This window comes from Providencia sp. wls1922 (genome assembly GCF_009706505.1).
Taxonomy (GTDB): domain Bacteria; phylum Pseudomonadota; class Gammaproteobacteria; order Enterobacterales; family Enterobacteriaceae; genus Providencia; species Providencia lanzhouensis.
In genome coordinates this window covers 115344-211661 of record NZ_WLUG01000092.1, presented here as the reverse complement: position 1 = coordinate 211661, position 96318 = coordinate 115344, and the positions used below count along the sequence as shown (strand labels likewise).

General features: G+C 42.3%; 90 protein-coding genes, 1 tRNA gene and 2 pseudogenes (1 of these 93 cut by a window edge). 42 read left to right on the top strand and 51 right to left on the bottom strand.

All coding sequences use genetic code 11. The annotated features are described in order from the left end of the window. The 3 genes from GKR71_RS12005 to GKR71_RS11995 all read left to right on the top strand — a co-directional run. The coding region (locus tag GKR71_RS12005) for a hypothetical protein (protein WP_154634330.1) at window positions 1-697 on the top strand (697 nt) is incomplete at its 5' end. 72 nt (window positions 698-769) lie between these two features. Then, window positions 770-1012 (top strand): excisionase, encoded by a 243-nt coding sequence (locus tag GKR71_RS12000; protein WP_006661513.1) that lies wholly within the window; start codon window positions 770-772, stop codon window positions 1010-1012. Further along, complete coding sequence (locus GKR71_RS11995) at window positions 996-2120, top strand: phage integrase Arm DNA-binding domain-containing protein (protein WP_154634328.1); 1125 nt, start codon at window positions 996-998, stop codon at window positions 2118-2120. The genes GKR71_RS12000 and GKR71_RS11995 overlap by 17 nt, the downstream gene beginning before the upstream one ends. Window positions 2121-2163: 43 nt before the next feature. Here the strand turns inward: GKR71_RS11995 and GKR71_RS11990 are convergent, their stop codons facing one another. The 4 genes from GKR71_RS11990 to icd form a co-directional block, all read right to left on the bottom strand. Next, window positions 2164-2313 carry a hypothetical protein gene (locus GKR71_RS11990; protein ID WP_154634327.1) on the bottom strand — a complete coding sequence of 50 codons (150 nt, stop codon included), beginning with the start codon at window positions 2311-2313 and terminating at the stop codon, window positions 2164-2166. Window positions 2314-2487: 174 nt separating this feature from the next. Beyond that, window positions 2488-2976, bottom strand: a complete 489-nt coding sequence (locus GKR71_RS11985; RefSeq protein WP_154634326.1) for an ImmA/IrrE family metallo-endopeptidase — start codon at window positions 2974-2976, stop codon at window positions 2488-2490. A gap of 6 nt (window positions 2977-2982) precedes the next feature. Beyond that, window positions 2983-3342: a helix-turn-helix domain-containing protein gene (locus tag GKR71_RS11980; protein WP_154634325.1), complete on the bottom strand. Its 360-nt coding sequence runs from the start codon at window positions 3340-3342 to the stop codon at window positions 2983-2985. A 275-nt stretch (window positions 3343-3617) separates the two neighbouring features. Then, a complete protein-coding gene (gene icd / locus GKR71_RS11975; protein WP_108477970.1) occupies window positions 3618-4871 on the bottom strand; it encodes an NADP-dependent isocitrate dehydrogenase in 1254 nt (417 codons plus the stop codon). A gap of 545 nt (window positions 4872-5416) precedes the next feature. On the opposite strand from icd, the gene GKR71_RS11970 reads away from it, so the two are divergent. The 9 genes from GKR71_RS11970 to GKR71_RS11930 all read left to right on the top strand — a co-directional run bounded on the left by GKR71_RS11970 (window position 5417) and on the right by GKR71_RS11930 (window position 14157). After that, window positions 5417-6070, top strand: coding sequence for a hypothetical protein (locus GKR71_RS11970; protein WP_154634324.1), 654 nt, complete (start codon window positions 5417-5419; stop codon window positions 6068-6070). A 150-nt stretch (window positions 6071-6220) separates the two neighbouring features. Further along, entirely contained in the window at window positions 6221-6871 is a 651-nt protein-coding gene (gene rluE / locus GKR71_RS11965; protein WP_108477969.1) for a 23S rRNA pseudouridine(2457) synthase RluE, read from the top strand. After that, window positions 6864-7313, top strand: a complete 450-nt coding sequence (locus GKR71_RS11960) for an NUDIX domain-containing protein (protein WP_036953134.1) — start codon at window positions 6864-6866, stop codon at window positions 7311-7313. Before rluE ends, GKR71_RS11960 begins: the two co-directional genes overlap by 8 nt. 83 nt (window positions 7314-7396) lie before the next feature. Further along, window positions 7397-8518, top strand: coding sequence for a tRNA 2-thiouridine(34) synthase MnmA (gene mnmA / locus GKR71_RS11955; RefSeq protein ID WP_154634323.1), 1122 nt, complete (start codon window positions 7397-7399; stop codon window positions 8516-8518). A 2-nt stretch (window positions 8519-8520) separates the two neighbouring features. Further along, on the top strand, window positions 8521-9147 hold the full coding sequence (gene hflD / locus GKR71_RS11950) for a high frequency lysogenization protein HflD (RefSeq protein WP_108477968.1): 627 nt from the start codon (window positions 8521-8523) through the stop codon (window positions 9145-9147). Window positions 9148-9164: 17 nt separating this feature from the next. After that, entirely contained in the window at window positions 9165-10535 is a 1371-nt protein-coding gene (gene purB / locus GKR71_RS11945) for an adenylosuccinate lyase (protein ID WP_036953131.1), read from the top strand. Window positions 10536-10742: 207 nt separating this feature from the next. Continuing rightward, window positions 10743-11417, top strand: coding sequence for a two-component system response regulator PhoP (phoP, locus tag GKR71_RS11940; RefSeq protein ID WP_036953130.1), 675 nt, complete (start codon window positions 10743-10745; stop codon window positions 11415-11417). Window position 11418: 1 nt separating this feature from the next. Beyond that, window positions 11419-12876 carry a two-component system sensor histidine kinase PhoQ gene (gene phoQ / locus GKR71_RS11935; RefSeq protein ID WP_108477967.1) on the top strand — a complete coding sequence of 486 codons (1458 nt, stop codon included), beginning with the start codon at window positions 11419-11421 and terminating at the stop codon, window positions 12874-12876. A gap of 156 nt (window positions 12877-13032) precedes the next feature. Further along, window positions 13033-14157: a ribosomal protein uL16 3-hydroxylase gene (locus GKR71_RS11930; RefSeq protein ID WP_036953128.1), complete on the top strand. Its 1125-nt coding sequence runs from the start codon at window positions 13033-13035 to the stop codon at window positions 14155-14157. 94 nt (window positions 14158-14251) lie between these two features. Here GKR71_RS11930 and pepT read toward each other — a convergent pair whose 3' ends face one another. Continuing rightward, on the bottom strand, window positions 14252-15496 hold the full coding sequence (gene pepT, locus GKR71_RS11925; RefSeq protein WP_036953126.1) for a peptidase T: 1245 nt from the start codon (window positions 15494-15496) through the stop codon (window positions 14252-14254). A gap of 230 nt (window positions 15497-15726) precedes the next feature. Here pepT and GKR71_RS11920 point away from each other — a divergent pair, with 230 nt between their 5' ends. After that, on the top strand, window positions 15727-16437 hold the full coding sequence (locus tag GKR71_RS11920; RefSeq protein ID WP_036953124.1) for an SDR family oxidoreductase: 711 nt from the start codon (window positions 15727-15729) through the stop codon (window positions 16435-16437). Between the two features lie 53 nt (window positions 16438-16490). Here the strand turns inward: GKR71_RS11920 and cobB are convergent, their stop codons facing one another. Then, a complete protein-coding gene (gene cobB, locus GKR71_RS11915; RefSeq protein WP_036953415.1) occupies window positions 16491-17315 on the bottom strand; it encodes a Sir2 family NAD+-dependent deacetylase in 825 nt (274 codons plus the stop codon). 289 nt (window positions 17316-17604) lie between these two features. On the opposite strand from cobB, the gene GKR71_RS11910 reads away from it, so the two are divergent. Further along, window positions 17605-18102, top strand: coding sequence for a TIGR00645 family protein (locus tag GKR71_RS11910; RefSeq protein ID WP_036953122.1), 498 nt, complete (start codon window positions 17605-17607; stop codon window positions 18100-18102). 72 nt (window positions 18103-18174) lie between these two features. Here GKR71_RS11910 and GKR71_RS11905 read toward each other — a convergent pair whose 3' ends face one another. Further along, window positions 18175-19152, bottom strand: coding sequence for an alpha/beta fold hydrolase (locus tag GKR71_RS11905; protein ID WP_154609994.1), 978 nt, complete (start codon window positions 19150-19152; stop codon window positions 18175-18177). 208 nt (window positions 19153-19360) lie between these two features. Here GKR71_RS11905 and GKR71_RS11900 point away from each other — a divergent pair, with 208 nt between their 5' ends. The 3 genes from GKR71_RS11900 to GKR71_RS11890 all read left to right on the top strand — a co-directional run bounded on the left by GKR71_RS11900 (window position 19361) and on the right by GKR71_RS11890 (window position 21897). Continuing rightward, on the top strand, window positions 19361-19969 hold the full coding sequence (locus tag GKR71_RS11900; RefSeq protein ID WP_154634322.1) for a TetR/AcrR family transcriptional regulator: 609 nt from the start codon (window positions 19361-19363) through the stop codon (window positions 19967-19969). Window positions 19970-20000: 31 nt separating this feature from the next. After that, a complete protein-coding gene (locus GKR71_RS11895; RefSeq protein WP_154634321.1) occupies window positions 20001-21182 on the top strand; it encodes an SGNH/GDSL hydrolase family protein in 1182 nt (393 codons plus the stop codon). A 163-nt stretch (window positions 21183-21345) separates the two neighbouring features. Beyond that, the gene (locus tag GKR71_RS11890) at window positions 21346-21897 is read left to right on the top strand and encodes a class IV adenylate cyclase (protein WP_154634320.1); all 552 of its coding nucleotides are present in this window, start codon (window positions 21346-21348) and stop codon (window positions 21895-21897) included. 54 nt (window positions 21898-21951) lie between these two features. Here GKR71_RS11890 and lolE read toward each other — a convergent pair whose 3' ends face one another. Genes lolE through lolC form a run of 3 tightly spaced genes read right to left on the bottom strand, consistent with a single transcriptional unit; the run spans window position 21952 to window position 25095 of the window. Continuing rightward, window positions 21952-23199 carry a lipoprotein-releasing ABC transporter permease subunit LolE gene (gene lolE / locus GKR71_RS11885; protein WP_036953114.1) on the bottom strand — a complete coding sequence of 416 codons (1248 nt, stop codon included), beginning with the start codon at window positions 23197-23199 and terminating at the stop codon, window positions 21952-21954. Continuing rightward, the gene (lolD, locus tag GKR71_RS11880; RefSeq protein WP_036953112.1) at window positions 23199-23900 is read right to left on the bottom strand and encodes a lipoprotein-releasing ABC transporter ATP-binding protein LolD; all 702 of its coding nucleotides are present in this window, start codon (window positions 23898-23900) and stop codon (window positions 23199-23201) included. Before lolD ends, lolE begins: the two co-directional genes overlap by 1 nt. Continuing rightward, window positions 23893-25095 carry a lipoprotein-releasing ABC transporter permease subunit LolC gene (gene lolC / locus GKR71_RS11875; RefSeq protein ID WP_036953110.1) on the bottom strand — a complete coding sequence of 401 codons (1203 nt, stop codon included), beginning with the start codon at window positions 25093-25095 and terminating at the stop codon, window positions 23893-23895. Before lolC ends, lolD begins: the two co-directional genes overlap by 8 nt. Window positions 25096-25322: 227 nt before the next feature. Between lolC and mfd the strand changes: the two genes are divergently transcribed. Beyond that, window positions 25323-28769 (top strand): transcription-repair coupling factor, encoded by a 3447-nt coding sequence (gene mfd, locus GKR71_RS11870; protein ID WP_154634319.1) that lies wholly within the window; start codon window positions 25323-25325, stop codon window positions 28767-28769. Window positions 28770-28850: 81 nt separating this feature from the next. Here the strand turns inward: mfd and GKR71_RS11865 are convergent, their stop codons facing one another. The 23 genes from GKR71_RS11865 to yceD all read right to left on the bottom strand — a co-directional run bounded on the left by GKR71_RS11865 (window position 28851) and on the right by yceD (window position 49863). After that, a complete protein-coding gene (locus GKR71_RS11865) occupies window positions 28851-29213 on the bottom strand; it encodes a tetratricopeptide repeat protein (protein ID WP_154634318.1) in 363 nt (120 codons plus the stop codon). A gap of 11 nt (window positions 29214-29224) precedes the next feature. Further along, window positions 29225-29827, bottom strand: coding sequence for a UmoD family flagellar biogenesis regulator (gene umoD / locus GKR71_RS11860; RefSeq protein ID WP_154634317.1), 603 nt, complete (start codon window positions 29825-29827; stop codon window positions 29225-29227). A gap of 510 nt (window positions 29828-30337) precedes the next feature. Then, the gene (locus GKR71_RS11855; RefSeq protein WP_154599458.1) at window positions 30338-31642 is read right to left on the bottom strand and encodes an NAD(P)/FAD-dependent oxidoreductase; all 1305 of its coding nucleotides are present in this window, start codon (window positions 31640-31642) and stop codon (window positions 30338-30340) included. Between the two features lie 297 nt (window positions 31643-31939). After that, window positions 31940-33559, bottom strand: a complete 1620-nt coding sequence (locus GKR71_RS11850) for a bifunctional metallophosphatase/5'-nucleotidase (RefSeq protein ID WP_154609999.1) — start codon at window positions 33557-33559, stop codon at window positions 31940-31942. Window positions 33560-33576: 17 nt separating this feature from the next. Beyond that, window positions 33577-34926: an OprD family outer membrane porin gene (locus tag GKR71_RS11845; protein WP_036953100.1), complete on the bottom strand. Its 1350-nt coding sequence runs from the start codon at window positions 34924-34926 to the stop codon at window positions 33577-33579. Between the two features lie 932 nt (window positions 34927-35858). Next, window positions 35859-36896 carry a beta-N-acetylhexosaminidase gene (nagZ, locus tag GKR71_RS11840; RefSeq protein WP_410431081.1) on the bottom strand — a complete coding sequence of 346 codons (1038 nt, stop codon included), beginning with the start codon at window positions 36894-36896 and terminating at the stop codon, window positions 35859-35861. A gap of 53 nt (window positions 36897-36949) precedes the next feature. Continuing rightward, window positions 36950-37834 (bottom strand): phosphotransferase, encoded by an 885-nt coding sequence (locus tag GKR71_RS11835; RefSeq protein ID WP_036953096.1) that lies wholly within the window; start codon window positions 37832-37834, stop codon window positions 36950-36952. Further along, on the bottom strand, window positions 37827-38420 hold the full coding sequence (lpoB, locus tag GKR71_RS11830; protein ID WP_036953094.1) for a penicillin-binding protein activator LpoB: 594 nt from the start codon (window positions 38418-38420) through the stop codon (window positions 37827-37829). The genes GKR71_RS11835 and lpoB overlap by 8 nt, the downstream gene beginning before the upstream one ends. Continuing rightward, a complete protein-coding gene (locus tag GKR71_RS11825) occupies window positions 38417-38836 on the bottom strand; it encodes a YcfL family protein (RefSeq protein WP_036953092.1) in 420 nt (139 codons plus the stop codon). Before GKR71_RS11825 ends, lpoB begins: the two co-directional genes overlap by 4 nt. Before the next feature lie 6 nt (window positions 38837-38842). Next, a complete protein-coding gene (gene hinT / locus GKR71_RS11820; RefSeq protein ID WP_036953089.1) occupies window positions 38843-39193 on the bottom strand; it encodes a purine nucleoside phosphoramidase in 351 nt (116 codons plus the stop codon). 33 nt (window positions 39194-39226) lie between these two features. Further along, window positions 39227-40009, bottom strand: a complete 783-nt coding sequence (locus tag GKR71_RS11815; RefSeq protein ID WP_036953086.1) for a metal-dependent hydrolase — start codon at window positions 40007-40009, stop codon at window positions 39227-39229. A 12-nt stretch (window positions 40010-40021) separates the two neighbouring features. Beyond that, on the bottom strand, window positions 40022-41014 hold the full coding sequence (gene holB / locus GKR71_RS11810; protein WP_154610003.1) for a DNA polymerase III subunit delta': 993 nt from the start codon (window positions 41012-41014) through the stop codon (window positions 40022-40024). 10 nt (window positions 41015-41024) lie between these two features. Then, a complete protein-coding gene (tmk, locus tag GKR71_RS11805; protein ID WP_036953082.1) occupies window positions 41025-41651 on the bottom strand; it encodes a dTMP kinase in 627 nt (208 codons plus the stop codon). An 8-nt stretch (window positions 41652-41659) separates the two neighbouring features. Continuing rightward, window positions 41660-42682 carry an endolytic transglycosylase MltG gene (gene mltG, locus GKR71_RS11800; RefSeq protein WP_154599456.1) on the bottom strand — a complete coding sequence of 341 codons (1023 nt, stop codon included), beginning with the start codon at window positions 42680-42682 and terminating at the stop codon, window positions 41660-41662. 78 nt (window positions 42683-42760) lie between these two features. Beyond that, window positions 42761-43588: an aminodeoxychorismate lyase gene (pabC, locus tag GKR71_RS11795; RefSeq protein ID WP_036953079.1), complete on the bottom strand. Its 828-nt coding sequence runs from the start codon at window positions 43586-43588 to the stop codon at window positions 42761-42763. A 148-nt stretch (window positions 43589-43736) separates the two neighbouring features. After that, window positions 43737-44987 carry a beta-ketoacyl-ACP synthase II gene (gene fabF, locus GKR71_RS11790; protein ID WP_036953077.1) on the bottom strand — a complete coding sequence of 417 codons (1251 nt, stop codon included), beginning with the start codon at window positions 44985-44987 and terminating at the stop codon, window positions 43737-43739. A 78-nt stretch (window positions 44988-45065) separates the two neighbouring features. Continuing rightward, complete coding sequence (gene acpP, locus GKR71_RS11785; RefSeq protein WP_006660807.1) at window positions 45066-45299, bottom strand: acyl carrier protein; 234 nt, start codon at window positions 45297-45299, stop codon at window positions 45066-45068. A gap of 156 nt (window positions 45300-45455) precedes the next feature. Further along, window positions 45456-46190 (bottom strand): 3-oxoacyl-ACP reductase FabG, encoded by a 735-nt coding sequence (fabG, locus tag GKR71_RS11780; protein ID WP_036953075.1) that lies wholly within the window; start codon window positions 46188-46190, stop codon window positions 45456-45458. Between the two features lie 8 nt (window positions 46191-46198). Further along, entirely contained in the window at window positions 46199-47131 is a 933-nt protein-coding gene (fabD, locus tag GKR71_RS11775) for an ACP S-malonyltransferase (RefSeq protein ID WP_036953073.1), read from the bottom strand. 18 nt (window positions 47132-47149) lie between these two features. Next, a complete protein-coding gene (locus GKR71_RS11770) occupies window positions 47150-48100 on the bottom strand; it encodes a beta-ketoacyl-ACP synthase III (RefSeq protein ID WP_154634316.1) in 951 nt (316 codons plus the stop codon). 3 nt (window positions 48101-48103) lie between these two features. Further along, complete coding sequence (gene plsX, locus GKR71_RS11765) at window positions 48104-49144, bottom strand: phosphate acyltransferase PlsX (RefSeq protein WP_071992158.1); 1041 nt, start codon at window positions 49142-49144, stop codon at window positions 48104-48106. 11 nt (window positions 49145-49155) lie between these two features. Further along, a complete protein-coding gene (gene rpmF / locus GKR71_RS11760) occupies window positions 49156-49326 on the bottom strand; it encodes a 50S ribosomal protein L32 (RefSeq protein WP_006660802.1) in 171 nt (56 codons plus the stop codon). Window positions 49327-49338: 12 nt separating this feature from the next. Beyond that, entirely contained in the window at window positions 49339-49863 is a 525-nt protein-coding gene (gene yceD, locus GKR71_RS11755) for a 23S rRNA accumulation protein YceD (RefSeq protein WP_036953067.1), read from the bottom strand. 142 nt (window positions 49864-50005) lie between these two features. Between yceD and GKR71_RS11750 the strand changes: the two genes are divergently transcribed. After that, window positions 50006-50590, top strand: coding sequence for a Maf family protein (locus GKR71_RS11750; protein ID WP_108477952.1), 585 nt, complete (start codon window positions 50006-50008; stop codon window positions 50588-50590). A gap of 49 nt (window positions 50591-50639) precedes the next feature. Here GKR71_RS11750 and rluC read toward each other — a convergent pair whose 3' ends face one another. Continuing rightward, entirely contained in the window at window positions 50640-51596 is a 957-nt protein-coding gene (gene rluC / locus GKR71_RS11745) for a 23S rRNA pseudouridine(955/2504/2580) synthase RluC (RefSeq protein WP_154634315.1), read from the bottom strand. 618 nt (window positions 51597-52214) lie between these two features. Here rluC and rne point away from each other — a divergent pair. Further along, window positions 52215-55394 (top strand): ribonuclease E, encoded by a 3180-nt coding sequence (gene rne / locus GKR71_RS11740; RefSeq protein WP_154634314.1) that lies wholly within the window; start codon window positions 52215-52217, stop codon window positions 55392-55394. 206 nt (window positions 55395-55600) lie between these two features. Then, window positions 55601-56476, top strand: a pseudogene (locus tag GKR71_RS11735) (colicin-like pore-forming protein). A 27-nt stretch (window positions 56477-56503) separates the two neighbouring features. On the opposite strand, the gene GKR71_RS11730 reads toward GKR71_RS11735, so the two are convergent. The 4 genes from GKR71_RS11730 to GKR71_RS11715 all read right to left on the bottom strand — a co-directional run bounded on the left by GKR71_RS11730 (window position 56504) and on the right by GKR71_RS11715 (window position 57988). Beyond that, the gene (locus GKR71_RS11730) at window positions 56504-56788 is read right to left on the bottom strand and encodes a colicin E1 family microcin immunity protein (RefSeq protein ID WP_230085073.1); all 285 of its coding nucleotides are present in this window, start codon (window positions 56786-56788) and stop codon (window positions 56504-56506) included. 240 nt (window positions 56789-57028) lie between these two features. Next, complete coding sequence (tmaR, locus tag GKR71_RS11725) at window positions 57029-57361, bottom strand: PTS system regulator TmaR (RefSeq protein WP_036953053.1); 333 nt, start codon at window positions 57359-57361, stop codon at window positions 57029-57031. Between the two features lie 188 nt (window positions 57362-57549). Next, entirely contained in the window at window positions 57550-57741 is a 192-nt protein-coding gene (locus GKR71_RS20395; protein ID WP_336431410.1) for a type II toxin-antitoxin system RelE/ParE family toxin, read from the bottom strand. After that, the gene (locus GKR71_RS11715; protein WP_036953050.1) at window positions 57707-57988 is read right to left on the bottom strand and encodes a type II toxin-antitoxin system ParD family antitoxin; all 282 of its coding nucleotides are present in this window, start codon (window positions 57986-57988) and stop codon (window positions 57707-57709) included. The genes GKR71_RS20395 and GKR71_RS11715 overlap by 35 nt, the downstream gene beginning before the upstream one ends. A gap of 353 nt (window positions 57989-58341) precedes the next feature. Here GKR71_RS11715 and sbcB point away from each other — a divergent pair, with 353 nt between their 5' ends. Next, window positions 58342-59781, top strand: coding sequence for an exodeoxyribonuclease I (gene sbcB, locus GKR71_RS11710; RefSeq protein ID WP_036953047.1), 1440 nt, complete (start codon window positions 58342-58344; stop codon window positions 59779-59781). A gap of 178 nt (window positions 59782-59959) precedes the next feature. Here sbcB and dld read toward each other — a convergent pair whose 3' ends face one another. The 5 genes from dld to GKR71_RS11680 all read right to left on the bottom strand — a co-directional run bounded on the left by dld (window position 59960) and on the right by GKR71_RS11680 (window position 67819). Further along, window positions 59960-61687 carry a D-lactate dehydrogenase gene (dld, locus tag GKR71_RS11705; protein ID WP_154634313.1) on the bottom strand — a complete coding sequence of 576 codons (1728 nt, stop codon included), beginning with the start codon at window positions 61685-61687 and terminating at the stop codon, window positions 59960-59962. A gap of 332 nt (window positions 61688-62019) precedes the next feature. Further along, entirely contained in the window at window positions 62020-63402 is a 1383-nt protein-coding gene (locus tag GKR71_RS11700; protein ID WP_036953041.1) for an APC family permease, read from the bottom strand. Window positions 63403-63926: 524 nt separating this feature from the next. Then, window positions 63927-64484, bottom strand: coding sequence for a hypothetical protein (locus tag GKR71_RS11690; RefSeq protein WP_036953038.1), 558 nt, complete (start codon window positions 64482-64484; stop codon window positions 63927-63929). Between the two features lie 186 nt (window positions 64485-64670). Continuing rightward, complete coding sequence (locus tag GKR71_RS11685; protein WP_154599453.1) at window positions 64671-66650, bottom strand: ligand-gated channel protein; 1980 nt, start codon at window positions 66648-66650, stop codon at window positions 64671-64673. 383 nt (window positions 66651-67033) lie between these two features. Beyond that, entirely contained in the window at window positions 67034-67819 is a 786-nt protein-coding gene (locus GKR71_RS11680) for a DJ-1/PfpI family protein (RefSeq protein ID WP_036953032.1), read from the bottom strand. A gap of 101 nt (window positions 67820-67920) precedes the next feature. On the opposite strand from GKR71_RS11680, the gene GKR71_RS11675 reads away from it, so the two are divergent. Next, window positions 67921-68556, top strand: a complete 636-nt coding sequence (locus tag GKR71_RS11675) for a TetR/AcrR family transcriptional regulator (protein WP_051422698.1) — start codon at window positions 67921-67923, stop codon at window positions 68554-68556. A 76-nt stretch (window positions 68557-68632) separates the two neighbouring features. On the opposite strand, the gene GKR71_RS11670 is transcribed toward GKR71_RS11675, so the two are convergent. Both GKR71_RS11670 and yieE read right to left on the bottom strand, forming a co-directional pair. Then, window positions 68633-70120 carry an amino acid permease gene (locus GKR71_RS11670; RefSeq protein WP_036953029.1) on the bottom strand — a complete coding sequence of 496 codons (1488 nt, stop codon included), beginning with the start codon at window positions 70118-70120 and terminating at the stop codon, window positions 68633-68635. A gap of 145 nt (window positions 70121-70265) precedes the next feature. Next, on the bottom strand, window positions 70266-71129 hold the full coding sequence (yieE, locus tag GKR71_RS11665) for a DNA-binding transcriptional regulator YeiE (protein ID WP_154634312.1): 864 nt from the start codon (window positions 71127-71129) through the stop codon (window positions 70266-70268). Window positions 71130-71319: 190 nt separating this feature from the next. Here yieE and GKR71_RS11660 point away from each other — a divergent pair. Together GKR71_RS11660 and nfo are read left to right on the top strand one after the other, a co-directional pair. Beyond that, window positions 71320-72400: pseudogene (locus tag GKR71_RS11660) on the top strand (YeiH family protein). A gap of 133 nt (window positions 72401-72533) precedes the next feature. Continuing rightward, on the top strand, window positions 72534-73379 hold the full coding sequence (nfo, locus tag GKR71_RS11655) for a deoxyribonuclease IV (protein WP_036953020.1): 846 nt from the start codon (window positions 72534-72536) through the stop codon (window positions 73377-73379). Between the two features lie 81 nt (window positions 73380-73460). On the opposite strand, the gene fruK is transcribed toward nfo, so the two are convergent. Further along, a complete protein-coding gene (gene fruK, locus GKR71_RS11650; protein ID WP_036953017.1) occupies window positions 73461-74396 on the bottom strand; it encodes a 1-phosphofructokinase in 936 nt (311 codons plus the stop codon). A 182-nt stretch (window positions 74397-74578) separates the two neighbouring features. On the opposite strand from fruK, the gene GKR71_RS11645 reads away from it, so the two are divergent. The 3 genes from GKR71_RS11645 (at window position 74579) to yeiP (ending at window position 77126) form a co-directional block, all read left to right on the top strand. Continuing rightward, complete coding sequence (locus tag GKR71_RS11645) at window positions 74579-75019, top strand: nucleotide triphosphate diphosphatase NUDT15 (protein WP_108477944.1); 441 nt, start codon at window positions 74579-74581, stop codon at window positions 75017-75019. Between the two features lie 147 nt (window positions 75020-75166). After that, window positions 75167-76411 (top strand): tryptophan permease, encoded by a 1245-nt coding sequence (mtr, locus tag GKR71_RS11640; protein WP_108477943.1) that lies wholly within the window; start codon window positions 75167-75169, stop codon window positions 76409-76411. A 142-nt stretch (window positions 76412-76553) separates the two neighbouring features. Further along, complete coding sequence (yeiP, locus tag GKR71_RS11635) at window positions 76554-77126, top strand: elongation factor P-like protein YeiP (protein WP_036953010.1); 573 nt, start codon at window positions 76554-76556, stop codon at window positions 77124-77126. A 150-nt stretch (window positions 77127-77276) separates the two neighbouring features. On the opposite strand, the gene GKR71_RS11630 is transcribed toward yeiP, so the two are convergent. Next, entirely contained in the window at window positions 77277-77621 is a 345-nt protein-coding gene (locus tag GKR71_RS11630; protein ID WP_108477942.1) for a hypothetical protein, read from the bottom strand. A 1052-nt stretch (window positions 77622-78673) separates the two neighbouring features. Here GKR71_RS11630 and mepS point away from each other — a divergent pair. Next, window positions 78674-79261 (top strand): bifunctional murein DD-endopeptidase/murein LD-carboxypeptidase, encoded by a 588-nt coding sequence (gene mepS, locus GKR71_RS11625; protein ID WP_036953007.1) that lies wholly within the window; start codon window positions 78674-78676, stop codon window positions 79259-79261. Window positions 79262-79419: 158 nt separating this feature from the next. Here mepS and GKR71_RS11620 read toward each other — a convergent pair whose 3' ends face one another. The 3 genes from GKR71_RS11620 to rsuA form a co-directional block, all read right to left on the bottom strand. Continuing rightward, window positions 79420-79761 carry a hypothetical protein gene (locus tag GKR71_RS11620; protein WP_036953005.1) on the bottom strand — a complete coding sequence of 114 codons (342 nt, stop codon included), beginning with the start codon at window positions 79759-79761 and terminating at the stop codon, window positions 79420-79422. A gap of 723 nt (window positions 79762-80484) precedes the next feature. Next, complete coding sequence (locus GKR71_RS11615) at window positions 80485-81669, bottom strand: Bcr/CflA family multidrug efflux MFS transporter (protein ID WP_036953002.1); 1185 nt, start codon at window positions 81667-81669, stop codon at window positions 80485-80487. A 24-nt stretch (window positions 81670-81693) separates the two neighbouring features. Further along, entirely contained in the window at window positions 81694-82398 is a 705-nt protein-coding gene (gene rsuA, locus GKR71_RS11610) for a 16S rRNA pseudouridine(516) synthase RsuA (protein ID WP_036953000.1), read from the bottom strand. Window positions 82399-82620: 222 nt separating this feature from the next. Between rsuA and GKR71_RS11605 the strand changes: the two genes are divergently transcribed. Both GKR71_RS11605 and rplY read left to right on the top strand, forming a co-directional pair. Further along, a complete protein-coding gene (locus GKR71_RS11605; protein WP_154634332.1) occupies window positions 82621-84393 on the top strand; it encodes a DEAD/DEAH box helicase in 1773 nt (590 codons plus the stop codon). A gap of 209 nt (window positions 84394-84602) precedes the next feature. Next, entirely contained in the window at window positions 84603-84884 is a 282-nt protein-coding gene (rplY, locus tag GKR71_RS11600) for a 50S ribosomal protein L25 (protein WP_006660420.1), read from the top strand. A 126-nt stretch (window positions 84885-85010) separates the two neighbouring features. On the opposite strand, the gene yejK is transcribed toward rplY, so the two are convergent. Further along, on the bottom strand, window positions 85011-86012 hold the full coding sequence (gene yejK / locus GKR71_RS11595; RefSeq protein ID WP_154609654.1) for a nucleoid-associated protein YejK: 1002 nt from the start codon (window positions 86010-86012) through the stop codon (window positions 85011-85013). A gap of 238 nt (window positions 86013-86250) precedes the next feature. Here yejK and GKR71_RS11590 point away from each other — a divergent pair, with 238 nt between their 5' ends. From GKR71_RS11590 to tssH, 11 genes are all read left to right on the top strand, one after another. Next, window positions 86251-86478, top strand: a complete 228-nt coding sequence (locus GKR71_RS11590; protein ID WP_108477939.1) for a YejL family protein — start codon at window positions 86251-86253, stop codon at window positions 86476-86478. A 21-nt stretch (window positions 86479-86499) separates the two neighbouring features. Beyond that, window positions 86500-88215, top strand: coding sequence for an LPS biosynthesis-modulating metalloenzyme YejM (gene yejM, locus GKR71_RS11585; protein WP_154599449.1), 1716 nt, complete (start codon window positions 86500-86502; stop codon window positions 88213-88215). A 106-nt stretch (window positions 88216-88321) separates the two neighbouring features. Further along, window positions 88322-88398: transfer RNA gene (locus GKR71_RS11580), tRNA-Pro, on the top strand. Between the two features lie 141 nt (window positions 88399-88539). After that, entirely contained in the window at window positions 88540-89082 is a 543-nt protein-coding gene (locus tag GKR71_RS11575) for a YcxB family protein (RefSeq protein WP_051422694.1), read from the top strand. 522 nt (window positions 89083-89604) lie between these two features. Further along, a complete protein-coding gene (gene tssB, locus GKR71_RS11570; RefSeq protein ID WP_036952987.1) occupies window positions 89605-90102 on the top strand; it encodes a type VI secretion system contractile sheath small subunit in 498 nt (165 codons plus the stop codon). 19 nt (window positions 90103-90121) lie between these two features. Further along, a complete protein-coding gene (gene tssC / locus GKR71_RS11565; RefSeq protein ID WP_071992157.1) occupies window positions 90122-91666 on the top strand; it encodes a type VI secretion system contractile sheath large subunit in 1545 nt (514 codons plus the stop codon). Window positions 91667-91688: 22 nt separating this feature from the next. After that, complete coding sequence (gene tssK, locus GKR71_RS11560; RefSeq protein ID WP_154609594.1) at window positions 91689-93026, top strand: type VI secretion system baseplate subunit TssK; 1338 nt, start codon at window positions 91689-91691, stop codon at window positions 93024-93026. Then, a complete protein-coding gene (tssL, locus tag GKR71_RS11555) occupies window positions 93023-93679 on the top strand; it encodes a type VI secretion system protein TssL, short form (RefSeq protein ID WP_154599447.1) in 657 nt (218 codons plus the stop codon). The genes tssK and tssL overlap by 4 nt, the downstream gene beginning before the upstream one ends. Before the next feature lie 2 nt (window positions 93680-93681). Beyond that, window positions 93682-95421, top strand: a complete 1740-nt coding sequence (locus GKR71_RS11550) for an OmpA family protein (RefSeq protein ID WP_154609593.1) — start codon at window positions 93682-93684, stop codon at window positions 95419-95421. 2 nt (window positions 95422-95423) lie between these two features. Then, on the top strand, window positions 95424-95915 hold the full coding sequence (locus GKR71_RS11545) for an Hcp family type VI secretion system effector (protein WP_006660409.1): 492 nt from the start codon (window positions 95424-95426) through the stop codon (window positions 95913-95915). Window positions 95916-96127: 212 nt separating this feature from the next. After that, window positions 96128-96318, top strand: partial view of a type VI secretion system ATPase TssH gene (gene tssH, locus GKR71_RS11540; RefSeq protein ID WP_154634311.1) — the start only. The gene runs 2473 nt beyond the window's last position; the window shows 191 of its 2664 coding nt (coding positions 1-191); its start codon is at window positions 96128-96130; its stop codon lies beyond the right edge, outside the window.

Genomic DNA, 96318 nt, shown 5'->3' with positions numbered 1-96318 from the left:
TACTGGCAAGCATTTCGACTTCATTAATATCTGTGCGGAAGATATTTCTATCGAAGATATTGCACAGGGTTTATCTAACGAATGTCGCTTTGCTGGCCAAATTGACTCTTTCTATTCTGTGGCTCAACACTCTGTTTATGTTAGCCGGCTTGTACCGCCAGAGTATGCTCTGGAAGCATTACTGCATAATGCTGCTGAAGCTTATTGCCGTGACCTGCCAACGCCATTAAAAGCATTGCTACCGGAATACAAAGCTATCGAAAAGGCTATTCAGTCTGTTATTTGCGATAAATGGAACTTACCAACAGTGATTAGTGATGTCGTTCACTATGCTGACCTGACAATGCTTGCAACAGAACGCCGTGATTTAGATGTGGATGGTGATAACCAATGGCCTATTCTTGAAGGGATCCCATCAAGCGACATGATCACTGTAAACCCAATGCTGCCAGTCCAAGCAAGAGCTATGTTTATTCATCGCTATAACCAGCTTACGGGGATTACTCCTGAGTATGATGCCGATCTAAAGCTTGAAGAAATCTACGGTTATGGCGCTTACGGGAAAATCTTCAACGATAAGAAAAATCGATTCTACGGTGGAGCTTCTATTCAAACATCACGAGTAATCAATATCGATACTTATCTTGCTGATGGATATATCCAAACCGTTAATTCAGTTTACAGAATTGTAGTGTGAGGTTAAATCGTACCGAGTATTTGTGGTTGAATTTTTAGTCTGCATGCGGGCAGATATGTGGAGGTAATTATTGTGACACGTACGAAAACATTGAAAACATGGGCGCAGGAAGAATTTGAAGCACCAGTGCCGAGTTATCAAACACTAATACGTTACGCAAAAAACGGCATGATATCACCTCAGCCATTTAAGGCTGGTCGCTGTTGGCGGGTTGACACAAATGCGAGATTTATTGGAATGAATAGCAAACCAACAATTAAGCATAATGATGATCCGCGATTACTGAGGATATTAGAGGATGGCTCGTCCACGTAAATACAATATCAACATACCGGGATTATCATGTTATATCGACGCCAGAACAAAGAAAGTGTACTGGCGTTATAAACATCCTATAACTGGTAAATTCCACGGATTAGGCACAGATGAAAGCGCAGCAAAAGAAATTGCGATAGAGGCTAATTCTCGCTTAGCTGAAGCAAAAATGAATCAGTTAATCAAAGCCAAGGATGAAATAAGCCGCAAGCTGAAAAAAGGCATCACCGTCCATACATGGCTTGATCAGTTTTTAAAAATACAAAAAGAACGTCTGGAATATGGCGAAATAAAACAAAACACCTACAAACAAAAAATAGCGCCAGTTGAAGCGTTCCGCAAAGCATGTGGCAATCAAATTATTTCTGAAATAGATGTTAGGGATATTGCATCTATCGTTGATGAATATAAAGAGCGCGGGCAAACAAGAATGGCCCAAGTAGTTAGAATGGTTTTAGTTGATGTATTTAAAGAAGCTCAACATGCTGGTGAAGTTCCACCAGGATATAACCCGGCACAGGCAACTAAATTACCTATGAACAGAATTAAGCGTCAGCGCCTAGATTTTGATGAGTGGTTAGTGATCTTTAATGAGGCAGAAAAAACGCAGCGTTACTTACAAAATGCAATGTTACTGGCTATTGTTACAGGGCAACGTTTGGGTGATATCGCTAAACTTAGATTTGATGATATTTGGGATGACCATTTACACATCATCCAAGAGAAAACAGGATCTAAAATTGCAATCCCTCTTTCATTGCATTGTGAAAAGTTGGGATATTCATTAAGAGAAGTTATTGCTCGATGTCGGGACCTAATAGTCAGTCCTTATATACTCCATTATCACCACACAACATCACAAGCTAAACGGGGTGCCCAAGTTACTGGTAATGCTATCACTACGCTTTTTCAGAGAATAAGGGATCAGACTGATTTGAAATGGGAAGATGGGACACCACCAAGTTTTCACGAACAGCGTTCTTTATCGGAGAGATTATATAGAGAACAAGGTATCGATACTAAAACATTATTGGGTCATAAGAGCCAAGCAATGACAGATAAATACCATGATGACCGAGGAAAAAACTGGACAAAAGTTGTCATATAAACAGAAAGCCACCTATAAATTTTGGTGGCTTATTTACTTTTATTTATGCTGCTTTCTTTTCAGAGCATGCACATTGTGGGATAGGAAAAGCTTTACCTTTTTTAGGAAAGCGTACTTTTCCATCAATCACAACTGAGCGTCTAAAAATAATCGTGCATGGCTCACCACATTTAGGGCAAATCCCAGTAGCCATAGTCGATCCTCAATTAACATTACTACCTGTAAATCCATACAGATTGCAATTTGTTGGGAGAACCGCTATACTCGTTCGCGTTGAAAATTGAGTAGCGGTTGGATTATCTCCATACTCAGTGGAATGTGTTAGCGCACAAACCACCACCAAGAAGCCCTGTTAGCGCAGGGTTTTTTACATATAGAAATCGAATGTAAGTTGTTTTGTTTCGTAGCCTAACAAGCCTAATATATACTCAGCAAAAGTATCAGCTTGCCATTCAGCATCTTCACTTTCTATAGCTGGCTTATTAGATTTATGCAGCAAAGGTCTATGACCTAAAAAAAGATGCCCAAGCTCATGCATTATAATAAATAATGCATCTCTCTCGCCCTTGCATGCATTAACATAAATTCTATTTGGGATACTTATTGTCCACGTATTAGGGTCAAAATGACCTATAGTAAGATCATAAGTGTATTCCTCCCATTCACGATCTTCTATAGGGTCAATTGTAATCCCAAATTCAGTGAATGACTCAAAAACTTTATCAAAGTGTTTAGTTCGTTTAAGAGATTTATTTTTTAGGTTGAATGCCAAACAAAATCCCATAGCTCGGCGTTCAATATCTATCTCATTCATTGGGTTAACACGGTTTCCGCGTAATCTATATTGCTGCTCCATTCAACCTTACTCTCCAGAGTCATTAACTCTTTTTAAAAGATCTGCCATTTTCTTTAGTTGCTCTGGTGTAAGCGGAGATTTAGCAAATCCAGCAACAAGCATTTTTTGTTGCATAGATAGCCCGTCTAGCTCAACAAACTCATTTGAAATATCAGCTAATTCTTGTAATTCTTGTATTTGATAGCCTTTATTTTCAAAAAAATTTCTTATTTGCTTAACCCATTTTTTGGATACTTTCTTCCTTCCGTTTTCTAAACCACTTAGAAATGCAGGAGAAACTTCCAGTTCCTCGGCCATAGAAAGCAAAGTTTGATCGGTTTGTAATCTCGCTATTCTTACGGCCTTACCAAATTCAGTGAGAGCCATGATTTTTACTCCAGTCCATGATCTAATGATCGTTAGCAATGCCTAACGAATTTAAATTTAACCCATCATAAAAAATAATTCAACCTTTTTGGTTAATTTATTTTTCAATACGTAAAGTGTTTTCATTGAAGCTACTAGTTCTATTCTATATTTTTCGAACTAAATTTTGGTAGGTTTTGCAGAAGAGTTTTGCAGGGGTTTTGCAGAAGAATTTTTCTAGACAAAATAAAACGGGAGTTTTTAGGCTCCCGTTATTATTCACACTACGTAATAAATTACATGTGTTTAATGATTGCGTCGCCGAATTCGCTACATTTCAGTAACTTAGCGCCTTCTAATTGACGTTCGAAATCGTAAGTTACAGTCTTAGCCGCGATTGCGCCTTCCATACCTTTAACGATTAAGTCTGCCGCTTCAACCCAACCCATGTGGCGCAGCATCATCTCTGCGGACAGAATGATAGAACCTGGGTTTACTTTATCTTGGCCTGCATATTTCGGTGCCGTACCGTGAGTCGCTTCGAACAGCGCGCATTCAGAACCAATATTTGCGCCCGGTGCAATACCGATACCACCAACTTGTGCCGCTAATGCGTCAGAAATATAGTCACCGTTCAGGTTCATACACGCGATAACATCATATTCTGCTGGACGCAGCAGGATTTGTTGTAAGAATGCATCCGCGATAACGTCTTTAACGATGATATCTTTGCCAGTTTTTGGATTCTTGATTTTAACCCATGGACCGCCATCGATTAATTCACCACCGAATTCTTCTTGTGCTAATTGGTAACCCCAATCTTTAAATGCACCTTCAGTGAATTTCATAATGTTGCCTTTATGAACTAAAGTCACTGAATCACGGTTATTATCGATAGCATATTCAATCGCTGCACGAACTAAACGTTTTGTACCTTCTTCAGAACATGGCTTGATACCAATACCGCAATCTTGTGGGAAACGAATTTTCGTTACGCCCATTTCGTTTTGCAGGAATTTGATCACTTTATCTGCTTCTGCACTGCCCGCTTTCCACTCAATACCTGCATAGATATCTTCTGAGTTTTCACGGAAGATCACCATATCAGTGAGTTCAGGTTGTTTAACTGGGCTTGGTGTGCCTTTGTAGTAACGAACTGGACGTAGGCAGATGTATAAATCAAGCTGTTGACGAAGTGCAACGTTGAGGGAACGAATGCCGCCGCCAACTGGTGTGGTTAATGGGCCTTTAATAGAAACGCGGTAATCGCGGATTAAATCGAGAGTTTCTTGAGGTAACCAAACATCTTTACCATATAACTGAGTGGATTTTTCGCCAGTATAAATTTCCATCCAAGAAATTTTACGCTCACCGTTATAGGCTTTTTTAACTGCTGCATCGACAACTTTTAACATTGCTGGAGTGACATCAACCCCAATACCGTCACCTTCAATGAAAGGGATAATTGGGTTGTTCGGAACGTGTAATTTGCCTTTTGCATCAATGGTAATTTTAGCGCCTTCTGCCGGAACTACTACTTTGCTATCCATTAACCTCTCCTTCACTTGCGTATTTTGCTTGTTAATTTTTTGTAAGAGACCTGTCAATACTACTGCAATCTGCGTCGAACGCCAATGATTACTAAGCTAAGCTTGTATACAGATCGCATTTAACGCATTATCTCCGTGTCCAAACACTCAATAAAATCAAAACAAATTCAATATAATCATGATATTAAAAAAAATGTTAACACTCTAAAAAGTTAAATACTAAGCTAAATCACAACCTAAATACTGAACGACCTTATTCCATAGCTTATCTAAAATACCTTATCCAAACATTCGTACTGCTCACAGAAATTAATATATTCTCATATTATCTTTATGATTTAATAGATTTAATTAAATTATTCGCACTTAATGGTTTTAATGCACGTAAACCGAAACCGCATTGATTTTAAACAATTTTAGATTATTGCTAATTTGATTAAATTCTATCTAGATAAATAATGAAACACCATAATAGATTAAGAAAGATAAACTTTTATTTATTAAAAATATAATTATTAATTCAAGATAATATGAAAGGTGAATATATGGAAAAGTTATCAGACTTAATCAATCTCAAACAAAAAGCATTTTCACAGCATCCTTTTTTTCACAATCCTATTAACCCATCGTTACCCATCAAGGAGTCACTGGCGTTCTTACCCAAAATAGCTTTCTTTATTTTGACGTTTGGAGACATTAATAAATACATTCTTCCCTTTGAAAATCCTCAAGATGATTTAGAAATTGCGGTGAATAATCATGCGTTAGAAGATTCGGATCATTGGTATTGGTATATCGATGATCTCCGCACATTGCGTATGAATGAGCCACAACTTTTTACGGATACCTTAGTATGGTTATGGTCGCCACAAATGGAAGCTAACCGTAAGCTCACCTATGAATTAATCAGTGCCATCGTCAATCAACCTGCCAAAATTCGCTTAGCTGTCATTGAAAGCATGGAAGCAACGGGTCGCGTATTCTTTACGTACATTAATCAACTCGCTAAATTATCTCCTGCGCCACTTAAATATTGCGGTGATCTTCATTTGGCTCACGAATCTGGTCATGCGATGGGCAGTGATGCAGAATTAATTGATACCATTAATTATACGGATGAAGAACACATTCTTTGTGTGCATTTGATAGAGAAAATTTTTATCGCTTTCTCTCGTTTTATCGATGAAATAAATCAGTAAGCCATAAGTCAATATCCGATAAATTAGGGAGAGCTACCTGCTGATTGCTCGTATCCCTCCCTTAAATAACCCACCCAAACAGCCTTACTTTATCGCCAAAATATCGCTATTCTATTGCCCATTACATGAATGACTCTCAATAAAAGTATTATGAACGCACCTAATCGCAAGCATACTAAGAAAACTGCACCACATTCAAAGCAACGTCGTTCATTGGCAACGAATTCATCTTCTCGCGTGGCACGCCCAACCCAGCCGCGCAAAGTGATTATTTTCAATAAACCATTTGATGTACTCCCGCAATTTACGGATGAGCAAGGGCGGGAAACGTTAAAAAACTATATTCCCATCTCTGATGTTTATGCTGCTGGGCGTTTGGATAGAGACAGTGAAGGTCTGTTAGTCCTCACTAATGATGGAAAATTACAAGCTCAGCTTACCCAACCGCAGAAAAAAACAGGAAAAATCTACTATGCTCAAGTAGAAGGTATCCCCGATGAAAGCGCCCTCGCAAAATTTCGTCAGGGATTAACCCTAAATGATGGACCTACCCTACCCGCAGGCATCGAGTTAGTCAGTGAGCCAGAATGGTTATGGGTACGAGTTCCACCGATCCGTGAGCGTAAGAACATTCCCACATCTTGGTTAAAGATCACGCTTTATGAAGGAAGAAATCGACAAGTTCGTCGAATGACTGCCAATATTGGTTTTCCCACATTGCGATTAATACGCTACGCCATGGGAAATTTTACGCTCGATAACTTATCTTCCGGCGAATGGAAGGAGGTCACTGTTGTTTAAACCCAATGTTACTGTTGCCACCATTGTCCACGCCAAAGGGCGTTTTTTAGTGGTTGAAGAGTGGATAAATAATAACCCCACATGGAATCAACCCGCAGGACACCTTGAAGCCGATGAAACGTTAGTACAAGCTGCGGCTCGCGAGCTCTATGAAGAGACGGGCATTATTGGTGAGCCTCAGACATTAATTAAAATTCACCAATGGATAGCCCCCGATAAAACCCAATTTATTCGCGTCTTATTCGCCCTTGAACTGGATGCCCCTTGCGAAACCCATCCCCACGATGATGATATCAGCGCTTGTCATTGGGTTAGCGCGGAAGACATCCTGACTAGCCAATGCCTTCGATCCCCTTTAGTGGCCCAAAGTATCCGCTGCTACCAAGAAGGTACTCGCTATCCTTTGAGCGTTTTGGCCGCCTTCGGAGAGCATTACGAATAACATTATTCTCCTAACGCTGGTGCAATAAGGGGGCAACGTGCTAAAGTATGGGGCTTGATTTTTCCGCATTGAGACTATTTCCCATGTCAAATAACAGTACCAAATCAGATAACAGCCAAATTAAGGTCATCGTCGGTATGTCCGGTGGTGTTGATTCATCCGTTTCCGCTTACCTGCTCAAGCAGCAAGGGTATCAGGTGGTCGGTCTGTTTATGAAGAACTGGGAAGAAGACGATAACGAAGAATACTGCACCGCGGCGACTGACCTTGCAGATGCACAAGCGGTATGCGACAAACTCGGTATCGAACTGCGCACCATCAACTTTGCCGCTGAATATTGGGACAATGTATTCGAACACTTTTTAGAAGAATACAAAGCCGGTCGTACCCCAAACCCAGATATTCTGTGTAACAAAGAGATCAAATTTAAAGCGTTCTTAGAGTTTGCTGCCGAAGATCTGGGCGCAGATTATATTGCAACGGGTCACTATGTGCGTCGCCGTGATGTTGACGGCAAAAGCCAGCTATTACGGGGCTTAGACAATAATAAAGACCAAAGCTACTTCCTGTATACCCTCAGCCATGAACAAGTGGCAAAAAGCTTATTCCCAGTGGGTGAATTAGAAAAACCTGAAGTACGTCGCATCGCTGAAGAAATTGGCTTAGTGACTGCGAAGAAAAAAGATTCTACTGGAATCTGCTTTATTGGTGAGCGTAAATTCCGCGATTTCCTCGGACGTTATCTCCCTGCTCAACCAGGTCCAATCGTCACCGTTGACGGTGAAACCATTGGTCAGCACGAAGGGTTGATGTACCACACATTAGGTCAACGTAAAGGGTTAGGCATTGGCGGCACCAAAGACGGTTCTGAAGAGCCATGGTATGTAGTCGATAAAGACGTTGAAAAAAATCAATTGATTGTAGCGCAAGGTCATGAGCATCCACGTTTAATGTCTACAGGCTTAATTGCTCAGCAATTAGATTGGGTTGATAGACAAACATTAACTGAGCCATTGCGCTGCGTGGTGAAAACCCGTTACCGTCAAGCGGATATCCCTTGTACAATCACCCCATTGAGCGCCAAGAAAATCCAAGTCACTTTCGATTATCCGGTTGCAGCTGTTACTCCGGGACAATCTGCGGTATTTTATATCGACGAAGTCTGCCTCGGTGGCGGCGTTATTGAAGCCCGTATTCAGGAGTAAATGTGGCTAAAAACTATTACGATATCACGCTAGCCTTAGCGGGTATCTGCCAAGCAAGTTTGATGGTACAAAAGCTCGCTCATGAAGGCACCTTTAGTGAGCAAGATGGTAAAACCATGGTCAATAGCCTGACCAACATGAATCCATCCACCACACTGGATGTATTCGGTAATGACGAAGCGAATTTAAAAACCGGTTTAACTGCCCTGCTTGGCATGTTAACCGGGGGTAATAGTGGGATCTCTGCAGAGATGACCCGCTATATGCTTAGCATCATGGCGCTAGAACGCCGCTTAAGCAAAGATGACAATGCCATGAACCAACTCGGTCAACGAATTGAGCAATTTGAGCGTCAAGCTAGCTATTTCGAACCGATGTCTGAAGGTGTTTTTAACGCACTCGCCGGAATTTATGTGGATGTAGTCAGCCCAGCAGGTCCTCGAATTCAAGTGACCGGCTCCCCTGATATTCTGAAAAATACCGTTGTTCAAGCCAAAGTTAGAGCCACATTGCTCGCAGGTATTCGCTGTGCAGTTCTCTGGCAGCAAGTTGGTGGAAGTCGCCTCCAACTGATGTTTTCTCGAAGCCGTCTGTCTAATCAGGCGAAACAAATTTTGTCTCACCTATAAATCTGGAGTTGCTACCAATGGAATTATCCTCACTGACCGCTGTATCCCCGATTGACGGCCGTTACGGTGATAAAGTCAGCGCTTTACGCACTATTTTTAGTGAGTTTGGCTTACTGAAATTTCGTGTGCAAGTTGAAGTTCGCTGGCTGCAAAAACTGGCTGCAACCGCTCAAATCAAAGAAGTTCCTTCATTTGATGCTGACGCAATCGCTTACTTAGATGAAATCGTCGCGAACTTCTGCGAAAAAGATGCAATGCGTATCAAAGAAATTGAACGCACAACTAACCACGATGTTAAAGCAGTAGAATATTTCCTGAAAGAAAAAGTGGCGCACATCCCTGCTCTGCATGCGGTCTCTGAATTTATTCACTTTGCTTGTACGTCGGAAGACATCAATAACCTGTCCCATGCCTTAATGCTGAAAACCGCTCGTGAAGAGGTTTTACTACCACAATGGCGTCAAATCATTGATAAAGTTAAAGCGATGGCGCACGAATACCGTACTTTACCTTTACTGTCACGTACTCACGGGCAACCAGCAACACCATCCACTATTGGTAAAGAATTTGCTAACGTTGCGTACCGTTTAGAGCGTCAATACCGCCAGTTAGAGCAAGTGGAAATTTTAGGTAAAATCAATGGTGCCGTTGGTAACTATAACGCCCACATTGCCGCTTATCCTGAGGTTAACTGGCACGAATTCAGTGAAACATTCGTAACCTCACTGGGCATTCAATGGAACCCGTTCACAACCCAAATCGAACCACACGATTATATCGCAGAACTGTTTGACTGTGTGGCGCGTTTCAACACTATCGTGTTGGACTTTGACCGTGATATCTGGGGCTATGTTGCTTTAAACCACTTTAAGCAAAAAACCATTGCCGGTGAAATTGGCTCATCCACCATGCCACACAAAGTTAACCCTATCGACTTCGAAAATTCAGAAGGTAACTTAGGTTTAGCAAACGCGGTATTAGGTCATTTAGCAAGCAAATTGCCAGTTTCTCGCTGGCAGCGTGACCTAACTGACTCAACCGTTCTGCGTAACTTAGGTGTCGGTTTAGGCTATGCCCTGATTGCTTACCAATCCACAATGAAGGGCTTGAACAAATTAGAAGTTAATGAACAGCACTTACTGGATGAATTAGATCAAAACTGGGAAGTGTTAGCGGAGCCAATCCAGACAGTAATGCGTCGTTATGGCATCGAAAAACCGTATGAAAAACTGAAAGAATTAACTCGTGGTAAACGCGTTACCGCTGAAGGCATGAAACAGTTTATCGATGGTTTAGAACTTCCAGAAAGCGAAAAAGAGCGTCTGAAAGCGATGACGCCAGCCAACTACATTGGCTATGCGATTAATTTTATTGATGAAATCAAGTAATCAATAGTTATTCAAGCAGGCGGCATTCGTGTCGCCTGTTTTTTCTATTTATTTGTTTAACCCGTTTTCCAAAAAATCTCAGATTCGACTATTTTTCCGATCTGTTTGACTTATATTTAGTTAAGATCTTGTTCCCTATCCCATCTCTTTCTACCATACTCATTATAATATTCTCATTTGCATGCTTTCTTTATGTGAGGTTCTCAGATGCGCATTCTTATCGTCGAAGATAACGCCCTACTTCGTCACCATTTAACCGTTCAACTCAAAGAATTAGGTCATCAGGTAGATTCTGCTGAAGATGCAAAAGAAGCGGATTATTTTCTGAATGAAAGCCATCCCGATATTGCAGTCGTGGACTTAGGTCTTCCAGATGAAGATGGGCTTTCTATGATCAAACGCTGGCGCAGTAACCATGTCAGCATTCCGCTCCTCGTCCTAACTGCACGAGAAAGCTGGCAAGAAAAGGTTCAAGCTCTCAATAGCGGCGCTGATGACTATGTCACCAAACCTTTTCAACTAGAAGAGCTGGTCGCACGGATGCAAGCATTGATGCGCCGTAACAGTGGATTAGCCTCCCAAGTGCTTGAACTTGAAAACTTTGTTATTGACCTTTCCCGTAAAGAATTCACCGTTAATGGTGAGTCGGTCAAACTCACTGCATTTGAATACACCATTATTGAAACCTTGCTGCGCAATAATGGAAAAGTGGTCAGTAAAGACTCCCTCATGCGCCAGCTCTATCCAGATGCAGAGTTACGGGAAAGCCACACTATCGATGTGCTTATGGGACGTTTACGTAAAAAAATCCAACAGTTCCATGCCCAAGAAGTGATTGTGACTGTTCGAGGTCAAGGCTACCGTTTCGATGTGAACAGCTAATATGAAACTGCGTAAATTTAGGTTCAAACCCATCTCTTTACAGGCGCGTTTTATTTGTGCGACGTCAGCCGTCATTCTGGCGCTAACTCTCGCTTATGGGATTGTCGCTGTTGTGGGTTATTTGGTCAGTTTTGACCGAACGACCTACACGTTACTACGTAGCCAAAGTAACCTAATTTACAGCCTTGCTCAGTGGCAAGATAATAAAATTGATATTCGCGTTCCCCCAAACTTTACGTTGAACAACCCCTCGTTGATCATTATTTATGATAAAAATGGGCAAACTGTCTGGCGCCAACGAGAAGTCCCCAGCGTCGAGCGTCTTATTCAACTCGATTGGTTAAAAAAGAATGGGTTATACGAAATTGATACCGATTTCGATGAGACGCGCCAATTGATGAACAATAACCCGGACTACAGCCATCGACTCAATGATATAGATAATATCGATGAGCCATTAACTCACTCCGTTTCAGTTAACCAGTATTTAGAAACTGAAACCATGCCAGCACTGACGATTGTCGTCGTCGATACGTTACCTCAAGACTTACAAAGCACGGGCGTTGTCTGGGACTGGTTTGGTTACGTGTTACTCGCCAACTTTATACTGGTGATCCCGCTGTTATGGCTTGCAGCCTATTGGAGTGTGCGCCCCATTAAGTCACTGATTTCGCAAATTAGTAGCCTTGAAAAAGGGGAGCGAGAAACGCTGGATGAAAACCCGCCAGCAGAACTGCGAGGCTTGGTACGGAATTTGAATATTTTGCTGAGTAACGAACGCAAGCGCTATAGCAAATATCGCACTACATTGTCCGATTTAACCCACAGCCTAAAAACCCCGTTGGCCGTATTACAATCCACATTGCGGCTTCTACGTTCTGGTAAGCAAATGACCATCGAACAAGCAGAACCTATCATGTTGGAACAAATAGGACGCATTTCTCAGCAAGTTGGCTACTATTTGCATCGCGCCTCGAATCAGGGGGATGAAAACCTGATGCTGCGGGAAATCGCTTCAGTACCTTCTATCTTAGATAGCCTCTCTAGCGCACTGCATAAAGTGTACCTCAACAAAGGTGTCTCCATCACCGTCGATATCTCCCCTGAAATCACATGGCTGGGTCAGCCTAATGATTTTATGGAAGTGATGGGCAATATTATGGAAAACGCCTGTAAATATTGCCTTGAATTTGTGGAAGTCACTGCCCTTGTCAATCACGATAGCCTAACCATTTTTGTGGATGATGATGGTCCTGGCGTCCCAGAGAGTAAGCGCAGCATGATATTTATGCGAGGACAACGCGCTGACACCCTAAGACCAGGGCAAGGTTTGGGGCTATCAATAGCGGTGGATATCATCGACCAATATGATGGCGAAATTACCATTTCAGATAGCCCACTTGGCGGTGCTCGTGTCGCCGTCACCTTTAGGCAGCAAGCGGTGATTGAAGATGCTTAGGTCTTGAATTGAGATAGCTAGGGCATAAACGAAGATAATTCACTCATCTGTAGATGAAGATGGCTAATCTGTGAACTGACGCCCTCTAAGCCCTGTTTTACAATCCATTTCCGGTATACTATTTAGGAAGTTTTGTCATAACTAGGGAACAATAAGATGGATTATAAACTGAATCTTGACTGGCAGAGTTTTCTGGACAGTCATTGGCAGAAACGACCTCTGCTTATCAAACAGGGTTTTACGCGTTTTATTGATCCTATCTCGCCTGATGAACTCGCGGGATTAGCGATGGAAGATGAGGTTGATAGCCGTTTAGTCAGCCATCAAAATGGGCTCTGGCAAGTCGCCCACGGTCCATTCGAAAGCTACGACCATTTAGGTGAAGAAAACTGGTCAATCTTGGTTCAAGCCGTTGACCACTGGCACTACCCAAGTGCGCAACTGATGAAACCTTTCCGTGTCCTTTCTGACTGGCGTATGGACGATTTAATGATCTCCTACTCCGTTCCGGGTGGTGGTGTAGGTCCTCATCTCGACCAATACGATGTATTCATTATTCAAGGCGAAGGTCGTCGTCACTGGCGTGTTGGGGAAAAAATCCCAATGAAGCAACACTCCCCACATCCTGATTTACTGCAAGTGCAGCCTTTTGACGCCATTATTGACGAAGAGATGGAACCCGGTGATATCCTGTATATCCCACCTGGATTCCCCCACGAAGGTTATGCCATTGAGCCATCACTGAATTTCTCTGTCGGTTTCCGCGCGCCTAATGCTCGTGAATTAATGAGCAGCTTTGCTGACCATTTAATTTCCAATGATTTAGGCAGCTATCGCTACAGCGACCCTGACCTTTCTTTCCGTGATAATCCGGCTGAAATTTTGCAAGGCGAACAGATTAAGCTGCGCGAAATGATGGAATCACTGATTCATGATCCAGAGCTATTCCGTAAGTGGTTAGGTGAATTTATTTCTCAATCACGTCACGAGCTGGATTTGGCACCGCCAGAGCCGCCTTATGAACAAGATGAGATTTATAATTTATTGAAAGACCAGCAAGAAACCTTATATAAACTCAATGGGTTGCGCGCTCTTCGTGTGGGTGATCAATTCTTTGTTAATGGTGAGTCTTTAGAGACTAAATGCTATGAAGCCGCTGATAGCCTGTGCCGTTTCGATTCCGTCAACCATGCAAATCTTGGTGACGCGTTAGATGATGTCAATTTTATTGCCTTAATGACAGCATTGATTAATAGCGGATATTGGTATTTTGACGACTAATTAGTCCTATAATTAACCACCAACAAACAGCAAATACCCCGAATATCATCACATCGGGGCATTTGCTGTTTTTTATATTAAGCACACATCAAAACTATTTATCAGTATTGCGTTTTGCATGAATAGCCGTTAATTCCGCAATTCTCATAATCACGCTCACCGCCTGCTCCATTCCTTCTTGAGTAATAAACTCATGTTTACTATGGAAGTTATAGCCACCAGTAAAAATATTCGGACATGGTAAGCCCCGGTATGATAGCTGCGCTCCGTCCGTTCCCCCACGGATAGGCTTGATAACAGGCTCAATATCACAGTCCAGCATCGCTTGTTTCGCTAATTCAACAACATGCGGATATTTCATCACTTCTTTATGCATATTGTAGTAGCTATCATCCAATGTCAGCTCGATATAGCAGCTTGGGTGCAGCCCTTCACCCACTTTTTCCGCGATACGAATAATATTTTTCTTTCTCGCTTCAAAATTGGCTAAATCAAAATCACGGATAATGTAGTTCATTTCCGCTTTTTCCACGTTACCTTTAATGGACGTTAAGTGATAAAAGCCTTCGTAACCTTCCGTATTTTCAGGTGTTTCATCCGCCGGTAACATAGAATGGATTCGCGTTGCTAAACCCAACGCATTGACCATCACACCTTTGGCGCTACCAGGATGGGTATTGTTACCCACAATTTTAATAGAGACGTTAGCAGCGTTAAAGTTTTCGAATTCGAGTTCACCGACACCACCACCATCAACGGTATAAGCCCAGCGAGCATCAAATTCTTTAAAATCGATATGTTGTGCACCACGACCAATTTCTTCATCTGGCGTAAAGGCAACACAGATTTTTCCGTGTGGAACATTTTGCCCTTCTAAACGCACAATCGCGGTAATAATTTCTGCGATACCCGCTTTATCATCCGCCCCTAATAAGGTTTTGCCATCGGTCATAATCAGCGTTTTGCCAATCATTTCGTGCAATACAGGGAACATAACGGGGGATAAAACTTCATCACCAATGCCCAGAGCAATATCGCCACCACGATAATTCTCAAGCACTTGCGGGCACACATTTTTGCCCGAATAATCTGGGGCGGTATCCAAATGCGAAATGAAGCCTATCGCAGGCACATCCCAATCAACATTGGATGGCATGATAGCCGTTAAACAGCCATGTTCCGACAGCGTCACTTTTTCAAAGCCAAGGATATTTAATTCTTTGGCTAACGCGCGGGCAAATTTTAGCTGGCCAGTGCTACTAGGTACTGTTTTTGCATTCAGTTTTGATTGTGTATCAAACGCAGTGTATTCAAAAAACCGCTCCAAGAGTTTGTCCATACTTCCTCCCCCTAAATATCAATGGGGATATTATGGGAAAGATCACAGAAACAATTATTGTTTCAAATCAGATTTGCAGCTAAAGAGTGAGGAAGATAACTAATTAATTTAATTTATTGTTCATTTTGAGCTGCACTTTTGGATAACGCAACGCGTTAAGTACCATGTTATATAATGGCTATCTTATATAACGAAATGCGCTATAGAATGATTTTTAAGGTGGGAATACGATGGCAAAAACATTTTTAATTTACGGTGTCAGTAAAGGGTTAGGTAAAGCATTAGTTGAAGGAGTGCCTGACCAAACTGATACTGTGTACGGTGTTTCTCGCACTGAACCGCCTTTTGGTGGTGCGCAATTTCACTGGATATCCGCTGATCTTAGTGATATTCAATCGGCTTCAATTATCAAAAAGCAGCTAGGCGAAAAACCCATTGATACCCTAATTTATAATGTCGGCATTTGGGAAAAACTCGCCTTTACTGAAGAATATGATTTCGAGTCCACCAGCGATATTGAATTACTCACCATGATCCAGACCAATATCGGTGCCTGCCTGTTGAACTTGAAAGCACTTCTTAGCAACTTGCGTTTAGGCACCAATAGTAAAATTATTTTAATTGGCTCTACGTGGGGGTTGGATAATCATAATGGTAAAGAAGTCACCTTTAGCGCAACCAAATATGCCTTACGTGGGATTGTACAATCACTGAGAGAAACCTTGCGCCAAGATAATATTGGCATTTCTATTTTGAATTTAGGTTATCTCGCCACGGAATATCCGTTATCTATGCCAGTGAATGAGGTGATTCAAAAAAGTGAAGGTGCGTTAATTCCGCTGCAAGATGTGGTCAATGCCGTGCGCTTTATTCTTAGCACCAGCAGCGCCACCTGCGTAAAAGAAATTACCATGCCCGCCATGTTAGATGAAAACGTGTGATATCAATCTAATTTGCTCGGTACATAAAAGGGAGCAAAAGCTCCCTTTTATGTTTATTCTTCGCTGTTTAACTTTGCCAGTAAGTCATCCACATATTCACTAACCACTTTACTCGCCAATCCATAATGGCGCTCTTCAAACTCGCTTTCCACTTGGCTTGGTTCTAAATTCAGTTGTACCGTATGAGCACCTTGTAAACGCGCTTCATGTACAAACCCTGCCGCTGGATAAACATGCCCCGATGTTCCGATGGAAATAAACAGTGTGGCATCTCCAAGTGCTTGGTAGATCCTGTCCATTTCAAACGGCATCTCACCAAACCACACAATATGCGGGCGTAATGGCTGTGGGAACTGGCAGCAATGGCAACGCTCTTCTACGGATAAATCCCCTTTCCATTCGAGGACTTGGTTTGACCAATTACAACGTACTTTTAATAATTCACCGTGCATATGCACCACGCGCTTGCTACCCGCACGCTCATGTAAATTATCAATATTCTGTGTCACTAGCAGGAATCTATCCCCCAGCGCTTGTTCTAATTTTGCTAATGCGTAGTGCGCTGCATTCGGTTGAATATTATCTTGTTGCAACTGGCGACGACGTTCATTGTAAAAGCGCTGAACTAATTGGGGATCACGAGCAAATCCTTCAGGTGTTGCCACATCTTCCACGCGATGCTCTTCCCATAAACCATCTGCCGAACGGAAGGTTTGAATCCCTGACTCTGCAGAAATACCCGCACCGGTTAATACAACCACGTTAATGTTTTGCATACTGAGCAGTCTATTATCAATGTAGTAAGAACGATTGCGAAGTCGCTGACGGCGTTTACATTTATTTTTACTTATTTTTTTCAATCTACGGCGAAATCGCAACATCGGAAATTTCCTTTCATCCTTGCAGTGAATTTGTCGGTATAAAAAGTGGAAATATAAACATGGTAAATTATGTTATTTATACATAATTTAGATAGTAACATACTAAACCCCTTCATCTCCTGCAAAGTAAAACAAATATCTCAATAACCTCGATTTAATAACTTTTTTATCATCAAAAAGACATTTTTTTCACTTTCAGATGACAAAAAACTTTATCCCCATCACACCTAACGGCTAAAATAGCCGCCATCTCACTATTTTGGTTTCTCTTATTTGAAGGATTTCCATGGAAAAGTTTTTTGAAAGAATGATGTACGCTTCACGTTGGATCCTTGCGCCCATTTATTTGGGACTATCACTGACATTGCTGGCGTTAACCATCAAATTTTTCCAAGAAGTATTTCATATTCTGCCAAGCATTTTTAGCATTCCAGAATCTGACTTGATCCTCACGCTGCTATCTCTCATTGATATGGCGCTGGTGGGTGGATTACTGGTGATGGTGATGTTCTCAGGTTACGAAAACTTCGTCTCTCAATTAAATTTGTCTGATCATCATGAAAAGCTGAATTGGATTGGGACTATGGATGCGACGTCACTGAAAAATAAAGTGGCTGCCTCCATTGTCGCCATCTCATCCATCCACTTATTGAAGATTTTCATGAACCTCAAAAACGTCGAAAACGATAAGTTGATGTGGTATGTGATCCTTCATTTAACCTTCGTGCTGTCGGCGTTTGTGATGGGTTATTTGGATAAAATGACCAAGAAAGCTAAGTATTAGTTCTCTCTCAATACACACGATCCGGCATAAAATAAGGGAAGCTCACTGTAGCTTCCCTTTTTGTTTCAAATATTATTGTTTCAAGAACGGTAAAATGTGGCTCATTAACTGTTCAGGACACTCCTCCGTCACGAAATGACCACACTCCCCAAGCATCGCCCCTTGTAATTGGGTTGCTCGCCCCTGTAACGTCAATTGCGGCGCATCTCGGGTTGCCTGATCCGCCCCAATCGCCAATACTGGCATGGTGAGCTTTTTCTGCGCTCGCTGTTTATTTTGCTCAATCGTCTGTGGAATAGCACGATAATAGGCAAAACCAGCTCGCAGTCCCCCCGGAGAAGCATACGCATCAATATACGTCTGTGCGGCAACGCGATCACGACGATAAGCCCAATTATCAAAAATAAAGTTAAGATACTCACGCTCTTTACCTGCCGTCAGCATTTCTGGTAAATCTCGTACTTGGTTGAACATAAAATGCCAGAGGAAAATATTCTCCGCAGGATCAACAAAAATCGTTGGCGCAGGTGCTAATCCCGGAATAACCGCTTCGGTTAAGGCAATCTTTTTCACGTCGGCGGGATAATCACTGGCCAGCGCATACCCTACCCACATACCAATATCATGCCCTATCACCGAATAGTGAGTATGACCCAGTTGCTTCATCATTTCGTGCAATGTGGTTGCGGCAGCGCCCGTATCATAACCACTTTCTGGCTTATCAGAATACCCTGTTCCCAATGGATCAACAGCAATAGCGGCATAACCATTAGCAGCGAGATCCGTCATCACATAGCGCCACGTGTACCATGTTTGTGGCCAACCGGGGATCAATAAAACTGGCTCACCTTCCCCAGCGGTAACATAGTGAAGGCGCTGCCCGTTCACTTTCACATAGTGATGTTTAAAGCTGGCCTCATTCGCTTCAATGGTTGGAGGCGTAGCACTTTTGGCTGTTTGAGTTAGGTTTCCTGCTGCTAACGTAGCTGTTGCTTGCAAAGAGAGCGTCATCAGAGAAACGAGTAACACCTTTTTAAATACCGAATTCATATTTGTTCCATACACTTTTATGTGGGTAAAAAGCCACTCATTCACGAGTTGCATTAATTGTTTGTCGATCAACAATGAATAGGTTAAAGGTTTTTTTAATTATTTGTCAATCGATAAAGAATAATTATTTGTCATTCGACAAAGAAGTGATAGTATGAACGCATTCTCATTCAGCGCATCATTATCATGTATTAAGAGGAGCATCGTTATGGCGGGAAGACCGAGAGAGTTCGACAGAGACGCGGCATTGAATAAAGCTAAATTTGTCTTTTGGCAAAGAGGTTATGAAGGTACGTCGATGTCAGATTTAGTCTCTGCTCTAGGCATCGCTTCTGCTCGCATTTATGCGGCATTTGGCTCGAAAGAAAACCTATTTCGCGAAGCTATCGCCCTGTATCTAAGCCAAGAAGGCGCTTTTGCTGATACTGCGTTACAAGAGCCTAATACGCGTCTAGCAATAACACAGTTATTAACCCAAGCTGTCGAAACTTACACCCAACAAACGCATCCACAGGGGTGCATGGTAGTTTTATCACTGACCAACTATGCCAGTGAAAATGAAAACATTATGTCTTGGCTAGCGAATTACCGGAAAGACCGTACCACCGCCATCATACAACGTTTAAATGAGGGTGTAACTCAAGGGGATTTACCCAAGGAAACAAACACCCAAGCACTTGGCGATTATATCTCAACACTATTTCACGGCATTTCGATTCAAGCTCGCGACGGGGTGAGTAAAGCGCATTTACTCGCGATGGTTGACGTTGCTATGACTGGGTTTGATTCCTTTATCTCAGCATCAACTGCCCACTGATTATCCACTTCAATTTTAGGAAAAAATTGCTATGTCCTCATTCGGTTCATCTCCCAGTCGTGCATGGGTTTGCACATGGCTTTCAACATCTCAACCCACCACGGGTGAGGCATTTCCGTTTCCATTGGAGATCCCAACCTTATTGAATAACCAAACCTTACAGCAAACGCTGCGCATCACATTAGGCGGGCAACAATTACGCCTTGTGTTTTCGAATCGTTATGGCTCTCAGCCCCTAGTATTGGGTGAAAATGTCATTCTTGTAAAATCACCATCTGGCCAGTCATGGAGCGCCCCTGTTCTGTTTAATGGGCAATCCGGTGTTTCTATCCCCGCAGGGCAAGTGGTGTACAGTGATGAAATCATCCATCCTATTAACGATTTGTCTGAAGTCACCCTACGAACCTATCTACCGAATCCTACGCTTATAGAGACCTTTCATTGGGATGCACGACATTATTCTCAATTAACATCGGGTAACGGTGTTCATTCCAAAATGATGAAAGAAAGCCTACCAATCAGTTCGCGTTTATTATTAGAGGCTGTTGAAATTCAGAATCAGGCGCCAAGCCAAGCGATTGTCGTTATTGGCGATTCCATGGTGGATGGCAATGGTGTCGAAATGGGAACTTATCGCCGTTGGGTAGATTTTTTTGCTGAGCGTACCGTTTCTCAGCACACAGCGGTGATCAATGCGGGCCAATCGGGTTCTCGCTTACTCAAAGATGGTATTGGCATCAGTACATTATCTCGCTTTACTCGGGATGTTATTGAGCAAGCTGGCGTAACCATTTGCATTGTACAAGTGGGTCTCAATGATATTGGGCTTGCACAAACCGCTCTAGCGCCTGCGGATATGACGCCTTCCGCTAGCCAGTTGATTGAAGGTTATCGTCAATTACTTGATATGGCGCATCAGCATCATATTCGCGTTGTCGGCGTCACGCTTGTTCCGCTACGCGGTGCAGACGAATATGGATTAGATAACTTCTATACCTCCGAAAAAGAAGCTATTCGCCAAGAAGTGAACGAATGGATACGCACTAGCGATGAATTTGATGCATTAATTGACACTGAACAACTTGTGCGCGACTCGCAAAATCCTCAACAATTAGCGCTAATCTATGATTCTGGGGATCATCTCCACCTTAACCACGCAGGGCATCTGTTGGTTGCGAATTCAATTTCCTTTGATACTGTTATTGGAGTTTAAAACAGTCATTAGCATTGAAACCATAGGTATGAGAATAACTTTTCGTACCTAATTATTCCGCTATTCTTTGATACAGCTTAACATTACCTTCAGCCACGCCATCATTCCCTATGTTACTATCCACCGACCTAATCCATCATTTAAAACAACCTTGGATAATAGAATGAGTGACCATTTTGTCGGGAAATTTGAAGTCGAAATTAAGTTCAAACTACCCAATTCTGACACTTTTCTTAAGCAGCTTATCAATGATAATGCTGAAGCATTTACCGTAAATAATCATGAGATTGATGACTTTTTTGACTATCAAGATGGGCAGTTAGCCGCGCAAAATATCAGTATGTCCGTGCGGGAGATGACACCCTCAGGGATTAAACTCTGGATAGTCAAAGGACCAAGCAGTGCCGAGTGTAAAGCGATTGATATTGCAGACTGCCAACATGTCAAAAACATGCTGAACACCTTGGGATATCAATGTTACCTAACGATTGCTAAACAGCGCAGCATCTATTTTCTGGATGATATTCATATCACCATTGATTACTTGGAAGGTATTGGTTGGTTTGCTGAATTTGCGATTATGACAGACGATGAGAGCGAGTTAGACAACTTGTACACCAAATTACTGTCTACCGCGCAACACTATGGTTTTACAGAAGCATTAATTGAAACTCGCAGCTATAAGCAGATGTACCTTGAGAATTTGATGAAATAGCCTTAGATAACATGATGAAATAAGGCGCGACTGTTTCCACTCGCGCCTTATTGATTACTGACCGCTTAGAATGCGGGCTGGGTCTAACTTACTTGCGCGTCTTGCTGGATACCAGCTAGCTAATAAGCTCAGAACAACCGCGGTGGACAGCACATAAATCACATCCATCACATGCAGTTCGGAAGGCAGGAAGTCAATAAAATAGATATCCCCTGATAAGATAGGATGACCGATAATCACTTCAAGTCCCTTAATTATTGTGGTTAAATTCAAGGAGATTAGTACCCCCAGCACCACACCGATAAGTGAACCAACCAGCCCCCCGATTAAGCCATACCACAGGAAGATTGCGCGAATTTGCCTATCTTTTGCCCCCAATGTCCGCAGAACTGCAATATCACTGCTTTTATCTTTGACTGCCATCACTAGCGTAGAGACAATATTAAAACAAGCGACCCCGATGACTAAAATCATCGCCAAGTACATGACACTACGAACCACTTGAATGTCGTTGTACATATAGCCGTAATCGCCTATCCAGCTTTTCACGACCACATGATGCATCGTTTTAAGCCCAGCGTCATACACCACTTTATCGGCTTCGAAAGGATCTTTAGCTTTAATTTCAAAACCGCTAATGCCGTTTCCATAACCGAGATATTCCTGTGCATCCGCTAGCGGAACTAAAGCAAGCTGATGGTCGAGTAATCCACTTAAACGAAAAATTCCCGTCACTTGGACACGAATACGCTTAGGTTGCTGAATTTTCATGCTGTCATCGGTATTCGGAATCATAATTGTTATCCAATCCCCGACTTTTACATTCAGCGAATTCGCCACCCCTTGCCCTAAAATGATTGACTGTTTACCCGCCTCAAAATGTTGCCACGCATCATTTAGGATAAACTCAGGCAATGCACTGACTTGGGATTCCGTCTCGTGAGAAACGCCCATAATCTGGATGGCTTTCAGGTTCGCGCCGCGCTCAAGTAGCCCCGTAAAATTCACATAGGGGCTGACCCCTTGCACTCCCGGCGTTTTACGGATCACATTTTGGGCAAATTCCCAATCTTGATAAGGGGCTTCAACCGCGTAGATTTGCCCGTGAGGCACCACCGAGAGCACGCGGTTATTCAGTTCTCGCTCAAAGCCATTCATGGCACTTAAGCCGATAATTAACACCGCCACACCTAAGACAATGCCAAGGGTCGAAACAATCGACACCAAAGACACCATTTCTGTCCGGCGACGTCCTCGGCTAAATCGCAATGCCGCTAATAGCGTCAGAGGCATTTTAATCATTACATTGCCCCCAGCGTAATTTCCTGTTGCAAATGACCATCACGCATTTCTAAACGTCGGGATAGACGACTCGCCAGTTTCATATCATGGGTGACCACTAAAAATGCCGTTTTTTGCTTGCGGTTTAGTTCACCCAATAATTCAAAAATCGCATCCGCATTACGCAAATCGAGGTTACCTGTTGGTTCATCCGCCAGCACTAACGCGGGGTCATTCACCAATGCACGAGCAATAGCAACACGTTGGCGCTCACCACCAGATAATTCAGATGGGCGATGATTGGCTCGGTGCTCTAACCCTACCGCTTTTAACATTTCGGTGGCTTTCGCAAACGCCGTTGCTTTCGCAACACCGCCAATTAACAGTGGCATCGCCACATTTTCTAATGCTGTAAAATCAGGTAATAAATGGTGGAATTGATAAATAAAACCGAGGTCTTTATTACGAATTGCCGCACGGGCGTCGGAAGAAAGCTGATTAATCTGCTGCCCACGGAAAATGACATTACCTTGAGATGGCGTATCTAATCCGCCAAGCAGGTGTAATAAGGTACTTTTACCGGAACCTGAGCTACCCACGATAGCCATAGTTTCGCCTTCATTCATCGTGAAGCTGACATTCTTTAACACTTCTGTGGAGAGTGCGCCTTCTTGATAAATCTTACTTAAATGTTCACAGACCAGAAGTGGTTGGTTATTCATATCGTAAAGCCTCAGCAGGTTGTACCGCTGCCGCACGCCAAGAAGGATAAAGCGTCGCCAGCAAAGAAATCAGCATCGCGCACAGCGCAATAATTAAAATACCCGGATAATCGAGTACAATCGGGAGTGCCACTCCCCGTGGTAATAAGCCAATTAACGGCATAATTACGTTCAATTGGCTCGATAGCAGCGTACCCAACACGGTACCAATCAATGTACCGATAATGCCCGCGCCCGCACCTTGGATCATAAAGATAGTCAGGATTTTGCTACGTTTGAGCCCTAAGGTTTTCAAAATCGCCACTTCGCCTTGTTTTTCCATAACTAATAAGGATAACGACGTAATGATATTAAAGGCCGCTACCGCAATAATCAGACTCAGCAGCAGACCCATCATGTTTTTTTCCATTCTTACTGCTTGGAAAAATTCGCCTTTACGCTCACGCCAATCTGTCCAAACTAACCCTTCCGGCAGTGTCTGTTTGCTCGCCACATCCACTTGCAGAGGTTCGTCCAGATATAAACGCCAGCCAGTAATATTTCCGGTTGGATAACGTAGCATTCGCGCTGCATCAGGCTGAGCAACAATCAATTCGCTCGTATCCGCTTCACCATTCGTTTGAAAAATACCCGCAACCGTAAATAAACGCTGACTAGGTATACGCCCCATTGGGGTTAATTGGCTCACGCCGGGAATAATCAAGCGTACTTGGTCGCCGCGTTTTACGCCGAGGGTTTCCGCCAGTCGATTACCGAGAAAAACGTTGTATTCCCCATCGATTAAATCACGGCGATCTCCGCTTATCAGCTTATCGAGTAACAAGGAGGACTCATCGGAACGAATTCCTCCCATCACTCCCACTCCTACGTTAGTTCGACTTTGTAAAACCACTTCCGACTGAACAATCGGCTCAATTTTCTTAACGCCTTTGAGGTTTTTTAAGTCCGTGATGGGATGTTGATTGGGATCGATATTTCCCGTATTTGAGGTCAATATGGCCTGTGGCATATAAGCAAGTATGCTATCTTGTAACGAACGTTCAAAACCATTCATCACAGACGTCACGGCAATCAATGCCGCAACACCAAGGGTTATGCCTATTGCCGACAAGCTGGACACAAAACGTCCAAATTTATCGACTGCGCGCCCACGCATATAGCGCAGACCTATAAAGAGTGAGACAGATTGATGCATGAAAACGTAATGTCCCTGTTGCCAAAGCGAAGTGTTCAGGGATAATAAAGGGTACGATTGATGAATGGAACCACCCAACCGCGCTTTTGTGGTTTTTTTTATTATAAATACTATTTGTTTAGATCACTTTCAGACTACTCAATGAGTTCTGTGGGTCGTTTAATTAATTTTTAATTGCCTAACTAATCATTAATTAACTAGTTAGCTATGAGAAGCTGAATATTTCTATGTCGTCAAATTATCGTTATGAACTGCCCAGTCGTGCTGGAGATGTCCGCCATTTAGGCTGCTTAATTGGTGCTGCGGGTCCCTTAGAATGCGCAGAAATGATTGAACGCCATCAAGGTCCTGTCGTGATTGTTACGCGTGATATGCAAAACGCATTACGCGTTCGTGATGAACTTCAACAGTTTACCCAACATCCTATAGAGACACTGTCGGATTGGGAAACGCTACCCTACGATAATTTTTCGCCGCATCAAGAAATCATTTCTCACCGTTTATCCACTCTATACCGCTTGCCAACACTGCAAAAAGGGGCGCTGATCCTCCCCGTTAATACCTTAATGCAGAAGGTATGCCCTGCTGATTTTCTAACGGGACATGCTTTAGTGATGGCTAAAGGCGATAAGCTCTCACGCGATAGCCTGCGAGACGAACTAGATAAAGCCGGATATCGCCATGTTGAGCAAGTACTTGAGCATGGTGAATATGCGATTCGCGGAGCATTACTCGACTTATTCCCAATGGGTAGCGACCTGCCATTTCGTATCGACTTTTTTGATGATGAAATTGATAGCCTACGCACCTTTGACGTCGATACCCAACGCACTTTAGAAGAAGTCAGCGCAATCAACTTGTTGCCAGCTCACGAGTTTCCGACCGATAAAGACGCTATCGAGCGTTTTCGTAGCCAATGGCGCGAACGTTTTGAAGTTCGTCGTGATCCGGAACATATCTATCAGCAAGTGAGTAAAAACACCCTGCCAAGTGGGATTGAGTATTGGCAGCCACTGTTTTTCGCTGAACCGTTGCCCTCTTTATTTGAATATTTACCCGCTAACACCCTATTTGTTTCGCAAAATCTGCAAGAACCCGCAGAGCGGTTCCAGCAAGATGCTCAGCAACGCTATGAAAGCCGTGGTGTTGACCCAATGCGCCCATTGCTTCCCCCTGCCGAGTTATGGTTAACCGTCGAACAGCTGAATCAAAACTTAAAAAATTGGCCTCGGGTACAGCTGTCTACGGAAAAATTACCGAAGAAAGCCGCCAATACCAATTTAGACTATCAGCCACTTCCGGATATTAGCACTCAAGGGCAAAGTAAAAACCCATTAGAAAAACTGCGTCAGTTCACCGAACAGTTTGATGGCACGATTGTGTTCTCCGTGGAGAGTGAAGGACGCCGAGAAACGGTGAGTGAATTACTCGCTCGCCTGAAAATCCGCCCTGAAATTATCAGCAATTATTTTGATCAAACCCAAGACCGTTTTGCCATTACGATTGGCGCAGCAGAGCACGGCTTTATTCAGCCAGAAAGCCACCGCGCATTAATTTGCGAAAGCGATTTACTGGGTGAACGAGTTGTTCGCCGCCGCAGTGACCAACGCCGCACCATCAATACCGATACGCTCATTCGTAACCTTGCTGAGCTACGCCCGGGTCAACCCGTGGTTCATATTGAGCATGGTGTCGGACGCTATCAAGGCTTAATCACCTTAGAAGCGGGGGGTGTTCCCGCCGAGTATTTGATCCTCACCTACGCAGGCGAAGATAAACTGTATGTCCCTGTTTCTTCATTACATTTAATTAGCCGCTATGCAGGTGGAGCCGATGAAAATGCACCGCTGCATAAGTTGGGTAGTGACAGTTGGGGACGCGCTCGCCAAAAAGCGGCGGAAAAAGTGCGAGATGTGGCAGCCGAACTTCTGGATATTTATGCTCAGCGAGCCGCAAAAGCCGGATTCGCCTTCAAACATGATAAAGAGCAGTACCAAGAATTTTGCCAAGGTTTCCCATTCGAAACTACCACCGACCAAGAGATGGCGATTAATGCAGTATTGAGTGATATGTGCCAGCCTCTGGCAATGGATCGCTTAGTCTGTGGCGATGTGGGCTTTGGTAAAACAGAAGTCGCCATGCGAGCTGCATTTTTAGCGGTCAACAATAATAAGCAAGTGGCTGTACTGGTTCCTACCACTCTACTAGCCCAGCAACATTATGATAATTTCCGCGACCGCTTTGCAAATTGGCCAGTACGTATCGAAATGCTATCGCGCTTTAAAACGGCCAAAGAGCAGCAACAAATTATTGCGGAGGCCGCAGAAGGCAAAGTGGATATTTTGATTGGTACCCATAAATTGCTACAAAGCGATATTCAATGGAAAGATCTGGGTTTACTGGTAGTGGATGAAGAGCACCGTTTCGGAGTTCGTCATAAAGAGCGCATTAAAGCGATGCGTGCTGACGTGGATATTCTGACCTTAACGGCGACACCTATTCCACGTACCCTGAATATGGCGATGAGTGGTATGCGGGATTTATCAATTATCGCAACCCCACCCGCTCGCCGCTTAGCCGTAAAAACCTTTGTTCGCCAATATGATGATTTAGTGGTGCGCGAAGCGATTCTGCGGGAAACCTTACGCGGCGGTCAGGTTTATTATCTTTATAATGATGTGGAAAATATCGAAAAAGCCAAAGCGCGTCTTGAAGCCTTAGTGCCTGAAGCGCGATTTGTTGTGGGTCATGGACAGATGCGAGAGCGCGAACTTGAGCGAGTTATGACGGATTTCCACCATCAACGGTTTAATGTCTTGATCTGCACCACGATTATTGAAACGGGTATCGACATCCCAACCGCAAATACCATTATTATTGAACGTGCTGACCACTTTGGTTTAGCGCAGTTGCATCAGCTACGCGGTCGTGTGGGTCGTTCCCATCACCAAGCTTATGCTTACCTGCTGACACCGCATCCAAAAGCCATGACCACCGATGCACAGAAACGCCTTGAAGCAATATCGTCTCTTGAAGATTTAGGGGCTGGGTTTGCGCTAGCGACTCATGACCTTGAAATTCGTGGAGCTGGCGAGCTATTGGGGGAAGACCAAAGTGGGCAGATGACTACCATCGGTTTCACCTTATATATGGAGTTACTCGAAAGTGCGGTCGATGCACTGAAAGAAGGACGCGAGCCATCCCTGGAGGATCTCACCAGTCAGCAAACTGAAGTGGAACTGCGTATGCCAGTACTGCTGCCTGATGAGTATATCCATGATGTGAATATCCGCCTGTCTTTCTATAAACGTATTGCCAGCGCTAAAGATCAGACCGAACTGGATGAGCTGCGTATCGAGCTAATCGACCGCTTTGGTACCTTACCTGATGCAGGTAAATTCTTGCTGTTGACAGCAGGCATTCGTTTACAAGCGCAGAAACTGGGCATGAAGCGGATTGAAGCTCATGAGAAAGGCGGATTTATTGAGTTTAATGAACGCAACAAAGTCGATCCGATGTTCTTAATCAGCTTACTGCAAAATCAGCCGAAAACGTTCCGCATGGAAGGGCCTGTCCGTTTGAAATTCTTCCACGATTTAGCCGACAGAGCGACGCGTTTAGACTTTATCAAGCAGCTAGTCGCTGATTTTGATGAGCATCAGCTGGCATCGTAGGGGCAATCATCCTCAACAAAAAAGCCATCGATTCACTACGATTCGATGGCTTTCTTTTATGTAGTTTTAACCAATAAATGACTACTTTTTATTATCTATCGAGTGACCTATCGCTTCTAAGTGTCCCAGAGCATCGCTATTGCCCTGCGCCGCAGATTTCTGAAACCATTCTAAGGATTGGTGAGAGTCATCAGATAAACGCTCACTGGTTTCATACATCATGCCCATCATATATTGCGCTTGAGCATGCCCTTGGCTAGCGGCTTTCAGATACCACTCAATGGCTTTTTCCTCATTCTCTTCAACGCCTTCCCCTACATCATACAGAGTACCAATCTTGTACTGTGCATCGAGGTCACCACTTTTGGCTTTCAACATGAGTTCATTAAATGAGGGGATATTGCGTGACCTGAAACCTAAAAATTCCAGTAATTTTTTCAGCATGGTTTCTCTTTCTACTCAAACATTCCAAAGGTATTTTTACCCGTTTTAACTTCCAGTACGGTAGACGGTTGGTAAGCTTTTGGTAGATCATCTGGCTTCATACAGTAGAATGGCAAAATGCCTTTTGCCCCTTCACGCAGGGTTTCACATGCCGCTTTACTGGACATGGTTAAATCTAACTGCCCATTTTCATTTAGAGGAATAAACACCGTTGGCTCATACGGCATTCTCACTTTACCAATCGTATCGCCAATACGGTAAATCACATCATAACCCACAATAATCTGCTCTAAACTTTTGGTGATCACACACGTTCCTGGTTCATTGCTGGAGAATGGAGGTAGCGACCTGCCTTGTAAGGATTGGATCATCAAAATGGTTCTGCATTCGCGTTGAGCGGGATGCCAACGAGATAACGACTCTTGCGTGAATGTGCCTAAAATACCCGTGACCGAACAGTTTTCATGTTCCACCATACGCGTTGCCCTAATGGGTTCGGTAGATAAAACAGTGGCAATTTTTACTTCGTCACTGCGCACAAAAGAGAAATAAACGACAGCAATTAGGCAAACAACAACGAATGCGGCTAACAACAACTTAATTTTTAGCTTCATCGCTTGCCCTTTTTTTAAATAGTGAATGTGTTAGCTATTGTAGCTTATCTAGTATCAACTACATTAATTACATACAATAAATATGGTTTTTTAGATTAGTCTGAGTATGAGACATACATCTTATTTACTTACGCGTAATAAGTTTACCGTGAATAGTCGTAAATAATTAACTAAATCCATTTCAATATATTACACCAAATAAAAAGCCCACCTACTACTTTGTTTTATAACAAAAAAAATAAAAACCCCAATGAATGGATATCATGAGCGATTTAAATTAACAATATGCTGCCTTTTTGTATTAAATCACACTTAACCCAAACTCATTAGGGTAATTAGCTGACTTTATGGCGTTTATTTAATGAATAAATATTTAAAATATATGTACCATTTTAACTGGGTCTATTATTTTAAATACATCTTTATTCTGATTGGAGGATACACACGATTATTCACTGATAAGCGTGTATATCCTTGCGATTGCAGAACTGAAAAAACGATAACTACAGATTAATGTAATTTCAGTTTAGGTCGAATAATACGGTTAATGCTGCCAACCAGCATCATTAAGCCCGTTTTTATATAGCCATGTAATGCAATTTGGTGCATGCGATATAGGGAAATGTAGACAAAACGAGCTATACGCCCTTCTACCATCATATCTCCACGCATTAAGTTCCCCATCAAGCTACCTACCGTACTAAAACGAGATAACGAAACTAATGAACCATGATCTTTGTAAATGTAGTTTTTCAGTGGCTTATCTTTCATTAATGCCACGATATTGTCATAGCATAAGCTCGCCATTTGATGAGCGGATTGTGCTCTTGGTGGGACAAAACCACCTTCTGGTTTTGCACAAGACGCACAGTCACCAATAGCGAAAATTCCATCATCCAACGTGGTTTGTAATGTCGGCTTAACCACCAACTGATTGATACGGTTTGTTTCTAAACCTGCAATATCTTTCATAAAGTCAGGTGCTTTGATCCCAGCCGCCCACACCATTAAGTCAGCATAAATTTTGCCGTCTTCTTTGGTATTTAAGCCATCGGCATCCGCGCTGGTCACCATGGTCTTGGTTAAAACTTTCACGCCCAATTTATTCAGTTCTTGATGTGCAGCGCTTGAAATACGCGGTGGTAATGCAGGTAAAATACGCTCCCCCGCTTCCACTAAGGTCACATTTAGCGCATCAGTATCTAACCCTTTAAAGCCATAGCTCGTTAACTGCTCCACTGCATTATACAGTTCTGCAGAAAGCTCAACCCCCGTTGCTCCACCGCCGACAATGGCGATATTCACTTTTTCTTCCGCATTATCACGTACTGAATAACGCAAGAATAAATTCAGCATTTCATCGTGAAAGCGGTGAGCTTGTGCAGGACTATCAAGGAAAATGCAGTTTTCTTTTACGCCTGGGGTACCAAAATCATTCGAGGCACTTCCCAACGCCATGACTAAAATATCGTAATCAATTTCACGCAATGGCACTAACAGCTCGCCATCTTTATCACGCAATTCACCGAGAACCACTTTTTTGTTTTCTCGGTCGATATTCGTGAGGGAGCCTAATTGGAAGTGAAATGCATTGTGACGAGCATGGGCTAAATAGCTAATAGCATCAACACCATCATCCAGTGAACCTGTCGCCACTTCATGAAGTAATGGCTTCCATAAATGGCTTGGGTTACGGTCAATCAGTGTGATATCCGCACGTTTTTTACGCCCTAATTTACGTCCTAAACGTGTTGCCAGTTCTAAACCACCAGCACCACCGCCTACAACAACGATTTTAGGTTGAGTTAAGGTCATACGCCCCTCATATAAAATATATTAATGTTATTTAAGATTTCTAATAACAAAAAACTTAAATAACACTAATTCACCGTCTTTTATTTTGTTTGGGTTTGAAGAATATCATGCTTGGTTATTTGGTCATACCAAATGTTGATGCAAATCAATTTAGTTGATTATTATGACAACGATCACGCTCGTCAAATCATTTTTTGAAAAAAAAGAAACGAGTCAGCTTTATTTAACTTAGAGACAAAAAAGCCCGAGAATGGCGTTATTCTCGGGCTTGGAAACCTAGCATTTTGTGGGGGTATTTTACTTCACTTTCTTAATACGTTCGTCAGTCGGCAACTGAATTGGCGAGTTATCTTTGAAGTATTTCATCAGCGCTTCGTTATCCGGCAGGCTATAGATACGGTCTTTACCTTGTTTAAAGGCAGAGAAACGGCTACCACCGGTTGCCAGAAATTCATTGGCAGCGACACGATAGTTTTTCTTCATATCGATTGGCTTACCATTTAATTTCATTGAGCTTGCAATCACTTTATCGCCTACCGCACGACTGTCATCCCATTCGTAATAAAAACCGTGGGAAACTGGCATGACTTGCGGGCGTTCACGATCCCACTGTTGCTCTAACGCTTGTTTGATTTGCGCGCCAGTTAATGATTGCGTAACGACCACATTCGAGAATGGCTGCACCGTAAAGATATCACCGTAAGTCAGCTCCCCTGCTTTGAGATCAGCACGAATACCGCCGCTGTTCATAAAGGCAATTTGAGCGCCGCCCGCATCTGGAGTCGCAGCAACATATAACTGAGCATCGGCGATAATTTTACCTAATGTTGAATCCCCACCCGCCGCTAGTTTTTTATCCGCCGGCGCACTCAACGTACCCATCACTTGTTCAGCAATCGGTTTGGAGATGCGTTCATAGTTTTGGATAAAACGGCTTAATTGTGGATCTTTCTCATAACGGCTGGTTTCTACCGGAATATTTTTCGCATTAATGCTAACGATATCCTTGGTTTTTCTATCGATTTCAATATTCAATTGAGACAATAATGTCCCGTTAGATTGTGCTGAAATGACTTTTTTTCCATTAATATCACAGTTATACGCTTGATGCGTATGGCCGCTCACCACAAAGTCCACATCCGCATCGAGCTGCTTAACGATCTCGACAATAGGTCCTTTGATGTTATCGCAACGGTTAATATCTTTAACCTTGGTATCCACTTGCTGAGTTGCCCCTTCGTGGATCAACACACCAATGCTACGAATACCCTGCGCCTTAAGCAATTTCGCTTGCTGGTTAATGGTTTCGGCTTCATTTTTAAACTCTAAGCCCGCAGTACCACTTGGTGTAACGATGGCAGGCGTTCCTTCCAGCGTTAAGCCAATAAATGCCATTGGTACGCCATCAAATTTCTTAACGTAATAAGATGGGAATAGCGTTTCACCGGTCTCTTTGACAATCACGTTCGCGGCTAAATAGTTAAAGTCTGCACCAGCAAAAGACTCTTTACCCACACAGCCTGCGGTAGGATGGCATCCCCCATTTTGCTTTCTCAGTAACTCGATTTTACCTTTGTCGAACTCATGGTTACCGACTGCACTAGTCTCAAGACCAATTGCGCTAAGCGCTTCAATGGTCGGTTCATCGTAGAACATCGATGACAGTAATGGACTCGCACCCACTAAATCCCCTGCGCCGACAATAATGGTGTTGTCGTTTTCCGCTTTTAATTGCTTAACCAGTGTTGCAATGGATTCGATTCCACCGAGTTTACCATCCCCCGGCGCTTGTAATGCACCGTGGAAATCGTTAATACCAATGACTTGAACTTTTACGGTATCGCTCTGTTTTGTGGCACAGCCTGCTAATAAAGCACCTGATACCAGCAATGTCACTAAACTGATTTTATGATTCATCTATTCATTGCCCTCAATTACATTTTAAAGCGATAAGTGGTTGTCATCGAACCGGATAAAGAATGTGCACGACGCGACTCACCATCATACAGTTTTGGCGTGGAGTTATCAGACTCTTGCTGATGGTGCCAGCCCATACCGCCACTTAATGAAACGGAAAGGTTTTCAGTTGGTTTCCAGTAAGTAAATAAGCCAACCTGACCTTGTTTTAAACGCTCACCGGAGTAAGAGAATTCACTGTAGTTACTGTTAGCCCCGACAGACCAAGTTGGGTTAACTTGATATTCGGCTTTTAACGCCAACATGGTTTCGCCATCACGAACATAGTCGATATCGGCATAGGCTGGTGAATTAAAACGTCCACGAGTGTTACCAATTGGGTTACGTGCAAATTGCCCTACGCCATTGGTTTTATGTGCGGTGGTATGCGTGATGCCCGTCATTAAAGTCCATGGTGTTTCTGGAACGCGCCACTCAATTTCACCCGCATAGTGCCAAGCACGCTTATCAAAGTTTTGTTTGCCACGTTTGGTATCTGTCGATGTACGCTTACCATCGCTACCATATTCATGACCATAAATTTGAGAAGATAAGGTGATATCTGAGTTAAGTTTATATTTGATCTCTAAACCTTGTTGACGGAAAACATCATCAGCCTGACCAATAAAATAAGAAGCTTTCAATGGTTTGGTGTTGTAGTTAATGCCACCTGTAACCACATGGTTGATATCGTGATTAACACCATTTCCGTCACGGAAATACATTCTGTCAATATTTGGGCTATCACGACGCATCACTTTGCCATCAAGATAGAGCAAATCTAAGTTCCAATCGCTAATTGCGGTGTTGGTATAATAACCATTATAGGTGTTTAAAGATAAACGCTGAGAGTTGGTAAAAATCCCCGTATTTTTCAACGTGAACCAACCCGCTTTACCTTTGAAATTAACAGGTTCAAAATCTAATTTAAATTTAGCGTAACGCTGACCAATTTTGTTATAGCCTTTCGCTTCGCCATCATCGTTATATAAAATTGCTCGAGAGGCGAAGTCTTTACTTGCTGCCAGTTTGATTGCGCCGTAATAAGAAGCATCAAACCCGATAAAATCAGCAAAATACCCTGATTGGTAGTCTAACTGAATATTCTGACCCCAAGCTTGTGCAACTTGTTTTCTGTAACGTTGCTCGTTGGCATCGTAACGGTTTTCTGACTTCAGGTATTTCCACATATTTCGTGTAGAAAGTTCTAATTCAGAATCTGCAACAAATGAGTTTTCCTTGATGGCATTTTCCCAATCGCCAGCATTAGCCCCAAACGCAACGAAACAAGATGGAAACAATATTAACGCTATTTTTTTGACTTTCATTTAAATTAAACCTAGTCGTGATTATTAGAATATAACTACCCGCACCCAATTTTCATTGGGTGTTATGGCACCTTGCTATCTTTCAATAAGTAACAATTTTATTTAGCTTTAATTACTGCAATAGTCTTTAATGATTATTTAATTTAAGTTGCATCCTCTATTCTTTAAGCACAATTTATTTTCTTGGCGTTAAGAATAAAATTTAATTATTTTATAAGTCGAAATAATTAATCCAAACGTGCGAATTTAATTTAAGTTCACACCATGATTTCAAACTTATTTGGGCAATATTCAACCGCACTCTGATAAGGAGCACTTTGCGTTGATATTCATAATGAAAAGTATGCTAACGTAATTTTATGTCAATTAACACGATCAGCGTCACAACAAACCAGATACATTGCAAATCACACATCATTCGATGTGATATCAATCACTTTATTGGCTATTGCAGCTATTAATTGAATTCCATATTTAAACAATAATTTTGCTATTTTAGTCATCTATATTTTAATGAAATGTTATTTACTAAAGTGAAATAACATTTTTATTTAAATCAATAACATTAACCCATAATTCAGACCTTCTATTTAAATAAATGGCTAAGTCAATCATTCTGTTTTTAAGCGATATACTGGTTTGATTAGTTGAAATGAAGAATATTTATCATCTATAGAGAGATTATTTAACGCCAATTAATCATTCTAACTAGGAATTATTCCTAGTTAATTCCATGTAGCAACTAATATTAACGTGTGATTTTTACACACATATTGAATATAGATACAGTATTACTAATCAATTTGGATAATCTCTATCTTTGCTTCTATTCAATTTATATCAATGAGGTTACCCGTAACTTATTCAGTGAATTTAGGATAAAAAAAACCGATGGGTCATTATCCCATCGGTTCAATTTCAACACAGTTTAATTAGCGGTTACGGTGTTCTTGCCATTTTTCATGTAATTCGACTAATTGACGGTGACTTTGCTTCCAACGATCCACCGATTGTAGCTCATTCAGTGAATACTGGCGGCCACTGTGGTACAGCTTAGAAGCGCGGCTGTCACTTTGTTTCGGTAAATTATCCAGTACGCTCACCGCACCTTCTCGATTATTACAAACAAGGATCATGTCACAGCCCGCATTCAATGAGGCTTTCGCTCTCTCTGGGTAACTTCCCATAATGGCAGCACCTTCCATCGATAAGTCATCAGAGAAGATAACGCCATCGAAACCAAGCTGCTCACGTAATACCGATTTTAGCCAGAATGGTGAACCACTCGCAGGACGGTCGTCCGCTTGAGTATAAACCACGTGAGCAGGCATAATCGCATCAAGCAATTCACGCTGAATAAAGTCTTTAAAAATAGACATATCTTTGCCACGAATTTGCTCGAGTGGGCGATCATCTCGTGGCGTTTCTTTATGGGAATCTGCTTTGACGGCGCCATGCCCAGGGAAGTGTTTACCTGTGGTTTTCATTCCTGCGCTGTGCATACCGCGAATAAAACGCTCTGCCATCATCATCGCAATTTCAGGATCTGCATGGAATGAACGCTCACCAATGGCGATGCTTTCATGCCCTAAATCCAGCACAGGTGCAAAGCTAATGTCGATATCCATAGCAATCATTTCTGCGGCCATTAACCAGCCTGCTTCTTGTGCTAATTTAGCACCATCCATCTGATTGTTCAGTTCAGCAAAAGCTTGTGCAGAAGGTAATGCGGTAAACCCATCACGAAAACGCTGTACACGGCCACCTTCTTGATCCACAGCAATCAATAAACGGTGTCTTGATGCATCACGGATTTGTCGCACTAACTCACGCAACTGTGCCGCATCATGGAAGTTACGAGTAAATAAAATCAACCCGCCTACCAGTGGATGAGCTAAAATTTCACGCTCTTCGTTGTCCAGTTCATAACCCTGAACATCCAGCATTATCGGACCCATAACATGCCTCACTTGATTAATTTTCACAAATTCTCGTGTATTCACGGAGATTTTATATTACCCAATCAAAGACCAAAATAGTCTCGTAATGGGGAGGAATCGTTTAAAAACTGCGCTTCTTGACGCTGGCTCCACTGGACTTCATACCACATTAACGTCATGTATTTGACCCACGGCTCCCATTGCAGGCAGTGCTCTGCCAAACGGAATTTATCTTTATAGGCGCCATAGGTGTAGCAATATTGCGTCAAGAAATAATCTCGCTGTTCTACCGTCAAGCTATTGAATTGAAAATAGGTTTCTAAGGACAAACCAATATCGGTATTTGCCGCATATTCCCAATCCACCAGCATTTTTGGTACCCCTTGCTCACACAGCACATTGCCCGGATGAATATCCATATGAGCGGGTGCGAGCTTTAATACCTTTGGCATTGGCGTGCGTAGAAAGCGACGATGTACCCGCTTCCAGCGTGCAGAGACTCTTTTATTATCAATTAAATAGCCATAATGAGCAATCTCATTACGTAACGGTAATCGGTAATTTAATACGTCATGATTATGGAGCTTAGCAACGATCTCTGCCAAGTTTTTTTGAAATTCAGAGGAAAGAAATTGTTCGCAGCTAGGATGGTCTCCATCAACCCATTCCAATAATAACCAATGGGTATTACGCCCGATGACTTGAGGTGAATAAGGAAAATCTTTCAGTTGCTTAAGAATATGCGCTTCTTTACGGCGATTAACATACAACGCATTTTGCGCTTGCCCATCTGAGCGGGCGATTAATTTGATGGAAGGAACCGTATCTTGAGTTTGAGTAGCGTATCGCTTTTCAACTAAATAGCTGCCACCTGATAACCCTGCTAATGGCGAGACTTCCCAGCATGATGCTAAAACAGCTGGGAAGCATTCAGCAAGTAATGCAAACAGTGATGATTGATTACTCAATACTCTGTTTTCCAGACCACACAATCTCACCGGTTTGCACGTCCATTAACTGCATTTCAATGCTGCGTTCTTTAGAAGAGCCTGACATGACACTGTAAATCACATATTGCGCTTGGACGTAACGTCCTAAACCAATCGCTTTACTGCGAGTTACCAGACTATCATCCTGCGACAGTCCCAATGTTTTACGGGCAGCACTGACGACGCCTTGAGGAACCACTTTAAACTTATTGGTTTTCATGACTTCACTGGTTAATGCAGCCGTGACTGCCTGTGAAGGTAAACTTCCGCTGGTATTATTTTTGACAGAATCGACCAGCAAAACTTTGCCACTTTCAACACCATCGTCCGCCACCATTTTCTTGACTAACGGCTGTAATGCCCCAGCCCAATCAATGGTTTGCTGCTTTGGTGGCATCGGTACTGTGTCTGTTGGTGGTGGAGGTGTTAATTCCGGCTGCTTTTCAGGCTGTTTCGGTGTTACACTCGGTTCAACTGGAACAATCGGGGGTTTAGGCCCTTGAGGGACTGACGGACAACCTGCCAAAATAAATGCTGCTGCTGCGACCAATAAGATCCGTTTCATTGTGACTCTCCAGCTATTGAAGGTAAGAAAACATAGATACGCGCATTACGTGCAAGCGGGGATGTTGTGACCTCTTTTAGCATCACTGACGAATTAGCAGGGATGACTTGAGATTGACTCTTTGTTGAATCCACTCTCAGTCCTTGCTCGTCATACCAAAAGATACGATACATCACAGTGACCGGTTTCTTTTCAATATTGCTCATATTGATAGTTGCGGTCGCCGTTACACTACCGACCTTGATCACTGGTTTTTCTACAATCACGCCCGCTGCTAGCACGGAAGGCTCCATCACGATGCGCTGCTGATCATTAAATGATAACCCTGTTTTTTTATTCCAAGCACAACCACTGAGAAACAACATGAGTAAGCTCAGTGTGGCGATGTATTTTAAGGTTGATGCAGCACGTTTCATGATGAATTACTTAGCCAACAATGGGCCTAATGGACGTCCACCCACTAAGTGCATATGAATGTGGAAGACTTCTTGCCCTGAATGCTTGTTACAGTTCATAATCAGGCGATAGCCATCTTCAGCAATCCCTTCTTCTTTCGCAATTTTCGCCGCCACGGTAAATAAGCGACCTAATGCCAGCTCATCATCAATCGTCACATCATTCACGGTTGGAATTAATTTGTTCGGAATAATCAAAATATGCGTCGGTGCTTGTGCCGCGATATCACGAAATGCAGTGACCAGTTCGTCTTGATAGACGATCTCAGACGGGATTTCACGTCGAATAATTTTACTGAAAATAGTCTCTTCTGCCATGACAAATTCCTTAATAATTTAATCGTTATCTATTTATTGCCCAACGTGTAAATGGAATAAACGGTTGAAGTTTTCTGTGGTAATTTGTGCCATTTCTTCAACACTCACCCCTTTCAATACAGCCATATACTCCACCACATCACGCACATACGCAGGTTGGTTCTCTTTACCACGATGCGGTACTGGGGCTAAATAAGGTGAATCTGTTTCCACTAAAATTCTATCTAATGGCACAACTCGCGCTGCTTCTCGGATCTGTTCAGCATTACGGAACGTGACAATACCAGAAAAAGAGATATACATCCCTAAATCCAGTAAATCGATGGCCGTTTGTTGGTCTTCCGTAAAGCAATGCAACACACCGCCACACTCGTCAACTTTCTCTTCACGTAAAATAGTCAGTGTATCTTCTCGAGCGGAACGAGTATGCACAATCACGGGCTTATTCACTTGACGACCAATGCGAATATGCTGACGAAATGACTCTTGCTGTAGTGCCGCATTCTCTTGCTGATAATAGTAATCTAAGCCCGTTTCACCGAGCGCGACCACTTCACTGCCCGCCGCTAATTGCGCCAATTTTTCAAAATCATAACCTTCATCCAAGTTCAATGGATGAATACCGCAAGAAAACGCGACATTGTCGCGCTTTCCAATTAACTGTTTCATGCTTTCAAAACCTGGCAAAGTGGTTGCCACGGCTAACATAAAGCCGACATCTCGTGCAGATGCCTTTGCAATAACATCATCGACGTTAGTGTGTAGTTTTTCGTAATCTAAACAATCGAGATGGCAGTGTGAATCAACAACAAACATAGTCTACTCTTTTTATCTTGAAGGCGAAGCGAATAACGCTTCCCAGTGTAATAATTGGTTGGTCAGGATCAATTCCTGATTCAGTGCAGGCACGGTTAATAGCTGGTAACGACACCCTTGCCACTGGCTATACACATCCAATAGCTGCGAGCTGCTCATGGATGTAGCCAACAAAGTGACGCACGCCATTTTATCTTGGTTAACAACATATTGCCCTGCTTTTTGCTGCAATTTTATGCCATCGGCAATTAACCCGAGTAGCCAATTAATGCATTCAGGTCCATTGTCAGTATTTAACGCTGGCAAAAGCTTTAAAAAATCTTTCTGACGTAAGCTCTGCTCTAACTCATTGCACAATAGCTGACGTCGTTGCCACTGCTCCGGCTTAAGCAACTGTAATGCGGCAACAGGAGCACCTTGACACAATGTTAACGCAGTCACAGCATCTTCTGCGGATAAGCCCGCCTGCTGTTTTTGCAGCCAATACAACGCAACTTGCTGATCCGGTGCAGGTAAAAAATGAGTTAAACAGCGACTTCTTAATGTCGCCAGCAAACTATCAATTTTTTCACAACCTAATAAAAAGTAGGTTTGCCCTGCGGGCTCTTCTAAGGTTTTGAGCAGCGCATTAGCCGCGGCATCCGTCAGTGCTTGTGCATCGGGAATGGAAATGACTTTTGCACCACTTTGCTGTGCATGACCACTTAACGATTCTGTCAGTTTACGAACCGCATCAACACTGATGGTTGTTTTCCCTTTTTCAGGCTCTAGAACATGATAATCAGGATGTGTACCTGCCAACATTAAGCGACAGCTATGGCACTCTCCACAGCTTTTTAAACCGTCTTTATCTTGGCAAATCAACCAACGGCTCACGCCATAGCTTAATGCCTCAGCCCCATTGCCCGCTATTGAGTGAATCAACAACGCGTGGTGTCCACGTCCTGCTTGATAGGCGCTAATTAATTGACGATAAGTCTCATTAAGCCACGGATACCAATTCATCATTAGTGCCTTATTTTGCCAGCCACGTCAGTAAAGTACTGCGAATATCGGCTTGCACCTGTTCAATATTTTGGCTCGCATCGATGGTTAAAATCGTGTCGTCTGCCGCTGCCAATTCTAAATAACGCGCTCGGGTACGTTCAAAGAAAGCCAGTGATTCTTTCTCAATACGGTCTAATTCACCGCGAGAGCGGGCGCGTTGTAAACCCAATTCTGGCGGTAAATCTAAATAGAGCGTCAGTGCAGGTTTAAATTCACCAAGGACGAGGTCTCTTAATGAAGCCATTAAATGGCGATCGATTTCACGGCCACCACCTTGATAAGCTTGGGAGGATAAATCGTGTCTGTCACCGATAACCCATTTTCCTGCAGAAAGCGCAGGCTTGATGACGGTATCAACTAACTGAACACGCGCCGCGTACAACATTAATAGCTCAGCTTTGTCGGTGACTCTATCACCTTCAATGCCTTGCTTTATCAATTCACGTAGTTTTTCCGCAAGCGGCGTACCACCCGGTTCACGGGTAAACACCATATCATGGATGCCAGCTTGTTTTAATGTGTCAACAACGGTATTGATTGCCGTCGTTTTACCCGCACCTTCTAATCCTTCAATAACAATAAATTGGTTTTTCATTTCGTTTATCAATTCTTTTGCTCAATTTGTCGGTAAACCTTAACAGCGCGGTTATGGTCGTTAAGATTGCGACTAAAAGTATGTCCGCCTGTACCGTCGGCGACAAAGTATAAATAATCTGTTTTTGCTGGATGAGCTGCCGCTTTTATCGAAGCCAGACCCGGCATGGCAATTGGCGTTGGCGGTAAACCATCGATTTTATATGTGTTATACGCGGTATAGTTATCTAAATCACTACGGTAAATTTTACCACGATAGTTTTCCCCTAACCCGTAGATAACCGTAGGATCTGTTTGTAAGCGCATGTTTTTCTTCAAGCGATTCACAAACACCGAAGCAACCTGCGCACGTTCGTTGTCCACGCCAGTCTCTTTTTCAACAATCGATGCCATGATCAACATTTCATAGGCATTCTTATAGGGTAGATCTTTATCGCGACCTTTCCACTCTTCGTCCACCGCAGCTTGCATGCGTTTATAAGCGCGCTTGAGTATCTCAACGTCGCTGGTTCCCGCAGTGTATAAATAGGTATCGGGGTATAACCAACCTTCGAGGTTATCTCCCTCTTTAAAATCCAGCATGGCATAAAGCTCAGTTGGCGTAGCATCTTGAGTTTTATGTTGCATATAGGGAGCATCACGCAAAATATTGCTCCAATCAGCCAATTTGTTACCTTCAATAAAACGAATACTAAATTGTGCTTCTTTTCCACTGGCGATCAACGCTAATAATTGCTCCACAGTCATATTTGGCTGTAAGCGATAGGTGCCCGCTTTGAATTGAGCTAATTCAGGACGCGCTTTAAGAAGAAGTTGGAAATTATGCCCTTCTTCAATGAATTTTTCTTTGATAAGCAACGCTTCTAAGGCCACTCGCCCTGTTCCAGAAGGCACAGTAAAAATTGTTTCTTGGACAATGTTTATGGGCTTTTTCGCATAATCAAGAATTTGGCGATATTGCAGATACACCACAATCGCGCCAATAACCGCAAGGACAAAGACAATCAGTGTTATTTTTTTCGCTAATTTCATTATGGGTCACTTAAGTGCATTGTTTGTCGATGAATAATTGTTTGTCGATGAATGATATAAGTTAAATAGTTATCAGCTTTAAATTTGTCGCTGTAATAGTAAATACTCAAACAGTTCTCTTGATTGATAACGGATTGTTTTATCTTCTGAAAACCGAATACTTTTCACCGGTAAAACAGGCATTAAAGCATTGCAAATAATCACTTCATCACATTGAGTCAAAATGGCGGGAAAGCGCTCGACTTCTGCCAGATGGTACTGACTATTATTGAGCTGTGCTATGATCTTTTGTCTCATTAATCCATTGACGCCGGAGTGACTAAGAATCGGAGTGTAAACATCACGCCCTATACGCCAAAAAATATTGGCGCTACAGCATTCAACGATGGCGCCATTCGTATCTAACACCACGGCCTCGTCTAATTTTGCATCATCAATTTCTTGGCGGATCAACACTTGCTCTAATCGATTTAAGTGCTTCATGCCAGCTAAGAGTGGATTGCGGCTTAATGGAATTTGACTGAGCAACAACGACGCCCCTTGGCACTGTAATGCTGCGTAGTGTTTTGGGAAAGGAGAAACCATCACGATAATTGTCGGATGTTCAAATCCTTGAGAGCTATAACCTCGACCGCCCTGACCACGACTTAACATGACTTTCACCACAAACTCTTCATCCGTTTGCTGCTCACAAACCTCTTCAATATGTCGCGTCAGTTGTGGCCAATCTATCACCGGTAATTTGAGACGAGCAGAATCCTGCTGTAGGCGTAAAATGTGCTTATCTAACATCTTTGCTTGTTGATTCACACCATGGATAGTCGTAAAGCAGCCATCACCAAAGGCGATAGCGCGATCGGTAATATCAATTTGTTGACAAGAAACCCTGTTAACCCAATAAGTCATGACCATTTCTTATAATAAAAGCTGATAAATCAGGCAGTAACATAGTGTGTAATATCATAAACTAAAGCAAAGAGTACTGCAAAAAGAAGGTAAAAATAAAGCCCCAGTATCAAAGACACTGGAGCTTAGAAATGCACGGTATTATTGATTATTCCGCGTGATAACGACGGAAAATTAAGGAACCGTTAGTACCACCAAAGCCGAATGAGTTACACAGAGCATACTCCATGTTTTCAACTTTACGGGCTTCACCCGGAACAAAATCAAGCTTACAACCCTCATCAGGATTATCTAAGTTGATTGTTGGTGGAATGATTTGGTCACACAGAGACAGAATAGTAAAGATAGATTCAATCGCACCCGCAGCACCTAATAAGTGACCTGTCATGGATTTTGTTGAACTGACTAATACATTCGTGTCTTCACCAAATACAGAGATAACCGCTTGCGCTTCCGCTAAGTCACCTGCTGGTGTTGATGTACCGTGAGCATTGATATAGCCAATATCACTTGGCTTAATGCCTGCATCATTTAGCGCATTCACCATCGCTAATGCAGCGCCTTCACCATTTTCTGGTGGTGACGTCATGTGGTAAGCATCACTGCTCATACCAAAGCCTGCGACTTCTGCGTAAATTTTCGCACCACGCGCTTTAGCATGTTCATATTCTTCAAGTACGATAACCCCTGCACCATCACCCAGAACAAAACCGTCACGGTCTTTGTCCCATGGGCGACTAGCCGCTTGTGGGTCATCATTACGGGTTGATAATGCACGTGCTGCACCAAAGCCAGCGACACCTAATGGTGTTGTTGCTTTTTCGGCACCACCTGCCAACATCACATCAGCATCACCATACGCAATCATACGTGCTGCGTGCCCAATATTATGAACACCAGAGGTACATGCAGTAGCGATTGAGATGCTAGGACCACGAAAGCCATACATAATGCTTAAGTGACCAGCAACCATATTGATGATTGTTGAAGGTACGAAGAATGGGCTCACTTTACGAGGACCGCCGTGTAACATAGATTCACAGTTGTCTTGAATGAGACCTAACCCGCCAATACCAGAACCAATCGCCAAACCGATACGAGTAGCATTGGCTTCTGTTACTTCCAATTCAGCATCTTTGATAGCTTGATAGCCCGCAGCAATACCGTATTGAATAAATGGGTCCATCTTCTTCGCATCTTTGCGAGAGATGTCAAAATCTTCGTAGTTGAAATCTTTTACTAAGCCAGCAAATTTAGTTGCGTGGTTAGTAGTATCAAAATGATCGATTAGGCTGATACCACTCTGTCCGTCACAAACAGCTTTCCATGATGACTCAACTGCGTTGCCGACAGGAGATAACATGCCCAGTCCGGTTACGACTACACGACGCTTAGACACGTATGTCCTCCAAGGAGGGAATTAGTTACAAAAGAAACATAGGCGATCGAATGATCGCCTAGATAAGTTTTACCGCTATTACTCAGATGCTTTGACGTAGTCAATTGCAGCCTGTACTGTAGTGATCTTTTCAGCTTCTTCGTCAGGGATTTCGCAATCGAACTCTTCTTCCAGAGCCATAACCAGTTCTACTGTGTCAAGAGAATCAGCGCCCAAGTCATCAACAAATGAAGCTGTATTCACAACTTCTTCCTCTTTAACACCCAGTTGTTCAACGATGATTTTCTTAACGCGTTCTTCGATAGTGCTCATACTATTAAAATTCCTATCAAAACTCGCTTTCGCGATGGTTTTCGTAGTTTATGAAATACAGGAAAAGATACAACCCAATCCCGGCTGTGGAAACCATTATTTTGCATAATTTTGTATTAGATAACACAAAAATATGCAAATGGTTCCCTCATTTCTTTAGATCATGTACATGCCACCATTGACATGCAATGTTTCACCTGTGATGTAAGCAGCTTCGTCAGAAGCTAAAAATGCTACAGCACTGGCAATTTCTTGTGCATCACCCAGTCTATTCGCAGGAACCTGAGATAAAATGCCTGCACGTTGTTCGTCTGTCAATGCCTTAGTCATATCAGTTTCGATAAAACCAGGCGCTACAACGTTAACAGTGATACCACGAGAAGCGACTTCTCGAGCTAATGATTTACTAAAACCAATCAGCCCAGCTTTCGCTGCCGCGTAGTTTGTTTGTCCCGCATTTCCCATGACACCCACAACAGATGCGATAGAAATAATACGCCCACAACGCTTTTTCATCATGGCACGCAAAACGGATTTAGACAAACGGTAAACGGATGAAAGATTCGTGTCAATAATATCTTGCCACTCATCATCCTTCATACGCATCAATAAGTTATCACGCGTAATACCAGCATTATTAACTAAAATATCAATTTCGCCAAATTCCGCACGGATCTGGGTCAATGTTTCTTCAATTGATGCTGGATCTGTCACGTTTAACGCTAAGCCTTTACCTTTGCCATCTAAATAGGCAGTAATTGCTTGCGCGCCTTTTTCGCTTGTTGCAGTACCGATAACGGTCGCACCGCGTGCAGTCAAGGTTAAAGCAATCGCTTTACCGATCCCACGGCTAGCACCAGTTACCAGTGCAATTTTTCCTTCAAAGCTCATTGTCGTCCTCAGATAGTTTCTAAAGCCGAGTCTAATGATACAGGATCATTGACTGCAACGGCAGTTAAATTAGAGACAATTCGCTTGGTTAGACCAGTCAGGACTTTACCTGGACCCATCTCAACCAATTGCTCAATGCCTTGTTCTGCCATGAATTCGACTGTTTCAGTCCAGCGCACCGGATTATATAATTGGCGCACTAATGCATCACGGATATTTTTCGCAGACGTTTCCATTTTAACATCAACGTTGTTAATAACTGGATAGGTCGGCTCACAAAATTCAATTTTTTCTAATGCTTCAGCTAATTTATCTGCAGCTGGCTTCATTAATGCACAGTGGGAAGGCACGCTAACAGACAGTGGCAATGCACGTTTTGCGCCGGCTTCTTTACAAGCAGCACCTGCACGCTCAACCGCAGCTTTCTCACCCGCAATAACAACTTGACCCGGTGAGTTAAAGTTAACAGGTGAAACCACCTGCCCTTGTGCTGCATCCTTGCATGCTTTCTCGATAGATTCGTTATCTAAACCGATGATTGCATACATTGCGCCCGTGCCTTCAGGAACCGCTTCTTGCATCAGTTTACCGCGCAGTTCCACTAATTTAATGGCTTGTTTGAAGTCGATAACGCCCGCACAAACTAGCGCTGAATATTCTCCAAGGCTGTGACCTGCCATCAATGCAGGCATTTTGCCATTTTTTGCTTGCCAAACACGGAAGATAGCTACAGACGCTGCTAATAATGCGGGTTGAGTCTGCCATGTTTTATTTAACTCTTCTTCGGGTCCATTTTGAACTAGTGCCCAGAGATCGTAACCCAATGCTTCAGACGCTTCAGCGAATGTTTCTTTAACCAGCTGATTTTGTTCTGCTAAATCAGCTAACATTCCTAAAGACTGGGAACCTTGTCCCGGGAATACCATAGCAAATTGTGTCATGTTTGTTTTCTCAGTAAATTAAAAACGAACCAGTGCGGAGCCCCAAGTAAAGCCGCCACCAAATGCTTCTAATAACACTAATTGGCCACGCTGAATGCGACCATCACGCACTGCTTCATCGAGTGCTGTTGGGACTGATGCCGCAGAAGTATTTCCATGACGATCCAGCGTAACAACCACTTTATCCATGGTCATATCCAATTTTTTTGCGGTCGCGGAAATAATTCGTAAATTTGCTTGATGTGGTACTAACCAATCAAGTTCTTCTTTTGCTATGTCGTTTTGCGCCAATGTTTCATCAACGATATGGGCTAATTCACGCACAGCAACTTTGAATACTTCGTTACCTGTCATGGACAAGTAAGCTTGGTCATCTGAACAGCGGCTACGGTTTGGTAAGGAGAGTAAATCTCCATAACGCCCATCAGCGTGCAGATGTGTAGAAATGATACCCGGTTCTTCAGAAGCGCCAATTACCACAGCGCCCGCAGCATCACCAAATAGAATAATGGTTCCGCGATCATTCGGGTCTAACGTTTTAGATAACGCATCCGCACCAATCACCAATGCTTTTTTAGTCATGCCCGTTTTAACGAACTGATCAGCGATACTGATAGCATAAGTAAAACCAGCGCAAGCTGCTGCTACATCAAATGCCGCACAGTCATTAATTTCCAGCATTTGCTGAATTTGACATGCAGCGCTTGGGAATGCGTGAGTTGCGGATGTTGTCGCGACAATAATTAAACCAATTTCACTGCTGTCGACCTGTGCCATTTCCAGCGCATTTTTTGCTGCTTGGAAACCCATTGTGGACACGTTCTCATAGTCAGCTGAAATTCGTCTCTCTTTAATACCCGTACGCGTTACAATCCATTCATCAGAAGTATCAACCATTTTTTCCAGATCAGCATTGGTACGAACTTGCGATGGCAAATAGCTGCCTGTTCCTAATATTTTACTGTACATAGGTTATTGATCACTCCTGGGTAAAACAATATTAAGTCGAGCTGTTATTCTTTCGGGAACTTGTCGTTCAACAGCCTGTACCGCACGTTCAATCGCGGCTTTAAACGCATTCTCATTCGCTGCGCCATGACTTTTGATGACAATCCCTTTTAATCCTAACAGAGTCGCGCCGTTATACTGGTCGGGGTTCATATCCCCAAAACGCTTCATTAGCCGTTTTTTCAACCATTTCTTAGCGAGTTGCATAAACCAACTGCTTTTTTTGTTCTCTTCACCGGCTGATTTTAACAATGAAAGAATGACACGAATCACCCCTTCCATTGTTTTTAGTGAGACATTACCTGCGAAGCCGTCACACACTAATACATCTGTTTTACCTGTCAGCAACTCGTTGCCTTCAACATAACCAATGTAATTAATTGACGCCGTTTCTTTTAACATAGCGGCGGCTTCGCGGATATTGTCCAGCCCTTTACTCTCTTCTTCACCAATATTGAGTAAAGCGACTTTAGGTTGATTGATGTTGGCAACTTCTTCCGCCATCACTGAACCCATCACTGCAAATTGCACGAGCATTTCACTGCTGCAATTCACGTTAGCCCCTAAATCGAGGACAACGGTTTTTCCTTTTTTCTGATTTGGCAAAATGGTCATTAACGCTGGGCGTTCAATACCCTCAATTGATTTTAACATCAATTTTGCCAAGCCCATCAATGCACCCGTATTACCCGCACTCACGCAAGCCTGCGCTTGACCTGTCTTCACTAACTCTAATGCCACTCGCATTGATGTCCCTTTGCTTTGGCGAATTGCATGGGATGGCTTAGCATCGTTAGCAATGACGTTTTCAGCAGGGATAATTTCGATACGCGAAATTTGCTCAGCACTTTGTTGTGCAAGCAAGGGATGAATGGCTTCGGGTTGACCGACAAGCAGTAATTTTAATGCTGGATTAGATGCCAGTGCCTGCAATGCAGCAGGCACCGTGACGCGGGGACCAACATCCCCGCCCATGGCATCTAACGCGATGGTTAGACTAGCCAAAGTATCAACAATTACTTGCTGATAACCTTACGGCCACGGTAGTAACCATCTGCAGTCACGTGGTGACGCAGGTGAGTTTCACCGGAAGTTTTATCTACAGAAACTAGGGTAGCAGTCAGTGCATCATGTGAACGACGCATACCGCGTTTTGAACGAGTTGGTTTATTCTGTTGTACGGCCATTGACCTTACTCCTTAAGTACTTTTCTTTAAACTGGCTAATACGGCAAATGGATTTGGTTTCTCTACCTCAGGAGGTAGTTCACCATACACCATGTCCGCTTCGGACACTTCACAGTGTTCAGAATCATGAACCGGAACCACTGGTAGGGATAGAATTATTTCATCTTCTAACATTCCCAGCAAATTTATTTCACCAAATTCATCTACATAAACTGGTTCATACTGTTCCGGTAATGCTTCGGCCTTTTCGTCACTGACGACAGGACTAAAACAATACGATACGTAGACATGATGTTTGAAATCTTTTCTGCAACGTTGGCATTGTAGGGTGACATCCAATTCAGAATGCCCCTCTATGACCGTCAAGCGCTGATTATCAATTTTAAATGATAATTTGCTTTCAACATCACTATCTACACTGACTACTGATTCGGCAATTCGTGTAACTTGCTCAGGTGTGTAACTCCCGACATAGTCGAGGTTTTTCTGAGCTGCACGCTGCGCATCGATAGTCAGGGGTAATTTTACCTTTTGCATAAGGCGCGCATATTAACTTTGTAATGAACTATAGTCAAAGAAAAAGGCGGGATAAACTCGCCTTTTCACCAAAAAATCGCCGGTTAAGCGGATATAGTTTAAAATGAGTTAACCCTTTTGGCTATGAGTTTCGAGAAAAATCATGAAATCGATTATTTTGGCGTCAACCTCTGAATACCGACAAGCCTTACTGAAGAAGTTGGGTATCCCATTTCTCGCCGCCGCGCCCAACATTGATGAAACCCCTGTTCTACAGGAATCGGCTCAAGCTTTAGTGATGCGCTTATCTCACGAAAAAGCCAATGCATTGGCTCAACGGTATCCACAACATTTAATTATTGGCTCTGACCAAGTTTGTGTCATTGACGATAAAATCGTCGGAAAGCCACATAATTTTGATAATGCCTTTAAACAACTCAAGGCAGCGTCAGGTCATCGGGTGACTTTTTATACTGGGCTTTGCTTATTAGATAGTGCGACAGGTAAATTCAATCTCCAGTGCGAACCCTTCGATGTCTATTTTAGACAGCTCACTGATGAAGAAATCACCCAATACCTAAATAAAGACGAACCTTATCAATGTGCAGGTAGTTTTAAATCGGAAGGACTAGGCATTAGCCTGTTTGATAAACTTTCAGGGCGAGATCCAAACACGCTGATTGGTTTGCCGACTATTTTATTGCTGGAAATGTTACGCCAGCATGGCGTCAATCCACTCTTAGACTAAATAATAAGGTTAGCTAACCTGCGGGAGTTGCTAACCTTTATTATCATTATTAGTGCGCTTTTTTCGCTCTCAAAACTTTCAGGCACTGATTCAAATCGTTATGTAACGGCGCAACGACTCGCATCTCTTCACCTGTTTTAGGATGAGTAAATTTCAGTGAATACGCGTGCAAAAACAAACGTTTCAGCCCTGTATCTGCCAGCTGGCTATCAAATTGCCTATCACCATAACGATCATCAAAAGCAATTGGATGGCCTGCATGCAAAGTATGCACGCGGATCTGGTGAGTGCGCCCGGTTACTGGGCTCGCTTTAACTAACGTTGCATTTTCAAAACGTTCTTCGACTTTAAAGCGTGTTTCAGAAGGCTTGCCTTCACTACTCACTCGAACAATACGCTCACCGCTTTGTAAAATATTTTTCAATAACGGCGCTTGCACAACTTTAGTATGTGACTGCCAATTACCGCGCACTAACGCTAAATAATCTTTTTGCATCTGTTTCAGGCGTAATTGTTCGTGAAGCGCACGTAACGCCGAACGTTTTTTAGCAACCAATAAGATGCCGGAAGTATCTCTGTCTAAACGATGTACCAGCTCTAAAAAGCGGGCTTCTGGACGTAATGCGCGCAGCCCTTCAATCACGCCAAAGCTTAATCCACTGCCACCATGAACCGCGGTACCTGATGGCTTATTAATGACTAGAATGGATTCATCTTCAAATAGAATGCAATCTGTTAATGCTGCCACCTTATCCAATTTCGCTGAAACAGGTGCGGTTTCACGTTCAGCCACACGCACTGGCGGCACGCGAACTTGATCCCCTTCGAGTAGTTTGTATTCAGGCTTAATTCGCCCTTTGTTGACGCGCACTTCACCTTTACGGATGATGCGATAAATCATGCTCTTAGGAACACCTTTTAACTTGCTCAGCAAGAAATTATCAATGCGTTGCCCTGCTTCGTCATCGCTAATATCAATAAATTGGACTTGGTTTTCTGTTTTCATTCGGGAATGCGTTAACTCTGATTGATGAATAAATAGTCTCACTTACATCGTTATATCATACCGACTCCACGAATTTTTTTATGTTTTTTTTTAAATTGGTCAATTTCTGCATGATTGGCTCAATTTCTTAATAAAATTTCCATATAACTTACGTTGCACTTGCTATAATGCACTTGGCAATGGAATAATAAGCGGCGCCAAGATGTTTAAAAACGAAAATTGGCTTTGCTATGTTAGCTTTAGGTGTTTTTGCACTTTCGGCTATAATTATTTTTAGCTAGTAGAATACAAGTTAGACGTAATACTGTAGGAATTTATTATTTGATGGCGTAACGATGCTGCAATGGCGTAAGACATCTAACTAAATCAAATAAATTAGCGAGCAACGAATTTTAGCTTATTGGGTTGGGAGTCTCCGTTTTCTAAGAAATCTACGGCATCCTGATTAAGAACGCTGAATTTTTAATCTAAAAATCAGGTTCACCGAATACTGCGCGTCTCTATACGAACGACTGCCGAGAGGTAGACGGCTTTGTAAAAATCATGAGGCCATCGGTTTACAGTAGCTCCTTCTTTCGCTGCTCTTTATTATTTAAAAAATAATGAGTAAGTAATAACATGAAAAGAATGCTAATCAACGCAACTCAACAGGAAGAGTTGCGTGTTGCCCTTGTTGACGGGCAACGACTCTACGATTTGGATATTGAAAGCCCAGGTCATGAGCAAAAAAAAGCCAACATTTATAAAGGTAAAATCACCCGTATTGAACCAAGCCTCGAAGCTGCTTTTGTTGATTATGGCGCTGAAAGACACGGTTTCCTGCCTATCAAAGAAATCGCTCGCGAATACTTCCCTAGCAATTACCACTCCCAAGGTCGTCCTAACATCAAAGATGTGCTTAAAGAAGGCCAAGAGGTTATTGTTCAAGTTGATAAAGAAGAACGTGGTAATAAAGGTGCAGCCTTAACCACATTCATCAGCTTAGCGGGTAGTTATTTAGTTCTGATGCCAAACAACCCACGTGCTGGTGGTATTTCTCGCCGCATCGAAGGTGAAGATCGTACAGAATTAAAAGAAGCGTTATCTTGCTTAGAAATTCCAGATGGTATGGGACTCATCGTCCGTACTGCGGGTGTGGGTAAATCAGCAGAATCCCTGCAACAAGATTTACTGTATCGTTTACGCCACTGGGAAGCGATTCAAAAAGCCGCTGAAAACCGTCCAGCTCCGTTCTTAATCCACCAAGAAAGTAATGTGATTGTCCGTGCTTTCCGTGATTATTTACGTCCTGACATCGGTGAAATCCTGATCGATAACCCGAAAGTGGTTGAGATGGCACGTAACCATATCGAAGCGATTGGTCGTGGTGATTTTGCTAGCAAAATTAAACATTATAGTGGCGATGTACCTCTGTTTAGTCACTATCAAATCGAATCTCAAATCGAATCGGCGTTCCAGCGTGAAGTGCGTTTACCTTCAAGCGGTGCGTTAGTTATCGATACAACCGAAGCATTAACGGCTATTGATATCAACTCCTCACGCTCAACCCGTGGCGGTGATATCGAAGAAACGGCATTCAATACTAACCTTGAAGCCGCTGACGAAATTGCACGTCAATTACGTTTACGTGACTTAGGTGGGCTGATTGTTATCGACTTTATCGATATGACCCCAGTTCGCCACCAACGTGAAGTTGAAAACCGCCTACGTGAAGCCGTTCGCCAAGACCGTGCGCGTATTCAAATCGCACGTATTTCACGCTTTGGTCTGTTAGAAATGTCTCGTCAGCGCCTTAGCCCATCACTGGGTGAGTCCAGCCATCACGTCTGCCCACGCTGTACAGGTACGGGGACTATCCGTGATAACGAATCGCTGTCACTGTCAGTACTGCGTTTAATCGAAGAAGAAGCACTGAAAGAAAATACCCATGAAGTGCATGCGATTGTCCCTGTGCAAATCGCGTCATACCTGTTAAACGAGAAACGCCAAGCAGTCACGGAAATTGAGCAGCGTCAGCGTAACGTGCGCGTTGTGATTGTACCGAATGACCAGATGCAAACACCTCACTTCCACGTCATCCGTATCCGTAAAGGTGAAGAAGTTCAAACTCTGAGTTACAACTTAGCCCAGTATCATGAAACTGAAACTTTAAACCACGGTGAAGAAGCGACGACTGAGCGTAAAGCACCAGAGCAACCTGCTATTTCAGCATTTGCACTGCAAGAGCCAGTTGAAGTTCCTGCACTGAAACCAAAAGAAGCTCCGGCTAAAGCACCTGTTCGTGCCAAAGTGGATGAACAACCTAAAGTTGGTTTATTTAGCAAAATTGCTGCTTTCTTTAAAGGTCTCTTTGCTGAAGAAGAAAAAGCGGTTGAAAAACCGGCTCAAAAACCACGTCAAAATAACAATGACCGTCGCCGCAATAATGATCGTCGTCGTAATAATAACGACCGCCGTAATAACAATCGTCGCGACCGCGATGATAATTACGAAAATCGTGATAACCGCGACAATCGTGACAACCGCGATAACCGTAATAATCGCAATGCACAATCTGAAGATGCTGCCAACCGCAACAAGGGACGTAATAACAAAAATACGAACCAAGTTGAAGAGCAAACCACTGACAATGCAAACCGCGAAAATCAGCAGCAACGTCGTGATCAGCGTGCAGAACGTCGCCGTCGTCAAGATGAAAAACGTCAACAACAAACTGCAAAAACGCAGCAAGATAACCAGCAAACCGCTGTTGATAATGCAGCTGTAGAAAAAGATGAAGAAGAACAACGTCCTGTTGCTCCTCGTCGTCAACGTCGTCAATTAACACAAAAAATTCGTGTGACTGACAATGACCAAGCAGCAGAAACGTCAATGGTTGCTGATACCGCCGTTGTTGCAGAAAAATCTGCGCCGATTGCGGCATTACCAGCAGCAGTGAATGTTGAGAAAAAACAATCTCATGTTTCGCTGGACGAAGATGACAACTTAGTGACTAACTCAGAACAATTGGATGATGATGAAAAACAAGACACCATCATTCCACGCCGTTCTCGTCGTTCACCACGTCATCTGCGTGTGAGTGGTCAGCGTCGTCGCCGTTACCGTGATGAACGTCATCTGAATAAATCACCAATGCCTTTAGCGGCGGCTGTAGCTTCCCCTGAATTAGCCTCTGGTAAAGTGTTTATTCGTTACCCTGTCGTTCAGCCTCAACAAGAAAGCATGGCTATCATGACCAATGAAGAGATGCTGGAACAACAAAATACCGTTCAGGCCCCTGTGGTAGCTGCTCCAATTGAACATGCTGAAGTAAAAGCCGAGCTCACTGAAGCCCCAGTTGTTACTGAAACTGTTATCGAAGCACCAAAAGTAGAAACTGAAGCCAGCGTTGTTGTTGAAACCGCAGCAATCGAAAGCGATGTGCCTGAAAATGTTGTTGCTGAGAATATTGTTGAGAGTGTCGCAGCCGACGTTATCGAAGAGACAAAATCAGCAGTCGTTGAAGAGGTCAAAACTGTTGTTGAACCTGTCGTTGCTGATGTAGTGATTGAAACCGCAGTTACAGCAATTGTTGAAACTGCCGTAATTGAACCAGCTTCAACAGCAAATGCAGTTAGCTTACACAAACGTCATGCATACTCACCAATGACGAAAGCCCCAGCGCCTGCTGTAGTGGCTTCAGACTTTGAAATTAAAGAGTATCAACGTGAGCCATCAACCTTTGAATCTAAAGGCGCAGGTGGACATGTAGCAGCCAACGTTGCGACATCAGAAATGGCAAAACCTGCTAGTTTCTGATTTTAGCAAGTTACTGACGAAAGCCTTGATAGGAAACTATCAAGGCTTTTTTTTGCCCAATAAAAATTGAGTCTGTTGTAATTTATTAAATACTAAGGAAATTTATCATCTTAAAGCCTTTGACGAAATATCGTAGATAACTGCATTGTACATTTGCATAAAAGACATATGTACCGTGGGAAAACACACTTAATGAGGATATTTCTATGGATTATGATTATACACAAATAGACCATTGGAAAAATGGCCATGCCTATGCAAGCGATGGTGTATTACTACTCCCAACCCTTCATGTAAGTTACAACAGAATTCTTCCTGACCACATTCTGAATGCGATGGCAAAAGGATTATGTGGTGTCTGTGGGATCAGTAATTGCCGTTTCGAAAAGACATCTCCTTATAAAAAAATGTTAAGCGCCTATCAAAGTGGACAACTTGAATTAATGTATACCATTTATTGGCGCTCTTTTGGCGGGTTGTACCCAATGATGAAACCGAAAATAGAGCAGGATTTAAATGAAATAAATAAAATAGAGTCAGAGGAGATTAAGGAGTCAGTTAAATTTACAACTGATTTTTATAAAGAAGTTTTTAATACCTATGGAGAAAAAGCAGAAAAACTGGCTAAAACTATAGCGGAGCAATCCAGAGGAAAAAGGATTCGTAATGTTGAAGATGCATTAAGAGCTTATGATAAATATAAAACTAATATTAATAAAAAGATCGATACTAAAAACCGGAAAATTATTGCATCAGCATTAGAATCACTCAACGTTGATGAGATTGCAAAAAACTTGAAAAAATTCAGTAAAGGCATGGGCTTTGTAAGCTATTCAATTGATGCTAACGACCTAAGAATTGAATTGGTTAAAGCCGTAGAAACTGATAATTGAAGACCATTTTTTGTGAAAGTAGAAACTATATTAATAGGAATTAGTGCTACGGGTATTGCTGGCTTAGGTTTTAGTTTTTTATTAGGTGGACCAGTTGGTATATTAGGCTATGGACTTATACTTGCCGGAATAGGGTCTCTAATTGATGATAGCTTGGTAGAAAAAGCAAATAAGCTAGTTGGTTTATAGTAAGCCACAAGAAGGCAGTTCATTTGGTTACTGCCATCTTTTTATAAAGATAATTATTATAAATATTAACGTTATTGGAATTGCGAAGAAAAAAACAACACCATGATACAAAGCTAATCCTCCAGCCTTACCTGGAGTGTCCATCAACAAGCCTCTACTCCAAAATTCTTTAGTAGTAAAAATTAAAAAAAAGCTTTCCACAGCCCATTTAGCCAGCGGAAAAATTACAATGCCAATAATACTTATCAGTATAATTAATGGTTTATATTTAAGCTCATTATCTAAACAAGAGTATAAAAATAATAAACCCATAAACCATCCCCAGTACATATTTTTAATATAATATCGTTTATTCATTGCGTGCTTTCTTACCAACTAAAGAGTTAATGATAACAAAACACATATGCGAATGAAAACTCATAATAAAATTAAGTTATTAATATATATGCATTTTAAATCCAATCAACTAATCACTAAGTGAACCATCTCATTTTATTACTAAAAAAAAGCTGAGACATAGCTCAGCTTCCTTAAAATTAAATCAGACGACAATTACTTAGTTTCAGGTCGCGCCAGTTCACCCATTTCTTTAAGTTTTTTAGAGATCTCACGACGCTCTTTGGATAACTCAGCATTCTTAATGATGTAATCATCGATACGATCATCATAGTCGCTACGCATGTTTGCGATGATGCCATGGATATCATCAATGGACATACCTGGTTTGATATACTCACTCAGGTTATCTAACAGCAAAACACGTTTTTGGTTATCACGAATTTTCTTTTCGTTATCCGTGATTTCGCGACGAATTTTATTTTTACGACGAAACATACGCACAAATTCCAGTACATTCTGGAAAGTTGGTTTGTTGGCGTTATCCATGTTTAAAATCCCCTATTCAATAATCAAAATGTATTGTCTATTAACACAATACCTTCTTCTAGGGTCACCTTACAAGATACATTCGCTATTTTATTGATTTAATGTTACTCATAACATCTTGGTATTGATTCAATACACGGATCACTGTTTTGGAGTATTTGGAAGGAATAAAAAAGACAGTATGATTCTCAACGGGTAACGAGAATATATTTCGTCCTAACTCTCGTCGTTGTACACCAATAGTGAGCTAACAACTCAAAACTGTTAGTGAGCCGAATGAGATACTCTTCCGCCTTTTTAGTCCCAAAATGCTTCTGGCTATACCACCAAATAGCTTCTAAATCCTCATTCGCTTTTGGGGTCAGATTTATCGTTTTCATTTTTAACCTTATCTTTCATCCGTTGAAGGAATTTGGTTTGATCCCAAGCGATTGGCGTTCCACTGCTCAATCCTTCAGCAATAAGATCTTTTAATTCTTGCACATGGGATTGCGCTTGCTTTTCTTTAAGTAAACGCAAGGCATCACGTAAAACTTCACTCTGCGTTCTGTAATCACCTGAATTAACTAATGAATCGATGAAATCACGAAGTTCATCACCGAGATCGACTGTCATTGTTCTTGCCATAAGCTTTCTCGTATAAGATATATTCTTACATCTAGTATAGGTTCATCTATTTTTTTGATCCAGATTATTTTCTATACTCAATTTTTCTAGACTACTTTTGAGGTTAATATGGATAAAACACGCCTTCATAGCGATGCCATCGCTGAGCTTCTACGAAATGAACCCCACCTTATTAAATGTTATTTAGAGCACGCTTTGCTTGAAGCTAATGAAGATGGCGGCCAAGAGGCTCTTATTCAGTGTCTATCCCATATAATGCAATCGCTATCCCCCACATAAGTTTAGATTTTCTGCCAGATGGTTTACCATAGCATCAAACCGTTATGCGTTTGCATTTCTCACCTAAATCGACGATGGACCTCATTTTGAAAAATAAGCATAATCAGCCGACCTTTTTTATCCATGACTATGAAACATTTGGTAAGCATCCGGCGCTGGATCGCCCTGCTCAGTTTGCAGGTGTGCGGACAGACTTAGATTTCAACATCATCGATGAACCTGAAGTATTTTACTGCAAACCTACGGATGATTATCTTCCTCAACCAGAAGCGGTAATGATAACCGGCATTACCCCGCAAATCGCAATGGCCAACGGCATGAATGAAGCGGAATTTGCGAAGCGCATCCATAACGCATTCAGCGTACCTAACACCTGCATTATGGGTTACAACAATATTCGCTTTGATGATGAAGTGACGCGAAATATTTTTTATCGTAACTTTTATGACCCTTACGCCTATAGCTGGCAGCAAGGTAATTCTCGCTGGGATTTATTGGATGCATTACGTGCTTGCTTTGCGCTGCGCCCTGAAGGGATCAATTGGCCAGAAAATGATGACGGGTTACCTAGCTTACGCCTTGAGCACTTAACCAAGGCCAACGGTGTGGCTCATGAAAATGCCCATGATGCGATGTCTGACGTTTTAGCCACCATTAATATGGCTAAGTTACTGAAACAAGCTCAACCTCGTATGTTTGATTATTTCTATCAACTGCGAAATAAAAACAAAGTTAACCAGCTGATCGACATCGTGGATATGACCCCGTTAGTTCATGTATCGGGGATGTTTGGCGCGGTACGCTCTTATGTCAGCTTAGTGGCCCCTCTCGCTTGGCACCCTGAGAATAAAAACGCGGTGATTATGTGTGACCTGTCAGCAGATATGTCGCCACTACTAACGTTAAATGCGGATGAACTTCGTGAGCGCTTATACACACCGAAAGCTGAGTTAGGTGACGAGCTACCCGTCCCAGTTAAACTGGTACATATTAACAAATGCCCAATCCTTGCCCCTGAGAAGACCTTGCGAACAGTAGATGCTGAACGTACAGGCATTGACCGTGACCTGTGCATGCGTAATTTAGAGCTGTTACGTAAGAATCCTGATGTGCGTAATAAACTGATTGAGTTGTTTAGCGTCGCCCAACAATTTGAAGAAAATAATGATGTAGATAGCCAAATCTATAATGGTTTTTTCAGCCCATCTGATCGCTCTACGATGGATATTATTCGCGAAACGCCACCCCAGAATTTACCTGCGTTAGATCTTAGCTTTGAAGATAAGCGAATGAAGGAGCTATTTTTCCGTTATAAGGCACGCAATTTCCCTGCGACACTCTCTTATGATGAGCAACAGCGTTGGTTACAGCATCGCCGCGATTATTTTACTGAGAGCCGTTTAACGGATTATCTACAGCAAATTCAATTACTCATGGAAGTTCATCATGAAGATGAAAAACGCTGTCAGCAATTAAAAGCCTTAGTGAACTATGCCGCAGAATTAGCAAGTTGATTGTCAGTGATAGGGATGAAAATGGCTCTTTTTGAGTTGTAAAATTAACGAGGAAAATCAATTTGTTGATTTTCGCCTGATAACACAAAGAGGGAAAAACCACGCTTTTATCCCTCTTTGTGATCAATCTCATGGGCAGGAAACCCACCCATTTTATTATCTTCTATCTTTTAGTGGCCTAGTGGTCACAACCACAATCCCCTTCCCAATGTTTCCGCTTAGTGGTCTTTCCAAGACCTGGATTCATGGTATTTGTTGGGTCGGACTCTTTATAGAACGATTTCAATTGTTCCGGTGCTTTATATAAATGCCCAACGTTGTGCTCTGCTGGGTACTGAGCGCCTCGCGCATCCAGTAATTCCAACATTTTTTGCTTCAGCTCTTTCGGATCTACGCCTTTTTTCAAAACATAATCTTGGTGCATGACGTGGCACATAAAATGTCCGCAATATAATTTATGCACAATCAGATTTTCAATTTCTGGTGGCAATTTTTCAAACCAATCACGGTCATTACGTCTTAGTGCAATATCTAGCGGTAGGACATCTTCCACATCATTATTATGTACGGCATGATAGCGAACGGCAGATCCCGCAGCGGCAAAGCGATGTAAGAATGCTTTTGCACCTTCTTCTGGTGTGCATTCAAAATAGCCGCCATCAGCTGTGGCGAAGAAGGATTTCAACCAAACTTTAGCTTCATCTATACCGTCCCCCGCCATTTTGAGCATTAAATGGTGCTCGTACTGGTCACGGAACTGTTTCATGCGCGGTGGTAGATGAGATGGCCACAGTTTGCTTAGCAGCTGCATGGTGCGGTCAATTAAGTTTGATGGCAGAAATGGTACTTTATTCAGCACCGCATCCATACGCCCTTTAATGGTAAAGAAGGTTGGCATTTTGTTGGTGCCAAATTTATCGATCATTAAGAACGTATCTTTGCCGTAAATTTCGGCAATATCAAAGCAGCCACGGTGCATATATTCACCTGCGACAGGCAAATTTTCAAACTCACTCAAAATATGGCGACGAATGTCTTCTAGGACATCTGGATTGTTTGAACCAATATAGAAAACTTGTGTGGCTTTGTCCGCAGGGAAAGTATCTAAGCGAACAGCGAAAACAGCTAACTTACCCGCACAGCCTGAGGCTTCAAACAAACGACGCTCATCCGCATTAAAGCGCGATGGCGTGTCTGCATCGACATCTCGCACGCGTTCTGCGTAATCATGATCGGATGCCAACTTTTCACTATTTTCGATATCTTCACTGCTATAGCGACGGTTTTGTAGGTTGGTTAAGATCTCTTCTGGAGTTTTCCCCAATTCGATACCTAAATGGTTTACCAGCTCAACCTTGCCATCTTCATTGACGCGTCCATATAGGGCCAACTCTGTATAAGCCGGACCACGACGCACAAGGGAGCCACCAGAACTATTACAGATCCCTCCCACAACGGATGCACCAATACATGAAGAGCCAATTAAGGAGTGCGGTTCACGCCCCAGTGGTTTGAGGATTTTTTCGAGGTCATAGAGCGTACTGCCAGGCATCGCAACCACTTGGTTAAATTCGGGTAGGACTTGAATTTGGTTTAGGCGTAACGTGCTGATAATGACGATATCGCGATCATAATCATAACCGCTTGGGGTTGAGCCTTCAGTGAGCCCCGTGTTTGCCGCTTGCATGATCACAATTTTGTCAGCTTCGACACAGGCTTTAAATACATACCACTGTTCGAGTAACGTGGTTGGGAATACAACGGCAATGGCATCACCCACTCCTGAGCGGAAGCCTTTGCGATAACGTTCTGTTTTATGGGATTCGGTAAGGATATTTTTTTTGCCAACAATGTTCCTGAGTGTGAGTAATAATCGTTGGTTCTCAGGATTTTTTACATCATTCATCTCATGCCTTCCTGTCAGGGTCTTGTCATTAAACCCATCCACAATATCACATAAGATTAATATGTTAAGAAATTATTAATACCCTTTAGAAACAAAAACAGCACCCAAAGGCGCTGTTTTTATTAGTCATCAATTTCAGTTCGCAGTTTAACTATTTTGATGCCAACCTGTATTTGAAGTTATATTTAGGCAGCTATGCTGACATATATTCAAAATAATTCGTGTTGTAGCTAGGCGGCAAGCAAGCTAGACCCTAGGAGCATACATAAGTATGTGACTAGGGCTAGCGCGTGCAGCCAACAACGCTACGACGCGAAGAATGAAGAATATATTTATAGGTCGCTCATCTGCGGCATAGGCCTACGGAACATACGAGTCAGCACCGCCATATACACCAGACCAACCGCCGTCCAAATCAGACCATAAACCATTGAATCTTCTTCGATATTCAGCCACAGCACACAGACTGTTAGCGTACCGATGATCGGTAATATCAAATAGTTCATGATATTTTTGAAGCCTTTAATTCGGCGTTCACGAATAAAGAACTGGCTGATGACTGAAATATTGACGAATGTGAATGCAATCAGCGCACCAAAGTTAATTAATGCTGTTGCAAAATCCATCTCAAACCAGATAGCGCCGAGGGCTAAGAAGCCAACTAATAAGACGTTATAAGCTGGGGTACGCCATGTTGGGCTAACATAGCCGAACACTTTTTCTGGGAATACACCATCACGACCCATTACATACATTAAACGCGCACTACCCGCATGAGCTGCCATACCGGATGCTAATACCGTGACACAGGAGAACACAAGGATAATGGCTTGGAAGAATGACCCCGCCACAAATCGCATAATGTCAGGCTGTGTTTCGTTAATATTCGCAAAACGTGAAACGTCTGGGAAAAATTGCTGTAAGAAGAACGAAACGGTAATAAAAATCACACCACCAATCAGTGCAGTTAAGAAAATTGCACGAGGAATAACTTTACCTGCGTTTGGTGTCTCTTCTGACAGTGAACTTAACCCATCAAAACCTAAGAATGAGAAACAGAGTATGGTTGCCCCAGCTATCAGCGGGATCATCTCAGTTTTTTCATTCGCAAATGGATTGAATGTCCAGATCTCCCCTGTCCCTTCACCATTTGAAACGCCGTGGATCACTAAACCTGTGAATACTGCCATTACCCCCATTTGGATAATCGCAATTACAGTACTTAAGTTTGCAATCACGTTGATACCCCGTAAGTTGGCGGCAGTCATTAAAATAACCAAACCAATAACAAAATACGCAGGTTCAACATTCGGGAAAATATCTTGTAAATAAATTTTCGCCAATAAGATGTTGATCATTGGCATGAAAATGTAGGACAGCAAAGATGTCCAACCCACAAGGAAACCAATATGTGGACTCATTGATTTCTGGGCATAAGTATAGGCTGAACCCGCTGATGGGAAGCGTTTAACCAGCTTACCGTAGCTCAGTGCAGTAAACAGTATCGCAGCAAGTGCAATAATGTATGAAGTCGGGACGTGACCACCAGTCTTATCTGATACCATTCCGAAAGTATCAAAGATAGTCATTGGCTGAATATACGCAATACCAATCATAACAACTTGTACAAGCGTTAATGTCTTCGCAAGTTGAACACGGTTATTGGCGCCAGTTTGGTTGTGGCCGATATCTAAAGGTACGGAATTATTTTGCATGATAAAGCCCCCCCATAACTTTCGATTGCGTACTTCGACTCAATCGACAGTTACTGGGAAGACTTTGCATCTGCCTATAAGCAGAGAAGAAAGAAGAGAAGTGGAAAAGCGTCTGTGCGAAGCCGGTGTTTGCTCCGTAGTCATCAATGCGGCAACGACGACCGCTTGGCCCTGCTGCCAGTGCGAAAAAGTAAGCCATAAAAGCATTCCTCAAAGCTGTAGCATGAAATATTAGCTACACGTAAATATTTATTTATCTATCCGGCCTGATATCCGGCCCCGTTAAAATGAAAGAACCCTAAAAAGCAAAAAAACCGATGCCGGTTTTTATCAGGCATCAGTCATTTTTTAGTCCGCGCATTTTGCACGTCATACCTGTAAATAGCAAGCCAATTTGTTAACAAAACGCCCCCTTTTCGATGAGAAATTCTGATAATTTTAGACTTTCCGTTCTGATAGCTAATATGACATGCTTTTAAGACGATAAATGACACTAAAGCCGATTGATTATCCTTAATAAAATGCTAAACCGGTCGGTCTAATTTCGCGGCACTTTTTTCCAATAACATATCTAAACTTGAGTGCAGTAATTTACTTTTTACGGCTTTGGTTTCTGACTGCAATGGACTACCAACTTTGTTATCCATCGTATAGACCGTTACTTTTCCCTCTTGATGGTTATAAATCAATAAACCATCCACGCCATAATCATATTGGTCTTTAAAATTACCCAGTACCGATTGCATACTGTTTCTCGCCTCAACATCACCATTGACGGCTTTACGGAGTGCTTCGATGGATAATCCCACAGGAACCGAGTAGACATACAACACTTCCACATCAGAATCACCATCATCACTGCCATTACACATAAAGCAGCCGTCTCTTTGAACAGAGGATAGCCTCTCCATTTTGCGCAGTTCGATTAATAATTTTTGTCCATCTTGATACGGTGATTCTGAAATATCGAGAAAAACGAGTCGGTAAGGTCCCGGATCACCCGCAAGGGCATTGGAAATATAGCCTATAAAGAGTAAAAAACTCAGACAACTAGCTCTAAAATAACGGTTAAATTTGGGCATAGTCTATTCCTGCTTGGCTCCATATCGCGGTGAGGAAGATTGACGCAGTTAGAGATAAATAACCATATCTTTATTTCCGAATTACTGATTTTCTTTTTGGATATCTATTTTCTTTTTAAATAATAGTACAAAAAGCCCTTTGGCGATTAACCAAAGGGCTTAGATAAACAAAAACTAATGGTTTAATTAGAAGTTGTAGTTGATGCCGATATTATAACGACGACCTTCTAATTCCGCGCCATAGGTGCCTTGATCTACACGACGGTCCAATACGTTATAAACACCACCAACAATGTTGGCATTTTTACTTAGTTTATAGCTCGTACCCAGGTCAAACATTGCATAGGATGGTGTCCCTTTACTCATTTGCTGACCACGACCTTGATAATCTGAAGTTTCACTACGGAAATTCATACGACCCCAAGTTTGTAAATCTTCCGTTGTATCCCAAGTCAAGGTGGTATTTACCATGTGCTTAGGCTGCTTACTCAACGGCTTACCTTTATTTACGCCACTTTTTTGTTCTGTATGCGTATAGGTATAGTTCGCTGCAAATTCGAGGTTATCAAGAATTCCCCAGTTGAAAGTCACTTCAACACCTTGCATTCTTGCTTTGTCAACGTTGGCTTTATCGCTAACAAAACGGTACGGTTTACCTGGGGTATCACCTTCACCATCCGCTAACGTACAGTCTCTGATTGTGTCAATGCTATTGTCACAACGTCTGATTTCCGTAATTTTATCTTTGAAATCAGTATTATAAATAGTAACCCCAGCAGTTAAGTTATCTTGATTATTCCAAATAACACCAATCTCTTCAGTGATACTTTTTTCTGGTTTAAGATCTGGGTTACCGTAAATGACGGCATTTCCTTTACCACCGCCAGTTGCTTGTCCCCAGTTTGCCGACGATTCACGTAAACTTGGTGCTTTATAACCTGTGGATACACCACCTTTAATCGTCCATTGCTCATCTGCATGCCAAACACCGTATAAACGGGGGGTCCAATGAGCACCGTAGTTTTCATCATTATCCATTCGCAGACCACCTGTTAATGCAAAGTCATTTGTCATTAACCATTCATCTTCTGCAAATAATGCCCAGCTATATCTGTCTAACTCACTATTTCCCGGCAGCTTGTTACTTTGATCTTTTAGCTTTTCCTTACGGTACTGACCACCAATACTGACACTGTGATCACCCAGTAAGAAAACACTTTGGTTACGGACGACTAAATCTTCTACCGTCATTTTACGGCCTGGGTTTTTCGCTTCATCGTACTGAACATAAGTGTCCGTCGATGCAAGATCATAAGTACCTGTATGCGTTAAAGCTACATGAGTCATATCGTACTTACTAAATCCGCTACCATCACCATATGCAGCGGTATAACCCTCACGATAGTCACGATGCTGGTTATCTTTTTTAAAGTCTAAATCAAAGGCGTTTTGCTCATTTGGTGTCAGTGATAATGTACCGCCACCACTAGTCATAATTTGGCGACCAAATCCATCAATAATTTTATCTTCACTTCGGTGTGAATATTGACCTTGTAACTTTATTCCTAATAAACCATCAACTAATGGTCCCGAGGTATAGAAGCTACCTTGCCCTGTATTACCTGAATTTTTGCGTTCTGTAATGGTAGTATCTGCTCGTAAACTTGTTGTCCACTCTTGCTGAACACGACGAGTAATAATATTGATAACCCCGCCCATCGCATCAGAGCCGTAAAGAGAGGACATTGGACCGCGAACCACTTCGATGCGTTCAATAGCAGGTAATGGTGGCAACCAGCCTTGTTCGATACCTGATCCATCACTATTTGGTCGGATGCTACGAGTATCCACACGTTTTCCATCGATAAGGATCATAGTGTACTTCGCATCCATTCCTCGGATACTAATATCGGAGCTACTACCGCCACCAGTAACAAGAACACCAGGAACATCCTTCAGGGCATCCGTCACATCGCGATAAGCTTTAGTTTCTAGCTGTTCACGTGTCACAACGGAAATTGATGCTGGCGCATCTTCAATCTTTTGCTGATAGCCTGATGCAGTTGTTACAAAAATTTTATCGCTGCTGTCATCCGCAAAAGCAGGTACCGCAGTGATAGCCGCAATAATACTAACTGCTATTTTTCTTTTAGTAAAAACAACCATTCCCAATTCTCCAAGAGATTTCTTTATCTTAACAATGAATTTTCTATGCTCAGCATGGGTCGTCTAACGCCCCAAAGGTTTATTATTCTTTTGACATGATACTTTCTGAGGTTTACCACTTTCGAAGCTAAATCAATTAAGTAATTAACTCTCATTCGCAGGCGGTAACAATAATGTAAATGGTAATACTTATCAATACCATTATTGAATGATTCATGACTTTCCTTGATGAATTGTGTGACTTAAGTCAAAGGTTAAATCTTTTGAATCAAGATCTGCGGCTGATTATTCATCAGTCGTAGATCCGATTAAAAACGAAGAAAGGTGAGCGCTTGTCAAAGGAAGACTAAATACAAGCGCAAAAAGACAGTAGATACGGAAGGTTATTGATTAATATTCAGGCTAAATTGTGCGTAACCGCGTTTTGCCGCAGCGTGATACTGTTGGTTTAGTGGTGCAGTCATCTGTTGTGCTATTGCCGTCATTTCAGGGCCTGCGAGTTCAGGGGAACCCGTACGAAACGGCGGGCGAGGATCATACTCAATTGCCAATTCGACAAGGGAGGCAACCTCTTCCCCACACAAGGCTTTGAGCACCAACAGTGAAGCGTCAAATGAACCAGTTGCCGGCCCAGAGGTATAAATCGACCCATCGATGACGACATCGCTGCCCCCTACAGCAATTGCCCCTACGTCTGGTAGCATCGGGACAACATTGCTATTACTTGTTGCCCGTTTACCCCGCAATAACCCTGCCGTTCCTAGCATTAACGAGCCATAGCAAGTACCAATCACCGTTTTTGCGGTATGCCCAACCCGTGCAAAAAACTGAATCACTTCAGGATCTTCAATAACCTCCGGAGGCACCATACCCGTGACTAAAACATCTAAATCATCAGGGCACTCATCGAATGTCATTGTTGGCATAGTTGGCCACCCTGTGTAGCCCTCAAGCAACTCTTTACGCTTCCAGATAAAATAAATTTCAGCGCCCACAATAGTAAAAACGGATTGTGCCCCATTAATATCCATTGGCATAAATCCTGGGCAGACAAAAATACCCACTTTAAGTAAAGAAGATTGTTGTGCCCTACCCCCTGCAATCAGCGCCTGAATTGACGGAGTCGTTAACCCAGCAGCCGTGCTAATAGCATAATCATATTTATTCATTCTATTACCTTTGGTTATTTAATCGCCATTATTATACTGATCGGTAAGATAATATATGATATACAATGAAGTAAACTATTTTTGTACTGAATGGTAATAAAATGGCACAAAAAGGTAGACCACGAAATTATGATAGCCATGAAGCACTAAATAACATCATGGCGTTATTCTGGCGCAAGGGGTATTCCGCGACTTCACTTGAAGATTTGGTTAACGTCACTGCGATGAAAAAGCCGAGTCTCTACGCCGCTTTTGGAAACAAAGCGCGACTGTATGAATTAGCAATGGCACGGTTTGGTGAAATCGCGCAGGCACATTACGCAGCTGCGCTGGCTGAGCAATCGCCAAATGAGTCATTGTTCGCACGACTTAGCCGTTGGCTTCGTGCCACCGTCTCCTTGTATAACGGAGTAGACGGTAAAACGGGCTGTATGGTGCTCTCTACTGCCGTAGCAGAAACCGATGACCCACAGGTACAAGCCTTCCTAAAAGACGTTATCCTTGCACAGGAGACGATGCTTATCACTTGTATCGAAAAGGAAAAATCGGCCTTACGTGAACCTGAAAATGCGCGATTACTGGTAAAAACACTTATCGCATTACTGCATTCAGTATCGCTACGAGCGAGAGCGGGCGAAACAGAAGAGGAGTTGTCCGCGCTAATTGATGCGGGAGAGATGGTGCTGCGTGCAACGCTAGTTATACCAGAAAACACCCAATCAACGTCATCCCCTTAGAAAACAAAAATGGGTAATGTTGTCAGCAAACTCACTGACCAACATTACCCATTAACATCTTAATTTTAAGAGAAAATTACTTCTCTAAATTCTCTTTATATGACGGGAAGCTCATCTCTTTATAACGGATAATCGAGGTTTTCTTCACGATTTTATATCCGAACCAGATAGCTAAGAATAGAGGAATACCGATATAGGTTGCGGTAACACCTACCCAGTCAATCTTATCTTCTAAGAAAGCTTGATAGTTTTGACCCAGTGTAATCACTAAGCACAGGATAAAGGCGAAAATTGGCCCGATTGGGAAGAAACCAGAGCGGTATGGCAAGTCATTAAGATCTCTACCTTGCGCAATATAGCCTCTTCTGAAGCGGTAATGGCTGATGGCAATCCCTAACCACGCGATAAACCCAGTCATACCTGACGTGTTTAATAACCACAGATACACCGTTTGGTTACCAAACATTGAGCTTAAGAAGCACAGACCTGCCACAACCGTGGTTGCCAGCAATGCATAACGTGGTACGCCACCTTTAGAGAGGCGAGCAAAGATTTTCGGTGCTTTACCTTCACGAGCCAAGGTGTACAGCATACGCGTTGAGGCATACATCCCTGAGTTACCCGCAGAGAGAACCGCAGTTAAGATAACGGCATTCATCACCGCTGCCGCTGATAATAAACCTGCATTCTCAAATACTAATGTAAATGGACTTACGCTAATGTCTTTCACGTCGTTACGCAGTAAGCTTGGATCAGTGTAAGGGATAATTAAGCTAATGATTAAAATCGCGAAGATATAAAACAGCAAAATACGCCAGAACACTTTACGCACCGCACGAGGGATATTTTTCGCTGGATCTTTTGACTCACCCGCCGCAATACCGATTAATTCAGTACCTTGGAATGAAAACCCTACGATCATCGCCACACCAATCATGGCAGAGAAACCACCAGCAAATGGTGCATCACCAATTTCCCAGTTATGCCAACCCGCGTTTTCTGCGCCGTTCATAATGCCGAAAATCATCAGCACGCCAACGACGATAAAAATAACCACCGTGGTCACTTTGATTAGCGAGAACCAATATTCCGCTTCACCGAAGCCTTTAACGGAAATGTAGTTCAGTAAGAAAATGATTGCTAAGAAGATAGCACTCCAGATCCAGCCTGGGGTATCTGGGAACCAGTAGGTCATCACTAATTGTGCCGCTACAAGGTCAACCGCGATAGTCACCGCCCAGTTGTACCAGTAGTTCCAACCTAATGCGAAGCCAAAGCCTTCATCGACATATTTTGCGCCATAAGTCGCAAAGGAGCCAGAGACTGGCATGTACGCAGCTAATTCACCTAAGCTGGTCATTAAGAAATACACCATTAAACCAATAATGGCGTATGAGAGGAGCGCTCCACCCGGTCCAGCTTGTGCTACTGTGGCACCGGATGCCACAAATAAACCGGTTCCGATGGAGCCGCCAATTGCGATCATCGCGAGGTGGCGAGCTTTTAGTTCTCGACGTAATCTTGGTCCGCCGCTCATCGATGTCGTTGTATGTTGTTCTGCCATCTGTTCCCTGTATTTTATTTTCAGTCAATAACGCGGGGGATTCTAACAAACTCAAACGGCAGAACTAAGCAACTCTTTGCTGTTATAAGATACCTTCATAATCCAGCGATAATTATTAGCAAAACACGTTATAGTGAATAAAACGTCAATTACAATAATCCAGCAGATTCGTTATCGCGTTAGAAAGATGCTTCTGACGGTGATAAATCAGGTATAACGTACGCTCAAGTTGTAACTCTTCCACTTCAAGCTCCACCAGCGTGCCATTCCCTAATTGCTCCGCAATCACTCGTCGAGATAAACAGCTGATACCCATCCCAAAACGTACCGCATGTTTAATCGCTTCAGAATTACCTAACTCCATTAAAATATGGAATCCTGGAAGGTGAGCAAAGAGTAGTTGATCTAGTACATCGCGCGTACCAGAACCTCTTTCACGCAAGATCCATGGCGCATCTTTTAACTCTTTTAAAGTCACTTTTTTTTGTGCTAATGGGTTACTTGGCGCGGAAAACACCACTAACTCATCTTTTAACCACGGTTTTGAAATAAGCTCAGGACTGTGGCAAACCCCTTCAATCAGCCCCACATCAGCCCGAAACTCCATCACGCCTTTAATGACTTCCTCAGTATTTCCGATAAATAATTCCAGTGGAATTTCAGGATTATCATGACGGTACCCGGCTAAAATCTCAGGCAACATATAGTTACCGATTGTGGTACTTGCCGCCAAACGAACTGCGCCCATCTCTTTTTTGAACAGTTGCTCGACTTCAAATGCTTGTTCTAATAACGCTAATGCCTTTGGGTAAAGTAGGCGCCCATGTTCGTTAGTGACAAGTCGTTTACCTACACGGTCAAAGAGTTGCACACCTAATTGCCCTTCCAAGTCAGTCAGTGAAGCGCTCACTGCGGACTGCGATAACGCTAATAATTGCGATGCTTGCGTCGTGGAGCCACTTTTTAATACTTCCGTGAAAACTTCAAGCTGCCTCAGTGTAATACGCATACAGAAAGCTCCAAGATGATTATGTAGTTGTAATAATATTGTTAATATTAATCATTTATTAGCAATATACCAGAAGAAACTCGTAATCTATTTTTTAGATAAATAATACAAAAACAATCAATTTAGATTATTACATTTTTTGTTATATGCTTATTCCAACTTAATCTAAGTCGTCATAAAGAGTGTAGTCATGGATAAAACTGGAACCAAAGCAATCACACAAAATAATTCATTCCCTATTCTAAAACTTGTTCCGGGGATCATTTTAGCGGGAATTTTAACAGCCATTGCCATATATCTTGGTGAACAATCATGGTTTATGGATATCGGGCTGGGCGCGCTCACTCTGGCTATTCTTCTTGGTATTTGTGTGGGAAATACCGTTTACCCTGCGATTAGTACAAGTAGCGATGCAGGGATTAAATTCGCTAAGCACTATTTTTTACGTGCCGGTATTATTTTGTATGGCTTTCGCCTGACTTTTCAGCAAATTACCGACGTGGGAGCCACAGGACTGATTATTGATGCACTCACATTAACCTCCACTTTTTTTCTTAGCTTATTGGCTTGGTAAAAAAGTATTCAAACTTGATGATGAAACCACCATGTTAATTGGTGCGGGTAGCAGTATTTGTGGTGCAGCTGCCGTAATGGCAACCGAGCCGGTCGTTAAAGCGTCCGCAAGTAAGGTCGCAGTTGCCGTTTCAACCGTGGTGATCTTTGGTACCATTGGTATTTTTGTCTACCCATGGTTATATCAGTTAAATGCGCATTTCGGCTGGATCCCTGCGACTCAAGAAACATTCGGGATTTATATCGGTTCAACCGTACATGAAGTCGCCCAAGTTGTTGCCGCAGGTCATACTATTGGTCCAGATGCAGAAAATGCTTCTGTGATAGCGAAAATGTTACGCGTGATGATGCTGGCGCCGTTTTTAATTATCTTATCTGCATTTATTAGCCGTAAAAATGCGGCCAGCACGCAAGAAGGCGCCCAAAAAAGTAAAATTACGATCCCTTGGTTTGCGGTGATTTTTATCTTAGTCGCCGCGTTTAACTCATTCAACTTATTACCTGAGCAACTGGTTAAACAAATTATTACGTTAGATACCATCCTATTAGCGATGGCGATGGTGGCATTAGGGTTGACAACGCATGTCAGTGCGATTCGACAAGCGGGGATCAAACCTTTATTGATGGCTGCTATCTTGTTCGCTTGGTTAATTTTCGGCGGTATAGTGATTAACGTTGTTATTCAGTCGGTGTTTTAACCCTCATTTTCTACTTGCTAAGTTTGTCTCCTTTTTTGAGCACCTCCGATTGCCGCTTTTTATAAGCGGCATTTTTTTATTGGTTTCATTTCTTTAGTTATTAATGGCATACTCCTGAAAAAAGGAGTCTATCATGAAATATGTTGGAGCACATGTCAGCGCCTCTGGCGGCGTAGACCAAGCAGTGATTCGCGCCCATGAAATTGGAGCCACTGCATTTGCCTTATTTACCAAGAATCAACGTCAATGGAAAGCCGCCCCCCTTAGTGATGAATCAATTAAAAGCTTCAAACAAAACTGCGCTAAATACGGTTATGGGAAGCACCAAATTTTACCCCACGACAGTTATCTCATTAATTTGGGGCATCCTGAATTTGAAGCATTAGAGAAATCTCGCGTCGCTTTTATTGATGAAATGCAGCGTTGTATGCAATTGGGAATTGACCTGCTGAACTTCCATCCCGGCAGCCACCTTAAGCAAATTGAAGTTGATGATTGCCTCGCGCGTATTGCAGAATCGATCAATATCGCCTTAGAAGAAACTGAAGGTGTTATCGCCGTCATTGAAAATACTGCAGGACAAGGGACAAATCTGGGGTTTGATTTTACACATCTAGCTAAAATCATCGAACGCGTTAAAGATCAAAGCCGTGTCGGTGTTTGTATTGATACGTGCCATGCCTTTGCCGCAGGTTATGACCTGCGCACAGCAGAAGATTGCGAGAAAACATTCCAACAATTTTCTGACATTGTGGGCTTTGAATTCTTAAAAGGTATGCATCTTAATGATGCGAAAAGTGAATTTGCCAGCCGTGTTGACCGCCATCATAGCTTAGGTGAAGGCAATATTGGCTATGCACCATTTAGCTATATCATGAAAGACCCACGTTTTGATGGTATCCCGCTGATTTTAGAGACCATCAATCCCGATATTTGGCCACAAGAGATTGCATGGTTAAAATCGCAACAAAATAGCTAAGACAGCTAATAGACAAAAACCATCGCAAACAAAAAGGCGGCCTTCTATAGCCGCCTTCTCAATGAAATAATCGTACAATATTTACAATGATTTCATCTCAATTTTCGCCATCATATCCGCCAGCTTATTACGATTTTTTAAGCCAACATCAGGCTGAGAAACCGATAACGCAGAAATTGCGGTCGCCATACGGAGTGTATGCTCGCTAGTCTCACCATTTAATAAGCCGTAAGCTAACCCTGCGACCATTGAATCCCCAGCACCTACCGTACTGACAACCTCACATTGAGGCGGTTTTGCAAGCCAAGATCCTGAAGCATTTACCCAAAGAGCACCTTCTTCACCAAGGGAAATGACCACGTGAGAAATGCCTTTATCACGCAGCTCATGTGCCGCCGCAATAACATCTTTTAAATCAGGTAATTTACGCCCTACCCATGTTTCTAACTCTTGACGATTAGGTTTAACTAACCATGGAGATGCTTTCAGACCCGCTTTTAATGCTTCGCGGCTACTATCAAAGATAATACAAGGGCATAATTGACGCAGACGAGTCATCCAACGTGTGAATTCTTCAGGTTCAATCCCATTAGGTAGACTTCCGCTTACCACCACCATGTCAAAATGACCAAGCCAATTAAGGGATTCTGTGGAAAAACGGTTCCAATCTTCTTTACTGACATCAAAACCAGAGAAATTAAAGTCTGTCGATTCACCGTTATTTTCTGTGAGCTTAACATTAATGCGCGTACGACCTGGCACCATGCTAAAGCGGTTTGCCATGCCATTTTCACTAAAGAAGTGTTGGAATTCTTCTTGGTTGTCCTTACCCATAAAGCCGCTAACAGTGATATCAATACCGAGGTCACGCAGGACTTTTCCTACATTAACCCCTTTGCCTCCAGCATTGAGACTAGCGGTCTTAACTAAATTGACTTCACCGACTTCGATGGAAGGGCATAGCCCCACAAGGTCATAAGCAGGATTTAATGTAATTGTAGCAACCCGGCGAGTCATAACCACTTATCTCCCTTATCATTATTGTCTTCGTGCAGACGGTCTTATCACAAGATTTTCAGGGCATAGTTATAACACTAATAACTGTTAGTTTCAGTGATATTTGTATTTTTTCCTGATTGTAATTTGAAAGTAACGTGGCAAAATTCTTTCCTTTATAAAAATAAGAAGAAGGAAAAATAATGTCGGATCCTCAATATGTTGTTGTTGGTGTCGGCGTACTGATTACTAACGCCCAAGGGCAAATTCTCCTAGGTAAACGTAGCAGTCAGCATGCGCCTTACTGGTCTATTTTCGGAGGCCATGTTGACCCAGGAGAATCTTTCGAAGCCTGTGCAATCCGTGAAATAAAAGAAGAGATTGGTATTGATATCGAGACCCCAACCGTATTTGGTATCAGCAATAATATCGAAACCTTCCAACAAGAAGGAAAACATACCGTTTCCATCTGCATGCATGTGGAATATAACGGAGAAAAAGCCCCACAGATCATGGAAGCGGATAAATGCGAAAGCCTGTTGTGGATCTCCCCAACTGACCCATTACCTGAGCCTCATTTTGAAGCTAGCCGTAATACCATTGAGCTATGGCTCAACAAACGCTTTTATCAGCCTCACCACTAAACCCCATATGCACAAATTTTATCCTATTTGTGCATATAGTAATCACCATTAATTATTTTTTATTTTATTATCTTTTAGATGTTTACATTATTTCAGTCCTAATGTATCGTTCAGCTAGTACAGTGAAACAATCATTCAGGAGTCATCATGGAAGCCGATGTAACAAAACCACCAAAGCGCCCCTCTATTTTAGGCGGTTCAATGATCATAGCCGGTACCGCAGTCGGTGCAGGTATGTTTTCTATTCCAATGGTGACTTCAGGTGTTTGGTTTTCCGGTTCAGTTGTCTTACTGATCTACACATTTATCTGTATGTTATTATCAGGATTAATGATTTTAGAAGCCAATATGAATTACCCTGCAGGTGCTAGTTTTCATACCATGGTAAAAGATTTATTAGGCTCCGGCTGGAATACCATTAATACCCTCTCCATTACGTTTGTATTATATATTTTGACCTATGCCTATATTTCGGCAGGTAGTTCAATTATTACAGAGAACATTTCTCAATATGTTCAAGTTCCACAAGCACTCTCAGGCTTTGTTTTTGCAGTCGTTATCGCGTTTTTTGTTTGGTTATCTACCCGCGCGGTTGATAGGTTAAGTACGATTTTAATTGGTGGGATGGTGATCACGTTCGTCATGTCTATTGGTGGCATGGTCACAACCGCTTCGCCTTTAGTTCTCTTCGACCAATATGAAAATAGCCACAGTGAATATTTACCTTATGCATTAGCTGCATTGCCTTATTTACTGACCTCTTTTGGTTATCATGGTAACGTGCCGGGATTAGTGAAGTACTACAATAAAGATAGCCGTAGTGTCATGTTGAGCTTAGTCTACGGTGCAGGAATTACCGTCACTATCTATATCTTATGGCAGTATGCTATTCAGGGTAATATTCCGCGCTCATCCTTTATTGCGATCAGAGAAAATGGTAACAATATTGGTGCGTTACTGAATCAAATGAATATTTCCGCACAGAGTAGCTTTATTTCACAATTTTTAACGCTGTTCTCTTACATGGCATTAGCTAGCTCGTTTTTAGGCGTATCCCTCGGCTTATTTGATTTTATCGCTGACTTCTTTAAATTTAACGATAGCCATCAAGGGCGATTTAAATCAGTCATTATTACTTTCTTACCGCCAACAGTTTTAGGTTTAGCGTTCCCTGACGGCTTTATTTATGCCATCGGTTTTGCAGGACTTGCAGCCACTATTTGGGCGGTCATTGTCCCTGCCATGATGGCAAGAGCAAGCCGTAAGCGTTTTCCTAATAATAGCTATCGAACACCCGGCGGAAGCTTTGTGATTGGGTTCGTAATCTTATTTGGTTTGATTAACGCAGCAGCCCATATTTTGTCTCTGTTAGGTTTATTGCCTGTTTATTAAGTTATTCAAAGACAATCATTGGTTAAAAAGAGATCCCTAGCGTGAAAACTAGGGATTTTTTTGATGTTAACATCTTGCCTAATCCGTTATCTGCGAGTAATTTTGTCGAACTCTTTTTGACTAATAACAAAGAAGGTTATTTATGGCTAAGGCCAACGAAATCAAACGTGGTTTTGCAATAAACTACAACGGGAAATTACTGCTGGTTAAAGACATTGATATCCAATCCCCAAGCGCTCGTGGCGCAAGTACACTGTATAAAATGCGCTTTACCGATATCAAAACCGGCCAAAAAGTTGAAGAGCGCTTCAAAGGCGATGATATTTTAGACACAATTTCACTCACTCGCCGTGCGGTAAGCTTCTCGTATATTGATGGTGATGAGTATGTGTTCATGGACAATGAAGACTATACCCCATATATCTTTAAAAAATCTGATATTGAAGAAGAGCTACTATTTATTCCTGAAGAAGGTTTACCAGGAATGCAGGTTTTAACAATGGATGGGCAAGTGCTAGCACTTGAATTGCCACAAACTGTCGATATGGTAATTGCTGAAACAACACCAGGTATTAAAGGCGCTTCTGCAAGTGCTCGTACTAAACCTGCAACAATGCCGACTGGCTTAACAGTTCAAGTTCCTGAATATTTAACTACCGGTGAAAAAATCCGTATTCACATTCCTGAACGCCGTTATATGGGGCGTTGTGATTAATTATTTTGCTCTATTTTCTCAGTATGAAAATAAGCTTACATTACCTATGGGCATTCCGCCCATAGGCGTCATTATAAATAAACATCACTCATCCTAGAAACGCATTCCATTTAACATTCAAAAATTAATATAAAAATGACAATTTAGTTATTAGTCATAAATAACCGTGTAAACCCCTATTTTATTTTCCTTATTAATCCATTTGAATGTTTGAGTTCCTTTATGATTTGGAAGTACAGTTCCTTTTTCAGTCAATTTATTAAACTTTACTGACGTCGTTTTAACGGCTCCATCATCATTCCAACATTTTGTATCAATACTCTGTTCAATACTCGTGATAACGCAAGGTGATGCGACAATCGCGCCGACAAAGTGGATAGTACCTGATGCAACGGGTTTTGCTTCGCTATGTGTAGAGGCTTTAGCGTGCATACCGAATGTTAATGCCATTAAAGAAAATACTGCTAATGTTATTTTTTTTACTGAGTGATCCACAAGAATTTCTCCGCTTAAAATTAAGTTATCGTCAATTACTAGAATTTATTTACATCTAATTGATGCGTTGTTTAATAAATTTCGGATATAAGCTTAATTTGAGTAGGGAAATAGTTATTTCACATATGGTCGCCATTTTTTATTTTTAGAAACCCGCAAAGGGAGGCAAGATTTTTAGCGTTTAAAATTTAACTTAGATACAATAAATTTCATTGGAATTGATTTCATTTATACAACAAATCACTTTCTATTTTATTAAAATTAGTCATCTTATCCATCAATCACATTAGATGTTTATTAATTAGAACTGCTATCAACAATTCTCTAATTAAATTCATTTTCTTAGTAAATTTTTAATCTATTTAATTCCTTTCACTTATTAAAAGAGTAAAATTTCGTAGCATCGAATAATGAACATAACTGTTTAGCTCTCTTCATTGGAAGCTTAATGCATAAAAAACACACGATAATGTAGTAAGAATATCCGCAACATATACCTATCTAATACGGACAATTTGTTTTTACATTTAAGTGACAAACAATATAAATTTAAACTTCTTTACAAATCAGATTGAAATTTAAAAAATCACCACTGTTTTTATAAAGATATTAGATAATAAACGTGACTATGATCATGTTTTCTTTGAAAACGGTCTTCCTAAGAGCGCAAAAACACTGGATTATTCGCATTCTGAAGGCAAGTTAATGATGGATCTCTCGTTTTATATAATGTTTTGTAAATTATGCCCCTATTAACTCGCCATTTCAGCTTTGTTTATGTATATTCTTTATGTTTGGTTAAAGAACCTAATATTCATCAGCCAAATATATAAAATAAGTACGATTTTTAGCAGCTTCTGATTATCTTTTTATAATCAACAGGTGTTAGAGCACAAGATAGCTGCTAATTTAGAGCATAATTTGTTCGATACATAAACACTTTCTGCGAAAAATACACTCAGTCGTTTAATGCGTTTTTCACAGGGATCAGTTTAAGTGTGTTGTGTAATTTCCACACGGCAACAAATAAAATGGCAAGGGATATTCTATTAATGTTAACTTCTGAAAAATTTAAGCGCTATATCTGGCGCATTGTTCCGGCAGTCGCAATTGCCGTAACGCTTTCAGCATGTACGGCACCGAAAACGTCGAAGAATGGTCAGACAACCACAAGATCTTCAGATGCTCGTATGTTAAATGCAACATCGAATGACTCACTCGCAATGGCATCTCAAGATGAGTTCGAAGATTTAGTCAGAAGTGTTGATACCAAATCCAAAATAATGGATCAATATGCAAGCTGGAAAGGCGTAAGCTACCGTTTAGGTGGAACCACGAAAAGTGGTGTTGACTGTTCTAGCTTCGTACAACGTACTTTCCTCGAACAATTTGGCGTGCAATTACCACGTACTACCTCTGAACAAGAGTCTTCAGGTAAAAGTGTAAAACGCAATAATTTAAGAGCGGGTGACTTAGTTCTGTTTAAAACAGGTCGCACGATGAAGCATGTAGGGATTTATATCGGGGACAATAAGTTTGTTCACGCCTCTACAAGCAATGGCGTTATTGTTTCTGAAATGACTAACGATTATTGGAGCAAGCGTTATTACGCAAGCCGCCGTGTGGTTAATGGTTCATAGAACCCAGAAACATTAATGCAGTAACATATAGATACCTTGCCAATAAAAAAGCTTCCAGGCTCTAAACCGGAAGCTTTTTTATTGGGCCGAATATCATAAAGACGACCTTAAGATTAAATAGTTTCAATGCCATTAAGCACAATAGAAACCAGAAGCCATTAAGCACAATAGAAACCAGAAGCCATTTCTGCGATAGCAACACCGGATGCTTTTAAACGGCACATTGCGGTTAGCTCATCACTCGCTCGGATAAATAAACACATCTCTTTTTGCCATTCTAAAATGGCGTTATCGATCTGCATTTCCGATAACGATTCAGATAAATGCTTCATTGCAATACAATCTGTTGCACAGTCGTGGCTCAGCAATTTTAGCCCCACTAGCTTATCGCTATTCATATCATTCATAGGTACAACTTCAACATCAGTCCCTATTTTTCCCGATAACCAGCGGTAGCTTTGCGGTAGCCTGTGCACCACCGAAAGACCTAATTTTTCCACAAAAATTTCCTATTAAAACATGTCATCATTTTGCCAAGTAAATTGACTAGCCAAATCGCCATTTAATTTACATTTCACTCAATGAATATCGATTCTTTTAGATACTGAAACTCCCCCAAGAGACAACGTCCCTCTTCCTTGTACCTCTCTCTATATTAGAGAGTGAATAGAGCTACATATGTCTTAAAGAAATCCTCGTTCAAACCGAACTTTTAACTCAATCAAAAAGTAACATGAATGTTAAAAGCAAGAACTTAAATATAACATTAAAAAAGTAGCATGTCGTTAAATTTTTGTGACATACATCATTGCATACGAATTTTTTTGACAAAAAAGTTAATTATTAAACAAATTTTGAGAACAACCATCAAAATAAACCATAGTAAATCAATTTATTTTTTACATTATTATTCAAATGTATTAACAATTATCTCTTTTTTAAGCTCATATAGCCTTATTTCGGATTATTAAAAAATGAGTTCCACTTTTCATCGAAAACAGAAATTTAACAAACATTCCATTTAAGTTAATTGATATGGATCATTTTTTGATAAATACTTTAATTTCATTACGAAATTAATCGATTTTATCGAAGTGTTGGGTAGGTTAATCCATAGGTATCATGAATAATATATTGGTGAGATAAATCAGCATGATATAAATAATTGAGGGAAACTAATGAGTTTATCAGCTTCATCCTTGAAACTGATTCTATTGGAGATGTTATTTTGCTCTTTTCGCTAAAAGCACAAATAACATGGAGAGAGCCACACAACCTACCATCGAGCCTACCATCGGCCATGCATTTTTAGCAGGAATCATTGATAACAAAGTCCCCACCAATGCACCAATAGAAAAACGAATTGTGCCGGCAAGTGAAGACACTGTTCCTGCAATATGAGGATAATTATCGAGGATCACTGCCATCGAGTTTGAGGTGATCATTGCAATCCCACTCACATAAATCGCGACGCCGATCACTAATGTCCAGAAATCCATACCCAATGCTGTCGTCGTTAATAACCATATTCCCATAACGAACTGAACAATAATCCCGAAATACAACATTCGCTCAGCGCCAAATTGCCTTACAAATTTGCCGTTAATCGTCGTCATAATAAATAAGAAGACAATATTGATGCCAAAGTAATAGCCAAAATGTTGAGGCGATACTCCGTTAAGGTCGATATAGACAAATGACCCCGCATTCAAGAAAGAAAACATACCGGAAAACGAAAATGAGCTGGCCAAAATATAGAACAACACTTGGCGGGCTCTGAATAACGTCGCAAATTGGCGTAATGTGGTTCCGATATGGAATTTTTGTCGCCTTTCAACGGGTAGTGTTTCTCGGATAAATAAACTGACTAGCACCACAGCGATAACAGCCGCAATTGCAATACTCCAGAAAATGGCATGCCATGAGAACCAGCGCATCATTTCGCCGCCCATGATAGGTGCCATCAACGGTGCAATTGTCATCACCAATACGACGAAAGACATGCTTCTGGAGAATTCATCTTTAGTAAACATGTCGCGCATTAATGCGTTGATCACGACGCTGGCTGCGGCTGCCGCAAATCCATGAAGGAAACGCAACCAGATAAATGTATCGATCGATTCCGCAACTGCACAAGCCGCCGAGGCTAATGCAAAGACAATCACCCCACCTAAAATTACGGGTTTACGTCCTAGACTGTCCGCCATCGGACCATAAAAAAGCTGACCAATTGCAAAACCAAAAATGTAGCTGTTTAGGGTCATCTGAATGCGCCCTTCATCTACATTAAAGTAACCTGTCATTGCAGGGAAACTCGGTAAATACATATCAATCGCTAATGGCATTAGCATTGATAGCAAACCTAAAATTAAAATCAGCCCCAAATAGGATGAACGCTGTTGTTGCACTTATTAACTCCTGCTATGACATCATTAACGGGGAACCGTAATACTCTCAATCTCAGCTTCAGTCAGTGGACGATATTCCCCCGGCTCTAGCTGCTCATCTAAACGAATTTCCCCGACTCGCTCACGATGCAAACCACACACATGATTTCCGACGGCCGCAAACATCCGCTTAACTTGATGATAGCGCCCTTCACTGATTGTCAGCCGGACGTCACGTGGAGAAATAATCTCCAATTGAGCAGGTTTCGTGAGTGATTTCTCACCATTTAACATGACGCCTTGTTCAAATTGAATAGCGACATCGTCGGTAATATCTTCACTCAGTTGAACTCGGTAGGTTTTCTCACAATGATGTTTTGGCGAGGTAATGCGGTGAGACCATTGCCCGTCATCTGTTAATAACACTAACCCTGTCGTATCAATATCCAAGCGACCTGCTGCATGCAGTTTTTGGGCGACGGGCTCATCAATAAAATAGAGAATTGTTGGGTGCGTTGGGTCATCAGTAGAGCAAACATAGCCTTCAGGCTTATTGAGCATAAAATAGCGAGGTCCTGTGACTTGCACTAACACATTGCCATCATAGGCAACTTCATTATCAAGACCCACCTGCATTGAACCTGATTTTACAACTTCATCGTCAACCATGACATTACCGGCACGTAGCTCACGCGCCACCAAACTCCGGCTTATCCCAAGTTGCTGGGACAAAAATTTATCCAGTCGCATAGATTCTCTTAACTTGATGGAATGTCAGCGAGAGGTACAATAGCACCGCGCTGTCATAAGATAGAAAGATGGATTGCTGTGATTACTATCACATAATTTATTATACCAATAACCTGTTACAAGTGATAGCGCAGCAAGGGGAACGCTTAAATTTAGACCTAGCAACGGATTTAACTTAAATTTAACATTAATAATCTGACTTTTTTGAAAAAACTAACTCATATGCCTGCAGCCTCATCCCGTTTTACTTTACGCCCTTACCAACAAGAAGCCGTTGACGCGACGATCCAGCATTTCCGTCGTCATACTACACCAGCAGTGATTGTGCTTCCGACAGGGGCAGGAAAAAGCTTAGTGATCGCAGAATTAGCGAGGCTGGCTCGTGGGCGCGTATTAGTTTTAGCGCATGTCAAAGAGTTAGTTGAGCAAAACCACGCTAAATATCTGACTTATGGTCTAGAGGCAGATATATTCGCAGCAGGTCTCAATCGCAAAGAATCCCACAGTAAAGTGGTCTTTGGGAGCGTACAATCGGTAGCGCGTAACCTTGAACACTTTGACGACAAATTCTCCTTAGTGATCATCGATGAATGTCATCGCATCAGCTTAAACGAAGAAAGTCAGTATCAACAAATTATCCTAAGCTTACAAAAGCATAACTCTGCACTACGCATTTTGGGCTTGACCGCGACGCCCTATCGCCTTGGCCATGGGTGGATTTACCAATACCACTACCACGGAATGGTTAAAGGTGATGAACACTGTTTTTTCCGTGATTGTATCTATGAATTACCGCTGCATTACATGATCAAAAACCAATTTTTGGTTCCCCCTGAACGCTTAGATATGCCAGTGCTACAATATGATTTTAGTCAGGTATCGGTTAACCAATCGGGAATTTTTAATGAGCAAGAACTCAATTTATCTCTCAAAAAACAGCAGCGCATTACACCAAAAATTGTGGCGCAGATTATTGAGTATGCAACGCCATTACAAGGTTGCATGATTTTTGCCGCTACGGTTGAACATGCTAAAGAGATCCTCAGTTATTTACCTCAAGATACTGCGGCATTAGTCACCGCGGATACACCATCCCTCGAGCGCCAAAGCATCATTCAGCAATTTAAAAACAAGCAATTACATTATCTTGTCAACGTTTCAGTACTGACCACTGGTTTTGATGCGCCACACGTAGACGTAATTGCCATCTTACGCCCGACAGAGTCTGTCAGCTTATATCAGCAAATCGTTGGACGTGGCTTACGTTTGAGTGAAGGAAAAAAACAGTGCCTAATTCTGGACTATGCCGGAAATCCTCACGACCTCTTTCGCCCCGAAGTGGGTAGCAGCAAACCCAACTCCACCAGCGTTCCAGTCCAAATTTTCTGTCCACTGTGTCAGTTTGCCAATGTTTTTTGGGGGAAATGCACCGCTGATGGTCAAATTGTCGAGCACTACGGGCGTCGCTGCCAAGGGTGGGAAGAAGATGAGCATGGACGAAAACAACAATGTGAGTTCCGCTTTCGATTTAAGCAATGCCCCCATTGTGGCGCTGAAAATGACATTGCCGCACGACGTTGCCATAAATGCCAAGAAGTGCTTACTGACCCCGATGATATGCTTAAAGCCGCATTACGACTCAAAGATGCGCTAATCTTACGCTGCGGGGGAATGGAACTCACGTCAGGCTCGGATGCAAAAGGCGAATGGCTTAAAATTGCCTACTATGATGAAGATGGTACGTCGGTGTCTGAGCGCTTTCGACTCACCACTCCAGCTCAAAAACGCGCATTTGAATTCCGATTCTTGCGAGAACATCATCGAGCCCCAGGTGTTCCTTTCCATTGGAATAATGCAAACGACATTATTTCACAACAAGCTTTATTACGTTACCCACAATTTATTGTTGCGCGAAAAAAAGAAAACTACTGGGAGATTAGAGAGAAAATCTTTGATTATCAGGGGCGTTTCCGTCTTGCAGCATCGTTAAGATAAGCAGAAAAGACGCGATTAATGATGAATAAATCATGCCAAGTCAGAAAGATAATGATCTTAATGATTGCCCGCTGACCGTTTTTTCGTTAAAATGCCGCCCGCCTTTGTATGTCTCGCTTAGCGAAATGATGTTACAGGGCCAAATCTCGAACCTGCTGCTGGGTCGCCTGTAGCAGGATTTTTATTTTTTCTTTTATAGAGAAATTGTAATGTTAACTATCAATGCAATTGAACGTAAAGAGCAGGGTAAGGGTGCGAGCCGCCGCCTGCGCAGAGCTAACCAACTGCCAGCTATCGTTTACGGTGGCAACCAAGAAGCTATCTCTGTTACTCTGAACCACGATGAAATCATTAACCAAGAAAGCAAAGCAGAATTTTACGAAGTTCTGACTCTGGTTATCGATGGTAAAGAAACTAAAGTAAAAGTTCAGGCTGTTCAACGTCACCCATTTAAGCCAAAAGTGACGCACATTGACTTCCTGCGCGCTTAATTAAGCCCATAGCCGAGCTTTAAAGTTTTTTCGGGACGCCGAGTAAATAACGCCGCAATTGCGGCGTTATTTATTTCAAACATACGATTTCTAACATAAAAATTTCGATAGTAAATCCATCGTTCACTATTTATTACCGCGACGTTGCAACTGGTCACGCAGATTCGGCGGTGTACCACGGATAGTCAATGTGTCCGTCACGGGATCCCAGAAAATACGTTCTCCCATTAACATCGCGTCAAAGCTAATCGTAATACCCCCACCACTGCCTGAAAATTTCGTTAATTGCTTCAACGTACCGCGATCAGCAGGAAAACTCTCTTCCAGTTGATAATCATTTTGGCGAGTAAAATCTTCAAAGCTTTGATCTTCCACCATTGGTAACTCTTTTGAGAGTTCCTTCAGCTCAATCTCTTCGCCTGATTGCAGTTGCTCACTGCAATAGCTGTGAACTTGCTGGCGATAGGCTTGGCGAGTGTTTTTATCCATTTGCGCATTATCACAAAAATCATCCAATGCTTGGACTAACCCTTTATTCTGTACCTTCGCATTCAAACCTTCAGACGCAGCTAAAAAGTCCATAAAGAAATCAGATACTTTACGCCCCACTCGTCCTTTAAGGAAAGTCAGATAACGCTTCGACTCAGGATTAGTTTCCCATTCAGTCAAATCAATACGCGCTACAATATCCGCATGAGGAATATCTAAATAGTGAGTCGTACCCAAATCGAGGGACTCAGTCACAAACATACTGTCGCAACTATTCAGAACAGCGATAAGGAGATATTCCACTGCCAAGTAACGATATTGGCAGAAGAGAACGATTCCGCCTTCAGCAAACGGGTATTTTGCCAGCTCATCTTTTAAACGTACGGTCATTGCACGGCTAAAGCCTAAAAACTCTTCTTCACCCTTACGCAGTAACGTTAACGCTTCAGCCAGTTCACTCTCTTCGTTGAACTCACCAAACGCCTTACTTTTTGCACTGTATACACGATGTAATTCTGCCATCATGTCTTGCACAACATTGTCTGTCGTCAATAACGAATCACGCAACATGACTTCTAAGGTCTGTTCATCTCGTTTAATCAACTGGTGTAACGCTATCTGGGTAATTTCCAGACTCATTGTTGGCTCCTTTCGCTAGCAGAAATAATGTCGCGTATTCAAACACTGTTAGTATTTGTCTGCAACTGAAACCGTTAACCGCCATTTTTTTATTACTTTTGTGGCGAACTATTATCCACTTCGGTGATCTAAATAAACATTATTATCAATTAAACGAAAATTTGTTTAAAGAAAGAAGAAAAGTCACCCACAATGGGCTATCATATGGAGCTTTCATTAATTTAGGATGCCATAATTTATGCCACAATCATCTCGCTATAGTGATGAAAAAGTTGAAGGTTTACTGTCTGACCTTGTTAGTGTGTTAGAAAAAAACCATACTCCCGTTGATCTATCATTAATGGTACTCGGTAACATGGTTACCAATCTGCTGAATACGTCTGTCGCCCCTGCTCAGCGTAAAATGATTGCAGAGTCCTTTGCCAATGCATTACTTTCTTCTGTACAAGAAGATAAATCACACTAATTTGGTTGATAAATAAACAGCATGGTCACCCATCAGCGCTACCGTGATAAAGTCTCCAACATGATTGGTTGGGGGCATTGGTTTGCACTTTTTAATATACTACTTTGTCTTTTGCTAAGTAGCAGCTATCTGTTTATTTTTGACTGGCCAGATACCTTCGCTGGTCGCGCTTATGCCTTCGTCAGTTGGTTGGGTCATTTCAGTTTTGTGGTGTTCGCTACTTACTTGCTAATCATCTTTCCGCTGACCTTTATCGTTATGTCCCAACGATTGTTGAGGGTTATCTGTGTGGCGCTAGCCACCGCGGGACTTACCTTATTACTCTTTGATATTCGCGTCTTTAGCCAATTTGGTCTTCACCTTACCCCGCAGGTATGGGATTTAGTCATTAACCCTGCCAAGGGTGAAATGGCGCGCGAATGGCAATTGATGTTCATCAGCATCCCCATTATTTTTCTGGTTGAGATGCTATTTGCGACCTGGAGCTGGCAAAAACTACGCAGCTTAAGCCGACAAACATTTGGGCGCCCGCTGGCAGGTCTATTCATCGCAACATTTGTGATGTCACATTTAATGTATGCGTGGGCGGATGCCAATTTTTATCGCCCAATCACGATGCAACGCTATAATTACCCGCTGTCTCAACCAATGACAGCGCGTAAGCTACTTGATAAATATGGTCTACTCGACCTAACTGCACATCAAAATCGTGTATTCCAGCAAGGTAGCCCAACTGCACTGAAACTTCAGTATCCATTGAAGCCGCTTAGCTACCAAGACCAAGGTACGGGTTACAATTTACTGTTATTGGTTGTTGATGATTTAGGTAATGTTTCTCAGCAAAACCAAATGAACTCATTGAAAGAGTTCAAAAATATCAGCTCCCAATTTACCAATCACTATACTTCTGGGTTGCGCAATGACACCGCCCTATTTGGGCTGTTCTACGGTATCTCATCAAGTTATATTGATAACATTCTCAATGGTCGCCACCCTTCTGTACTGATTGAAGCTTTACAGCATCAAGGCTATCAGTTTGGTTTATTCTCCACTGATGGATTTAGCTCACCATTATTCCGACAAGCGATTTTGTCTGACTACTCCTTGCCGACAAAAGCAGCGGACAATGACAAACAAACTATTGCACAGTGGAATTTATGGCTAGATAACGTGAAACATGGCTCTCCTTGGTTCTCATTCTTAAATATCAAGGGAACGCCGGGAAGTAATCAAACGGATAACCAAATCAGTCAAGTCATTGAGACGTTGAAGAGCCAGAACAAGCTGAATAATACTATTGTGGTGATCACGGCAAACTACAACAGTAACGGTTCGCAAGATACTGACTGGGTGAATAAAAAACACTTTAACCGCGACAGTATGCAAGTTCCGTTATTTATCTACTGGCCTAATACTCCAGCACAACAAATTGATAAGCTGACTAGTCATCAAGATGTAATGACCACCCTCATGCAGCGGGTATTACATGTTAATAATCCGCCTGATGATTACAGCCAAGGAGAAGATCTCTTCAGTGCGCAGCGCACTTATCCGTGGGTGATCACCGGCGATAAAAGCGATGTCGTCATTACCACCAACAGCGCTACCATGTATATGGATCATAACGGACAATTTAATATCTATGACCCACAAGGTAACGAGCAAACTGACGACAAACCAGACCTTGCTGAGCTACTGAAAATCTTTACTGAACTTAAACGCTTCAATGAAAATTAGCGCTTAAATTTCAATCAGTCATATGAATTTGCTCTTGATTTCGCCAATGTTTTGAGTAGTATATTTTTACCTAAAGCCTTGCTTTAAAGGCATACAATTCGTTAATCGGCACGTAGCGCAGCTTGGTAGCGCACGGTCATGGGGTGTCCGGGGTCGGAGGTTCAAATCCTCTCGTGCCGACCAAATTCTCACTCAAGCCAGCCTTTTCGGTTGGCTTTTTGTTATTCAATACTTCCCTTTCTTTAACCATTATCTGATAGCCAAATTGCATCGCTATCGGGATAATAGCCACTATTCTTTTAACCTTTTATTGAGTTATACAGCATGTCGCTATCCGTCACGGTTGCGTTATCACGCCAAGAATTTATCGCCTTTAGCCGCTACTGCCATAAAAACAACTACTTTTTACCCAAAAACCGCAGCTTGCTCACTTATACCCTGCTCTATTTGGCTTTCTTTGCCATCATGGGAGGGGTATTCACCTTACTCCAACATTTTGATATCGAGCTTAATCTAGGGCAATTTGTTGTCTCTGTTCTGATGGCGATATTACTTTATGCCATCTTTGCAATACGTTTGTTTAAAACATTGAACAAAGCGATTCCTGATGCGGATAGCTCGACTTTCTGCACAAAAACATTCACGGCAGATGAGAATGGATTACACATTGAGAGTACCTATGGATTATGGCACTACAATTGGAATTCAATGGGTTTTATAAAACAAAATGGAGACACGCATTATCTATTTATTGATAGAACTAGCGCCTTTATTTTCCCAAAACGAGCGTTTGATTCACACGAAAACTATCTAAAGTTTGTGCAATACCTCACTCAACAAAATTATTTTTTAAATAATCCAGAATAAATCTTAGTAAACTAAATTAATTTAGCATAATCATCCGTTATGCTTTATTTTAAATTTTGCGAAGCATTTATATTCACTACACATTTTTTTACACTTTATTTTTAGCTTTAATTAACGATTTATATTAAAAATTAGAAATAACTCCACGAATAGTATTTTGTCTATATTATCACCTGTTACCACCCCCTTTATGAGTAAAAATATTTATATATTCTGTTTTTCTTAAGAATAATCTCTATTTTCACTATTTAAATTTCCTGCCAATTATCTACTCACATTTATTGTGACTTTAAATTCACATTGATTTTAAATGATTTTTAATTAATTAAATAGGTTTGCATACGTAAAAATACGTTGTATCGCACTCAAGCATAAAATCAAATCCATTAGAAACCTTGATCTATCCATCTTAAAACTATATAAAATAGCAAACTGATTTAAGCTAAATTAAAGTTAAAGAATATATTTCATTTACCAATAATTCATATTTAAAGCGAGTAATACCACTAAAGGACTCCTAAAATGTCAGATAGCTTCCAAAATGAAGTACCGAAGGCTCGGGTTAATATCAAATTAGACTTGCACACGGGTGGTGCGCAGAAAAAAGTGGAATTACCACTTAAATTATTAGCTGTTGGTGATTACAGCAATGGACAAGATAATCGAGCATTATCTGAGCGCGAAAAAGTTAATATCAATAAAAATAACTTTAACAGTGTACTCACTGAATTTGCGCCGACCATTAACCTCACGGTGAAAAATACCCTTGCCGGTGATGGAAGTGAAGAAAGCATCAACCTCTCTTTCAAAAACATGAAAGATTTTGAGCCTGAGCAAGTTGCCCGCCAAATTCCTCAACTGCGCGCAATGTTAGCAATGCGCAATCTGCTGCGTGACCTGAAATCTAATCTCCTCGATAACGCAACGTTCCGCCGTGAACTGGAAAATATTCTTAAGGATCCAGAACTCAGTGATGAACTTCGTGAAGAACTAGCACAGCTAGCGCCGAAGAAAGATTAATTTGGATTATTAAAGGATTATGCTGATGTCTGTAAAAACTGAATCAACTCAAGGCGCAACAACTGTGCTGGATGACACCTCAAACCAAGGTGTTTACGCTTCTTTGTTCGAAAAAATCAATTTAACGCCAGTCGCATCAATCAGTGATATTAACGCATTCCAAGACAATGCTGCCTTGGCAGACGCAACGGCTGATGAGCGTGTCACTGTCGCCGTTCAAGTCTTCCTAGATCGTTTAAAATCATCAGGTCAAAAAGTCGAGCGTTTAGACCGAAACCTACTCGACCATCATATCGCTGAACTTGATAAACAAATCAGTCAACAACTGGATGAAGTCATGCACCACCAAGACTTCCAACAAGTTGAATCCACTTGGCGTGGCCTGAAATTCCTCGTTGACCGCACTGATTTCCGTCAAAACGTTAAAATTGAGCTGTTAGATATCGCTAAAGACGATTTACGTCAAGATTTCGAAGATAGCCCTGAGATCATTCAAAGTGGTCTTTATCACCATACCTACATTGCTGAATATGACACCCCAGGTGGCGAACCTATCGCAGCCATGATTTCCAACTATGAATTTGACCGTAGCCCGCAAGATATCGCCTTACTGCGTAGTATCTCCAAAGTCTCAGCATCCGCACATATGCCATTTATTGGTTCTGTGGGACCAAAATTCTTCGGCAAAGAGACGATGGAAGAAGTCGCAGCAATCAAAGATATTGGCAACTATTTTGACCGCGCCGAGTACATCAAGTGGAAATCATTCCGTGACTCTGATGATGCTCGATATATCGGCTTAACGATGCCTCGCGTGCTAGGTCGTCTACCATACGGACCAGATACCGTGCCTGTTCGTAGCTTCAACTACGTTGAAGAAGTTAAAGGTCCTGATCACGAGAAATACCTGTGGACCAACGCCACCTTTGCTTTTGCTGCCAACATGGTAAAAAGTTTTATCAACAACGGTTGGTGCGTACAAATTCGTGGACCTCAAGCCGGCGGTGCCGTTAAAGATCTCCCAATCCACCTGTTTGATTTAGGTACGGGTAGCCAGGTAAAAATTCCATCCGAAGTGATGATCCCTGAGACCCGTGAATTTGAGTTCGCTAATCTTGGATTTATTCCGCTGTCTTACTACAAAAACCGTGATTATTCCTGCTTCTTCTCCGCTAACTCGGCGCAAAAACCGGCGTTATACGATACCGCTGATGCCACCGCGAACAGCCGTATCAACGCCCGCTTACCGTACATTTTCTTACTGTCTCGTATCGCCCATTACTTGAAGCTTATTCAACGCGAAAACATTGGTACCACCAAAGACAGACGCTTACTTGAATTAGAACTCAACAACTGGGTTCGTGGCTTAGTCACTGAAATGACCGATCCAGGTGATGATTTACAAGCTTCTCACCCACTACGTGATGCAAAAGTGGTTGTAGAGGATATTGAAGATAACCCGGGCTTCTTCCGTGTGAAACTGTACGCGGTTCCACACTTCCAAGTCGAAGGTATGGATGTTGATTTATCGCTAGTTTCTCAAATGCCTAAAGCTAAAGCCTAACGGTTATTAAAGGTCATTCAGGATGAAAATCTACCGTCCCCTATGGACAGACGGGGCCTTTTTGGCCCCTCAGCAATTTCAACAGCAAGCCCGTTGGGACGGTCATGTTGCTGAAGTCGTCGCACAAATGGGTATCGCCTCCACATGGGGCGTCATTAATACCGAGTTTGATGTCAGTGCATTAACGCTCTCTCGCGTAAGCGCCCAAAAAATCGTGGTGCGCTTTCACGACGGCACACTGATTGACACGACCTTAGCGGATGCCCTTCCTCCGGTATTGTCCCTCAATGATTATGCGGATCGTCAGTCATTGGATATCGTTCTGGCGCTGCCTTTAATGTTAGCCAATGGCGGAAACTTAGTTCCCGAAACAGGAACCGATCGCCCACGTCGATTTAGCCAAGAATGGGTTAAAGTCCAAGACTTATTAGGGCATGAACAAACAGATATTGCCGTGCTACGTCACGTGGCAACACTGCGTTTTGCTCATGATGAGAATGAAGCCTATATGACCTGCCCTGTTGCACGTCTTATTCGCAACGCTCAAGGGATGTGGGAATTTGATAGCCACTTCATTCCTCCCTTACTTTCCTGCCAAGGAAGTGCTGAATTACGAACATTACTTTCTGAGTTTATGCACCGTTTAGTGGCTAAGCGCCGTCGTTTAATGGCACTACGTCGTGAAAGTAATGAAAAAATGGCCGACTTTGTGGTCGCTGATGTCTCACTGTTTTTGTTATTGAATTCACTCAATAGTGCCGAACCAGTCCTCAATGAGCTCAGCACAGCGTTGCATCGTCATCCTGAATTGCTCTATCGAGAGCTAGCTCGTTTAGCCGGCAGCTTATTAACTTTTTCTTTAGAAAGTAAGCTGGAAGACATCCCGCTATACAAACATGAGCAGCCAGAGCTCGTTTTCCCACCTCTTTTTGCCTTGTTAAATACACTGCTTGAAGCCAGTTTGCCTTCTCGCGTGATTAGCATTGAATTGGCGAAAGAAGGTCCATTCTGGAAAGGTCAACTCCATGACGGTCGATTACGTGAAGAAGCCGATTTTTACTTATCGGTTCGCTCATCATTGCCTGCTCACTTATTGATCGCTCAATTTCCACTCCTTTGCAAAGCGGGCAGTAGTGATGATGTGGCTGACGTCGTTAATGTGGCACTCAATGGTATTCCATTGAAACCGCTCAGCCATGTCCCAACGGCGGTCCCTCTTCGCCTAGAAAATCAATACTTTGCGCTAGATATTGAAACACCTGCGGGTCAAGCCATGCTCTCTTCTGGGCAATGTGCATTCTATGTTCCAAGCACGTTAGGTGACATTCAATTAGAGCTGTTTGCGGTACTTCGCTCATGAACAATACAACATCGCACCATACTATCGACATGATCTTCGCCCAAACTTGGCTGATGGTTTGTCAGTTACATCAAGGCACCGCCATCACTCAAGGGGATAGTTTTTATCGTCGCGTTTGCCAACTCATTGATGAAACACGTCAAAAACTGCTCGAACATGGCTACCCTGAATCCGCCATTGAGCATATGCAATACGCACAATGTGCCCTGATTGATGAATCTGTGATGAATCGCCAGCACCAAGATGATGGCTACAACACATGGATCCAGTCTCCTTTGCAAGCACGTTACTTCAATACATTAGAAGCGGGAGACAAACTTTGGGATCGTCTACGCAGCATTTTAAACGAAACCGCCCCGAATCCTGACGTTTTGCTCTGTTTTCATCGCGTGCTTACCCTCGGGTTTGTCGGTAAGTTTCGCCAAAAAGAGGCGCCAGAACGTGAACGTATCGTCGCTCAACTCAATGTTCAGCTTCCAGATTATCTGATCACGTCAGAATTACCTCTCGTCGTAAAACCTAAATTACGGTTTAGCCGTCGCAGACTTTACTGGTTTGGTTGGATAGGCGGCATCCTCATACTCGCCGCCATGTGGTGGGGGTTCAGTGCTTCGTTAGAACATTTACTACAACAGTGGATGACACAAGGATAGGCATGCAAAATCCAATCAAACAGTGTCTGACGCTTTTTGCTACGGGGCTTTTCTTGTGGCTACTCTGGGGATTTTGGTCTCTAGGGCAAAGTGTCACCATTTTTGTTTCCGTCTTCGTCTTAGTACTGACGGGGGGAATGTTGTTTTGGCAATATAAACAACGACGCCAAGTGCTATCCACTGAACATGAATATACGGGTGCATTTCCTACTGATAATTATCAGGGGCCTGTCATTTTAGTCTGTGGTCAATCTCAAGCACTATTCCTTGATGACCAATTACACAGAGAAACAAATCAAGGTTGGTATATTCGCGTATCCGCGCCCACTGAGCTCGTTAAACTGATTGCCGCATTGGTGGAATATGCCCCTTCACTATCTGGGCACTTATCCTTGCTTTACGTTGTATTACCCGAGCAACTGACCCAACAAGAAACCCTGACACAAGCGCTACTCAACTGGCGTCGAGCTATTGGGGAAGGTCGTCAAAAAATCGGTGCTAAATTGCCATTTTGGGTAACGGTATACCTTTCTAAACCTCATCATGCTGATACCGCTATGCATGTTGATGATGAACATACACCTTGGATGACGTTACTCAGCCACCAAACTGAATTTCAGGTGGAGCAAGAAGGTGCGATGTCAGTCCCTTACTCCGTGTGGCTACCTGCGCATTTCGGACAGTCAGAACAAAGCCTGCAATTTTCTCTATGGCTAGATACCTTACAAAGCTGGCTAAACCAAGTTTTAGTTCCTCAATTTACCCTACCTCAAGCTGGAGCACCGAAGCAAATCCCTTCCGCATGGGCCATTCAGTGGATTAATATCACTAGCCAGCCGAACAATTTATGGCAGCAATTCATCCAAGAAAAAACCACATTGCCATTGCTTTCCTCAGCGCAAAAAACGGATTTACTCCCTTTGCCGGATGTCATGCTACGCCGCTTACATCATGATATTAACTTAAGCCGAACAGAAAAAAGCCTCGGTGCAATTGGCGTCATTTTTGGGGTTTTCTTCATGGGTGCTTTAGTCGGTAGCTACCACCACAACCAGCAACTCATTCGCCATATTGGTGAAGATATTGCTCGTTTCTCTCAGCTTTCAGAAGTTCCACTCGCACCCAAATTGACCGCTTATCAGCAGCTACAAGATGATGCTGCTGAGCTTGCACGCTGGGAGCGTGAAGGGATCCCAAGCGCTTACTCTTTAGCGTTATATCAAGGTAATCGAATATTGCCTTACTTACATACTCTGCTAGGGAGTTGGGCGCCTTCTCAACCTGAAATCCCTCCTGAAGCGCCGACTGCACCACCTCAAATCGTCACTTTGGACAGCTTGTCCTTATTCGATGTTGGACAATACACACTCAAAACGGGCGCGACCAAAGTGTTAGTTGATGCGCTACTCAATATCAAAGCCAAACCCGGCTGGTTAATTATGGTTTCTGGCTATACCGATAACACCGGGAATCCAGAGCAAAACCAAAAACTGTCTTTAAAACGCGCAGAGTCTGTCCGTGATTGGATGATCCAAACCAGCGATATCTCGCCAACCTGCTTTGCTGTGCAAGGTTACGGGCAAAATAACCCCGTTGCCGACAACAACACCGCTGACGGACGTGCTCGCAATCGCCGCGTAGAAATTCGCCTGATACCGCAAGCTGAAGCTTGTCAGATATTAGGCGTCAACACCGTACCATCGATGGATGGTGGTACACATTCCACACGAAAGGAGAAGTAGTTATGGCTATTCCAGTTTATTTATGGCTGAAAGATGATGGCGGTGCTGAAATTAAAGGTTCTGTCGACGTACAAGACCGTGAAGGCAGCATCGAAGTGGTTGCTCAAGACCATAACCTGTACATCCCAACGGATAACAATACCGGTAAATTAACAGGTACTCGTATCCATACGCCATTCATTTTCGTTAAAGAAATTGATGCTTCAAGCCCTTACCTTTACAAGGCTGTGACCACGGGTCAAACCTTGAAAGAAGCGGAATTCAAATGGTATCGCATTGATGACGCAGGACAAGAAGTCGAATATTTCAACACCAAACTTGAAAACGTCAAAGTCGTGAAAGTCGCTCCAAAAATGCACGACATCAAAGATCCAGGTAAAGAGAAGCACAACCATCTCGAAGAGATTGAGCTGCGCTATGAAAAAATCACTTGGACATACAAAGACGGCAACATCATCCATTCCGATTCTTGGAATGAGCGTGCTACCGCTTAATTAAGACAAGCAGGCGTTTCGGCGTCTGCTTTTTTCTTGCGCCCCTTGCGCAACATCACTCACACACAACACATTTTGCCATTAAACAAGCAATACGCGCTTTCAACCGCGCATTCCCATCGCGAATATCACCTTATGAACCTCGGTTAACGGTTAGGGGCGGTAGCGTGCCTAAACACATTGATATCCACCAGATTATCTAGGGAGAGAACATGGAAAATTCTTCAGTTATGTTATTGCGTCGCCTAAACCCTTTCTGTGCAAATGCACTAGAGGCAGCAGCTTCCTTGTGCCAAACACGCGCCCATGCTGAGGTTACCATCGAACATTGGTTACTCAAGCTGCTTGAGCTAGGAGAAAGTGATATCACTGTGTTAGCGCGCCGCTATGAGTGGGATATTTC

What these genes read in the sequence shown, in the direction of transcription:
- GKR71_RS11970 (WP_154634324.1), top strand. Translation starts at nt 5,417, where the DNA reads ATGGAAAAGTTATCAGACTTAATCAATCTCAAACAAAAAGCATTTTCA.
- tmk (WP_036953082.1), bottom strand. Translation starts at nt 41,651, where the DNA reads ATGAAAAACCAATTTATTGTTATTGAAGGATTAGAAGGTGCGGGTAAA.
- rne (WP_154634314.1), top strand. Translation starts at nt 52,215, where the DNA reads ATGAAAAGAATGCTAATCAACGCAACTCAACAGGAAGAGTTGCGTGTT.
- purB (WP_036953131.1), top strand. Translation starts at nt 9,165, where the DNA reads ATGGAATTATCCTCACTGACCGCTGTATCCCCGATTGACGGCCGTTAC.
- mltG (WP_154599456.1), bottom strand. Translation starts at nt 42,682, where the DNA reads ATGAAATTAGCGAAAAAAATAACACTGATTGTCTTTGTCCTTGCGGTT.
- phoP (WP_036953130.1), top strand. Translation starts at nt 10,743, where the DNA reads ATGCGCATTCTTATCGTCGAAGATAACGCCCTACTTCGTCACCATTTA.
- rpmF (WP_006660802.1), bottom strand. Translation starts at nt 49,326, where the DNA reads ATGGCCGTACAACAGAATAAACCAACTCGTTCAAAACGCGGTATGCGT.
- GKR71_RS20395 (WP_336431410.1), bottom strand. Translation starts at nt 57,741, where the DNA reads ATGAAAACGATAAATCTGACCCCAAAAGCGAATGAGGATTTAGAAGCT.
- lolD (WP_036953112.1), bottom strand. Translation starts at nt 23,900, where the DNA reads ATGAATAACCAACCACTTCTGGTCTGTGAACATTTAAGTAAGATTTAT.
- sbcB (WP_036953047.1), top strand. Translation starts at nt 58,342, where the DNA reads ATGGACCTCATTTTGAAAAATAAGCATAATCAGCCGACCTTTTTTATC.
- GKR71_RS11845 (WP_036953100.1), bottom strand. Translation starts at nt 34,926, where the DNA reads ATGAAAGTCAAAAAAATAGCGTTAATATTGTTTCCATCTTGTTTCGTT.
- GKR71_RS11770 (WP_154634316.1), bottom strand. Translation starts at nt 48,100, where the DNA reads ATGTACAGTAAAATATTAGGAACAGGCAGCTATTTGCCATCGCAAGTT.
- rplY (WP_006660420.1), top strand. Translation starts at nt 84,603, where the DNA reads ATGTTAACTATCAATGCAATTGAACGTAAAGAGCAGGGTAAGGGTGCG.
- umoD (WP_154634317.1), bottom strand. Translation starts at nt 29,827, where the DNA reads ATGAAGCTAAAAATTAAGTTGTTGTTAGCCGCATTCGTTGTTGTTTGC.
- GKR71_RS11895 (WP_154634321.1), top strand. Translation starts at nt 20,001, where the DNA reads ATGTCCTCATTCGGTTCATCTCCCAGTCGTGCATGGGTTTGCACATGG.
- GKR71_RS11815 (WP_036953086.1), bottom strand. Translation starts at nt 40,009, where the DNA reads ATGTTTGTTGTTGATTCACACTGCCATCTCGATTGTTTAGATTACGAA.
- mepS (WP_036953007.1), top strand. Translation starts at nt 78,674, where the DNA reads ATGTTAACTTCTGAAAAATTTAAGCGCTATATCTGGCGCATTGTTCCG.
- lolC (WP_036953110.1), bottom strand. Translation starts at nt 25,095, where the DNA reads ATGCATCAATCTGTCTCACTCTTTATAGGTCTGCGCTATATGCGTGGG.
- yieE (WP_154634312.1), bottom strand. Translation starts at nt 71,129, where the DNA reads ATGCGTATTACACTGAGGCAGCTTGAAGTTTTCACGGAAGTATTAAAA.
- GKR71_RS11685 (WP_154599453.1), bottom strand. Translation starts at nt 66,650, where the DNA reads ATGGTTGTTTTTACTAAAAGAAAAATAGCAGTTAGTATTATTGCGGCT.
- pabC (WP_036953079.1), bottom strand. Translation starts at nt 43,588, where the DNA reads ATGACTTATTGGGTTAACAGGGTTTCTTGTCAACAAATTGATATTACC.
- GKR71_RS11985 (WP_154634326.1), bottom strand. Translation starts at nt 2,976, where the DNA reads ATGGAGCAGCAATATAGATTACGCGGAAACCGTGTTAACCCAATGAAT.
- GKR71_RS11930 (WP_036953128.1), top strand. Translation starts at nt 13,033, where the DNA reads ATGGATTATAAACTGAATCTTGACTGGCAGAGTTTTCTGGACAGTCAT.
- fabD (WP_036953073.1), bottom strand. Translation starts at nt 47,131, where the DNA reads ATGACACAATTTGCTATGGTATTCCCGGGACAAGGTTCCCAGTCTTTA.
- GKR71_RS11670 (WP_036953029.1), bottom strand. Translation starts at nt 70,120, where the DNA reads ATGGCAGAACAACATACAACGACATCGATGAGCGGCGGACCAAGATTA.
- rluC (WP_154634315.1), bottom strand. Translation starts at nt 51,596, where the DNA reads ATGAAAACAGAAAACCAAGTCCAATTTATTGATATTAGCGATGACGAA.
- GKR71_RS11550 (WP_154609593.1), top strand. Translation starts at nt 93,682, where the DNA reads ATGCAAAATCCAATCAAACAGTGTCTGACGCTTTTTGCTACGGGGCTT.
- hinT (WP_036953089.1), bottom strand. Translation starts at nt 39,193, where the DNA reads ATGGCAGAAGAGACTATTTTCAGTAAAATTATTCGACGTGAAATCCCG.
- rluE (WP_108477969.1), top strand. Translation starts at nt 6,221, where the DNA reads ATGAACGCACCTAATCGCAAGCATACTAAGAAAACTGCACCACATTCA.
- holB (WP_154610003.1), bottom strand. Translation starts at nt 41,014, where the DNA reads ATGAATTGGTATCCGTGGCTTAATGAGACTTATCGTCAATTAATTAGC.
- tmaR (WP_036953053.1), bottom strand. Translation starts at nt 57,361, where the DNA reads ATGGATAACGCCAACAAACCAACTTTCCAGAATGTACTGGAATTTGTG.
- tssB (WP_036952987.1), top strand. Translation starts at nt 89,605, where the DNA reads ATGTCAGATAGCTTCCAAAATGAAGTACCGAAGGCTCGGGTTAATATC.
- GKR71_RS11865 (WP_154634318.1), bottom strand. Translation starts at nt 29,213, where the DNA reads ATGCTGAAAAAATTACTGGAATTTTTAGGTTTCAGGTCACGCAATATC.
- yeiP (WP_036953010.1), top strand. Translation starts at nt 76,554, where the DNA reads ATGGCTAAGGCCAACGAAATCAAACGTGGTTTTGCAATAAACTACAAC.
- tssK (WP_154609594.1), top strand. Translation starts at nt 91,689, where the DNA reads ATGAAAATCTACCGTCCCCTATGGACAGACGGGGCCTTTTTGGCCCCT.
- GKR71_RS11680 (WP_036953032.1), bottom strand. Translation starts at nt 67,819, where the DNA reads ATGAATAAATATGATTATGCTATTAGCACGGCTGCTGGGTTAACGACT.
- GKR71_RS11910 (WP_036953122.1), top strand. Translation starts at nt 17,605, where the DNA reads ATGGAAAAGTTTTTTGAAAGAATGATGTACGCTTCACGTTGGATCCTT.
- yejK (WP_154609654.1), bottom strand. Translation starts at nt 86,012, where the DNA reads ATGAGTCTGGAAATTACCCAGATAGCGTTACACCAGTTGATTAAACGA.
- GKR71_RS11855 (WP_154599458.1), bottom strand. Translation starts at nt 31,642, where the DNA reads ATGACCTTAACTCAACCTAAAATCGTTGTTGTAGGCGGTGGTGCTGGT.
- GKR71_RS11995 (WP_154634328.1), top strand. Translation starts at nt 996, where the DNA reads ATGGCTCGTCCACGTAAATACAATATCAACATACCGGGATTATCATGT.
- nfo (WP_036953020.1), top strand. Translation starts at nt 72,534, where the DNA reads ATGAAATATGTTGGAGCACATGTCAGCGCCTCTGGCGGCGTAGACCAA.
- GKR71_RS11545 (WP_006660409.1), top strand. Translation starts at nt 95,424, where the DNA reads ATGGCTATTCCAGTTTATTTATGGCTGAAAGATGATGGCGGTGCTGAA.
- mtr (WP_108477943.1), top strand. Translation starts at nt 75,167, where the DNA reads ATGGAAGCCGATGTAACAAAACCACCAAAGCGCCCCTCTATTTTAGGC.
- fabG (WP_036953075.1), bottom strand. Translation starts at nt 46,190, where the DNA reads ATGAGCTTTGAAGGAAAAATTGCACTGGTAACTGGTGCTAGCCGTGGG.
- GKR71_RS11750 (WP_108477952.1), top strand. Translation starts at nt 50,006, where the DNA reads ATGAAATCGATTATTTTGGCGTCAACCTCTGAATACCGACAAGCCTTA.
- GKR71_RS11825 (WP_036953092.1), bottom strand. Translation starts at nt 38,836, where the DNA reads ATGAAACGTGCTGCATCAACCTTAAAATACATCGCCACACTGAGCTTA.
- pepT (WP_036953126.1), bottom strand. Translation starts at nt 15,496, where the DNA reads ATGGACAAACTCTTGGAGCGGTTTTTTGAATACACTGCGTTTGATACA.
- tssC (WP_071992157.1), top strand. Translation starts at nt 90,122, where the DNA reads ATGCTGATGTCTGTAAAAACTGAATCAACTCAAGGCGCAACAACTGTG.
- GKR71_RS11920 (WP_036953124.1), top strand. Translation starts at nt 15,727, where the DNA reads ATGGCAAAAACATTTTTAATTTACGGTGTCAGTAAAGGGTTAGGTAAA.
- fruK (WP_036953017.1), bottom strand. Translation starts at nt 74,396, where the DNA reads ATGACTCGCCGGGTTGCTACAATTACATTAAATCCTGCTTATGACCTT.
- acpP (WP_006660807.1), bottom strand. Translation starts at nt 45,299, where the DNA reads ATGAGCACTATCGAAGAACGCGTTAAGAAAATCATCGTTGAACAACTG.
- rsuA (WP_036953000.1), bottom strand. Translation starts at nt 82,398, where the DNA reads ATGCGACTGGATAAATTTTTGTCCCAGCAACTTGGGATAAGCCGGAGT.
- lpoB (WP_036953094.1), bottom strand. Translation starts at nt 38,420, where the DNA reads ATGAAACGGATCTTATTGGTCGCAGCAGCAGCATTTATTTTGGCAGGT.
- GKR71_RS11700 (WP_036953041.1), bottom strand. Translation starts at nt 63,402, where the DNA reads ATGCAAAATAATTCCGTACCTTTAGATATCGGCCACAACCAAACTGGC.
- GKR71_RS11590 (WP_108477939.1), top strand. Translation starts at nt 86,251, where the DNA reads ATGCCACAATCATCTCGCTATAGTGATGAAAAAGTTGAAGGTTTACTG.
- GKR71_RS11730 (WP_230085073.1), bottom strand. Translation starts at nt 56,788, where the DNA reads ATGGGTTTATTATTTTTATACTCTTGTTTAGATAATGAGCTTAAATAT.
- GKR71_RS11900 (WP_154634322.1), top strand. Translation starts at nt 19,361, where the DNA reads ATGGCGGGAAGACCGAGAGAGTTCGACAGAGACGCGGCATTGAATAAA.
- mfd (WP_154634319.1), top strand. Translation starts at nt 25,323, where the DNA reads ATGTCGTCAAATTATCGTTATGAACTGCCCAGTCGTGCTGGAGATGTC.
- GKR71_RS11990 (WP_154634327.1), bottom strand. Translation starts at nt 2,313, where the DNA reads ATGGCTACTGGGATTTGCCCTAAATGTGGTGAGCCATGCACGATTATT.
- GKR71_RS11715 (WP_036953050.1), bottom strand. Translation starts at nt 57,988, where the DNA reads ATGGCAAGAACAATGACAGTCGATCTCGGTGATGAACTTCGTGATTTC.
- phoQ (WP_108477967.1), top strand. Translation starts at nt 11,419, where the DNA reads ATGAAACTGCGTAAATTTAGGTTCAAACCCATCTCTTTACAGGCGCGT.
- tssL (WP_154599447.1), top strand. Translation starts at nt 93,023, where the DNA reads ATGAACAATACAACATCGCACCATACTATCGACATGATCTTCGCCCAA.
- GKR71_RS11605 (WP_154634332.1), top strand. Translation starts at nt 82,621, where the DNA reads ATGCCTGCAGCCTCATCCCGTTTTACTTTACGCCCTTACCAACAAGAA.
- dld (WP_154634313.1), bottom strand. Translation starts at nt 61,687, where the DNA reads ATGAATGATGTAAAAAATCCTGAGAACCAACGATTATTACTCACACTC.
- GKR71_RS11905 (WP_154609994.1), bottom strand. Translation starts at nt 19,152, where the DNA reads ATGAATTCGGTATTTAAAAAGGTGTTACTCGTTTCTCTGATGACGCTC.
- GKR71_RS11645 (WP_108477944.1), top strand. Translation starts at nt 74,579, where the DNA reads ATGTCGGATCCTCAATATGTTGTTGTTGGTGTCGGCGTACTGATTACT.
- GKR71_RS11575 (WP_051422694.1), top strand. Translation starts at nt 88,540, where the DNA reads ATGTCGCTATCCGTCACGGTTGCGTTATCACGCCAAGAATTTATCGCC.
- yejM (WP_154599449.1), top strand. Translation starts at nt 86,500, where the DNA reads ATGGTCACCCATCAGCGCTACCGTGATAAAGTCTCCAACATGATTGGT.
- icd (WP_108477970.1), bottom strand. Translation starts at nt 4,871, where the DNA reads ATGGATAGCAAAGTAGTAGTTCCGGCAGAAGGCGCTAAAATTACCATT.
- GKR71_RS11890 (WP_154634320.1), top strand. Translation starts at nt 21,346, where the DNA reads ATGAGTGACCATTTTGTCGGGAAATTTGAAGTCGAAATTAAGTTCAAA.
- mnmA (WP_154634323.1), top strand. Translation starts at nt 7,397, where the DNA reads ATGTCAAATAACAGTACCAAATCAGATAACAGCCAAATTAAGGTCATC.
- yceD (WP_036953067.1), bottom strand. Translation starts at nt 49,863, where the DNA reads ATGCAAAAGGTAAAATTACCCCTGACTATCGATGCGCAGCGTGCAGCT.
- lolE (WP_036953114.1), bottom strand. Translation starts at nt 23,199, where the DNA reads ATGATTAAAATGCCTCTGACGCTATTAGCGGCATTGCGATTTAGCCGA.
- GKR71_RS11675 (WP_051422698.1), top strand. Translation starts at nt 67,921, where the DNA reads ATGGCACAAAAAGGTAGACCACGAAATTATGATAGCCATGAAGCACTA.
- GKR71_RS11850 (WP_154609999.1), bottom strand. Translation starts at nt 33,559, where the DNA reads ATGAATCATAAAATCAGTTTAGTGACATTGCTGGTATCAGGTGCTTTA.
- GKR71_RS11690 (WP_036953038.1), bottom strand. Translation starts at nt 64,484, where the DNA reads ATGCCCAAATTTAACCGTTATTTTAGAGCTAGTTGTCTGAGTTTTTTA.
- GKR71_RS11980 (WP_154634325.1), bottom strand. Translation starts at nt 3,342, where the DNA reads ATGGCTCTCACTGAATTTGGTAAGGCCGTAAGAATAGCGAGATTACAA.